Source organism: Enterobacter sp. RHBSTW-00175, assembly GCF_013927005.1.
In the GTDB taxonomy this organism is placed as follows: Bacteria; Pseudomonadota; Gammaproteobacteria; order Enterobacterales; family Enterobacteriaceae; genus Enterobacter.
Map to the genome: position 1 here is coordinate 2,013,417 of NZ_CP055930.1, position 115,343 is coordinate 2,128,759.

99 protein-coding genes, 1 tRNA gene, 3 rRNA genes and 1 pseudogene (2 of these 104 cut by a window edge) are annotated in these 115,343 nt (G+C 53.9%); 50 read left to right on the plus strand and 54 right to left on the minus strand.

The features are described from left to right. Window positions 1–193, minus strand: the 5' portion of a protein-coding gene (locus HV107_RS09505) for a PTS fructose transporter subunit EIIC (RefSeq protein ID WP_182062984.1). Its footprint begins 887 nt before the window's first position; only the first 193 of its 1,080 coding nucleotides appear in the window; its start codon is at window positions 191–193; the stop codon falls past the left edge of the window. 304 nt (window positions 194–497) lie between these two features. Here HV107_RS09505 and ptsP point away from each other — a divergent pair, with 304 nt between their 5' ends. The 3 genes from ptsP to HV107_RS09520 are packed head-to-tail and all read left to right on the plus strand — an operon-like array spanning window position 498 to window position 4,790. Continuing rightward, complete coding sequence (gene ptsP, locus HV107_RS09510) at window positions 498–2,999, plus strand: phosphoenolpyruvate--protein phosphotransferase (protein WP_182062985.1); 2,502 nt, start codon at window positions 498–500, stop codon at window positions 2,997–2,999. A gap of 12 nt (window positions 3,000–3,011) precedes the next feature. Beyond that, window positions 3,012–3,674 (plus strand): fructose-6-phosphate aldolase, encoded by a 663-nt coding sequence (fsa, locus tag HV107_RS09515; RefSeq protein ID WP_182062986.1) that lies wholly within the window; start codon window positions 3,012–3,014, stop codon window positions 3,672–3,674. 12 nt (window positions 3,675–3,686) lie between these two features. Beyond that, complete coding sequence (locus tag HV107_RS09520) at window positions 3,687–4,790, plus strand: glycerol dehydrogenase (RefSeq protein WP_182062987.1); 1,104 nt, start codon at window positions 3,687–3,689, stop codon at window positions 4,788–4,790. A 63-nt stretch (window positions 4,791–4,853) separates the two neighbouring features. Here HV107_RS09520 and katG read toward each other — a convergent pair whose 3' ends face one another. The 4 genes from katG to metB all read right to left on the minus strand — a co-directional run bounded on the left by katG (window position 4,854) and on the right by metB (window position 11,931). Continuing rightward, window positions 4,854–7,034, minus strand: coding sequence for a catalase/peroxidase HPI (gene katG / locus HV107_RS09525; RefSeq protein WP_182062988.1), 2,181 nt, complete (start codon window positions 7,032–7,034; stop codon window positions 4,854–4,856). 208 nt (window positions 7,035–7,242) lie between these two features. Beyond that, window positions 7,243–8,133 carry a methylenetetrahydrofolate reductase gene (gene metF / locus HV107_RS09530; protein WP_182062989.1) on the minus strand — a complete coding sequence of 297 codons (891 nt, stop codon included), beginning with the start codon at window positions 8,131–8,133 and terminating at the stop codon, window positions 7,243–7,245. Between the two features lie 202 nt (window positions 8,134–8,335). Then, on the minus strand, window positions 8,336–10,768 hold the full coding sequence (locus HV107_RS09535) for a bifunctional aspartate kinase/homoserine dehydrogenase II (RefSeq protein ID WP_182062990.1): 2,433 nt from the start codon (window positions 10,766–10,768) through the stop codon (window positions 8,336–8,338). A gap of 2 nt (window positions 10,769–10,770) precedes the next feature. Next, window positions 10,771–11,931, minus strand: a complete 1,161-nt coding sequence (gene metB / locus HV107_RS09540; RefSeq protein ID WP_182062991.1) for a cystathionine gamma-synthase — start codon at window positions 11,929–11,931, stop codon at window positions 10,771–10,773. A 279-nt stretch (window positions 11,932–12,210) separates the two neighbouring features. Between metB and metJ the strand changes: the two genes are divergently transcribed. Further along, window positions 12,211–12,528 (plus strand): met regulon transcriptional regulator MetJ, encoded by a 318-nt coding sequence (gene metJ, locus HV107_RS09545; RefSeq protein WP_007369220.1) that lies wholly within the window; start codon window positions 12,211–12,213, stop codon window positions 12,526–12,528. 48 nt (window positions 12,529–12,576) lie between these two features. On the opposite strand, the gene rpmE is transcribed toward metJ, so the two are convergent. Next, window positions 12,577–12,789, minus strand: a complete 213-nt coding sequence (gene rpmE, locus HV107_RS09550; protein ID WP_014072341.1) for a 50S ribosomal protein L31 — start codon at window positions 12,787–12,789, stop codon at window positions 12,577–12,579. 205 nt (window positions 12,790–12,994) lie between these two features. On the opposite strand from rpmE, the gene priA reads away from it, so the two are divergent. The 7 genes from priA to rraA all read left to right on the plus strand — a co-directional run bounded on the left by priA (window position 12,995) and on the right by rraA (window position 20,998). Next, complete coding sequence (priA, locus tag HV107_RS09555) at window positions 12,995–15,190, plus strand: primosomal protein N' (RefSeq protein ID WP_182062992.1); 2,196 nt, start codon at window positions 12,995–12,997, stop codon at window positions 15,188–15,190. A 130-nt stretch (window positions 15,191–15,320) separates the two neighbouring features. Then, window positions 15,321–16,346: a DNA-binding transcriptional regulator CytR gene (gene cytR, locus HV107_RS09560; RefSeq protein ID WP_182062993.1), complete on the plus strand. Its 1,026-nt coding sequence runs from the start codon at window positions 15,321–15,323 to the stop codon at window positions 16,344–16,346. Between the two features lie 93 nt (window positions 16,347–16,439). Continuing rightward, the gene (ftsN, locus tag HV107_RS09565; RefSeq protein ID WP_182062994.1) at window positions 16,440–17,462 is read left to right on the plus strand and encodes a cell division protein FtsN; all 1,023 of its coding nucleotides are present in this window, start codon (window positions 16,440–16,442) and stop codon (window positions 17,460–17,462) included. Between the two features lie 94 nt (window positions 17,463–17,556). After that, window positions 17,557–18,087, plus strand: coding sequence for an ATP-dependent protease subunit HslV (gene hslV, locus HV107_RS09570; protein WP_014072345.1), 531 nt, complete (start codon window positions 17,557–17,559; stop codon window positions 18,085–18,087). A 9-nt stretch (window positions 18,088–18,096) separates the two neighbouring features. Continuing rightward, window positions 18,097–19,431: an HslU--HslV peptidase ATPase subunit gene (gene hslU, locus HV107_RS09575; RefSeq protein WP_182062995.1), complete on the plus strand. Its 1,335-nt coding sequence runs from the start codon at window positions 18,097–18,099 to the stop codon at window positions 19,429–19,431. Between the two features lie 62 nt (window positions 19,432–19,493). Next, the gene (menA, locus tag HV107_RS09580) at window positions 19,494–20,420 is read left to right on the plus strand and encodes a 1,4-dihydroxy-2-naphthoate polyprenyltransferase (protein ID WP_182063494.1); all 927 of its coding nucleotides are present in this window, start codon (window positions 19,494–19,496) and stop codon (window positions 20,418–20,420) included. A gap of 92 nt (window positions 20,421–20,512) precedes the next feature. After that, entirely contained in the window at window positions 20,513–20,998 is a 486-nt protein-coding gene (gene rraA / locus HV107_RS09585) for a ribonuclease E activity regulator RraA (RefSeq protein WP_182062996.1), read from the plus strand. Window positions 20,999–21,480: 482 nt separating this feature from the next. Here rraA and zapB read toward each other — a convergent pair whose 3' ends face one another. Continuing rightward, window positions 21,481–21,720 (minus strand): septal ring assembly protein ZapB, encoded by a 240-nt coding sequence (zapB, locus tag HV107_RS09590; protein WP_014072349.1) that lies wholly within the window; start codon window positions 21,718–21,720, stop codon window positions 21,481–21,483. A gap of 398 nt (window positions 21,721–22,118) precedes the next feature. On the opposite strand from zapB, the gene HV107_RS09595 reads away from it, so the two are divergent. The 4 genes from HV107_RS09595 to fpr all read left to right on the plus strand — a co-directional run bounded on the left by HV107_RS09595 (window position 22,119) and on the right by fpr (window position 26,497). Further along, entirely contained in the window at window positions 22,119–22,964 is an 846-nt protein-coding gene (locus tag HV107_RS09595; RefSeq protein ID WP_182062997.1) for an MIP/aquaporin family protein, read from the plus strand. 21 nt (window positions 22,965–22,985) lie between these two features. Beyond that, complete coding sequence (gene glpK / locus HV107_RS09600; RefSeq protein ID WP_182062998.1) at window positions 22,986–24,494, plus strand: glycerol kinase GlpK; 1,509 nt, start codon at window positions 22,986–22,988, stop codon at window positions 24,492–24,494. 149 nt (window positions 24,495–24,643) lie between these two features. Then, the gene (gene glpX / locus HV107_RS09605; RefSeq protein ID WP_182062999.1) at window positions 24,644–25,654 is read left to right on the plus strand and encodes a class II fructose-bisphosphatase; all 1,011 of its coding nucleotides are present in this window, start codon (window positions 24,644–24,646) and stop codon (window positions 25,652–25,654) included. 96 nt (window positions 25,655–25,750) lie between these two features. After that, window positions 25,751–26,497 carry a ferredoxin--NADP(+) reductase gene (fpr, locus tag HV107_RS09610; RefSeq protein WP_182063000.1) on the plus strand — a complete coding sequence of 249 codons (747 nt, stop codon included), beginning with the start codon at window positions 25,751–25,753 and terminating at the stop codon, window positions 26,495–26,497. On the opposite strand, the gene HV107_RS09615 is transcribed toward fpr, so the two are convergent. Continuing rightward, complete coding sequence (locus tag HV107_RS09615; RefSeq protein ID WP_182063001.1) at window positions 26,498–26,917, minus strand: DUF805 domain-containing protein; 420 nt, start codon at window positions 26,915–26,917, stop codon at window positions 26,498–26,500. Between the two features lie 152 nt (window positions 26,918–27,069). Here HV107_RS09615 and HV107_RS09620 point away from each other — a divergent pair, with 152 nt between their 5' ends. Together HV107_RS09620 and tpiA are read left to right on the plus strand one after the other, a co-directional pair. After that, window positions 27,070–27,627, plus strand: coding sequence for a DUF1454 family protein (locus HV107_RS09620; protein WP_395676201.1), 558 nt, complete (start codon window positions 27,070–27,072; stop codon window positions 27,625–27,627). Between the two features lie 111 nt (window positions 27,628–27,738). After that, the gene (tpiA, locus tag HV107_RS09625) at window positions 27,739–28,506 is read left to right on the plus strand and encodes a triose-phosphate isomerase (RefSeq protein WP_182063003.1); all 768 of its coding nucleotides are present in this window, start codon (window positions 27,739–27,741) and stop codon (window positions 28,504–28,506) included. Between the two features lie 81 nt (window positions 28,507–28,587). On the opposite strand, the gene HV107_RS09630 is transcribed toward tpiA, so the two are convergent. The 6 genes from HV107_RS09630 to cpxP form a co-directional block, all read right to left on the minus strand. Beyond that, a complete protein-coding gene (locus HV107_RS09630) occupies window positions 28,588–29,892 on the minus strand; it encodes an SLC13 family permease (RefSeq protein WP_182063004.1) in 1,305 nt (434 codons plus the stop codon). Between the two features lie 73 nt (window positions 29,893–29,965). Continuing rightward, window positions 29,966–30,709 (minus strand): CDP-diacylglycerol diphosphatase, encoded by a 744-nt coding sequence (locus tag HV107_RS09635; protein ID WP_182063005.1) that lies wholly within the window; start codon window positions 30,707–30,709, stop codon window positions 29,966–29,968. Between the two features lie 111 nt (window positions 30,710–30,820). Next, the gene (locus tag HV107_RS09640) at window positions 30,821–31,810 is read right to left on the minus strand and encodes a sulfate ABC transporter substrate-binding protein (RefSeq protein ID WP_014072358.1); all 990 of its coding nucleotides are present in this window, start codon (window positions 31,808–31,810) and stop codon (window positions 30,821–30,823) included. Between the two features lie 217 nt (window positions 31,811–32,027). Continuing rightward, window positions 32,028–32,990 carry a 6-phosphofructokinase gene (pfkA, locus tag HV107_RS09645; protein ID WP_181621497.1) on the minus strand — a complete coding sequence of 321 codons (963 nt, stop codon included), beginning with the start codon at window positions 32,988–32,990 and terminating at the stop codon, window positions 32,028–32,030. A gap of 174 nt (window positions 32,991–33,164) precedes the next feature. Beyond that, the gene (gene fieF / locus HV107_RS09650) at window positions 33,165–34,058 is read right to left on the minus strand and encodes a CDF family cation-efflux transporter FieF (protein WP_182063006.1); all 894 of its coding nucleotides are present in this window, start codon (window positions 34,056–34,058) and stop codon (window positions 33,165–33,167) included. 153 nt (window positions 34,059–34,211) lie between these two features. Further along, entirely contained in the window at window positions 34,212–34,712 is a 501-nt protein-coding gene (gene cpxP, locus HV107_RS09655; RefSeq protein ID WP_182063007.1) for a cell-envelope stress modulator CpxP, read from the minus strand. A gap of 150 nt (window positions 34,713–34,862) precedes the next feature. Between cpxP and cpxR the strand changes: the two genes are divergently transcribed. After that, a complete protein-coding gene (gene cpxR, locus HV107_RS09660; RefSeq protein ID WP_006179159.1) occupies window positions 34,863–35,561 on the plus strand; it encodes an envelope stress response regulator transcription factor CpxR in 699 nt (232 codons plus the stop codon). Next, window positions 35,558–36,931 (plus strand): envelope stress sensor histidine kinase CpxA, encoded by a 1,374-nt coding sequence (gene cpxA, locus HV107_RS09665; RefSeq protein ID WP_014072363.1) that lies wholly within the window; start codon window positions 35,558–35,560, stop codon window positions 36,929–36,931. Before cpxR ends, cpxA begins: the two co-directional genes overlap by 4 nt. A 99-nt stretch (window positions 36,932–37,030) precedes the next feature. On the opposite strand, the gene yiiM is transcribed toward cpxA, so the two are convergent. Continuing rightward, window positions 37,031–37,705, minus strand: a complete 675-nt coding sequence (yiiM, locus tag HV107_RS09670) for a 6-hydroxyaminopurine reductase (protein WP_182063008.1) — start codon at window positions 37,703–37,705, stop codon at window positions 37,031–37,033. A 196-nt stretch (window positions 37,706–37,901) separates the two neighbouring features. After that, window positions 37,902–38,522 (minus strand): superoxide dismutase [Mn], encoded by a 621-nt coding sequence (sodA, locus tag HV107_RS09675; RefSeq protein WP_182063009.1) that lies wholly within the window; start codon window positions 38,520–38,522, stop codon window positions 37,902–37,904. Window positions 38,523–38,812: 290 nt separating this feature from the next. Between sodA and rhaT the strand changes: the two genes are divergently transcribed. Then, window positions 38,813–39,847 carry an L-rhamnose/proton symporter RhaT gene (gene rhaT / locus HV107_RS09680; protein WP_182063010.1) on the plus strand — a complete coding sequence of 345 codons (1,035 nt, stop codon included), beginning with the start codon at window positions 38,813–38,815 and terminating at the stop codon, window positions 39,845–39,847. Here the strand turns inward: rhaT and rhaR are convergent, their stop codons facing one another. Next, window positions 39,848–40,696: an HTH-type transcriptional activator RhaR gene (rhaR, locus tag HV107_RS09685; RefSeq protein WP_182063011.1), complete on the minus strand. Its 849-nt coding sequence runs from the start codon at window positions 40,694–40,696 to the stop codon at window positions 39,848–39,850. Window positions 40,697–40,769: 73 nt separating this feature from the next. After that, window positions 40,770–41,606 carry an HTH-type transcriptional activator RhaS gene (gene rhaS / locus HV107_RS09690; RefSeq protein ID WP_182063012.1) on the minus strand — a complete coding sequence of 279 codons (837 nt, stop codon included), beginning with the start codon at window positions 41,604–41,606 and terminating at the stop codon, window positions 40,770–40,772. Window positions 41,607–41,907: 301 nt separating this feature from the next. On the opposite strand from rhaS (HV107_RS09690), the gene rhaB reads away from it, so the two are divergent. The 8 genes from rhaB to rhaM all read left to right on the plus strand — a co-directional run bounded on the left by rhaB (window position 41,908) and on the right by rhaM (window position 50,846). Beyond that, on the plus strand, window positions 41,908–43,377 hold the full coding sequence (gene rhaB / locus HV107_RS09695) for a rhamnulokinase (protein WP_182063013.1): 1,470 nt from the start codon (window positions 41,908–41,910) through the stop codon (window positions 43,375–43,377). After that, complete coding sequence (gene rhaA, locus HV107_RS09700; RefSeq protein WP_182063014.1) at window positions 43,374–44,633, plus strand: L-rhamnose isomerase; 1,260 nt, start codon at window positions 43,374–43,376, stop codon at window positions 44,631–44,633. Before rhaB ends, rhaA begins: the two co-directional genes overlap by 4 nt. A gap of 152 nt (window positions 44,634–44,785) precedes the next feature. Beyond that, complete coding sequence (gene rhaS, locus HV107_RS09705) at window positions 44,786–45,772, plus strand: rhamnose ABC transporter substrate-binding protein (protein WP_166718514.1); 987 nt, start codon at window positions 44,786–44,788, stop codon at window positions 45,770–45,772. 48 nt (window positions 45,773–45,820) lie between these two features. After that, window positions 45,821–47,323 carry a sugar ABC transporter ATP-binding protein gene (locus HV107_RS09710; protein WP_182063015.1) on the plus strand — a complete coding sequence of 501 codons (1,503 nt, stop codon included), beginning with the start codon at window positions 45,821–45,823 and terminating at the stop codon, window positions 47,321–47,323. Further along, on the plus strand, window positions 47,323–48,327 hold the full coding sequence (locus HV107_RS09715) for an ABC transporter permease (protein WP_182063016.1): 1,005 nt from the start codon (window positions 47,323–47,325) through the stop codon (window positions 48,325–48,327). The genes HV107_RS09710 and HV107_RS09715 overlap by 1 nt, the downstream gene beginning before the upstream one ends. After that, window positions 48,324–49,328 (plus strand): ABC transporter permease, encoded by a 1,005-nt coding sequence (locus HV107_RS09720; RefSeq protein ID WP_182063017.1) that lies wholly within the window; start codon window positions 48,324–48,326, stop codon window positions 49,326–49,328. Before HV107_RS09715 ends, HV107_RS09720 begins: the two co-directional genes overlap by 4 nt. Before the next feature lie 58 nt (window positions 49,329–49,386). Further along, on the plus strand, window positions 49,387–50,535 hold the full coding sequence (gene fucO / locus HV107_RS09725) for a lactaldehyde reductase (protein WP_182063018.1): 1,149 nt from the start codon (window positions 49,387–49,389) through the stop codon (window positions 50,533–50,535). After that, window positions 50,532–50,846, plus strand: coding sequence for an L-rhamnose mutarotase (rhaM, locus tag HV107_RS09730; RefSeq protein WP_182063019.1), 315 nt, complete (start codon window positions 50,532–50,534; stop codon window positions 50,844–50,846). Before fucO ends, rhaM begins: the two co-directional genes overlap by 4 nt. On the opposite strand, the gene HV107_RS09735 is transcribed toward rhaM, so the two are convergent. The 4 genes from HV107_RS09735 to HV107_RS09750 form a co-directional block, all read right to left on the minus strand. Beyond that, window positions 50,834–52,111, minus strand: a complete 1,278-nt coding sequence (locus HV107_RS09735) for an MFS transporter (protein WP_182063020.1) — start codon at window positions 52,109–52,111, stop codon at window positions 50,834–50,836. The two genes, rhaM and HV107_RS09735, sit on opposite strands and share 13 nt — an antisense overlap. A gap of 44 nt (window positions 52,112–52,155) precedes the next feature. Beyond that, window positions 52,156–54,279 carry an alpha-galactosidase gene (locus HV107_RS09740; RefSeq protein WP_182063021.1) on the minus strand — a complete coding sequence of 708 codons (2,124 nt, stop codon included), beginning with the start codon at window positions 54,277–54,279 and terminating at the stop codon, window positions 52,156–52,158. A gap of 104 nt (window positions 54,280–54,383) precedes the next feature. After that, complete coding sequence (locus HV107_RS09745) at window positions 54,384–55,379, minus strand: LacI family DNA-binding transcriptional regulator (RefSeq protein WP_182063022.1); 996 nt, start codon at window positions 55,377–55,379, stop codon at window positions 54,384–54,386. 17 nt (window positions 55,380–55,396) lie between these two features. After that, window positions 55,397–55,945, minus strand: a complete 549-nt coding sequence (locus HV107_RS09750) for a helix-turn-helix domain-containing protein (RefSeq protein WP_182063023.1) — start codon at window positions 55,943–55,945, stop codon at window positions 55,397–55,399. Window positions 55,946–56,046: 101 nt separating this feature from the next. Between HV107_RS09750 and HV107_RS09755 the strand changes: the two genes are divergently transcribed. Further along, entirely contained in the window at window positions 56,047–56,706 is a 660-nt protein-coding gene (locus HV107_RS09755) for an AzlC family ABC transporter permease (RefSeq protein ID WP_182063024.1), read from the plus strand. Continuing rightward, the gene (locus HV107_RS09760; RefSeq protein ID WP_182063025.1) at window positions 56,706–57,029 is read left to right on the plus strand and encodes an AzlD domain-containing protein; all 324 of its coding nucleotides are present in this window, start codon (window positions 56,706–56,708) and stop codon (window positions 57,027–57,029) included. Before HV107_RS09755 ends, HV107_RS09760 begins: the two co-directional genes overlap by 1 nt. 37 nt (window positions 57,030–57,066) lie before the next feature. Here HV107_RS09760 and HV107_RS09765 read toward each other — a convergent pair whose 3' ends face one another. From HV107_RS09765 to fdhD, 7 genes are all read right to left on the minus strand, one after another. Further along, a complete protein-coding gene (locus HV107_RS09765) occupies window positions 57,067–57,657 on the minus strand; it encodes a hypothetical protein (protein ID WP_182063026.1) in 591 nt (196 codons plus the stop codon). After that, complete coding sequence (locus tag HV107_RS09770; protein WP_182063027.1) at window positions 57,648–60,074, minus strand: fimbrial biogenesis outer membrane usher protein; 2,427 nt, start codon at window positions 60,072–60,074, stop codon at window positions 57,648–57,650. Before HV107_RS09770 ends, HV107_RS09765 begins: the two co-directional genes overlap by 10 nt. Window positions 60,075–60,094: 20 nt before the next feature. Next, window positions 60,095–60,778 (minus strand): fimbria/pilus chaperone family protein, encoded by a 684-nt coding sequence (locus HV107_RS09775; RefSeq protein WP_182063028.1) that lies wholly within the window; start codon window positions 60,776–60,778, stop codon window positions 60,095–60,097. Window positions 60,779–60,853: 75 nt separating this feature from the next. Further along, window positions 60,854–61,549 carry a DUF1120 domain-containing protein gene (locus HV107_RS09780; protein WP_182063029.1) on the minus strand — a complete coding sequence of 232 codons (696 nt, stop codon included), beginning with the start codon at window positions 61,547–61,549 and terminating at the stop codon, window positions 60,854–60,856. Between the two features lie 402 nt (window positions 61,550–61,951). Next, window positions 61,952–62,647: a DUF1120 domain-containing protein gene (locus HV107_RS09785; protein ID WP_182063030.1), complete on the minus strand. Its 696-nt coding sequence runs from the start codon at window positions 62,645–62,647 to the stop codon at window positions 61,952–61,954. 398 nt (window positions 62,648–63,045) lie between these two features. Then, window positions 63,046–63,258 carry a DUF1471 domain-containing protein gene (locus tag HV107_RS09790; RefSeq protein WP_023309747.1) on the minus strand — a complete coding sequence of 71 codons (213 nt, stop codon included), beginning with the start codon at window positions 63,256–63,258 and terminating at the stop codon, window positions 63,046–63,048. Window positions 63,259–63,372: 114 nt separating this feature from the next. Further along, a complete protein-coding gene (fdhD, locus tag HV107_RS09795) occupies window positions 63,373–64,209 on the minus strand; it encodes a formate dehydrogenase accessory sulfurtransferase FdhD (protein WP_182063031.1) in 837 nt (278 codons plus the stop codon). Window positions 64,210–64,591: 382 nt separating this feature from the next. Between fdhD and fdnG the strand changes: the two genes are divergently transcribed. From fdnG to fdhE, 4 genes are read left to right on the plus strand one after another with little or no spacing between them, the layout of a single operon-like run. Further along, complete coding sequence (fdnG, locus tag HV107_RS09800) at window positions 64,592–67,642, plus strand: formate dehydrogenase-N subunit alpha (protein ID WP_182063032.1); 3,051 nt, start codon at window positions 64,592–64,594, stop codon at window positions 67,640–67,642. 12 nt (window positions 67,643–67,654) lie between these two features. Then, window positions 67,655–68,557 (plus strand): formate dehydrogenase subunit beta, encoded by a 903-nt coding sequence (gene fdxH / locus HV107_RS09805; protein ID WP_008501831.1) that lies wholly within the window; start codon window positions 67,655–67,657, stop codon window positions 68,555–68,557. Then, on the plus strand, window positions 68,554–69,189 hold the full coding sequence (fdoI, locus tag HV107_RS09810; protein ID WP_182063033.1) for a formate dehydrogenase cytochrome b556 subunit: 636 nt from the start codon (window positions 68,554–68,556) through the stop codon (window positions 69,187–69,189). Before fdxH ends, fdoI begins: the two co-directional genes overlap by 4 nt. Continuing rightward, window positions 69,186–70,115, plus strand: a complete 930-nt coding sequence (gene fdhE / locus HV107_RS09815) for a formate dehydrogenase accessory protein FdhE (RefSeq protein ID WP_182063034.1) — start codon at window positions 69,186–69,188, stop codon at window positions 70,113–70,115. Before fdoI ends, fdhE begins: the two co-directional genes overlap by 4 nt. A 39-nt stretch (window positions 70,116–70,154) precedes the next feature. Here the strand turns inward: fdhE and HV107_RS09820 are convergent. Beyond that, window positions 70,155–70,529, minus strand: a pseudogene (locus HV107_RS09820) (PIN domain-containing protein). After that, on the minus strand, window positions 70,529–70,771 hold the full coding sequence (locus HV107_RS09825; protein WP_014072390.1) for a ribbon-helix-helix protein, CopG family: 243 nt from the start codon (window positions 70,769–70,771) through the stop codon (window positions 70,529–70,531). Before HV107_RS09825 ends, HV107_RS09820 begins: the two are co-directional and overlap by 1 nt. 199 nt (window positions 70,772–70,970) lie before the next feature. Between HV107_RS09825 and HV107_RS09830 the strand changes: the two genes are divergently transcribed. Next, window positions 70,971–71,888 (plus strand): alpha/beta hydrolase, encoded by a 918-nt coding sequence (locus HV107_RS09830; protein ID WP_182063035.1) that lies wholly within the window; start codon window positions 70,971–70,973, stop codon window positions 71,886–71,888. A gap of 16 nt (window positions 71,889–71,904) precedes the next feature. Here the strand turns inward: HV107_RS09830 and fabY are convergent, their stop codons facing one another. From fabY to typA, 5 genes are all read right to left on the minus strand, one after another. Then, window positions 71,905–72,846: a fatty acid biosynthesis protein FabY gene (gene fabY, locus HV107_RS09835; protein ID WP_041162159.1), complete on the minus strand. Its 942-nt coding sequence runs from the start codon at window positions 72,844–72,846 to the stop codon at window positions 71,905–71,907. A gap of 44 nt (window positions 72,847–72,890) precedes the next feature. After that, window positions 72,891–73,328 carry a D-aminoacyl-tRNA deacylase gene (dtd, locus tag HV107_RS09840; protein WP_014072393.1) on the minus strand — a complete coding sequence of 146 codons (438 nt, stop codon included), beginning with the start codon at window positions 73,326–73,328 and terminating at the stop codon, window positions 72,891–72,893. Then, window positions 73,325–74,206, minus strand: coding sequence for a virulence factor BrkB family protein (locus HV107_RS09845; RefSeq protein WP_182063036.1), 882 nt, complete (start codon window positions 74,204–74,206; stop codon window positions 73,325–73,327). The genes dtd and HV107_RS09845 overlap by 4 nt, the downstream gene beginning before the upstream one ends. Continuing rightward, a complete protein-coding gene (gene yihX / locus HV107_RS09850; RefSeq protein WP_182063037.1) occupies window positions 74,200–74,799 on the minus strand; it encodes a glucose-1-phosphatase in 600 nt (199 codons plus the stop codon). Before yihX ends, HV107_RS09845 begins: the two co-directional genes overlap by 7 nt. 134 nt (window positions 74,800–74,933) lie before the next feature. Next, window positions 74,934–76,757 carry a ribosome-dependent GTPase TypA gene (typA, locus tag HV107_RS09855; protein ID WP_182063038.1) on the minus strand — a complete coding sequence of 608 codons (1,824 nt, stop codon included), beginning with the start codon at window positions 76,755–76,757 and terminating at the stop codon, window positions 74,934–74,936. Between the two features lie 378 nt (window positions 76,758–77,135). On the opposite strand from typA, the gene glnA reads away from it, so the two are divergent. The 4 genes from glnA to HV107_RS09875 all read left to right on the plus strand — a co-directional run bounded on the left by glnA (window position 77,136) and on the right by HV107_RS09875 (window position 81,424). Beyond that, window positions 77,136–78,545, plus strand: a complete 1,410-nt coding sequence (gene glnA / locus HV107_RS09860) for a glutamate--ammonia ligase (protein ID WP_182063039.1) — start codon at window positions 77,136–77,138, stop codon at window positions 78,543–78,545. Window positions 78,546–78,730: 185 nt separating this feature from the next. Then, a complete protein-coding gene (gene glnL, locus HV107_RS09865) occupies window positions 78,731–79,780 on the plus strand; it encodes a nitrogen regulation protein NR(II) (protein WP_182063040.1) in 1,050 nt (349 codons plus the stop codon). A gap of 11 nt (window positions 79,781–79,791) precedes the next feature. Further along, window positions 79,792–81,204: a nitrogen regulation protein NR(I) gene (glnG, locus tag HV107_RS09870; protein WP_182063041.1), complete on the plus strand. Its 1,413-nt coding sequence runs from the start codon at window positions 79,792–79,794 to the stop codon at window positions 81,202–81,204. 109 nt (window positions 81,205–81,313) lie between these two features. Continuing rightward, complete coding sequence (locus HV107_RS09875; protein ID WP_125358805.1) at window positions 81,314–81,424, plus strand: YshB family small membrane protein; 111 nt, start codon at window positions 81,314–81,316, stop codon at window positions 81,422–81,424. A gap of 78 nt (window positions 81,425–81,502) precedes the next feature. On the opposite strand, the gene hemN is transcribed toward HV107_RS09875, so the two are convergent. Then, a complete protein-coding gene (gene hemN, locus HV107_RS09880; protein ID WP_182063042.1) occupies window positions 81,503–82,876 on the minus strand; it encodes an oxygen-independent coproporphyrinogen III oxidase in 1,374 nt (457 codons plus the stop codon). A 188-nt stretch (window positions 82,877–83,064) separates the two neighbouring features. Beyond that, entirely contained in the window at window positions 83,065–83,580 is a 516-nt protein-coding gene (yihI, locus tag HV107_RS09885; protein ID WP_182063043.1) for a Der GTPase-activating protein YihI, read from the minus strand. Window positions 83,581–84,161: 581 nt separating this feature from the next. On the opposite strand from yihI, the gene yihA reads away from it, so the two are divergent. Then, the gene (gene yihA, locus HV107_RS09890; RefSeq protein ID WP_182063044.1) at window positions 84,162–84,791 is read left to right on the plus strand and encodes a ribosome biogenesis GTP-binding protein YihA/YsxC; all 630 of its coding nucleotides are present in this window, start codon (window positions 84,162–84,164) and stop codon (window positions 84,789–84,791) included. A 312-nt stretch (window positions 84,792–85,103) separates the two neighbouring features. Here the strand turns inward: yihA and polA are convergent, their stop codons facing one another. After that, window positions 85,104–87,893, minus strand: a complete 2,790-nt coding sequence (gene polA / locus HV107_RS09895; RefSeq protein ID WP_182063045.1) for a DNA polymerase I — start codon at window positions 87,891–87,893, stop codon at window positions 85,104–85,106. A 438-nt stretch (window positions 87,894–88,331) separates the two neighbouring features. Here polA and HV107_RS09900 point away from each other — a divergent pair, with 438 nt between their 5' ends. Next, complete coding sequence (locus HV107_RS09900) at window positions 88,332–89,240, plus strand: acyltransferase (RefSeq protein ID WP_182063046.1); 909 nt, start codon at window positions 88,332–88,334, stop codon at window positions 89,238–89,240. Between the two features lie 14 nt (window positions 89,241–89,254). Here the strand turns inward: HV107_RS09900 and dsbA are convergent, their stop codons facing one another. The 3 genes from dsbA to HV107_RS09915 all read right to left on the minus strand — a co-directional run bounded on the left by dsbA (window position 89,255) and on the right by HV107_RS09915 (window position 91,237). Next, window positions 89,255–89,878 (minus strand): thiol:disulfide interchange protein DsbA, encoded by a 624-nt coding sequence (gene dsbA, locus HV107_RS09905; protein ID WP_182063047.1) that lies wholly within the window; start codon window positions 89,876–89,878, stop codon window positions 89,255–89,257. 27 nt (window positions 89,879–89,905) lie between these two features. Continuing rightward, window positions 89,906–90,892: a serine/threonine protein kinase gene (locus tag HV107_RS09910; RefSeq protein WP_182063048.1), complete on the minus strand. Its 987-nt coding sequence runs from the start codon at window positions 90,890–90,892 to the stop codon at window positions 89,906–89,908. Window positions 90,893–90,967: 75 nt separating this feature from the next. Next, the gene (locus tag HV107_RS09915) at window positions 90,968–91,237 is read right to left on the minus strand and encodes a YihD family protein (protein ID WP_014072418.1); all 270 of its coding nucleotides are present in this window, start codon (window positions 91,235–91,237) and stop codon (window positions 90,968–90,970) included. Between the two features lie 68 nt (window positions 91,238–91,305). On the opposite strand from HV107_RS09915, the gene mobA reads away from it, so the two are divergent. Together mobA and mobB are read left to right on the plus strand one after the other, a co-directional pair. Beyond that, a complete protein-coding gene (gene mobA / locus HV107_RS09920; protein ID WP_182063049.1) occupies window positions 91,306–91,890 on the plus strand; it encodes a molybdenum cofactor guanylyltransferase MobA in 585 nt (194 codons plus the stop codon). Then, window positions 91,887–92,390: a molybdopterin-guanine dinucleotide biosynthesis protein MobB gene (gene mobB / locus HV107_RS09925; protein ID WP_182063050.1), complete on the plus strand. Its 504-nt coding sequence runs from the start codon at window positions 91,887–91,889 to the stop codon at window positions 92,388–92,390. The genes mobA and mobB overlap by 4 nt, the downstream gene beginning before the upstream one ends. An 84-nt stretch (window positions 92,391–92,474) precedes the next feature. Here mobB and rrf read toward each other — a convergent pair. From rrf to HV107_RS09945, 4 genes are all read right to left on the minus strand, one after another. Then, a 5S ribosomal RNA gene (gene rrf, locus HV107_RS09930) occupies window positions 92,475–92,590 on the minus strand. A gap of 71 nt (window positions 92,591–92,661) precedes the next feature. Further along, a 23S ribosomal RNA gene (locus tag HV107_RS09935) occupies window positions 92,662–95,567 on the minus strand. Window positions 95,568–95,761: 194 nt separating this feature from the next. Next, window positions 95,762–95,837, minus strand: a tRNA-Glu gene (locus tag HV107_RS09940). A gap of 86 nt (window positions 95,838–95,923) precedes the next feature. After that, window positions 95,924–97,463 (minus strand): 16S ribosomal RNA (locus tag HV107_RS09945). The 16S, 23S and 5S rRNA genes sit together here with 1 tRNA gene alongside, the layout of an rRNA operon. A gap of 480 nt (window positions 97,464–97,943) precedes the next feature. Here HV107_RS09945 and HV107_RS09950 point away from each other — a divergent pair. Both HV107_RS09950 and mdtD read left to right on the plus strand, forming a co-directional pair. Further along, on the plus strand, window positions 97,944–98,651 hold the full coding sequence (locus HV107_RS09950) for a FadR/GntR family transcriptional regulator (RefSeq protein ID WP_182063051.1): 708 nt from the start codon (window positions 97,944–97,946) through the stop codon (window positions 98,649–98,651). Then, on the plus strand, window positions 98,648–100,081 hold the full coding sequence (mdtD, locus tag HV107_RS09955) for a multidrug transporter subunit MdtD (RefSeq protein WP_182063052.1): 1,434 nt from the start codon (window positions 98,648–98,650) through the stop codon (window positions 100,079–100,081). The genes HV107_RS09950 and mdtD overlap by 4 nt, the downstream gene beginning before the upstream one ends. On the opposite strand, the gene rbsR is transcribed toward mdtD, so the two are convergent. The 7 genes from rbsR to kup all read right to left on the minus strand — a co-directional run bounded on the left by rbsR (window position 100,047) and on the right by kup (window position 107,985). Then, window positions 100,047–101,039 carry a ribose operon transcriptional repressor RbsR gene (gene rbsR, locus HV107_RS09960; protein WP_182063053.1) on the minus strand — a complete coding sequence of 331 codons (993 nt, stop codon included), beginning with the start codon at window positions 101,037–101,039 and terminating at the stop codon, window positions 100,047–100,049. The genes mdtD and rbsR overlap by 35 nt on opposite strands. Window positions 101,040–101,042: 3 nt before the next feature. Beyond that, entirely contained in the window at window positions 101,043–101,972 is a 930-nt protein-coding gene (rbsK, locus tag HV107_RS09965; RefSeq protein ID WP_182063495.1) for a ribokinase, read from the minus strand. A 107-nt stretch (window positions 101,973–102,079) separates the two neighbouring features. Beyond that, entirely contained in the window at window positions 102,080–102,970 is an 891-nt protein-coding gene (rbsB, locus tag HV107_RS09970; protein WP_182063054.1) for a ribose ABC transporter substrate-binding protein RbsB, read from the minus strand. A gap of 27 nt (window positions 102,971–102,997) precedes the next feature. Then, window positions 102,998–103,963, minus strand: a complete 966-nt coding sequence (gene rbsC, locus HV107_RS09975; protein WP_119936500.1) for a ribose ABC transporter permease — start codon at window positions 103,961–103,963, stop codon at window positions 102,998–103,000. A 4-nt stretch (window positions 103,964–103,967) separates the two neighbouring features. Then, entirely contained in the window at window positions 103,968–105,473 is a 1,506-nt protein-coding gene (rbsA, locus tag HV107_RS09980) for a ribose ABC transporter ATP-binding protein RbsA (RefSeq protein WP_182063496.1), read from the minus strand. Window positions 105,474–105,480: 7 nt separating this feature from the next. Then, window positions 105,481–105,900: a D-ribose pyranase gene (gene rbsD / locus HV107_RS09985; RefSeq protein WP_182063055.1), complete on the minus strand. Its 420-nt coding sequence runs from the start codon at window positions 105,898–105,900 to the stop codon at window positions 105,481–105,483. A 216-nt stretch (window positions 105,901–106,116) separates the two neighbouring features. Continuing rightward, a complete protein-coding gene (gene kup / locus HV107_RS09990) occupies window positions 106,117–107,985 on the minus strand; it encodes a low affinity potassium transporter Kup (protein ID WP_182063056.1) in 1,869 nt (622 codons plus the stop codon). Between the two features lie 222 nt (window positions 107,986–108,207). On the opposite strand from kup, the gene ravA reads away from it, so the two are divergent. Then, window positions 108,208–109,704, plus strand: coding sequence for an ATPase RavA (ravA, locus tag HV107_RS09995; protein WP_182063057.1), 1,497 nt, complete (start codon window positions 108,208–108,210; stop codon window positions 109,702–109,704). Further along, on the plus strand, window positions 109,698–111,149 hold the full coding sequence (viaA, locus tag HV107_RS10000) for an ATPase RavA stimulator ViaA (protein ID WP_182063058.1): 1,452 nt from the start codon (window positions 109,698–109,700) through the stop codon (window positions 111,147–111,149). The genes ravA and viaA overlap by 7 nt, the downstream gene beginning before the upstream one ends. Here the strand turns inward: viaA and asnA are convergent, their stop codons facing one another. Next, a complete protein-coding gene (asnA, locus tag HV107_RS10005; RefSeq protein WP_182063059.1) occupies window positions 111,150–112,142 on the minus strand; it encodes an aspartate--ammonia ligase in 993 nt (330 codons plus the stop codon). A gap of 151 nt (window positions 112,143–112,293) precedes the next feature. Between asnA and asnC the strand changes: the two genes are divergently transcribed. The 3 genes from asnC to mnmG form a co-directional block, all read left to right on the plus strand. Further along, window positions 112,294–112,752 (plus strand): transcriptional regulator AsnC, encoded by a 459-nt coding sequence (asnC, locus tag HV107_RS10010; protein ID WP_003862383.1) that lies wholly within the window; start codon window positions 112,294–112,296, stop codon window positions 112,750–112,752. Between the two features lie 90 nt (window positions 112,753–112,842). Further along, window positions 112,843–113,292, plus strand: coding sequence for an FMN-binding protein MioC (gene mioC, locus HV107_RS10015; protein WP_182063060.1), 450 nt, complete (start codon window positions 112,843–112,845; stop codon window positions 113,290–113,292). Between the two features lie 374 nt (window positions 113,293–113,666). Further along, window positions 113,667–115,343, plus strand: the 5' portion of a protein-coding gene (mnmG, locus tag HV107_RS10020) for a tRNA uridine-5-carboxymethylaminomethyl(34) synthesis enzyme MnmG (protein WP_182063061.1). It continues 213 nt past the right edge of the window; only the first 1,677 of its 1,890 coding nucleotides appear in the window; its start codon is at window positions 113,667–113,669; its stop codon lies beyond the right edge, outside the window.

Below are 115,343 nucleotides of genomic sequence, written 5' to 3' on the forward strand. Positions count from 1 at the left end.
ACCCCGCAACGCCGATATCGAACAGTTTTTTCAGGTTGGGATCCGTTGCGGCATCCGGTACAGCGCCCTTGCCATACAGCATGACCGAGACCGCCAGCAAAATGCCGCCCGCGACCACGAACGGGATCATATGTGACACCCCGGTCATCAGATGCTGCCGCGTGTTCTTGAGAATATGCACCAACTCTTTCATATGCCGCTCCTGGACTATATCCATAAAGATGTTGTGGCAAACAATAGGCAATCAGGAAGAGGCCGGACAGGAGACAAAAAGGCCATTTACTGGATTTTTGTAATGTCGAAATAAAAATGCGATCCGCCTCGACATTTCATACCCAGGTCCTATTAAGCAAACCATCACAACCTGTGAGTCAAATCTCACTTTCGAATGGATATTACATTTGTCCAGCTTTTGGCAGATTTGTCACATGGCGCTCTTCATCACCACACTCGTATGCTGTCTGCAATAAATGACTATTGGTTTCAGGAGTGTGTGTATGGCTCTGGTTGTGGAATTTACCTGTGAACTGCCTAACGGCGTTCACGCGCGTCCGGCAAGTCATGTTGAAACGCTGTGCAATACGTTTATCGCGCAAATTGAGTGGCACAACCTGCGTAACGACCGTAAAGGCGATGCCAGGAGTGCACTGGCTCTTATTGGCACCGATACCCTGGCAGGCGATGCCTGTCGTCTGATTATCAACGGCGAAGATGAACAAAGCGCCCATCAGCGGCTGGCACAATGGCTGCGGGATGAGTTTCCGCACTGTGATGCCCCGCTTGCTGAAGCCATCAATACCGAACTTGACCCATTGCCGGAATCACTCACCCGCCTTAACCCCACGCTGTTCCGTGCACTGCCCGTATGCAGCGGCAGTGCACAGGGCATCCTGACAATATTAACGTCGCTGGATCTCAACGCCCTGTCCGATTTACCCGATGCAAAAAGCCCGGAAGAAGAACAGTCTGCGCTGGATAACGGCCTGATTCTGCTGGTGAAAAACATTGAGCTACGTGCGCTGGACACCGACAGTACTGCCAGCGCCATTCTGGAAGCACATCGTTCGCTGGCTACGGACACGTCGCTACGCCAACACCTGCTGGCAGGAGTGAACCAGGGGTTGAGTTGTGCGATGGCAACTATCGCAACAGCGAACCATTTCTGCGGCGAGTTCTCCCGTTCCAGCAGCAGTTATTTGCAGGAACGTGTGCTGGATGTCCGCGATGTCTGCTATCAGCTTTTACAGCAAATCTACGGGGAACAGCGTTTCCCAACGCCAGGACAACTCATCCAGCCGACCATTTGCCTCGCGGATGATTTAACGCCCGGCCAGTTTCTGGAACTTGATAAAACCATGCTCAAAGGGCTGCTGTTAAAAAGCGGCGGAACAACCTCGCATACCGTGATCCTTGCGCGTTCTTTTAATATCCCGACGCTGGTCGGCGTTGATAGTGAAAGCTTGCTTCAGTGGCGTAACCAGCCCGTCTTTGTGGATGGCAATGCTGGCGCTGTTGTGGTCAATGCCTGCGATGCAGTGGCACGCTACTACCGCCAGGAAGAGCGCGTGCAACAAAAGATAAGCGAGCAGCAAAGTCTCTGGCTTAACCGTGAGGCCAGAACAGCCGATGGACTGCGAATCGAGATTGCCGCCAACATTGCCCATGCGGCAGAGGCTCAGGCGGCATTCGGCAACGGCGCAGAGGGGGTTGGCCTGTTCCGCACCGAAATGCTGTATATGGATCGCACCAGCGCACCCGGCGAAAATGAGCTATACAACATTTTCTGTCAGGCGCTTGAATGTGCAAACGGGCGCAGCATTATTGTGCGAACCATGGATATCGGCGGCGACAAGCCGGTGGATTACCTGAACATTCCGGCAGAGAACAACCCCTTCCTCGGCTACCGTGCCGTGCGCATTTATGAAGAGTACTCTGTGCTTTTCGCTACCCAGCTGCGGGCAATCCTGCGTGCCTCCGCGCATGGCAAACTAAAAATCATGATCCCGATGATCTCCTCCATGGAAGAGATCCTGTGGGTAAAAGAAAAACTCGCCGAAGCGAAACAGCAACTTCGCGCCGAACATATTCCGTTTGATGAGAAAATCCCTCTTGGCATCATGCTGGAAGTGCCATCGGTGATGTTCATCATTGACCAGTGCTGCGAAGAGATTGATTTCTTTAGCATCGGCAGCAATGACCTGACGCAGTATCTGCTGGCTGTCGACCGCGACAACGCCAAAGTCACACGGCATTACAACAGTCTGAACCCGGCATTTCTTCGGGCGCTGGATTACGCCGTGCAGGCCGTTCATCGCCAGGGAAAATGGATTGGCTTGTGTGGTGAATTGGGTGCGAAAGGCTCGGTGCTGCCACTGCTGGTTGGCCTGGGGCTGGACGAACTCAGCATGGGCTCGCCTGCCATCCCTGCCACCAAAGCCCGTCTGGCACAACTTGATAGCCGCGCCTGTCGGCAGCTGCTGAACCAGGCGATGGCTTGCCGCACCTCACTCGAAGTAGAACACCTGTTGGCGCAGTTCCGCATGAATCAACAGGACACACCGTTGGTGACGCCGCGCTGCATTTCACTGCATAACGACTGGAACAGTAAGGAAGAGGTCATGAAAGGAATGACCGACAACCTGCTGCTCGCAGGGCGTTGCCGCTATCCCCGCAAGCTGGAGGCCGATTTGTGGGCACGCGAGGCCGTATTCTCCACCGGGCTTGGCTTTAGTTTCGCCATTCCGCACAGCAAATCCGAACATATTGAGCAATCCACCATCAGCGTTGCACGCCTGAAATCCCCGGTTATGTGGGGCGATGAAGAAGCGCAATTCATCATTATGCTCACACTGAACAAACACGCCGCAGGCGACCAGCATATGCGTATTTTCTCCCGCCTGGCTCGTCGCATCATGCATGAAGATTTCCGCAGCGCACTGGTTAACGCCAGCTCAGAAGAGGCAATCGCCTCCCTGTTACAGCACGAATTAGAACTTTAACGAGGAAGAGTAATGGAACTGTATCTGGATACCGCCAACGTGGCGGAAGTTGAACGCCTGGCGCGCATCTTCCCGATTGCGGGTGTTACCACCAACCCAAGTATTGTGGCTGCCAGCCGTGAATCTATCTGGGACGTGCTGCCACGTCTGCAAAAAGCTATCGGGCCGGAAGGCACGCTGTTCGCCCAGACCATGAGCCGTGATGCAGAGGGCATGGTGGCAGAGGCCAAACGCCTGAGTAACGCCATACCGGATATCGTAGTGAAAATCCCGGTGACCGCTCAGGGGCTTATCGCGATCAAAGCGTTGAAAAAAGAGGGGATTACCACGCTAGGCACCGCCGTTTACAGCGCCGCGCAGGGTTTACTGGCCGCACTCGCAGGGGCGAAATATGTCGCACCGTATGTCAACCGCGTTGATGCACAGGGCGGTGATGGCATTCGCATGGTTCAGGAGCTGCAGACTCTGCTGGAACTGCACGCGCCAGAAAGCATGGTGCTGGCCGCCAGTTTTAAAACACCACGACAGGCGCTGGACTGCCTGCTTGCCGGATGTGAAGCAATCACACTTCCTTTAGATGTAGCGCAACAAATGCTCGGCACTCCGGCGGTAGAGTCAGCCATAGAGAAGTTCGAGCAAGACTGGAAAAACGCGTTTGGTAACCTCAACCTCTAAGGGAGAAATGTTATGGACCGTATCATTCAATCGCCGGGGAAATACATCCAGGGCGCTGATGTTCTCACCCGTCTGGGCGACTATCTGAAACCGCTGGCAAAACGTTGGCTGGTAGTTGGCGATAAATTTGTACTGGGTTTTGCCGAAGAGACCCTGCGTGAAAGCTTCAAAAAAGCGGAACTGCACGTCGAAATCGCACCATTTGGCGGCGAATGTTCGCAAAATGAAATCGACCGTCTGAAAAAGCTGGCCGACAGCGCCGACTGCATGGCGGTACTGGGTATTGGCGGCGGTAAAACGCTGGATACCGCTAAAGCACTGGCTCACTTTATGGACGTGCCGGTTGCTATCGCCCCAACCATTGCCTCCACCGATGCACCTTGCAGCGCCCTTTCCGTTATATATACCGACAGCGGTGAGTTCGATCGCTACCTGATGCTGCCACACAACCCGAACATGGTGATTGTCGATACCAAAGTGGTGGCGGGCGCACCAGCACGCCTGCTGGCGGCGGGTATTGGTGATGCACTGGCCACCTGGTTTGAAGCTCGCGCCTGTTCCCGCAGCGGCGCAACCACCATGGCGGGCGGCAAATGTACCCAGGCTGCTTTAGCGCTGGCGGAACTGTGCTACAACACGCTGGTTGAAGAGGGTGAAAAAGCGATGCTGGCAGCGGAACAGCACGTGGTCACACCGGCGCTGGAGCGCATCATCGAAGCCAATACCTATCTCAGCGGCGTCGGTTTTGAGAGCGGCGGGCTGGCAGCAGCACATGCCATTCATAACGGGATGACGGCAGTACCAGAAGCCCACCACTTCTATCACGGTGAAAAAGTGGCGTTCGGCACACTCACACAGCTGGTTCTGGAAAACGCACCGGTTGAAGAGATAGAAACCGTTGCCGCGCTTTGCCACAGCGTAGGGCTGCCAATTACCCTGGCGCAGCTGGATATCAAAGAGAATATTCTGGCGAAAATGCGTCTGATCGCTGAAGCGGCCTGTGCCGAAGGTGAAACCATTCACAACATGCCGGGCGGTGTGTCGCCGGATCAGGTTTACGCCGCGCTGCTGGTTGCAGACCAGTACGGACAGCGGTTCTTACAGGAGTGGGAGTAACAAAAATTGCCGGGTGGCGTAGCCGCCGGGCAAAAAAATCCCCGCTGAAGCGGGGATTTTTATTTACTTCAGGTCAAAACGATCCAAATCCATCACCTTCGCCCATGCCGCAACGAAGTCGCGAACGAACTTCTCGCTGGCATCGCTGCTGGCGTACACTTCAGCCAGTGCGCGCAGGACGGCGTTAGAACCGAATACCAGGTCAGCGCGGGTTGCGGTGTATTTCACATCACCGCTGGCGCGATCGCTACCGGCAAACAGCTCGCTGGACGCATCAGTCGCTTTCCACTGGGTATTCATATCCAGCAGATTCACGAAGAAGTCATTGCTCAGCACACCTTCACGGTCAGTGAACACGCCGTTTTTGCTGCCATCAAAGTTAGCACCCAACACACGCAAACCACCCACCAGCACCGTCAGTTCAGGCGCAGTCAGCGTCAGCTGCTGGGCTTTATCAATCAGCAGCGATTCTGTTGTCGCAGCGTCAACCTGCGCACGGTAGTTGCGGAAGCCATCGGCAATCGGTTCAAGCAGGGTAAACATCTCGATATCCGTCTGGTCCTGACGCGCATCAACACGGCCCGGCGTAAACGGTACGTTAACGTAAACCCCTGCGGCTTTCGCCGCCTGCTCAACACCGACCACACCCGCCAGCACGATGATATCGGCCAGTGAAGCTTTGTTGGTCGTGCGCTGAATAGCTTCCAGCGCTGGCAGGGCACGAACCGCTGCAGCGTTAACATCCCAGTCGCGTTGTGGTGCCAGCGCCAGACGCGCACCGTTGGCGCCGCCGCGCTTATCACCACCACGGAAGGTCGACGCAGACGCCCAGGCAACAGAAACCAGTTCACTGATGGACAGCCCGGATGCCGCGATTTCCGCTTTCAGGCTCTCAATGTCTTCCTTAGAAGGATTGAACACCGCCTGCGGCAGCGGATCCTGCCAAATCAGATCTTCTTTCGGTACTTCCGGGCCAATGTAACGTGATTTTGGCCCCATATCGCGGTGGGTCAGCTTGAACCACGCACGCGCAAAGGCTTCATTGAAGGCCTGCGGATCGTTGAGGAAGCGACGAGAAATCTTCTCGAACTCAGGGTCAAAACGCAGGGTCAGGTCGGTGACCAGCATAGTTGGTTTGCGTTTTTTCGACGGGTCGAATGGGTCAGGCATGATGTCTGGCGCGTTAACGGCTTCAAACTGAATCGCCCCTGCCGGGCTGCGGGTCTGAACCCACTCGAATTTGAACAGGTTCTCGAAGAAGTAATTGCTCCACTGGGTCGGGGTTTGCGACCAGATAACTTCCAGACCAGATGTAATCGCATCAGCCCCCGCTCCGCTGCCAAAACTGCTTGCCCAACCCAGGCCCTGAGATTCAATTGGTGCGGCTTCTGGATCGGCACCCACATGCGTTGCTTCACCGGCACCGTGTGTTTTACCCAGCGTATGGCCGCCGGCAATCAGGGCGACAGTCTCTTCGTCGTCCATTCCCATGTTGCCGAAGGTTGCGCGGATCGCCGCAGCCGCAGACAGCGGTTCGCCGCTGGCGTTTGGCCCTTCCGGGTTGACGTAAATCAGACCCATTTCAGTGGCAGCTAAAGGACGCTTCGCCAGCGCTTCAGGATCGCGATGGGTCAACCAGGCTTTTTCATCACCCCAGTTCACATCCTGATCTGGCTCCCAGACGTCCTCACGCCCGGCACCAAAGCCAAAGGTACGGAAGCCCGAGTTTTCCAGCGCCACGTTACCCGCCAGGATAAACAGGTCAGCCCAGGAAATTTTCTGCCCATATTTCTGTTTGATAGGCCACAACAGGCGGCGTGCTTTATCCAGGCTAACGTTATCTGGCCAGGAGTTCAGCGGCGCAAAGCGCTGTTGACCGCGTCCTGCACCACCGCGTCCGTCAACGGAGCGATAAGTACCAGCACCGTGCCAGGCCATACGAATAAACAGGCCCGCATAGCTGCCCCAGTCGGCAGGCCACCACGGTTGGGAGTCGGTTAAGAGTGCTTTGAGATCGCCCTTGAGGGCTGAGTAGTCGAGCTTGCTGAATTCTTTGCGGTAATCGAAGTCTTCACCCAGTGGGTTCGAACGGCTGGAATGTTGATTCAGAAGATCAACACGAAGTTGCTTAGGCCACCACTCTTTACTGCCGGTGCCAGCACCCGCGCTAAGATCAACGCCGCCCTGATGGAACGGACACTTACCGGCTGATGCCGCTTTATTGGTATCGTCTGACGTGCTCATCGTTGTGCTCCCTTTACAGTATTACTGTTACGATATACGCCCTTATTGATAAGGTATAGTTGGGATAACCCACAGATTCGATAGTTAATTCCGTTTAATTTTACATTGAAAATATGTGACTTTTGTACGTCAAAGGCAGCATTGCTGAACTGGCAGGAAAATAAAACCCTTATAAATCAAAAAACCCTCCGAAGAGGGCTTTTATTTGTTACACGCCAGGTCGAACGCCGAGCGTGTGGCAAATGGCGTAACTCATTTCCGCGCGGTTCAGAGTATAGAAGTGGAAGTCCTTCACCCCTTCACGACTTAAGATCTTCACCATGTCCATCGCGATATTTGCGCCCACCAGCTTGCGTGTTTCCGGGTCATCGTCCAGCCCTTCGTACATTTTAGACATCCAAAGCGGAATGCGCACGTTGGTCATGCCAGCGAATTTTTTCGCCTGTTTGAAGTTAGACACCGGCAAAATGCCAGGAATGATTTCAACGTCGATGCCCGCAGAAACGCAGCGGTCACGAAAACGCAAATAACTTTCTACGTCGAAGAAGAACTGGGTGATGGCGCGGTTTGCCCCGGCATCCACTTTACGTTTCAGGTTGAGCAAATCCGCCTGCGCGCTTTTCGCTTCCGGGTGAACTTCCGGGTACGCGGCAACGGAGATATCAAAGTCCGCCACCTCTTTCAGCAGCGTCACCAGGTCAGCCGCATACATTTCCGGTTTGCCGCTGCCCGGCGGCAGGTCGCCGCGCAGGGCGACGATATGACGAATCCCGTTGTTCCAGTAGTCCTGGGCGATGGCGCGCAGTTCATCGCGGGTAGCATCGATGCAGGTCAGGTGCGGAGCCGCTTCCAGACCGGTTCTGTCTTTGATGCCCTTGATAATGCTGTGCGTGCGGTCACGCTCACCGGAGTTTGCACCGTAAGTCACGGAGACAAATTTCGGTTTCAGGCTGCTCAGGCGATCGATAGAGCTCCACAGGGTTTGCTCCATTTCACTGGTGCGCGGCGGGAAAAATTCAAAAGAGACGTTAATCTGGCCGTTTACTTCGGCCAGGCTCTGATTCAGGGCTTCCCGCTGGTTGGCGTGAAAAAAGCTCATACCTTACCTCATCAATCGCGTGTCGTTGTTTGTTGTGATTCGAACTTCTATACGTTTAGACGTCCAGATGTAAAAATGACGGAAAAGCGGAGTGGCGTCAACAGAAATAATCAACAATAACGGTGAGGATTGCTCAGGGAAGATGAGGGAAGTTCATGATGAAGAGAAGTCCCTCTCCCGGTAGGAGAGGGAATAATTGAGATTACAGCAGCTTAGCCAGACGGTTGATGTCGGACTGAATTGCCCCGGCGGTCACATCGCGACCAGCACCCGGGCCACGGATCACCAGCAGGTTATCGCGATACCAGCGGCTTTCAATCGCAAAAACGTTATCGCACGGCAACAGCGCCGCCAGTGGATGCTCAGGGCGCACCGCTTCAACACCGACTCGCGCTTTACCGTTCGCCTCGAAGCGCGCCACATAGCGCAGCACCAGGCCCATTTCTTGTGCCGCTTCCAGACGTTGCACCATCTGGTCATTCAGCTCGTCACCGTTTTCGAAGAAGTGGTCGACAGAACCTTCCTCACAACCCGCAGGTACCAGTGACTCCACGCGCACTGCGCCCGGCTCGATGTCATACCCAGCTTCACGCGCCAGGATAACCAGTTTACGCATGACGTCTTTCCCGGACAGGTCCACGCGCGGGTCTGGCTCGGTCAGCCCTTGCTGCCACGCCTGATCCACCAGGTCGGTAAAAGGAACCGTGCCATCGAATTGCAGGAACAACCAGGAAAGCGTGCCGGAGAAAATTCCGCTCAGCGCCAGAATACTGTCACCGCTTTCAATCAGATCGCGCACGGTATGGTTAACCGGCAGGCCCGCGCCAACAGTCGCGTTGTACAACCAGTGACGGCCCGTTTTTTCGAACGCGTCATGGATTTGACGGTATTTATCGGTGCTGCTCGCGCCCGCCAGTTTGTTGGCACTAATGACATGGAAGCCGTGGCTGGCGAAATCCAGATACTGATCGGCGAGCTGTTCACTGGCCGTGACGTCCAGCACGACCAGGTCATCATACGGGTGCGCACGCATCCACAGGAACAGTGACTCTTCATCCTGTTCAACCGCTTCATCATTAAAGAAGGCAAGTGCGCGGCTGGCATCCAGACCTTCGTAATTCAGCAGGCTACGGCGGCTGTCCACTACGCCCGCGAGAATAAATTCAAACCCGGTACGCGCTGAAAGCGTCTCTTGCTCACGCGCGAACAGCTCCAGCCAGCGAGAACCGATATTCCCTTTGCCGAACAGCACCAGGCCGATACGCTTTTCCGCGCGGAACAGAGAGGTGTGCAGACCCTGAATCAGGCTCTCAGTTGGTCCTTTACGCAGAACGGCCACCAGACTGATGCCCTCTTCCGACTGCCAGGTAAACTCAACTGGCTGGCCCTTCAGCTGCTGCCAGAAGCGGTGGCAGTGCAGCGGATTACGGGTGACACCTGCGCCCACCATCGCGACCAGCGCCAGCCCCTGACGCAGGCGAAGTTCACCCGGCAGGCCAGCTTCATCAAGAATTTTCAGTGCGCTGTCGGCCACTTCTGCGGTGTAGCAGAATTGCAGCAGCTGGCGATCGTTATGCACGCCAACGGCTAACGGACGCACCTGCGCACGTTTCAGAATAAGGTCGATATCTTTGTGTGCCAGTTTGAAATCCTGGCCGGCTGGCACCTGGAACTCAATCAGGCAGATGTCGTCATGGCTGGTGACGATACGTGCGCCTGTGCCGGAGGCCAGCACACGCTCAATGCGAGTTGAACCTTGATCCGGGGTATAGCTACAGCGCAGTTGCAGGTCGATATCACTGCCCGAAACCGGCTGAAGCGTACGGGCGTGCAGCACCGGAGCAGCCAGACGTGCCAGCTCGCTGGCTTCATCCAGACGCAGCAACGGCAGCAGGCAGGCATCTTTCACTTTGCGCGGATCAGCGCTGTAAACACCCGCCACGTCACTCCAGATAGTCACACGGGAAACACCGGCCAGCGCACCGATTTGTGTTGCAGAGTAGTCAGAGCCATTACGCCCCAGCAGCACGGTTTCACCCGCGTTGCTGCGGCTGATAAAGCCGGTCACCACAATACGTTTGCCCGGGTGCTGCACCAGCAGCTGTTGCAGTAACGGATAAGACAAGCCTTCGTCGACCTGCGGCTGTGCAGCACGCTCAGCGCGCAGGAAGTCGCGCGCATCAAGCCACGCGGCTTCAACACCCTGGTGTTGCAAAACGGACGCCATCAGACGCGCAGACCAGACCTCACCGTGACCCACCACTTCGGCATACACCGCATCGGTAATGCCGCTATCAAGCAGGGCAGCCAGGCGCTCAAGGTCATGAGTAAATGCGGAAATCAGCCCATCAGCGACCTCGGCTGGCAGCAAGCCGGCAATGAGTTCGCTCTGGTAACGACGTAAGGATTGTTGAACCTGATGCGCAGAAAGGCGATCGGTCTGGCTTAATTTCAGCCAGCTAATCAACTGGTTGGTGGTGCTGCCAGCCGCAGAGACAACCATCATGTCACCCGGCTGTGAATACTCTGTCATGATCCCTGCGACACGCAGGTAACATTTCACATCAGCAAGACTACTACCACCAAACTTGTGCAGCTGACGACCCTTCGCCCCTGCCTGCGCTATCACACTCATGATTACCCCTTGGCTGCGACCTGGAAGCCATTTTCCAGATCGGCAATTAAATCTTCAGAATCTTCAATACCGGTTGAAATACGCAGCAGCGTTTCAGAAATACCGGCGGCGGCACGTGCTTCGGGTGCCATCCCTGCGTGCGTCATGGTCGCGGCGTGGGAGATCAAGCTTTCGACCCCACCTAATGATTCCGCCAGCGTAAACAATGACAGCCCGCTCAGGAAGCGACGCAGCGTTTGCTCATCGCCATCCAGTTCAAAGCTTAACATCGCGCCAAAACCCTTCTGTTGACGCGCGGCAAACTCATGCCCCTGATTTTCCGGCAGCGATGGATGATACAATTTTTTCACCAGCGGCTGCGTTTTCAGGAAATCGACAATCGCCAGGGCATTACGCTGAGCCGCTTCCATGCGCGGCGACAGCGTGCGAATGCCACGTAACAACAGGTAGCTATCAAAGGCGCTTGCGGTGACGCCAATGTTATTGGCCCACCATGCCAGTTCGGTGACAACGTCGGGATCTTTTGCAATCACCACGCCCGCCACCACATCAGAGTGCCCATTCAGATATTTAGTGCATGAATGCAATACAAGATCTGCACCCAGTGCCAGTGGGTTCTGGAGGGCCGGACTGAGGAACGTATTATCCACTACACTTATCGCTCCCGCATCCCTTGCGAGCTGACAAATTTTGGTAATATCGACAACGCGCAACAATGGATTGCTTGGGCTTTCCACCAGAACCAGCTTTGGTTTCTCTGCCAGCGCCTGTTTCAGGGCTTGTTCGTCGTTTTGATCAACAAACAACACGCGATAACAGCCCCGTTTTGCCAGGCTGTCGAACAGACGATAGCTGCCGCCATAACAGTCGTGCGGCGCAACCAGCAGATCGCCAGGTTTCAGGAAGACCGTTGTCACCAGATGGATGGCAGACATACCGGTGTTGGTTAACACCGCACCTGCGCCACCTTCCAGCTCCGCCAGCGCGCGCTGGGTAACATCGCGCGTAGGGTTGCCACGACGGGAATAGTCGTGCGCACGGGGTTCATTAAATCCGGTGAAATTGTAAGTACTGGAAAGATGAATCGGCGGGACAACACAGCCGTACTGCTCGTCATCATTCAATCCGCTACGCACTGCGATGGTGGCCTGTTTACGCGTCATGGTGAAGGCTTCCTGGCTTATTAGGTGAAAAGTCAGCCACCAGAGTAAACATTGAAAGTATGGACGTCAATACATCTGGACATCTAAACTTCTTTGCGTATAGATTGAGCAATGCGCAAATAGCCGTTAAAATTATATGCTTTAGTGCACGCCGCAGTGCCAATATCCGTGCCACGGTAGTGTCTCTACGGTAAACTACGCAAGATTACGGTCCAAAACACTCCTTATTACAGGGTTTTGCACCTTTAGATTAATGACTGAGAGGATTAAAGGTATCTCATGGCTGAATGGAGCGGCGAATATATCAGCCCATACGCTGAGCACGGTAAGAAGAGTGAACAAGTAAAGAAAATTACGGTTTCCATTCCTCTGAAGGTGTTGAAGATCCTCACCGATGAACGTACGCGTCGTCAGGTGAACAACCTGCGTCACGCGACCAACAGCGAATTGCTGTGTGAAGCATTTTTACATGCGTTTACCGGTCAACCGTTGCCGAATGATGAAGACCTGCGTAAAGAGCGCAGCGATGAAATCCCGGAAGAGGCAAAGGTGATTATGCGTGAACTGGGTATCGACCCGGATACGTGGGAATACTGATTTGCAGAGACAAAAAAGGCACCTTTCGGTGCCTTTTTTTCGGGAAACTTATTTAGCGCCCGGGATGCTGAAACGCTTGTTGAAGCGGTCAACACGGCCACCGGTTGCAACATCACGCTGCTTACCAGTGAAGAACGGGTGGCATTTGCCGCACACGTCCAGGTTCAGATCGTGACCCACGGTGGAGCGGATCTGGATAGAGTTACCGCAAGAGCAGTTTGCAGTAATCATTTCGTATTTCGGGTGAATATCTTTTTTCATGGGAGAACCTCAGTTAAGGCCGCGTCGCTCTTCCAGCCCTAACGCCAGACACCACGCGATGTTAATAGTATAGGTTTTGACACTGCATAAAGCGCATCAAAGGCGGCGAATCATACAGAATTTGACCAGCGTATGCAAACTGATCCGCACGCCGCTTTTACTAATGTGTATACTAACGCGCCACTTTTCAAGTCAGGAAGATTCGATGCCCGTCGCTCACGTTGCCCTGCCCGTTCCGCTTCCCCGCACCTTTGACTATCTGCTGCCCGACAGCATGAATGCCAAAGCGGGCTGTCGCGTGACCGTGCCCTTTGGCAAGCAGCAGCGCGTGGGGATCGTGGTTTCCGTCAGCGATAAAAGTGAGCTTCCTGTTAATGAGCTGAAAGCCGTTGCAGAAGTGCTGGATAACGAGCCGGTCTACTCAACGAGCACCTGGCGGCTGTTGCTGTGGGCGGCGGAATACTATCACCACCCGATTGGCGATGTTCTGTTCCATGCCCTACCCATTTTACTGCGCCAGGGTAAGAGCGCCAGCCACGCGCCGATGTGGTACTGGTTCGCCACCGAACAGGGGCAAGCGGTAGACATTAACAGTCTGAAGCGTTCCCCTAAACAGCAACAGGCGCTGGCAGCCCTGCGCCAAAGGCGCATCTGGCGCCATCAGGTTGAAGAGCTGGACTTTACTGACGCGGCACTTCAGGCACTGCGTAAAAAAGGGTTGTGCGAGCTGGCAAGCGAAGCGCCCGCCCTTTATGACTGGCGCGACAGTTTTTCCGTTTCCGGGGATCGTCTGCGCCTGAATACCGAACAGGCTACCGCCGTGGGGGCGATTCACAGCGCCGCCGACCATTTTTCCGCCTGGTTGCTGGCAGGTGTTACGGGTTCCGGCAAAACCGAAGTCTATCTTAGCGTGCTGGAAAATGTGCTCTCTCAGGGCAAGCAGGCGCTGGTCATGGTGCCGGAAATCGGCCTGACGCCTCAAACCATCGCCCGTTTTCGTGAACGTTTTAATGCGCCGGTGGAAGTCCTGCACTCCGGCCTGAACGACAGCGAACGCCTCAGCGCGTGGCTCAAAGCGAAAAACGGTGAAGCTGCCATTGTCATTGGCACGCGCTCGTCGCTGTTCACCCCGTTTAAAAATCTGGGCGTCATCGTAATAGATGAAGAGCATGACAGCTCCTATAAACAGCAGGAAGGCTGGCGCTATCATGCTCGCGACCTGGCCGTTTATCGCGCTCACAGCGAGCAGATCCCGATTATTCTCGGCTCCGCCACGCCTGCGCTGGAAACGCTGCACAACGTCCGCCAGCGTAAATATCACATGCTGCGCCTGACACGCCGCGCGGGGAACGCCCGCCCGGCCATTCAGCATGTGCTGGATTTGAAAGGTCAGCAGGTGCAGGCCGGGTTAGCGCCTGCATTGATCACCCGAATGCGCCAGCATTTGCAGGCCGGGAATCAGGTGATCCTGTTCCTGAACCGACGCGGATTTGCCCCGGCGCTGCTCTGCCATGACTGCGGATGGATTGCGGAGTGCCCACGCTGCGACCACTACTACACGCTTCACCAGGCACAACGCCATTTACGCTGCCACCACTGCGACAGCCAAAGACCTATCCCGCGCCAATGCCCGTCTTGTGGCTCGACGCACATGGTGCCGGTCGGCCTGGGGACGGAACAGCTGGAGCAAGCACTGGCCCCGTTCTTCCCGGATGTTCCCATTTCACGTATCGACCGGGACACCACCAGCCGCAAAGGCGCGCTTGAGCAACAGCTCGCGGAAGTGCATCGCGGTGGTGCGCGTATATTGATTGGGACTCAGATGCTGGCCAAAGGGCACCACTTCCCGGATGTCACGCTGGTCGCCCTGCTGGATGTGGATGGCGCGTTGTTCTCTGCCGATTTCCGCTCCGCCGAACGTTTTGCCCAGCTCTATACCCAGGTGGCCGGTCGCGCCGGTCGCGCCGGGAAGCAGGGAGAAGTGGTGCTACAAACCCACCACCCGGAACACCCTCTGTTGCAAACCTTGCTGCATAAAGGCTATGACGCGTTTGCCGAACAAGCCCTGGCTGAGCGTCAGACCCTGCAACTGCCGCCGTGGACCAGCCACGTGATCATCCGCGCGGAAGATCATAATAATCAGCAGGCACCGCTGTTCCTCCAGCAGCTCCGCAATCTGCTGCAAGCCAGCCCACTGGTGGATAACCAGCTGTGGATTTTAGGGCCTGTTCCTGCGCTGGCACCCAAGCGGGGTGGGCGTTTCCGCTGGCAAATTTTATTGCAGCACCCCTCGCGTATACGCTTACAACATGTTGTCAGCAGTACGCTGGCATTGATAAATACCCTGCCGGAAGCGCGTAAGGTTAAGTGGGTCCTGGATGTTGATCCCATTGAAGGCTAAGCCTCTGTTGCGAGACGGATCGAAAAAATTTAACCTTCCTCACACTTTTTATGAAAATTCTGTAACCGCTCTCATAAACTATCTGTAAAAATGAGGTGTCAGAAGTTCGGTGTTCATGCGAGGAGAAGACGTGAAGTCCAGGAAAGAGGTTGCCACGGCGACCATGAAAGACGTTGCCCAGAAAGCACAGGTATCTACGGCAACCGTGTCCCGCGCATTAATGAACCCGGATAAAGTCTCCCAGGCGACACGCAATCGGGTAGAGCAGGCGGCGCTGGAAGTCGGCTATTTCCCGCAGGCAATGGGACGTAACGTTAAGCGCAATGAATCGCGCACGATACTGGTGATAGTGCCGGACATCTGCGATCCCTTCTTTAGCGAAATCATCCGCGGTATTGAAGTGACCGCTGCCGAACAAGGCTATCTGGTGCTGATTGGGGACTGCGCTCACCAGAATCAGCAGGAAAAAACCTTTATTGACCTCATTATCACCAAGCAGATCGACGGAATGTTACTGCTCGGCTCACGCCTGCCCTTTGATGCCAGCATTGAAGAACAGCGCAATTTACCGCCGATGGTGATGGCGAACGAATTCGCCCCAGAGCTGGAACTGCCGACGGTGCATATCGACAACCTCACCGCAGCCTTTAACGCGGTGAACTATCTTCAGGATCTGGGGCACAAACGCATTGGCTGTATCGCCGGGCCAGAAGAGATGCCGCTGTGTCACTACCGCTTACAAGGCTACGTTCAGGCTCTGCGCCGTACCGGCGCGACGGTCGACCCGCATTATATTGCGCGCGGGGATTTCACCTTTGAAGCCGGTGGGCTGGCGCTGGAAAAACTGCTGGCGCTGCCGGAACCGCCAACGGCGGTATTCTGCCACAGTGATGTGATGGCGCTGGGTGCGTTATCTTATGCCAAACGCCGTGGTCTGCGCGTGCCAAAAGATCTGTCAATTATCGGGTTCGATAATATTTCTCTATCAGAATTTTGCGATCCACCGCTTTCAACCGTCGCGCAACCGCGCTACCAGATTGGTCGCGAAGCGATGCTCCTTCTGCTGGATCAGCTGCATGGTCAGACAGTTAGTAGCGGGTCACGTCTGCTGGATTGCGAACTGATTGTGCGCGGCACTACCCAGGCATTGACTTAAAGTAAACGCCTTTAGGACACCCTTATCTGGTCAAAGCCCCGCCGCTTAAGTAACATGGCGGGCTGACGAACGAATAAATACAGCGAAACGATAGTGGCACAACGAGATTATGTACGTCGCGGCCAGCCGGCACCTTCGCGACGCAAAAAGAGTAGCTCAAGGAATAAGCAACGTAGCCTGCCTGCTGTCTCCCCGGCGATGGTCGCTATTGCCGCGGCCGTAGTGGTAGCCTTTATCGGTGGCCTGTACTTTATTACTCACCATAAGAAAGAAGATGCCGAGGCGCTTCAGGGCAACAAGGTTGCCGGGAATGGCTTACCGCCAAAACCTGAAGAGCGCTGGCGCTATATCAAAGAGCTGGAAAGTCGCCAGCCAGGCGTTCGCGCACCTACTGAGCCTTCTGCCGGTGGTGAAGTCGTGAACGCGAATCAGCTGACCGACGAACAGCGTCAATTATTGGCCCAGATGCAGGCCGACATGCGCCAGCAGCCGACACAGCTGAACGAAGTGCCGTGGAATGAACAAACGCCAGCACAACGCCAGCAAACGCTGCAACGTCAGCGCCAGGCACAGTTGCTGAGCCAACAGCAGCAACAGCAGCAACCACAACAGCAGTGGACGCAAACTCAGCCAGTACAGCAGCCTCGCACGCAGCCGCGTGTGGCAGAGCAGCCTTACCAGCAGCCACAGCAGCAAACGCGTACCGCACAGGCACAACCTGTTCAGGCGCCTAAGGCACAAACGCAGAAACAGGCGACTCAGGCCCAGGCGTATCAGGATCTGTTGCAGACCCCTACGCACACCACGGCACAGCAACCGAAGACGCAACAGGCCGCCCCGGTGACCAAAGAGACGGAAGCGCCTAAGCAAACGGCTGAGAAAAAAGACGAGCGCCGTTGGATGGTTCAGTGCGGTTCGTTTAAAGGTGCAGAGCAGGCCGAAACGGTACGTGCTCAGCTGGCATTTGAAGGATTTGATTCACGCATCACCACCAACAATGGCTGGAACCGCGTGGTGATTGGCCCGGTCAAAGGCAAAGAAAATGCCGATGGCACTATCTCCCGTTTGAAAGTTGCCGGTCACACAAACTGCATTCGACTCGCTTCCGGGGGTTGAAACCCCCAAAATCCCCCCCATTTATCATTTAATTCAGCCCTGAGCACTGGCTCAGGGCTTCTGTTTCCCGAATCTGTAACCAGGGGGTCTGCTCGTGACAACAATAGTAAGTGTACGCCGTAACGGCCAAGTGGTAATCGCCGGTGATGGCCAGGCCACGCTGGGTAATACCGTCATGAAAGGCAACGTGAAGAAAGTGCGTCGTCTCTACAACGACAAAGTGATCGCCGGTTTTGCAGGCGGTACCGCTGATGCCTTCACGCTGTTTGAACTGTTTGAACGCAAACTGGAAATGCACCAGGGTCATCTGGTGAAAGCCGCCGTTGAGCTGGCGAAAGACTGGCGTACCGATCGTATGCTGCGCAAGCTCGAAGCCCTGCTGGCTGTGGCCGATGAAACCGCTTCGCTGATTATCACCGGTAACGGTGACGTTATTCAGCCCGAAAATGACCTGATTGCTATCGGCTCTGGCGGCCCCTACGCCCAGGCTGCTGCCCGCGCGCTGTTGGAAAATACCGACATGAACGCACGCGATATCGCGGTGAAGGCGTTGGATATTGCAGGTGATATCTGCATCTATACCAACCACAACCACACCATCGAAGAATTGACCTCCAAAGCGTAAGGATCTCCCATGTCTGAAATGACCCCACGCGAAATTGTCAGCGAACTGAACAAACACATTATCGGCCAGGATAACGCGAAGCGTTCCGTGGCTATCGCCCTGCGTAACCGCTGGCGTCGTATGCAGCTCGATGAAGAGCTGCGTCACGAAGTGACCCCAAAAAACATTCTGATGATCGGCCCGACCGGTGTCGGTAAAACCGAAATCGCCCGCCGTCTGGCGAAGCTGGCCAACGCGCCGTTCATCAAAGTGGAAGCGACCAAGTTCACCGAAGTGGGCTATGTTGGTAAAGAAGTGGATTCTATCATCCGCGATCTGACCGACTCCGCTATCAAGATGGTGCGCGTCCAGGCCATCGAGAAAAACCGCTATCGTGCCGAAGAGATGGCTGAAGAGCGCATTCTCGACGTGCTGATCCCACCGGCTAAAAACAACTGGGGCCAGTCTGAACAGCAAGCTGAGCCATCTGCCGCACGCCAGGCATTCCGCAAAAAACTGCGTGAAGGGCAACTGGACGACAAAGAGATTGAGATCGATCTTGCTGCCGCGCCGATGGGTGTTGAAATCATGGCACCTCCAGGTATGGAAGAGATGACCAGCCAGTTGCAGTCCATGTTCCAGAACCTGGGCGGCCAGAAGCAGAAAGCGCGTAAGCTGAAAATCAAGGACGCACTGAAGCTGCTTATCGAAGAAGAAGCGGCAAAACTGGTGAACCCGGAAGAGCTGAAGCAAGATGCAATCGATGCGGTTGAGCAGCACGGTATCGTGTTTATCGACGAAATCGACAAAATCTGTAAGCGTGGCGGCAACAGTTCCGGCCCGGATGTGTCCCGTGAAGGCGTTCAGCGCGACCTGCTGCCTTTGGTTGAAGGCTGCACCGTCTCCACCAAGCACGGTATGGTGAAAACTGACCATATCCTGTTTATCGCGTCAGGCGCATTCCAGGTTGCCAGCCCGTCCGACCTGATCCCGGAATTGCAGGGTCGTCTGCCAATCCGTGTAGAGCTTCAGGCACTGACTACGGAAGATTTCGAACGTATCCTGACCGAACCAAACGCCTCTGCTACCGTACAGTACAAAGCGCTGATGGCGACCGAAGGGGTTAACCTTGAGTTCACCGAAGACGGTATCAAACGTATCGCCCAGGCCGCATGGCAGGTGAATGAAACCACCGAGAACATCGGTGCGCGTCGTCTGCACACCGTACTGGAACGCCTGGTGGAAGATATCTCTTATGATGCGAGCGACCTGAACGGTCAAAGCATTACCATTGACGCAGAATATGTGAGTAAACATCTGGATGCGTTAGTGGCAGATGAAGATCTGAGCCGTTTTATCCTATAATCGCGGTTACTGCATTCTCATCACTGTTAATGGGGCTGAAAAGCCCCATTTTTATTGGCTAAATAACTATGACTGATATCAGCCGTACTCAGGCGTGGCTCGAAAGTCTGCGCCCTAAAACGCTTCCTCTGGCCTTTGCCGCGATTATCGTTGGTTCTGCCCTCGCATGGTGGCAAGGTTATTTCGACCCTCTGGTCGCCGGTCTGGCACTCGTCACCGCCGGGCTGCTGCAAATCCTCTCTAATCTCGCCAACGATTATGGTGATGCCGTAAAAGGCAGCGATAAACCCGATCGGATTGGGCCGCTGCGCGGGATGCAAAAGGGGGTGATCACCCAGGCACAGATGAAACGCGCGCTGATTATCACCGTGGTACTGATTTGTTTGTCCGGCCTGGCACTGGTGTCTGTCGCCTGTAAAACCACGGCTGATTTCATTGGTTTTATGGTGCTGGGTTTGCTTGCCATTATTGCCGCCATTACCTACACCGTCGGCACGCGCCCTTACGGTTATATTGGCCTGGGTGATATTTCCGTGCTGGTCTTCTTCGGCTGGCTGAGCGTAATGGGCAGTTGGTATTTACAGGCGCATACGCTCATCCCTGCCCTGTTCCTGCCTGCTACGGCATGTGGCCTGCTGGCGACGGCGGTACTCAATATTAATAACCTGCGCGATATCGACAGCGACCGCGAAAACGGGAAAAACACTCTGGCGGTACGCCTGGGGACGGTTAATGCGCGTCGTTACCACGCCTGTCTGCTGATGGGCGCGCTGGTGTGTCTGGCGCTGTTTAACCTGATTTCACTGCACAGTTTGTGGGGCTGGCTGTTTATTCTGGCCGCGCCGCTGCTGGTAAAACAGGCGCGGTATGTCCTGCGCGAACATGATCCAGCTGCAATGCCGCCCATGCTCGAACGAACGGTAAAAGGGGCATTACTGACTAACCTGTTGTTCGTAGTGGGTATTATTCTGAGTCAGGCGTTACGTTAACTGACAAATATCAATTAACAATTGATGATTTTGCCAACAATGCGTTTCGCGCGATATACTGAAAGCACTCGCAGCAACTGAACATTAAGCCTATGAAATACGATACTTCCGAGCTTTGCGACATCTACCAGGAAGATGTCAACGTCGTAGAACCCCTGTTTACCAACTTTGGTGGGCGGTCGTCGTTTGGCGGACAAATTATCACGGTGAAATGTTTCGAGGATAACGGGTTGCTGTACGATCTGCTCGAACAGAACGGTCGTGGCCGTATTTTGCTGGTCGATGGTGGTGGGTCTATGCGCCGTGCGTTGATTGATGCCGACCTTGCCCGCCTGGCCATGCAAAACGAGTGGGAAGGGATAGTGGTGTACGGCTCAGTGCGCCAGGTCGACGATCTGGAAGAGCTGGATATCGGTATTCAGGCCATCGCGGCCATCCCGGTGGGTGCTGCGGGTGAAGGTATAGGTGAAAGCGACGTTCGCGTTAATTTCGGCGGCGTAACCTTCTTCTCCGGCGACCATCTCTATGCCGATAACACCGGCATTATCCTTTCCGAAGACCCGCTGGATATCGAGTAATAAACGCGTTTCCCGCAGGAAGCGCGAAGCATAAAAAAACCGCCAACAGCAATGTGGCGGTTTTTTTTGTCCCTCGGGATTCGCGGTCCGTTGGGAGGTCTTACAGACCCACACCAGGGACATTTATCATACCGCCCTATAAACGGTAGGCAACCCCTTCGAACCTTTATAAATTCCCAATTATGTTTGAAGACCTTAACTCCACGGCTGAAGCTATTTATGATGCTGCGTCCCTTTCCGCCATCTCGCAAATGGGCATCGGTCCTGGGAAAGGTGTATTCAACGCCGTAAAGCAGCCCGCACCAGGGCTTGTGTCCACCGACTTATCACCGGTGGTGAACGGTGGAGCGGTTAGTCACAGGGACCGCATAATGAAACGCTATATCTGTATCGCGTTCATTGTCGCCAGTAAGCAACGACCACAAAAAAGCCGGGTAGCGATGACGCCATACCCGGCCTGTTCAGTTCATTCCCGACTGGAATTAAACTTCTTCCATACGTCCCAGCAGCGCCTGTAAGCGATCCTGCCAGCCGTTCTGCTGTTCGCGCAGTTGGTTGTTTTCGCGCTCCAGTTCTTCACGGCCGTGCTGCGCGGTCTGAACTTCTTGTGCCAGGCTGTTGTTCTTTTCTTTCAGCTCTTCAATTTCCATTTGCAGCAGCGTGATGGTGTCAATCGCCTGCTGTACTTTCGATTCCAGTTTCTCAAACACTTCTAAAGACATGATCCTACCTCTCCTGAATTGCAAGGCGACGCTTTAACGTAAACGCGCACAACATATATGCCGATTGTATGAAGCCCCGCCGCCCCTGTCCAGCGACATGCCGCGCAGATCGCGGTTTGCAACACTTTTCGGCCTCGTCCTGGTGCGTTCGCGTCATATACCCCTAAATTGTTAACTCTTTCGTTAATGAAATGATTCAGCTCTCATTTCGCCGTTGAGTTAAAAATGTGCTTTGTAGCGCGAAAACGCTCATTTTATTGACACAGACCACACATTTTGATTTCGATATTTCTCGTTTTTGCTCGTTAACGATAAATTAACACTATGTCTACAGGACATCGTGGCTGTCACGGGCGGCCATGCTAACAATAAACATCAATTTCTTCAGGATTCCGATTATGAGTCAGACATCAACCTTAAAAGGCCAGTGCATCGCCGAGTTCCTTGGTACCGGGTTGTTGATATTCTTCGGAGTGGGTTGTGTCGCTGCACTGAAAGTGGCGGGTGCCAGTTTTGGTCAGTGGGAAATCAGTATCATCTGGGGTCTGGGCGTGGCGATGGCCATTTACCTGACCGCAGGCGTTTCTGGTGCACATCTTAATCCGGCGGTGACCATCGCGTTGTGGTTGTTCGCGTGCTTCGATGGACGCAAAGTTGTCCCTTTCATCATTTCTCAATTTGCTGGCGCGTTTTGCGCAGCAGCATTAGTTTACGGGCTTTATTACAATCTTTTCATCGACTTCGAACAGACGCATCATATGGTGCGCGGCAGTGTCGAAAGTCTGGATCTGGCTGGCATCTTCTCAACTTATCCAAACCCGCATATCAATTTTGTGCAGGCGTTCGTGGTTGAAATGGTGATTACCGCTATCCTGATGGGCGTTATCCTGGCGCTGACCGACGATGGCAACGGCATTCCGCGTGGCCCACTGGCGCCGCTGTTGATTGGCCTGCTGATTGCCGTTATCGGCGCATCCATGGGTCCACTGACTGGCTTCGCCATGAACCCGGCGCGTGACATCGGGCCAAAAGCCTTTGCCTTTATCGCTGGCTGGGGCGACGTCGCTTTCACCGGTGGCAAAGACATTCCTTACTTCCTGGTTCCGCTGTTCGGGCCAATCGTGGGGGCGTCACTGGGTGCATTTGGCTATCGCAAATTAATTGGTCGCCACTTACCGTGCGACACCTGTGTGGAAGAGGAGAAGGAAACGACTTCTGCCGCACAACAAAAAGCTTCGCTGTAATCTGACTACGGGACTCAAACCATGACCGAAAAAAAATATATTGTTGCGCTCGACCAGGGCACTACCAGCTCCCGCGCTGTCGTAATGGATCATGACGCGAATATCGTCAGCGTGTCACAGCGCGAATTTGAGCAAATCTACCCTCGTCCAGGCTGGGTAGAGCACGACCCAATGGAAATCTGGGCGACGCAAAGCTCCACGCTGGTAGAAGTGCTGGCGAAAGCTGATATCAGTTCCGACGAAATTGCCGCTATCGGTATCACCAACCAGCGTGAAACCACCGTGGTGTGGGAGCGCGAAACCGGCAAGCCGATATACAACGCGATCGTCTGGCAGTGTCGCCGTACCGCAGAAATCTGCGAACAGCTCAAGCGCGACGGTATGGAAGAATATGTGCGTAGCGCAACCGGCCTGGTGGTTGACCCGTACTTCTCAGGGACCAAAGTAAAATGGATCCTCGACCACGTGGAAGGCTCACGTGAACGTGCGAAACGTGGCGAGCTTCTGTTTGGTACCGTTGATACCTGGCTTATCTGGAAGATGACCCAGGGACGTGTCCACGTAACCGACTACACCAACGCCTCACGCACCATGCTGTTCAACATCAACACCCTGGAGTGGGATGACAAAATGCTGGACGCGCTGGACATCCCGCGCGCCATGCTGCCAGAAGTGCGTAAGTCTTCTGAAGTGTACGGTCAGACCAACATCGGCGGTAAAGGCGGCACGCGTATTCCTATCGCCGGTATCGCCGGTGACCAGCAGGCGGCGCTGTTCGGCCAGCTGTGCGTTAAGGAAGGGATGGCGAAGAACACCTACGGTACAGGTTGCTTCATGCTGATGAACACCGGCGAGAAAGCGGTGAAATCAGAAAACGGTCTGCTGACCACCATCGCCTGTGGCCCGCGCGGTGAAGTGAACTATGCGCTGGAAGGTGCGGTGTTCATGGCGGGTGCGTCAATCCAGTGGCTGCGTGACGAGATGAAGCTTATCAGCGATGCGTTCGACTCCGAATACTTCGCGACCAAAGTGAAGGACACCAACGGCGTGTACGTGGTACCTGCGTTCACCGGCCTGGGTGCACCATACTGGGATCCGTATGCTCGCGGCGCGATTTTCGGCCTGACGCGTGGTGTGAACTCCAACCACATCATCCGCGCCACGCTGGAATCCATCGCCTACCAGACGCGTGATGTTCTTGAAGCGATGCAGGCTGACTCCGGCATTCGTCTGCACGCCCTGCGCGTAGACGGCGGCGCAGTTGCCAACAACTTCCTGATGCAGTTCCAGGCCGACATTCTGGGTACACGTGTAGAACGCCCGGAAGTCCGTGAAGTTACCGCACTGGGTGCGGCATACCTGGCGGGTCTGGCAGTGGGCTTCTGGCAGAACCTGGACGAACTTCAGGAAAAAGCGGTGATCGAACGCGAATTCCGTCCGGGGATCGAAACCACCGAGCGTAACGTCCGTTACAGCGGCTGGAAAAAAGCGGTGAAACGCGCCCTGGCGTGGGAAGAGCACGAAGAGTAATTGTCCTTAATACCCTCTCCCCTGGGGAGAGGGTGTTTTAAGTCCCCTCGCCCCTTTGGGGAGAGGGTTAGGGTGAGGGGAGTACAGACCGCACCTTACCCACTCTGTGATAAACTTCGTGCAATTCCTTTTGATTGCACGAGTACCTCATGAAACGTGAACTTGCTATCGAGTTTTCCCGCGTAACCGAAGCCGCCGCTCTGGCGGGCTATAAATGGCTGGGTCGTGGCGACAAAAATACCGCAGACGGTGCGGCTGTCCATGCCATGCGCATTGTGCTTAACCAGGTCAATATCGACGGCACCATTGTGATTGGTGAAGGCGAGATCGACGAAGCGCCGATGCTCTATATCGGTGAAAAAGTCGGGACCGGCAAAGGCGATGCTGTAGATATCGCAGTCGACCCTATCGAAGGCACTCGCATGACGGCCATGGGCCAGGCCAACGCGCTGGCGGTAATGGCGGTGGGTGACAAAGGCTGCTTCCTCAACGCGCCGGATATGTACATGGAAAAGCTGATTGTCGGCCCTGGCGCGAAAGGCGCTATCGACCTCAGCCTGCCGCTGGACGAGAACCTGCGTAATATCGCTGCCGCTCTGGGTAAACCGCTCAGCGAGCTCACCGTCACCATTCTGGCGAAACCGCGCCACGACGCCACCATTGCGCAGATGCAAAAGCTTGGCGTGCGCGTGTTCGCCATCCCGGACGGCGACGTTGCCGCCTCTATTCTGACCTGTATGCCGGACAGCGAAGTGGATGTGCTTTACGGCATCGGCGGCGCGCCTGAAGGCGTGGTGTCTGCTGCGGTGATCCGCGCGCTGGATGGCGATATGCAGGCCCGACTGCTGCCGCGTCATGATGTCAAAGGCGACAACGCAGAGAACCGTCGTATTGGCGAAGAAGAGCTGGCTCGTTGTGAAGCCATGGGCATAGAAGCCAATAAAATCCTGGCGCTGGATGAAATGGCCCGCAGCGATAACGTGGTCTTCTCCGCAACCGGGATCACCAAAGGCGACCTGCTGGACGGCATCACCCGTAAGGGGAATATGGCTACCACCGAAACGCTGCTCATCAGGGGCAAATCGCGCACCATTCGCCGTATTCAGTCCATTCACTATCTCGATCGCAAAGACCCGGACGTGCAGACCCACATTCTGTAAAACCGTTTGATCGATAGAGCTTTCCGGCCCGAACGGGCTGGAAATTTTCACGACAAGTACGGAAGATAGAAGAGAGAAACAGCACAGGAGAAGATCATGGCGGACTGGGTAACAGGTAAAGTCACAAAGATACAATTCTGGACCGATGCGCTATTTAGTCTCACCGTCCATGCCCCTATCCACCCGTTTACGGCCGGACAATTTGCAAAGCTGGGGCTGGATGTCGATGGCGAACGCGTGCAGCGCGCTTACTCTTACGTCAACGCGCCAGATAACCCGGATCTTGAGTTCTATCTTGTCACCGTCCCGGACGGCAAACTCAGCCCACGCCTTGCTGCGCTGAAGCCCGGCGATGATGTACAGATTGTGAGCGAAGCGGCGGGCTTCTTCGTGCTGGATGAAATCCCGGAGTGCGACACCCTCTGGATGCTGGCTACCGGCACGGCGATTGGCCCCTATCTTTCTATCCTGCAATACGGCAAAGATCTGGAGCGCTTTAAAAATATCGTGCTGGTTCATGCCGCGCGTTATGCCGCTGATTTAAGTTATCTGCCGCAGATGCAAGAGCTGGAACAGCAGTATGGCGGGAAGCTGAAAATTCAGACCGTGGTCAGCCGCGAAACCGCAGCAGGCTCGCTCACCGGGCGTGTTCCGGCGTTGATTGAAAGTGGCGCACTGGAAAATGCGGTTGGTTTGCCGATGAACGCCGAAACCAGCCATGTGATGTTGTGTGGTAACCCACAGATGGTCCGGGATACACAACAGCTTCTGAAGGACACCCGGCAGATGACGAAACATCTTCGCCGCCGGCCGGGCCATATGACCGCCGAACACTACTGGTGATCAGCGGTACTTCACCTCAAGGGTATCTTTCCCGTATTTGTTCTCGCTCTGGGTGCCGATAAACGCGCCCAGATCGACAAACATCATGACAAAGATAATGGATGGCAACAGCCGCCCCACAACCCAGGGGAGGATCGACGGCAGTATTGCCCAGTTACCGGCCACCAGCATCCACGCCAGAATAATCAGAAATGCCCATGCGCCGGAGCGACCGCGATCGTGCAGGCGTTTTACCACCACGGCCGCCGTTGGCCACAGCAAACAGACCAGGGCAAATGCCGCGGTTTGCGTGCTCAGCCATGCATTGTAGGCAACGAAAAACAGAAGCAGCATGGCAACGACCCACGTCACCATCCAGATCCAGAAATCACGGCGTCCAATACGCCCTTTGAATGAAAACAGCCACTGCTGTATGGTCATGTAAGGTTCCTTCATTATTATATAGTGCGCATTTTACCCTGGAGTTGTGACCTTTTGACAAGCCGACCAGATATCGTTTTAATCATGAGCAATTACGGCCAGGGGCAATATTGATGAAAATTTGGGCTTACTCCCTTTTATTGTGTTTAGCCATGCCAGGCGCCAGCCTCTCTCTGCACGCCGCCGAAACCACTGCTCCTGCCACTGCGCCGTACCTTCTGGCGGGAGCACCGTCGTTCGACCAGTCAATTAGCGCGTTTCGCGAAACCTTCAACCATAACAACCCAACGCTGCCACTGGATGAGTTCCGCGCGATTGATAGCGCTCGCGATACGCCGACGCTGACGCGCGCCGCCAGTAAGATTAACGAAAATCTGTATGCTTCAACCGCACTTGAACGCGGTACGTTAAAAATCAAAAGCATGCAGATAACCTGGCTGCCGATTCAGGGACCAGAACAAAAAGCGGCAAAGGCCAAAGCGCTGGAGTACATGAGCGCCATCCTGCAGGCCTTTACCCCTGCTCTGACCAAAGCGCAAAGCCAGCAAAAGCTGCAAAAACTGCTGACTGCCGGTAAAAACAAGCGCTATTACGCCGATACGGAAGGCGCCATTCGCTATGTTGTCGCAGATAACGGCGAAAAGGGACTGACCTTCGCTGTTGAACCGATTAAGCTGACACTATCTGACTCACTCGGAGGGGCGAATTAATGACAAAAAGCAAAGCCTTTCGAGGGAAAATCTCTATACTGATTCACAGACCATGCTGCCCGTCAGGGTGGCCATATTCCTTAATTCGCTTATTTAGCGTGGAGAATTGAAATGCGACATCCTTTAGTGATGGGTAACTGGAAACTGAACGGCAGCCGCCACATGGTAAACGAACTGGTTGCTAACCTGCGTAAAGAGCTGGCTGGCGTAACTGGTTGCGCGGTTGCTATCGCTCCGCCTGATATGTACCTGGATCTGGCTAAACACGCGGCTGACGGCAGCCACATCGTTCTGGGTGCACAGAACGTTGACGTTAACCTGTCTGGCGCATTCACCGGTGAAACCTCCGCTGAAATGCTGAAAGATATCGGCGCGAAATACATCATCATCGGTCACTCAGAGCGTCGTACTTACCACAAAGAATCCGACGAGTTCATCGCGAAGAAATTCGCTGTGCTGAAAGAGCAGGGTCTGATCCCGGTTCTGTGCATCGGTGAAACCGAAGCAGAAAACGAAGCTGGCAAAACTGAAGAAGTGTGCGCACGTCAGATCGACGCAGTGCTGAAAACTCAGGGTGCGGCAGCATTCGAAGGCGTGGTCATTGCTTACGAGCCAGTCTGGGCTATCGGTACCGGCAAATCAGCAACCCCTGCGCAGGCTCAGGCTGTTCACAAATTCATTCGTGACCACATCTCTAAAGCAGACGCGAAAGTGGCTGAACAAGTCATCATCCAGTACGGCGGTTCCGTAAACGCGGCTAACGCTGCGGAGCTGTTCACTCAGCCAGACATCGATGGCGCGTTGGTTGGCGGCGCATCCCTGAAAGCTGACGCTTTCGCGGTGATCGTTAAAGCAGCAGAAGCGGCTAAACAGGCGTAATTGCCTTTGTGGCGGGTGGCGCTTCGCTAACCCGCCCTACGGTTCTGTAGGCCCGGTAAGCGTCAGCTCCACCGGGCTTTTTTACAGCTGTCCCAGTACGCTAAACCACAGATAATCCAGCGGCAGCAGCACCAGATACGTTGCAATCGCCAGCGCCAGACAGAGCAGCATCCCCGCCCTTGCAGGCACCTTCCCTAGTCCCATAGCCACCACAATCGGCGATGCCTGATACGGCAGCAGCGGCGTGGAATAACCCAGCACCTGAATCATAATCACCGACAGCAGCGGGAAGCCGGTCGCGTCGGCAAAACTCTGCGCCAGCGTGGTATACAGCGCCGGTACGCCGTTGGCGGTCATAATGAAGTTGAGCGCCGTGGTGATCCCGGTCAACGCGAGGAAACTGGTGAACGGCCTGTCTGCATCCAGCGGCATGACCCGCAGCAAGGCTTCGCCAACGGCAGTGCCAATCCCGGTCTGCGTCACGACAATCGCCAGCCCAAGAATGCCCGCCACATAAATACAGGTACGCATGTTCACACCTGTCGAAAACTCTTCCCCGGTGGTAAAACCAACACGCGGCAGCAGCACAATGACCGATGCCGCCAGCCCCGTCCAGGCGGGCCCAATACCGTGCCAGCTCTCGGTAACCCACATGGCCAGTACCACCGCCAGCAGCCAGGCGAGACGCTTTTCATCCCGCCCCATCGGTTCAGACGGTGCCATATCCCGCGCGGGTTTTGGGCTACCCGGAAATAACCAACAGATAAGGCCAATCAGAATTAACCCTTTCAGAATGCCGAGTACCGGCGTATGCAGCAGCAGATACGGCACATAGTTCAGGTGAATACCGTATGAGCCTTCTGCCGCACCGCTCATCACCAGGTTTGGCACGTTAGCAGGCAGGATAGTGGCCGAGAGCTGGAAGGTGCCAAACCCGACGGCCAGCGCCAGGCCAAACCATGCGCGAGAGCCGTCGGCGATGCCGGCGCGTTTTGCCATCGCCGCAACAATCGGCATCAGCAGCGCGATACGCCCCATGTTTGACGGCATGACAAATGCCAGCGCGTAGCTCAGCAGCACTACGCTTGCCACCATCAGCACCCAGGAATCGGTCAGCCTGGTTGAAAGCGCCCGCGCGGCCCTGTCTGCCAGACCGGTTTTGCGGATCGCTACTCCGAGCACAAACCCGCTGAATACCAGCCAGAACGCCGACGAGGCAAAGCCGCCGAAGATCACCTCCGGCGGGGCAATTTTGGCGGTCATCGCCGCCGTGAAAAACAACAGCGCGGTGATAAATTCCGGCAGCAGCGACGTCGCCCACAGCACGATGGTGACGCCAACAATCAATGAGGGAAGAAGCAGAGGGTGAGATAACCAGAGCGACATGCCTGTCTCCTGTAGATTTTTTCAGCAAGTCTACGGCGACAGGCATGGCGAGTAAACGCTATTTATGGTGGGGTCAATTCAGGATAGCGCATTGATGATCCTGTAGTTCTTCGGCCGATGCGCGGTTAAGGGCGAGCAGATTACGCTCGGTCGCCAGCAGAACGAACGAGCCATCGGACTGCTGGGCCATCGCCAGTGCGAAGCGCCCCATATGGTCGCGCGCCTCTGGCAGCTCTTCTGCCAGCATCATAAATGGGCTGCGCTGAACCAGTTCGTTTTCCGTCACTCTGCGGGCAAGATATTCATGCCCTTCCAGCCCGCCGGGGAACGGCAGCCACTGGGTGCCAATTTGCCCCTGATTCGCATTGAGCTTTTCACGCACGTCAGCACGCAGGCAGGAAATATGGATATGAAAATGGTTCTGCGTGCGCCCGGTTGGGGAGTTGATGGTCAGCGAGATCGCGCTATCAGGCACGTCGGCGCCACGTCTGAGCGTCATAAAGCTACGCGACTGCCACGCCAGCCAGAAGAAATTCGGCGTGTGAGGCTCAGTTAACAGCGGGCTTTCCGTGCCGTTAATGCGGTACGTCGGCATCAGCAAATATTGCAGCGGCCCGTTGCGATCTTTAAACACCACGTACCCCGCATCCGGCTTCACCTGTGCACAGGGCGCCGGGTTTCGGTGTTGTATCTGGTTGGGCACACACTGATCGAGAACGATATGGCGTAAGGCGTTCGGGTTACCGGACTTCATCCAGAACCAGCCACCCGCGGCAAGCGCGAGGATAATTAGCACCAACAGAATGATTTTTTTCACAACGCGTTCCCTGTATCCAACTGAAGTGAAAGAGTAACGCAAAATGATGACCAAATAAAAAACCCGGTGGATTTCTCACACCGGGTCACCGTGTCGTTCTTTGCGAAACGCTTAGCGTTTGCTGATCTGGTCGAAAGTACCGCCGTTAGAGAAATGCTCTTTCTGCGCTTTCGTCCAGCCACCGAACTCGTCATCAATGGTGAAGAGCTTCAGTTTCGGGAATTCGTTTTCGTATTTCTTCGCAACAGCCGGGTCACGTGGACGATAGAAGTTTTTCGCCGCAATTTCCTGGCCTTCTGGCGAGTAGAGATACTTCAGGTAGGCTTCAGCCACTGCTTTGGTATCTTTCTTCTCAACCACTTTGTCGACCACAGAAACGGTCGGCTCCGCGAGGATAGATTCGCTTGGGGTCACAATTTCGAATTTGTCTTTACCCAGTTCGTTGGTGGCCAGCAGGGCTTCGTTTTCCCATGCGATCAGCACATCTCCAATACCGCGCTCAACGAAGGTGTTAGTTGCGCCACGTGCGCCGGAATCCAGCACTTCGACGTTTTTAAACAGCGCTTTCACAAACTCCTGAGCTTTTGCCTGGTCGCCGTTGTTGTGGTGCAGGGCATAACCCCAGGCTGCCAGGTAGTTCCAGCGGGCGCCGCCAGAGCTTTTCGGGTTCGGGGTAATGACAGAAACACCCGGTTTAATCAGGTCGTTCCAGTCATGAATTTGTTTCGGGTTGCCTTTACGCACCAGGAAAACGATGGTCGAGGTATATGGCGCGGAGTTGTCCGGCAGGCGTTTGATCCAGTTTTTATCAATACGGCCACGTTCTGCGATCGCGTCAACGTCATAGGCCAGCGCCAGAGTGACCACATCGGCTTCAATACCGTTGATAACTGAGGTCGCCTGTTTGCCGGAGCCGCCGTGAGACTGGCGCACCACGACGTTGTCGCCGGTTTCCTGTTTCCAGTGCGCCGCGAATGCTTTGTTGTACTGCTCGTACAGTTCACGCGTCGGGTCGTATGACACGTTCAGTAACTGGATGTCCTTTGCCAGAACGCTGGTCGATGCCAGCAATAATGTTAAACCCACGCCCCATTTATTCATCGCCCAGCTCTCTTGTGTAGTGTTTTGATGAATGCAGCGTGCCAGAAAGATATCCAATGATTAAAGAATAAAAAAAGATTGGCTATAACGTAGAGGAATAAAAAGGGGAATTGCGCGAACAAAAAAGCCCGGTGGCGCTTCGCTTACCGGGCCTACGAACCGTGCTTTTGTAGGCCGGGTAAGGCGAAGCCACCACCCGGCACGATACACACGCCGATCAGTACAGTTTTTTGGCGCAGTCTAACCAGTCACCTTTGAACGGACGCTTCATGTTCTCAATGGCATCGATGATGTCATGGTGAACCAGTTTTTCGTTCTGAATACCGACGCAACGGCCACCAAAGCCCTGCAACAGCAGATCGATGGCATAAGCACCCATACGGGATGCCAGGATACGGTCGTACGGGCCAGGGGAACCGCCACGCTGAATGTGACCCAGTACGGTGGCACGGGTTTCACGTTTGGTTTCGGTTTCGATGTATTTCGCCAGCTCGTCAACGTCACAGATGTGCTCGGTGATGGCGACGATTGCGTGTTTCTTACCTTTCGCGATCCCGGCTTTGATTTCGTTAACCAGGTCTTCGCGGCTGAATTCAACTTCAGGAACCACCACGAACTCACAACCACCGGCGATAGCCGCAGCGAGAGTCAGGTCACCGCAGTAACGGCCCATCACTTCAACGATGGAGATACGCTGGTGGGAAGAAGAGGTGTCACGCAGACGGTCAATCGCTTCAACAACCGTACCCAGCGCGGTGAAGTAACCGATGGTGTAGTCAGTGCCTTTGATGTCGTTGTCGATAGTGCCTGGCAGACCGATGCACGGGAAGCCCATTTCAGTCAGACGTTTTGCACCCATATATGAGCCGTCACCACCGATAACAACCAGTGCATCCAGGCCGCGTTTTTTCATGTTCTCGATAGCCACTTCACGAACGTGTTCGTCACGGAATTCCGGGAAGCGAGCGGAACCGAGGAAAGTACCGCCACGGTTAATCATGTCTGACACGCTGTAGCGATCGAGCTGAACCATACGGTCTTCATACAGACCCAGATAACCGTCATAGACACCAAAAACTTCCAGACCTTCCGTCAGCGCTGCACGGACAACCCCACGAATTGCCGCGTTCATGCCCGGCGCATCACCGCCGCTTGTCAACACACCGATTTTCTTAATCATGACTACCTCTGAACTTAGGAATGCAAAATTGAAATCTGTTGCCGGAAGAAATTGTTCGACCAACGAATACTGCAAATAGTATATCAATCACTTCCAGCTGAATTGATTCAGGTCAGACCAAATGGCGGTAATTTATACACAAAATGCTGGCCTGGCTCACTTTTTTACAACGAATTACGAAAGCTCAAAATGTCCGGGTACAACCGAGCAGGGATCCTGATGAATGATGACGTCTGAACCAGGAAAACGCTGCAAAATTGCCTGCTCGACCTGCTCAGCTATGACGTGAGCCTGAACCAGCGGCAAGTTGTCTTCCATTTCCAAATGAATCTGAATAAAGCGGGTCGGCCCTGACTGCCGCGTACGAAGATCGTGTGCACCGCTGACGCCAGGCCAGGAGGTCACGATAGTAAAAATTTCATCACGTTCTGCATCGGGAAGTGCGCGATCAAGCAGTGATTGCACCGCTTCGTACCCCATCCGCAAGGCGCTATATAAAATATAGGTCCCAATCCCTAACGCGAATAATGCATCGGCACGATGCCAGCCATACCAGGCAAGACCGAGTGCAATAAGAATAGCGCCATTCATCATAACATCAGACTGATAATGAAGCATATCTGCCCGTACTGCCTGACTTTGCGTTTTGCGAACCACCCAACGCTGGAATGTAACAAGAACCAATGTACATATCAGCGCAATTACCGTGACGACCACACCCACACCCGGATCGTTCATTGGCGTGGGTGAAACCAGATGCTGAATGCCAGTCAAAAACAGAAACAGCGCAGAGCCTGAAATAAACATACTTTGCGCCAGCGCGGCCAGTGATTCGGCCTTACCGTGCCCAAAGGTATGTTCTTCATCTGCCGGTTGCAGCGAATAGCGCACCACCAGCAGGTTTGTAAGCGACGCGGCAATATCCACAAGTGAGTCCACCAGCGACGCCAGAATACTGACCGACTCGGTGTACCACCACGCGAAAATCTTGATTAACAGCAAACACGACGCCATAACTGTCGCCGCAATCGCCGCACGGCTAACCAGCCGTCCATAGGATTGATTCATAAACACTCCTGTCATGCCATGCCGCTAGTATAACGGATGCTTAAGGAGTCAAAGGATGAATAAACGGTTAACAACGATGATTGAAGGGCAAAAAAAACCCCCACATCATGTGGGGGAAGACAGGGATGGTGTCTATGGCAAGGAAAACAGGGTTTACTGGTTACTACGGGTATTGCTACTGAAAAGCGTCATTTCTGAGCTTCGTTGCATCCGTGCAACCTCACGCAACTGGTCCATTCGTTGCTGATGTTTCTCGTTCAAAACCGCTTGCTGCTCGGGCGATAGCAGGTGGAACATCTGGTTGCGAACCCTGGCCATCTCGACCTGGCGGGCAACCTGTATCTGTGCCATTTTTTCTGCCTGAGCGCGTACAGCGCTTTCGTCAAAATTTTCTGCGGTGACAAGGCTATGCATTGTCTCCATTTCGCTAACATTAACAGGGGGCTGGTCTTGTCGTGCCCTCTGCATCAGATCTCGCATCTGTTGACGCTGATGTTCGGTTAAACTTATGCCGTCAAACATATGGCTTTGGCCGCTGTGCTGCGCTTCACTCTCTCCTGAGAGCCCGTTGTCGCCGATGATTGCTACGGCAGCCTGGCTAAACGCACTGAACGCCAGCGTTGAGGCCATGACGGCAGCGGTAACTTTGCGCATCACTTGCTCCCAAAATCTTTCGTGTCGCGATTCAACGAGAGACAGTCTACGATTCAGGCTGCAAACATGCGTCAGGGGGTGTAAAACAACGTAAAGTCATGGATTAGAGAGCCTTGATGTCGTAATTTCTGCCTCGGAGGTATTTAAACAATGAATAAAATCCTGTTAGTTGATGATGACCGAGAGCTCACATCCCTTTTAAAGGAGTTGCTCGACATGGAAGGTTTCAACGTTCTGGTTGCCCATGATGGCGAGCAGGCGCTGAGTCTCCTTGACGACAGCATCGATTTACTTTTGCTCGACGTCATGATGCCGAAGAAAAACGGCATTGATACGTTGAAAGAGCTTCGCCAGACACACCAGACCCCCGTGATTATGCTGACCGCACGCGGCAGCGAACTTGACCGTGTACTCGGCCTTGAGCTGGGCGCGGATGACTATTTACCGAAGCCGTTCAACGACCGTGAACTGGTTGCCCGTATTCGCGCTATCCTGCGTCGTTCCCACTGGAGCGAACAGCAGCAGAATACTGACAACAGCTCGCCAACGCTGGAAGTGGATTCCCTGAGCCTGAATCCAGGCCGCCAGGAAGCCAGCTTCGACGGCCAGACACTGGAACTGACCGGCACCGAGTTCACCCTGCTGTATCTGCTGGCGCAGCATCTTGGCCAGGTGGTATCGCGTGAACATTTAAGCCAGGAAGTGCTCGGCAAGCGCCTGACGCCGTTTGACCGTGCTATCGATATGCATATCTCTAACCTGCGTCGTAAACTGCCGGAACGTAAAGACGGTCACCCATGGTTTAAAACCCTGCGTGGTCGCGGTTATCTGATGGTTTCCGCTTCATGATAGGTAGCTTAACCGCCCGCATCTTCGCCATATTCTGGCTGACGCTGGCACTGGTTTTAATGCTCGTATTGATGTTGCCAAAACTCGACTCACGCCAGATGACGGAGCTTCTCGACAGTGAGCAACGTCAGGGCGTGATGATCGAGCAGCACGTAGAAGCCGAGCTGGCAAACGATCCGCCGAACGATTTAATGTGGTGGCGCAGGCTGTTTCGCGCTATCGACAAATGGGCGCCCCCCGGACAACGTCTGTTGCTGGTCACCAGCGAAGGCCGCGTCATTGGGGCCGATCGCAATGAAATGCAGATTATCCGCAACTTCATCGGCCAGGCGGATAACGCCGATCATCCTCAGAAGAAAAAATATGGTCGGGTAGAAATGGTTGGCCCCTTCTCCGTGAGAGATGGGGAAGATAACTACCAGCTCTATCTGATTCGCCCTGCGAGCAACTCCCAGTCCGACTTTATCAACCTGTTGTTTGACCGACCGCTGCTGCTGCTGATTGTCACGATGCTGGTCAGTTCACCGCTGCTGCTCTGGCTGGCTTGGAGCCTGGCAAAACCGGCGCGTAAGCTGAAAAATGCCGCCGACGAAGTGGCGCAGGGCAACCTGAGACAGCACCCTGAGCTGGAATCCGGGCCGCAGGAGTTCCTTGCCGCAGGCGCCAGTTTTAACCAGATGGTGAGCGCGCTGGAGCGCATGATGACAGCGCAGCAACGGCTGCTTTCGGATATCTCGCATGAGCTGCGCACACCGCTCACGCGACTCCAGCTTGGCACCGCGCTGCTGCGTCGCCGCAGCGGCGAGAGCAAAGAGCTGGAGCGTATCGAAACGGAAGCGCATCGTCTGGACAGCATGATCAACGACCTGCTGGTGATGTCACGCAATCAGCAGAAAAACGCGCTGGTCAGCGAAACAGTGAAAGCCAATCATCTGTGGCACGAAGTGTTAGACAATGCCGCATTCGAAGCAGAGCAGATGGGCAAATCCTTTACCGTCAACTTCCCGCCGGGGCCATGGCCGCTGTACGGTAACCCCAACACGCTGGAAAGCGCGCTGGAGAATATCGTGCGTAACGCCCTGCGCTACTCGCATACGAAGATTGAGGTGGCGTTCTCGGTGGATAAAGACGGGATCACCGTCATTGTCGACGACGACGGTCCAGGCGTAAGCCCGGAAGACCGCGAGCAGATTTTCCGTCCGTTCTACCGTACCGACGAGGCGCGTGACCGTGAATCTGGCGGTACGGGGTTGGGTCTGGCGATTGTTGAAACCGCCATGCAGCAGCACCGTGGTTGGGTGAAAGCCGACGACAGCCCGCTGGGTGGGCTGCGGTTAACACTGTGGTTGCCGCTGTATAAGCGTTCGTAACCCCCTCACCCTAACCCTCTCCCCATAGGGGAGAGGGGACGGCTCGGTGCGGTATTTTCTCCCTCGCCCCTTTGGGGAGAGGGCCGGGGTGAGGGGCTGTTATTTCCCCCACAATCTCCGCGAATTATCCTCGATCTCACCGCTAATGCGGCGCTTCTGCATCGTTCTTGTCCAGCTGGTCGATAACCCCGCCGCCGACAGCAGGCGATGATACTGTTCATCGTCAAACGGCATATGCCAGGCAATCGCACAGGCGTCGTACACCGAGACATCACTCAGGCGTGACGCCAGCTCCAGCGGCGCGTCCGCAGAAACCTGCCCTGCCAGTACCACGCGGTACAGCCAGCCGGTTTTACCCGCCGTTTGCAGACGGGCCGACATATCACTGATACCGAAATGATAATTAAGTTTGAAGCACGGCGAGCGCGGTTGCGTCACCTGAATCAGGGCATCTCCCCAACGGAAAATATCACCGATAAAGACGTTATTCTCGGTCAACCCTTCGGTCGAGAGGTTCTCGCCAAACGCCGGCGCCACAAACAGGTCTGCCTGTTCAGGGAATGCGGTGATCCAGTGCTGATAGTGTTCGCGCGGGTAGTGGCACAGCGCGCGCTCAGGCCCGCCGTGGATTTTCTTTTCGGCCTGCTCGTCGCCCGCCAGCCCGACATCGGTTAACGTCAGTTCTCCGTCAACCTGTACTTTGGCGATGGCGCTCGGGCGGCTGCCATCGTAATCCCTTACCTTGCCTGTAAATACATTCACCGGGTAGTGCATCCTGGCTCCTTTATATGCCCTAAATAATTCGAGTTGCAGGAAGGCGGCAAGGGAGTGAATCCCCAGGAGCTTACTCAAGTAAGTGACTGGGGTGAGCGAGCGCAGCCAACGCACCTGCAACGTGAAGTATGACGGGTATACAGATACAAAAAAAAGCGAGTCATAAGACTCGCTTCTCACAGGCGTCAATGCAACCTTATTTTTTAGCGGCGAAACGCGCTGCTGCTTCGTCCCAGTTAACCACATCCCAGAATGCTTTGATGTAGTCAGGGCGACGGTTCTGGAATTTCAGGTAGTAAGCGTGTTCCCACACGTCCAGGCCCACGATTGGGAAGCCGGATGCGCCAGAAATTGCTTCACCCATCAGCGGGGAGTCCTGGTTTGCGGTAGAGACAACAGCCAGTTTGTCGCCTTTCAGTACCAGCCACGCCCAGCCTGAGCCGAAACGGGTAGCCGCAGCTTTTTCAAACTCAGCTTTGAAGTTGTCTACAGAGCCGAAATCGCGCTCGATAGCCGCTTTCAGGTCGCCCTGCAGGGTAGTGCCGGTTTTCAGGCCTTTCCAGAACAGGCTGTGGTTAGCGTGACCACCTGCGTTGTTACGCAGAACGGTTTTCTTGTCAGCTGGCAGCTGGTCAAGTTTGGTGATCAGCTCTTCAGCAGACAGGTTTGCGAATTCTGGCAGGCTTTCCAGCGCTGCGTTCGCGTTGTTCACATAAGCCTGGTGATGTTTAGTGTGATGGATTTCCATCGTCTGCTTGTCGAAATGCGGTTCCAGTGCGTCGTAGGCATACGGCAGGGATGGCAGTGTGTAACTCATAATCCTCTCCATTAGTGTCGGGCGGCACAGCTGTTAATGCCGCGTAAGCAGTTGGTTCATTATAGTTAATTAAATGATATTGAAAATGATTATCAATGCCGTAGTTTTTATAAGGTTATTCGTCTTTCGCAACAATCACGAAATTGTGAGTCTGCTCACGCGGTTAACGCGTTAATTGCCATTTAAAACCAAATTGCGGCAACCTTCTGAAGGTTCCCAATCCGCCTAATTTTTACACTCATCAAGTCGGCGGGAAGCCTCCGACATATAAAAACGATGAGGATGTAAAAATGAATCATGCGATTACGATGGGTATTTTCTGGCATCTGATAGGCGCAGCCAGTGCGGCCTGTTTCTATGCCCCGTTTAAAAAGGTTAAACACTGGTCGTGGGAAACCATGTGGTCCGTTGGGGGTACCGTCTCGTGGCTTATCCTGCCCTGGACCATCAGCGCTGTGCTGTTGCCCGATTTCTGGGCTTACTACTCTTCTTTTAACGCCTCCACGCTGCTGCCGGTGTTTCTGTTCGGTGCGATGTGGGGTATCGGTAACATCAACTATGGCCTGACCATGCGCTACCTCGGCATGTCGATGGGCATTGGTATTGCCATCGGTATTACGTTGATTGTCGGTACGCTGATGACGCCGATCCTCAACGGCAACTTCGATGTGCTGATCCACACTCAGGGCGGGCAGATGACGCTGCTTGGCGTGCTGGTTGCGGTGATTGGCGTGGCTATCGTGACCCGCGCAGGCCAACTCAAAGAGCGCAAAATGGGCATTAAGGCCGAAGACTTCAACCTGAAGAAAGGTCTGGTGCTGGCGGTGATGTGCGGCATTTTTTCGGCCGGTATGTCCTTTGCGATGAACGCCGCCAAACCGATGCATGAAGCCGCTGCCGCGTTGGGCGTAGACCCGCTGTACGTTGCGCTGCCAAGCTACGTGGTGATTATGGGCGGCGGCGCGCTGGTGAACCTGGGCTTCTGCTTCATTCGTCTGGCAAAAGTGAAGAACTTGTCGGTAAAAGCAGACTTCTCTCTGGCAAAACCGTTGATCATCACCAACGTGCTGCTCTCTGCTCTCGGCGGCCTGATGTGGTATTTGCAGTTCTTCTTCTACGCCTGGGGTCACGCCAGTATTCCGGCGCAGTATGACTACATGAGCTGGATGCTGCACATGAGCTTCTACGTGCTGTGCGGCGGGTTAGTGGGTTTGATCCTGAAGGAGTGGAACAATGCCGGGCGTCGTCCGGTGGGCGTACTGAGCCTGGGCTGCGTGGTGATTATTATCGCCGCCAACATCGTTGGCCTCGGCATGGCGAACTGATTACGCCGCCTTTCGACTGCGATGACGCCACTGAACCGGCGTCATCCCCACCTCGCGGTTAAACACCACCGAAAAGTAGTTACTGTCCTCAAAGCCACAGCGCATCGCCACTTCACTGACCATCAGCTCCGTATGCTGTAGCAGATACTGAGCATGACAGATGCGCAGCTGGCGCAGATAGTGGTTCACCGTCATTCCCGTCTGAGTACGAAACTGCTGGCGCAGCGCGCGCTCGCTGCACTGCTCCTGTTCGCAAAACTTCTCCAGCACGAAGCTCTTGTTCAGGCTGCCCGCAAGGGTGGTAATGAGCTTGTCCAGCAGCGCTTCCTGTTCACTCGCGGAGGGGTTATCGGTGGCGTAGCGATAGCGTTTGAGCGTCATGACCAGCTGTGCGAAAAGCAGTTCCGCCATCGGGTTGGCAAGCGGGTCGGCCTTCTGGCTCTCCTGTTCAAGCAGGGAAATCACCTGGCGCACCTGGGTCATGCCGTTGCTGCTTAAACGCCAGTGCGGCGTGTTGCTGGCATCGTTAAACCCCGGGATATGCGCGGCCCAGTCGACGTTGAGCTTGAGTCTGTCCGGGCAATAAATCACGTTCTGCAACACCAGATCGTTTACCGAGGCGTAGGAGTGTTTGTCTTCGGCGCGGATATAAAACAGGTCACCGCGAGTAATACGGTAAGGCCGGTCGTTGAGAACGTGTAAGCCGTTTCCCCGCCACACCAGCACCAGCTCACAAAACTCATGCGTGTGTTCGGCAAAAACATTTTGCGGATAGCGATCGGCCACCGCAACGGACTGGCCAGCGGAGGCAAAGAAATCATTTTTGCGAAGGATTAACTGAGCAGCCACACCACAACCTCAACGGCGAATAACCTGACATTATTAGCTTTTTTGCGGCAAGAAAACGGTGACTGCCCTCGCGTTACTGGAGTGATGCGTCCTTACCCTGGCGAATATCGCGCGGCGACCAGTTAAATTCCCGGCGAAACAAAGTCGAAAAATGGTTACTGTCGCCGAAACCGCAGCGATAGGCGATATCCGTAACGCTTTCGTCAGTATGGCGCAGCAGGTGGCGCGCTTTGATCAGGCGCAGGCGGTTGAGGTAGCGCTGCGGCGTGAGTCCGGTGTGATGTTTGAGTTGACGATGCAGGGTGCGTAGCGATAACGAGAAATCATCCGCCAGCGTTTCCCAGCGGATATCCTCGGCAAAGTGGTCTTCCAGCCAGGCCATCAGTTGATTCAGCCGCGCGTCGTTATTCTCCAGCCCTTCCACCAGGCTACTGCGGCGCAGCAGTACCAGTAACTGCATAAACAGCAGCTCGCGGGTGGCGATGACATGCGTCTCGTGCCCGTCTTCACTCTTTTCCATCTGATTAACCAGCAGGCGCACCTGTTGCAGCGTGGCCTGATTCACCCGCCAGTGCGACGGATAATGCCCGTCCTTCTCCTGCGGCAGCAGCTGGTTAAGCCCCGAAAGAAACTGAAACGCATCCGGTGACCGGTAAAGCACATTGGTCAGACACAGGTTGTCCGTATGTTCATACAAATGTCTGTCGTGGTCACGCACAAAGCACACCGTACCGCCGCTGATAGTGTACGGCTGGCCATTAAACACGTGGATCCCCGTACCGTGTTCAACAATCACAATTTCATGGAAATCATGATAATGCTCCGGAAATGCAGCCTGTGGGAGCCGTGGTTCAATCGCAACAGGCGAACCTCCCGAAGGAAAAAAATCCACGCTGTGTAGTACGGTCATAGCAGCCCCCACCGATGAGAAATGTTCTCAAAATAGTAATTAAGGCTCTTCAGACTCACCTTAAATTTTCGGCAGCAAACCTCGCAAAAGCTGCCCGTTTTTCAAGAAACAGATGGAAAGATCAGGAAATGCGGCAAGCGTCACATTGCCTGCAAAGCCCGCCATTACTGGAAACTGTGAACTCCCTCACGTTCATCTTTGCTTTCTTGCCAGCCCCGGTTTTCGCCTGTCAGTAACGAGAAGGTGACTTTTTCTTCCCTTTCTTACACTCATCCCCAATGACTTAAAGAGGGACCCGAACATGACATTTCGCCATTGTGTGGCAGTCGATTTAGGCGCATCCAGCGGCCGCGTAATGCTGGCCACGTATGACTGTACCCAGCGCACACTTTCGCTTCGTGAAATGCACCGCTTTGTTAACTGCCTGCAAAAGCAGGATGGTTTTGACACCTGGGATATTGATGGCCTGGAGGCCGAAATCCGCATCGGGCTGACGAAAGTCTGCGATGACGGGATCCGTATCGATAGCATCGGTATTGATACCTGGGGCGTGGATTATGTGCTGCTTGGTCACAACGGCGAGCGCGTTGGCCTGCCTGTTTCGTATCGCGACAGTCGTACCGATGGTGTAATGATGCAGGCCATCGAACAACTCGGCATGGCGAATATCTATGGCCGCTCAGGCATTCAGTTCCTCCCTTTCAATACGCTCTACCAGCTGCGCGCCCTGGTCGACACACAGCCGGAGCTGGTGACGAATGTCGCCCATGCCTTGTTGATCCCGGATTACTTCAGCTACCGCCTGACCGGCAACATGAACTGGGAATACACCAACGCCACCACGACTCAGCTGGTCAACATCAATTCCGATAACTGGGACGAACATCTGCTGAACTGGACGGGCGCATCCGCTTCCTGGTTCGGCACGCCAACCCATCCCGGTAATGTGATCGGTCAGTGGATATGCCCGCAGGGCAATGAAATCCCGGTGGTGGCCGTTGCGAGCCACGATACCGCCAGCGCGGTGATTGCCTCGCCGCTCGCCAGTAAAGACGCAGCCTACCTCTCTTCCGGCACCTGGTCGCTGATGGGCTTTGAGAGCAAAACGCCGTACACCAGCACCGCCGCTCTGGTGGCAAACATCACCAATGAAGGCGGTGCGGAAGGCCGTTATCGGGTGCTGAAAAACATCATGGGTTTGTGGCTGCTTCAGCGCGTGCTGAAAGAGCAAAGCATTACCGACCTGCCGCGCCTCATCGCCGATACCGGAGCACTGGCTGCATGTCGCTTCCTGATTAACCCGAACGATGACCGTTTTATTAACCCGGCGCACATGAGCGCGGAGATCCAGGCCGCCTGCTTTGAGGCCGGACATTCCGTGCCATCCAGCCCCGCTGAGCTGGCGCGCTGCATATTCGACAGCCTGGCGCTGCTGTATGCCGATGTGCTGAGCGAGCTGGAAGCCCTTCGCGGTAAGCCATTCAGCCAGTTACACATCGTGGGCGGTGGCTGCCAGAACCAGCTTCTGAACCAGCTTTGCGCCGATGCCTGCGGTATCACCGTGGTGGCAGGCCCTGTTGAAGCCTCCACGCTCGGCAATATCGGCATTCAGCTGATGACGCTGGATGAGCTTTCAAACGTTGACGATTTCCGCTCGGTGGTGACAGCGAACTACAGCCTGACCACCTTCACACCCAATCCCTGCAATGAAATTGCCCGCTACCGGGCCCAGTTTCAGCAAAAACGACTGACTAAGGAGCTTTGCGCATGACCACTCAACTTGAACAAGCCTGGGACCTGGCTAAACAGCGTTTCGCCGCCGTTGGCGTGGATGTCGAAGAGGCGCTGAGCCAGCTCGACCGTCTGCCGGTGTCCATGCACTGCTGGCAGGGCGATGACGTCGCCGGTTTCGAAAACCCGGGCGGTTCCCTGACGGGGGGCATTCAGGCGACCGGTAACTATCCGGGCAAAGCGCGTAACGCGACCGAACTGCGTGCCGATCTGGAACTGGCACTAAGCCTGATCCCGGGGCCAAAACGCCTGAACCTTCATGCGATTTACCTCGAATCAAGCGAGCCAGTTGCGCGTAACGAGATCAAACCAGAACACTTTAAGAACTGGGTTGAGTGGGCGAAAGCCAACAAACTGGGGCTGGACTTTAACCCGTCCTGCTTCTCTCACCCGCTGAGCGCCGACGGTTTTACCCTCGCCCATGCGGATGATGAAATTCGTCAGTTCTGGATCGACCACGTGAAGGCCTGCCGCCGTGTCTCGGCCTGGTTCGGCGAACAGCTTGGCACGCCATCGGTGATGAACATCTGGATCCCGGACGGCATGAAAGATATCACCGTTGACCGTCTGGCCCCGCGTCAGCGCCTGCTGGCCGCACTGGATGAGGCTATCAGCGAAAAACTGAACCCGGCGCACCACATCGACGCCGTAGAGAGCAAGCTGTTCGGCATTGGCGCTGAAAGTTACACCGTGGGCTCTAACGAGTTCTACATGGGTTACGCCACCAGCCGCCAGACCGCGCTGTGCCTGGACGCCGGTCACTTCCATCCAACAGAGGTGATCTCCGACAAAATTTCCGCCGCCATGCTCTACGTGCCGCGCCTGCTGCTGCATGTGAGCCGCCCGGTACGCTGGGACAGCGACCACGTCGTGCTGCTGGATGACGAAACGCAGGCCATCGCCAGCGAAATCATTCGCCACGACCTGTTCGACCGCGTGCACATTGGCCTCGACTTCTTCGATGCCTCCATCAACCGCATCGCGGCATGGGTTATCGGCACCCGCAACATGAAGAAAGCGCTGCTGCGGGCGCTGCTGGAACCGACCGATGCACTCAAACAGTTGGAAGCTAACGGCGACTACACCGCCCGTCTGGCCCTGCTGGAAGAGCAGAAATCCCTGCCATGGCAGGCGGTCTGGGAAATGTATTGCCAGCGTAACGATGCCCCGGCGGGCAGCCAGTGGCTGGACAACGTGCGGGCGTATGAGAAAGAGATTCTGAGCAAACGTGGATAAGTAATCCCGGCAAGAACCGACTGCATCAGGTACACGCCCGGTGCAGTCGGCGTTAGATCTGTACCAATAAAAACATCGCGTCCCGCTGATTCAGACGGGACGAAAACCACCTGCAATCCCTACAACTAACTCAAGTCAGTGGAGTAAAAGCAATGAAAATAAAGACAAGCTTGATCCTCACCGTTGCCGCTCTGGCGTTGTCCGGTTCCGCTTTAGCAGAAGTCAAAATCGCCCTGGTGGCGAAATCATTAGGAAATGGATTCTTCGAGGCAGCGAACGTTGGCGCACAGGAGGCAGCCAAAGAGTTAGGTGATGTAAAAGTCATTTATACCGGCCCAACCACAACCACCGCTGAAGCGCAGATCGAAGTGCTGAACGGGCTGATCGCCCAGGGCGTTGATGCGATCGCGATTTCAGCGAACGATCCTGACGCTCTGGTTCCGGTGCTGAAGAAAGCGATGCAGCGTGGGATCAAAGTCGTTTCCTGGGATTCCGGCGTGGCAAAAGCCGGGCGTCAAATCCACCTGAACCCGTCCAACAACGCCCTGATTGGCGAAACCAACGTCAAGCTCGCTGCCGATGCGCTAAAAGCGCTGAACGTGGATAAAGGCGAAGTGGCCGTGCTGAGCGCCACGCCAACCTCCACCAACCAGAACACCTGGATTGCGGAGATGAAAAAGGTGCTGCCGCAGTACCCGTCCGTCAATCTGGTGACCGTGGCGTACGGTGACGATCTCTCTGACAAGAGCTACCGCGAAGCGGTCGGTCTGTTGAAAACCTACCCGGACCTGAAAGTGATCGTTTCGCCATCGTCTGTCGGCATTGTGGCCGCAGCCCAGGCGGTCAAAGACCAGGGCAAGATTGGCAAAGTGTACGTCACGGGATTAGGGCTGCCGTCTGAAATGGCGGGCGCGGTGAAATCTGGTGCCAGCAAGAGCTTTGCTATCTGGAACCCCATCGATCTGGGCTACGCCGCAACCTATTTAGCAGATGACCTGGTGAAAGGTACGGCAACGAAAGACGAAGCCAGCATGGGTAAACTGGGCAAAGTGAAGCTGGATGCCGACGGTAACGGGGCGATGGCTGAGCCGTTCGTCTACGATGCCAGCAATATTGATAAGTTCTCGAAGATCTTTTGATCCTTTCCCCCTCTCCCGGTGGGAGAGGGAATACTATGGAGAACTATCATGACCCCATTGCTACAGCTTTCCGGCATCACCAAGGTTTTCCCGGGGGTGCGTGCCCTTGAGAACGTCCAGCTTGAGCTCTGGCCCGGCAAAGTCACCGCCCTTATTGGTGAAAACGGTGCGGGCAAGTCGACGCTGGTCAAAGTGATGACCGGCATTTACCAGCCTGAAGAGGGCGAGATCCTCTATAAGGCGATCCCTATTCAGCTCCCGACGCCGGAATCGGCGCACAAGGTTGGGATCACCGCCATTCATCAGGAAACCGTCCTGTTCGATGAACTGTCGGTCACCGAAAATATTTTCGTCGGGCAATACCTCTACAAAGGCTTTTTCAAAAAGCTCGACTGGCCAGAGATGCACCGCCGGGCGCAGGCCATCCTCACCCGCCTGGAAGTACAAATCGACCCACGCGCCACGCTGAAAACCCTGAGCATCGCCCAGCGTCATATGGTGGCGATTGCCCGTGCGCTGTCGTTTGAGGCGCAGGTCGTTATTCTCGACGAACCCACGGCAGCCCTGTCGCAACACGAAATCCTCGAGTTTTACCAAATCGTTGAACGCTTAAAGCAGGAAGGCAAAGCCATCCTGTTTATTTCGCACAAGTTCGACGAGATCTTTGAGCTTGCCGACCACTACACCATTTTGCGCGACGGCATCTTTGTGGGTGCCGGGGCGATGAGCGAGATAACCGAAGAGCGGATGGTGTCGATGATGGTCGGGCGCGCCATTACCCAGACCTTCCCGAAAGTCGACTGCGAAAAAGGCGCAACGGTGCTGGAGGTGAAAGACCTGTGCCACCCGACCGAATTCGCCAATATCACTTTTTCCCTGCGTAAAGGGGAAATTCTTGGCTTCTATGGGCTGGTGGGCGCCGGGCGTACCGAACTGATGCAGGCACTTTCTGGCGTCACGCGGCCGTCGTCCGGGGAAATTGTTCTGAACGGCCACGCACAGCACTTTCGCCAGCCTGCCGATGCCATCAAAGCCGGTATCGTCTGCGTGCCGGAAGAGCGTCAGAAACAGGGCGCCATTATCGAACTGCCTATTGCGCAGAACATCAGCCTGCCGCAGCTCAGCAAGCTCAACCCGAATGGTGTGCTGGACGATGACCGTGAATGGCGGCTGGCAGACGAGTATGCAAAGCGTTTGCAGGTCAAAGCCTTTAGCTGGAAGCAGGCGGTTGAAACCCTCTCAGGCGGTAACCAACAAAAAGTAGTGATCGGCAAATGGCTGGCCACGCATCCTGACGTGATCATCCTCGATGAGCCAACAAAAGGCATTGATATCGGCTCAAAAGCAGCGGTTCATCAATTTATGTCCGAACTGGTTGGGCAGGGCCTGGCGGTGATTATGGTGTCGTCAGAGCTGCCGGAAGTGATGGGCATGGCGGACAGGATAATCGTCATGCACGAAGGGCTGATGGTGGCGGAATATCAGGCGGGCGCTGCCACGGCGGAAACCATCGTTAGCGCCGCCAGCGGTGCAAAACAGGAGGCGGCATAATGTTGAACCAACTCCTTAAACACCGTGAAGCCCTGCTGGGGGCGGTCATTATTCTGATGGTGATTGCCATTGGCAGCCGCGTGCCGTCGTTTATCGCGCCGGGTAACCTGGTGGAGATATTTAACGATACCTCCATTCTGGTAATCCTCGCACTTGGGCAGATGATGGTGCTGCTGACCAAAGGCATTGATTTGTCGATGGCGGCGAACCTTGCGTTGACCGGGATGATTGTCGCGCTGATTAACTTCCATTACCCGGATGTTCCCGTCTGGACACTGCTGATCCTCGCCACCGCGCTTGGCCTGCTGATGGGCGTCATTAACGGCCTGCTGGTGTGGAAGCTGGGCATTCCGGCGATTGTCGTGACGCTGGGCACCATGAGCATTTACCGCGGGATAATCTTTTTGCTCTCCGGCGGCGGTTGGGTCAACTCTAACCAGATGGGGGCGGATTTTCTCGGTCTGCCGCGCGCCTCGGTGCTGGGGCTGCCGGTGCTGAGCTGGTGCGCCATCGCCGCGGTGCTGCTGGTGGGCTATTTCCTGCGTTACAGCCGTACGGGCCGTGCGCTCTACACCGCAGGCGGTAACGCCACGGCGGCCTACTACACCGGGATCAACGCCGGAAAGATGCAGTTTGTCAGCTTCTGCCTGTCGGGGCTGTTAGCCGGATTCTGCGGCTATCTGTGGATTTCACGCTTTGCGGTGGCTTATGTCGATGTTGCCAACGGCTTTGAGTTACAGGTAGTGGCGGCGTGCGTCATCGGCGGGATCAGTACCATGGGCGGTACCGGGCGGGTGCTCGGCTGTCTGTTTGGCGCGCTTTTCCTCGGGGTCATCAACAACGCCCTGCCGGTGATTGGCGTCTCTCCGTTCTGGCAAATGGCGATTTCCGGCACGGTTATCGTGATTGCGGTTCTGCTTAACGAGCGCGGCAATAAACGTAAAGGCCGCCTGATCCTGCGTGACGCCGCGCTGGCACGTCAGAAAATGGCGGTGAAATCATGAGCAAAATGATGACCTCTGAAGAGTTCAAAAACGAGCCTGCTCCGGCGGGCATTTTCCAGCGCCTGCTGTGCTGGGAAGGTTTTCTGCTGGCAGTCACGCTGGCGGTGTTTGTGGTGAATGCCCTCGCCTCACCCTATTTCCTCAACATCTGGAACCTCTCGGATGCGACATTCAACTTCACCGAAAAAGCGATCATCGTGCTGCCAATGGCGATGCTGATTATCGCCCGGGAAATTGATCTGTCGGTGGCCTCCACCATTGCACTCAGCTCCACGGTAATGGGCTTTTGCGCGGCAGCTGGCCTGGATACGCCACTGCTGGTGTGCGTGGGATTAGGCGTGGGGCTGCTGTGCGGGTTGTTCAACGGCATCCTGGTGACGCGCTTTAACCTGTCATCCATCGTCATCACCATCGGCACCATGAGCCTGTATCGCGGTATCACTTACATCCTGCTCGGCGATCAGGCGCTGAACAGCTACCCGGACAGCTTCGCCTGGTTAGGGCAAGGCTACGTCTTTGGCGCGCTGTCATTTGAGTTTGCCCTGTTCATCGTGCTCGCGGCGGTGTTTGCCTTTGTGCTGCACCGTACCAACTTTGGCCGTCGCACCTACGCCATCGGGAATAACCCAACCGGCGCGTGGTATTCGGGCATTAACGTCAAACGCCATAACCTGATCCTGTTTGCACTGGTGGGGCTGATGTCCGGCCTGGCTTCGGTGCTGCTGACCTCGCGTCTGGGCAGTACCCGCCCGACGATCGCGATGGGCTGGGAGCTGGCAGTGGTGACGATGGCGGTGCTCGGTGGGGTCAATATTCTGGGCGGATCCGGCAGCATGGTCGGCGTGATTATCGCCGCCTTCCTGATGGGGCTGGTGACCTTTGGCCTGAGCTTGCTTAACGTGCCCGGCATTGTGATGTCGGTGATTATCGGCGCGATGCTGATCGTGGTGATTTCACTGCCCATTATTACGCGCCGGATTATGCAGCGAAGACGGATCTAATTGCCGGGTGGCACTGCGCCACCGGGCATAAAAATCACAGTAATTAAGGAGAATTATCATGAGCTTTATGTTGGCACTTCCAAAAATCAGCCTGCACGGCGCGGGTGCAATCGGCGATATGGTGAATCTGGTGGCAAACAAACAGTGGGGTAAAGCACTGGTCGTCACCGATGGTCAGCTGGTGAAACTCGGCCTGCTGGACAGCCTGTTCGCCGCGCTGGACGCCCATCAGATGTCATACCATCTGTTTGATGAGGTATTCCCGAACCCGACGGAAGCCCTGGTGCAGAAAGGTTTTGCAGCTTACCAGAGCGCGGAGTGTGATTACGTCATCGCCTTCGGCGGTGGCAGCCCGATTGATACCGCCAAAGCCATCAAGATCCTCACCGCCAACCCTGGCCCGTCAACCGCTTATTCTGGCGTGGGCAAGGTGAAAAACGCGGGCGTGCCGCTGGTGGCGATTAACACCACCGCAGGCACGGCGGCAGAGATGACCAGCAACGCGGTCATCATCGATTCCGCGCGCCAGGTGAAAGAGGTGATCATCGACCCGAACATCATCCCGGATATCGCCGTGGACGATGCCAGCGTAATGCTCGATATTCCTGCGTCCGTCACCGCCGCTACCGGTATGGATGCATTAACCCACGCCATTGAAGCCTATGTCTCCGTTGGCGCTCACCCACTGACCGATGCCAATGCGCTGGAAGCCATTCGCCTGATCAACCTGTGGCTGCCAAAAGCGGTCGACGATGGCCATAACCTGGAAGCGCGCGAGCAAATGGCGTTTGGTCAGTATCTGGCGGGTATGGCGTTCAACAGTGCGGGTCTGGGGCTGGTACATGCCCTTGCACACCAGCCGGGCGCAACCCACAACCTGCCGCACGGCGTGTGCAATGCCATCCTGCTGCCGATCATCGAAAACTTTAACCGCCCTCACGCTGTCGCGCGCTTCGCCCGTGTGGCGCAGGCGATGGGCGTCGACACGCGCGGCATGAGCGATGAAGCGGCAAGCCAGTCAGCCATCCAGGCAATCCGCGACCTGAGCATCCGGGTTGGCATCCCGTCTGGTTTCAGCCAGCTTGGCGTGACCAAAGCGGATATCGAAGGCTGGCTGGATAAAGCCCTCGCCGACCCTTGTGCGCCATGCAACCCACGCACCGCCAGCCGCGATGAAGTCCGCGAGCTGTATCTGGAGGCATTATGATCCGCAAAGCCTTTGTGATGCAGGTAAACCCGGACGCGCACGAAGAGTACCAGCGTCGCCATAACCCCATCTGGCCTGAGCTGGAAGCCACGCTGAAAAGCCACGGCGCGCACCACTACGCCATTTATCTCGACAGGGAACGCAATCTGCTGTTTGCAACCGTAGAGATTGAATCGGAAGAGCGCTGGAACGCGGTAGCGAATACCGACGTTTGCCAGCGCTGGTGGAAATTCATGGGTGACGTCATGCCGTCGAACCCGGATAACAGCCCGGTCAGCGCCGGGCTGAAAGAGGTATTTTACCTGGCCTGATCGGGTAACGCTGCCGCGCCCGCGGCAGCGGCAATCTCCTGCCGGCTGCTCAGCGTAAATGCCGACACCACCGTAATCGCCAGCACAAAACAGCCCAGCATCAGGTAAGTATCCTGGAAACCGATCCGGTCATACATATTCCCGGCAAAGGCGGAGAGGAAAATGGCCGCCGACTGTTTCGCAAACTGAAAGCCAATCAGGTAGATAGTGGCCGACAGGCGAGTATCAAACACCCCGGTGATGTACTTGAATGCCCCCACCAACAGGAACGGCACTTCCAGCGCGTGCAGCATCTTCAGGGCAATCACCTCCACGGCGGTGGTGGCAAATGACGAACCGATAATGCGCGTCGCCATAATCAGCCCGGCAATCAGCAGCGTGTTTTTCGCCCCGATGCGGTTAATGATCCACGGCGAACAGAACATGATGATGGCATTACATATTTCCCCTGCCGTGGTGGCAAAACCAAAGGCGCGCGTCCCTTCCTGCGGTGTGGCAAAGAAGGTTTTGAAGAAGGTAGCGAACTGCTGGTCGAACACGTCATACACGCAGGCCACGCCAATCACATACAGGATGAACATCCACATTCTGCGCTGACGGAACAGGTTGAATACGGTTTTGGCGGTGATCTGCGGCTGGTTTGCGCCCAGGGCGTTCATCACCTGCGCCGTCTGGTTGGGCTTCGGCTTCGCGACCACCAGCAGCAGCATCAACAGCAGCGCCGCCCCCGACCCCATCCAGAAGACATACGACGGATCGATGCCGAACAGGATCCCCCCCGTTGAGGCACACAGCCCCCAGCCGAGACAGCCGAACATGCGCGCCTTGCCGTACTCGAAGAAGCTGTTGCGACTCACACGTTCAATGTAAGCCTCAATCGCCCCTGAACCCGCCGAGAAGACAAATCCGATGTACAACCCGCCGCTCAACGCACCCAGCCAGATATTGGCTTTAAGCAGTGGCGCAAAGATGAACAGGAAGAACGGCGCGAATAAAAACAGCAGCACCGCGATAATCCACAGCAGATGTTTTTTCAGCCCCAGCTTATCTGAGATAACCCCCAGCACCGGCTGGAAGGCGATAGCCGAAAGCGAAATGCAGGAGAACACAATCCCGGTATGGGTTTTGTTCAGCCCGATGATATCCGACAGCCAGATCGGCAGGAACGGAAAGCAGGTGGCCATAATGAAGAAATAGAGAAAGAAAAACAGCCCGAAGATCCAGAAATTAGGGTTGTCTTTGTGGGTACAGGTTGTTGTGTTCATTATTTTTATCCTCAACGGAGGGCCGGTTACCCGGTCCATCACCCTTACACGCGTTCCACGCCAATCAGAATGGCGGTTTCCGGGTCCAGGATCGGCAGCGCAATCCCCGCCTGCATCAACCACTCACCGCTCACCGTTTGCGGTGTTTCCATCCACGCCGGTAACTTGCGCATGGTGTGGCCGCCCTCACCCGTTAAACGAATATTCGGGTGATCGAGCAGGGTGATGCGATACTGCGCGCTGGCCTCCAGCCCCGGCATGCGCAGCGGCATCATCAGGGTGTAATCCGGCATCGCGAGCTGGCTGACAATAAACAGCCCCTGCGTTTTGTCTTCGCTCACTATACCCTGCGCCAGGGTGCTGCTATCCGGCATATCTACCCGCCACTGGATACCGTGATGGATAACCTCGCGCCACTGCTTATGCAGCGCGGCGTAATGGCGATACCCTTCGCGTTCCTGCGCGTCCACGCTGAGTGGATCCAGCTCCAGCCCCATATGGCCAAACAACGCCGTCAGGCCACGGAAGGCTATGCTGTGCTGGCGGAAGGTGGCGTGACATTTATGATGACCGATATGCGCGCCCATCACCTCTGGCGGGAAGAAATAGCTCATGCCCCGCTGAATGGTGTTGCGCTCCAGCGCATCGTTATTATCTGAAGCCCAGAAACGGTGACTGCGGGTCAACACCTCATAGTCAATGCGTCCGCCGCCGGAAGAACAGGATTCAAATTCAATATGCGGGAAACGCTCGCCCAGCACATCTAACAGACGATAGAACTGGTGCGTTTGTGCATCGGCGGCGGCTTTACCGTTATGCCCGGGCTGCACCAGCTCGCGGTTCATATCCCATTTCACGTAGTCGACCGCATGTTCGCCCAGAAGCCAGCTCATACGTTCGACCAGATAGTCGAAAGCTTCCGGGATATTCAGGTTGAGTACCAGCTGATGACGTCCGGTCGCCTGCTCGTAGCCCGGCAACGCCAGCACCCAGTCGGGATGTGCACGGTAGAGGTCAGAATCAGGGCTAATCATTTCCGGCTCAACCCAGATGCCAAACTCCATGCCGAGTTGTTTCACATGATTGATGACCGGCGTCAGGCCGTTCGGGTATTTTTTCTCATCCAGATACCAGTCGCCCAGCGCGCGGCGATCATCGTTGCGGCCTTTGAACCAGCCATCGTCGATAATAAAACGCTCGACACCCAACGCCGCCGCTTCGTCGGCCATCCGCATAATGTATTCAGGATCATGGTGGAAATAGATCCCTTCCCAGGTGTTGAGGTGCACCGGGCGCGGTTTGTTTTCCGGGAAGCGGATAATGTTGCTACGCAGGTAGCGGTGGAACTGCTGGCTCATGCCGTTCAGCCCCTGCGCTGAGTAGCTCGCAAACAGGCGCGGCGTCCAGAGCGTTTCCCCTTCGTTAATCGCCATTTCCCCTGGCAGATAGAGCGCTTCGGCCTGGAGATAACGGCGTCCATCCGTTTTGGCTTCAGCGCGCAGGCGGTGGTTACCGCTCCAGCCCAGATGTACGCCCCAGACGTCACCCTGCATTTCGCTGAAAGACGAGGTGCCTGAGATCAGCGCCGGGAAGTGCTCATGGGATGTTTTTCCGCGGCGGTTTTCTATCACAAAGCTGTTGTGCTCAAGCTTCACGCGGTGCGGCTGAAATTCGTGGATCCAGCGCCCATGAAAGGCCATCACTTCCTGAGCGCGTTCCGCAACCGGCAGCGTCACGGCAAAGCGGTCAACCTGCCAGGGAAGTGCGCGCAGGTTAGTTAAACCATGACGTACCACCAGCACGCCACTGGCATCGAGCGCCAGCTCACTGGTCAGGCGCAGGCCAGCGTGCGCATCTTCTGCCGTCACCGTCAGGGTGTGCCCCTGCAGCCGTACATCAGATGTCCTGAATACCGGCGAGCCGTCCAGCCCCTGCCGGTGCCCCTCAATCCCGGGCGACCCAAACAAACCGTGGCCCAGCTCCGCCATCAGCGTGACCGGGGAGTCAACATCCAGTCTGCCGTTGGCCACCGGGCGCGACAGACTAGCTGCATCCAGTGGTGAAAAGTGGCTAAGATGTGGCCCCCAGTAGAGAATTTCGGCGAACGGGTGCGTTTTTATCACCACGTCTACCGTCTTACTTTCGAGTCGTAAAATGAAATCTTGCATCAGACATCTCCTGTCATCGGGATGCCCTGAGTGTTGATCCGAAACGTTTCGGATGAGAACCAAAACGTTTCGGATTTGTGATCGGGTTTGGAAATTTGCTGTATTTAGGCCGTCTGACCTGGGGAGAATTCCGGCTGCCAGAGCACCTGAAGCTGAGCGATATCGTCGCCGTTAATCAGCTGGCGCACCATATCGGCAATCTGTATTCCCACGCCCTGTCGCGTTGACTGGATAACGGATGCCACGTCGATTTCCACGATGCTGTCCTGCGGCAAACCGTCGTATACCACCAGCGACACCGCGTTTTCGCCTGTTAAGCGGCCACGCTGTGCCAGTGCCATGGCCGCGCCGTCGCCGTGGGTGTTGCAGTCGGTAATGATGGCTGTAGGCGGTTGTGGCAAAGAGAGGAGTTCATTCGTGGTGGCATACCCCACGCGACGCGATGGCGGCATGGCGCGCAGCCATTCGCTGGAAAGGCCAGCTTCCCGCAATGCGTCCAGATAACCCTGCCGACGCTGCGTAATGAAAGCCTGACTGTTGCTCTCACCCAGAAACGCAATCCGCTGATGGCCCTTGTCGATAAGCCAGCGGGTCGCCTGATACGTACCAGCATAATTGTCGAAATCGAACCATGCGTACGGTTGCGGCAACTGGCTACGCCCGAGCGCCAGGAAAGGAAATCCGGCGGCCTGGAGCTGCTCCAGACGCGGGTCATGATCCAGCGTATGCGCCACAATCAGCGCATCCACGCGGCGGCTTTGCACCATGCGCATGTAGCTGTGCTTGTCGGCCAGATCGTCATCGGCAATCAGCAGGAGATCGATTTCATGTCGCGCAAGTTCGTGGCTAATTTCGCCGACCATGTCCATAAATACGCTGTTATTGAGCGGAACAGGATGAACCGGAAACACCAGACCGACGGCATCGATTTTACCCATCTTCAGACGCCGGGCGAAGGTATTAGGCCGGTAACCCCGTCGCTGGGCCTCCGCTTCAACGCGGGTGCGCGTCTCACTGGAGACGTCGTCATATCCGTTCAGGGCGCGGCTGACGGTGGTAACAGACAACCCCAGTTCTTTGGCAATGGCTTTAAGCGACATGATTTTCCGTAACTTCGTTAGTTTTGTTCCGCAACCAGCAACGCATGGGTATCCGGCTCCAGCGCCTTAAAAATATGCGGCAGATCGGCGGGATAGCAAATGTAATCCCCTGGCCCCAACTCCTCTGGCGCATCCGTCAGGCCAACCAGCGCCCGGCCTTGCGTCACAATAATATGCTCAACCGAGCCCGGCGGATGCGGCTGGGAAATACGATCCGCACCCGGCTGCGTCAGCAGCAAATAGACATCCCGACGGGCACCCGGCGGGCACCCGGCCAGCAAAATCGCCTGATAGTTTGCCTGTTCAGCAATCACTTTGGTGCCTTCACCACGGCGAATAACCTGCGTGGTGGGCTGCTGCGGCTCCAGCAAGCGGGCAAACGGAATACCCAGCGCAACACAAAGCGACCAGAGCGTCTCCAGGCTTGGGTTACCGTTGCCGGATTCCAGCTGCGAAAGCGTGGACTTGGCGATCCCGGCACGGCGGGCAATTTCCGCCAGTGAAAGCCCGGTTCGCAGGCGTTCTCGCACCAGACTTTTGGCGATCACGCTAATTGGCTGCGTCATATAACGGCCTCTGTTCTATAAATCGAACGAATCGTTCATCTTGAAAAACGATATTGATGCGTTCATTATAATGGAAATACGTTCGATATGGCTAAAATTGTATGAAGCATCACCTCTCCTGCCTTAAGGGCGACACGATAAAAGCAATCATCCTGGTGTGCCTGGCGGTGGGCGTAGTCGGGATGTCCTATGGCTCGCTGGCGATGGCGTATGGTTTCCCGGTCTGGGTGCCGTTTGTGCTGTCTATCACCGTGCTGGCGGGCGCGTCTGAATTTATGTTTATCGGCATTGTGGCGAGCGGCGGTAATCCGCTGGCGGCTGCCGCTGCGGGCTTACTGGTCAACGCGCGTCATGTCCCGTTCGGCGTAACAGTGCGTGAACTGGTGGGTAAGCGCGGCCTCAGCCTGCTCGGCTGCCACATCATGAACGATGAAAGTGTGGTCTTTGGCCTGTCGCAAAAAACGCCTGAACAGCGAAAAGCCGCCTACTGGTTATGCGGTCTTGGCGTGGCGCTCATCTGGCCGCTCGGCGCGTTACTGGGGGCAGTGGTTGGCAAGCTCTTACCCGCCCCGGAAACCATCGGACTGGATGCCGTGTTCCCTGCCATTTTACTGGCGCTGGTGGTTCCGGCATTTAAAAACCGCACCACGCTTATCCGCGCCTGTAGCGGCGCCATGTTGTCGCTGGCCGCCGTGCCATTTGCCCCGGTCGGTTTACCGGTTCTTCTTTCTTTACTGGGCCTGGCGGCGAGGAAAAAATAATGGGAAACATGACATTCTTTATTCTGGGTATCGCCATCTTATCGGCAGGGACGTATCTGATGCGTCTTGGCGGGGCGAAACTTGGGAACCGACTGGCGCTTTCTGAGCGTTCACAGGCGCTGCTTTCTGACGCGGCAACGGTATTGCTGTTCTCCGTGGCGCTGGCGACCACGTTTTATGAAGGGGAACACTTCGCCGGAATGGCGCGGGTGCTGGGCGTGGCGTTTGCGGTGTTTTTAGCCTGGCGAAAAATGCCGTTAATTGTGGTAATCGTGGCGGCGGCGGTCGTGACGGCGCTGCTGCGTCTGGCAGGAATACAGTAAAAGCCCGACAGCACGCGACCGTCGGGCAAGGCGGCGCTTACTGCGCCGCGAGGGTATCGTAATTTACCGTTAGCATTTCTTCGAGCTCCGCCGCATCGCCCGTCTTAAATGCGTTATCGTTGAGATAGGTGACCACGGAGAGCGTAACAACCAGCTGTTTGCCCGCCACCTCGCTGCCGTTCACCGCGACAAGAGACATATCCGGTGGTAGCGTAACCTCTGCCGCGCCAGCGGTAACCAGCCCTGAACCGCGCGGCATGGCTGCCAGCTGTACGGCGCTATTGTCCATACGGGCCTCTTTCGCCGTAATTTTCAGCGCACCGTTTTCGCTAAAGCGATAGGCGTGATTTCCACGGGTTGGCCCATCCACCTCAAGGCGGATCTTACGCGCATCAGGGCAGATCACCGACACCTGGATCTCACGCTCTGACGAGGCGTAACCCCGGTAATGTTTGCCGGCAATATCCGTACTGACCTTGCGCATCGTCTCCCGACGCAGGAGGCCATTGTTAACATTCTTCACCGAAGAAACGACCTGACACGCCTCTTCTGCCAGGACGGTGGGGGCATGAGCCATTGCGGCACAGGCCAACAGCAGTAAACAGGTGCGATAAATCATCAGAGACATTTTCCGTTTATCTCCTCGTAGAATTGAGTGGGGTCCGCTTCCGGTAACGTGAAACTCAGCCTGCAGCGGCCATTATCCTGCTTCGCATAGAGCGTCTGGCTGGCGGAAATATCATTCAGGAAGATGATGCCGTCTTCCGGTGCTGAGGTGATGTACTCTCCTTTGCCATCCACGACAGAAACACCTTTCGGTAACGGGGTGCCGTCCGCACGGGTGATGTTCAGCAGCACGCGCCGCTGGCTCAGCGTAGAAAACTTCCAGTGTGCAAACGCCCCGTGAGAGGCCTTCAGCGACGCGTGGCCATTGCTGACGTCCAGGTTGCCCGGCAGACTTTGCGTATCGATTTCCACCTTGCTTTCACTGAACGGCGTCAGAGCGGGGACGACTGCTCTGCCCCATTTGTCCGTCCAGACATCACCGCGAGGGGTGCCGATCGCCACGCCGGCAACAGGTTTATCCAGCGCCACGACCGCATAGGTATCCGTCACCGGATAAGGTGAGAAGGTGACGCCATCACCATGCGCGACAATGCCACCGCTCAGCGCTACGGAGGCGTTACGGTTGCTTTCATTGTCACCGCCCAACCCCACCGCGAGCGAGGTGTAGTGCAGGTTACTGCTCAGCGAACTGTCCCAATTTGTCACGTTATCATCGTGATCCTGAGAGACGCCCACCGTGTAGGTGTTTTCGTTGTTAAGTGAACCCATTGCACGGGTCCCATAAGAGGCTTTGCCCTCATTTTCCCGGTACCAGCTGTTGGTAGACACGCCGGAACGGCCCAGCGGCACGGACACATTCACATAAAACATGTCGCTATCGCTGGTGCTCTTATCGCCGTGGCTGATGTCTGATTCCCAGTTGACGCTGACGCTGAAAGAGCGAAACGACTGGGACCATGACGAAATAATACGACGGCTATCGTATTCGCTGTTCCAGGTCTGGTTGTTGTAGTAGCTCAGTGTGAAACGGCCCAGCATCGTATTCGACCAGCTCACGCCAACGCTGGTGTCGTATTTCGTGGTTGAGTAATCGTCGTCGCTGTACAGTTCCTGCATTTCACGGTACTTCGGCGTACCGTAGCTCCCGCCAAGCGACAGGCCGAGTCCATACGGCAATGAGTAGCCGATATCCAGCGTGGTTTTATTGCCATCGGTCTGCGAAAAGTTATCAATCGAGCCGAGAAAACCCAGCGAGGCATACATATGCTGCATCGGCACGGTGTCAACGTTGGCTGAGAAACCGTAATAGTGGTTATCCGCCATCACCATGCCAGCGAGAAAATTCATGCGGTTATTGATAGACCAACCGTTTGACGCGGCGACAATCCATGGCTGCGTAAAGTTCGTCTCCATATTATCTGCACGTCCGACAGCAAGCGAAAATCCCGGCGCGCGGCCAACGTGGTTGCTGCGAAAGGTGCTGGCTGCAACCGTAAAATGACTTTCGCTGCCGTCGGTTTCCGTCACCGTGACGTTTAAATCTGTGTTCAGGTTGGCAATCGGCACATCACTTAAGGTGAACGGCCCGGCGGGTACCAGCGTGGAGAAAACCAGCTGTCCGCCCTGGCGAATATCCACGCGTGCCTGGGCGTTACGGGCAATACCACTGACCTCAATGCCGCTGCGATAATCCGACTGGAGGGCGTTATCTGGCATCATCTGTACGCCATAAATGCCCGGCATACTGAAGCGGCTGTTAGCGATGTTAATTTGCCCTCCCTGGACCATCACACCGTAGTCGGTAAAGGTGCGCTGAGCATAGGTGTACAGCGATTCGCTCTCGAACGGCATGCCGCTGCCGTCGCTGATAAACTGCGAACTGCGCACAATCCAGTCGCCCGCGTTAAAACCGAACTCAAACGAAGACTGAAAGCGATCGGATTTATCATCATCAAAGTCGTAATGGGTGCCAAACATGGAGTAGTTCAGCATCGCCGCGCGTCCGCCGCGTACGTCAGCCACCTGGCGATCACTTTCCGGGTTAACGGCCTCTGGCGGCACAACCAGTGAAATTTCCTCAACGTCCGGGGAGGTGACCACGGTCGCATTTTTCCAGTACTGATGAATTAAGGGGCAAGTTTCACGTTTGAGTTTTTTATATAACCCGGCACTTTCCAGGAATTCGCCATCAATACAAGGAAAACCCTCATCATTAAATTTCACGGGCATAATGCCGCGCTTTTTACCGTTAATGATGACGGTGACATTATGATAGCCCGGCATAAATCGCGGTGCGACGGCATAATAGTCAGCAATTGCCGGATCGAGGCCACTCTCTTTTAGCGCATCGGTATCGAATAACGCCCTTGCCAACTCCATCGAGGGCAATGCAGTGGGAAGTATTTCTGCGCGAATGCTGAACGCTACCGCGCTCAGGAAAAATACCAGCGCACCTGATTTACAGGAGGAAAGTATCATGGCCACTCCGTCTGGTATTATTATTTTAATTCTGCAATGTAAGAACTGGCTTTATAGCCAAAACGGGTGGCGGGGTAAATTTCCACCTTGTTATCCTGTCCTGATATTGTGCTCCCCGACGTCGCTTTCATCGTCTGACCGGGAAGAATATAACTTTTATCAAATTTTACCTGTGTTCCGGACGGTAATAGCTTTGCGTTTTGTTCCATACGTACCACATACGGTGTATCGTTTACCACCGTCAGGCTACCGCCTTTAATTTGCCAGTGCAGATCTTTCCACGGTTCCATATTCACTTCGAGACCTGCCGGGTGAATAATGACAGGCAGGTTCTGGCTGAAAACCATTTTAACTTTATTCTGCTCTCGCTGCGGAATGGTGGAAAAAATGACACGTTTTAAGTGTTCAGTTTTTAATTTTTCCGCACTATCTTTTAAGACAAAACGCACACGCTGAGTTTTACCGGCATTTACACGCACTACCGGCTGAGTAACAATCACACCCGGTTTTGGATCGTCCGGTAAATCGACAATACGGGTATAAAGAAGCTGAGCAGAATCGTCGGTATTTTTCACATCCATGCTCGCGCCGCGTTCGTCTTCTTTAATGAGCAGCAGTGAAGTGTCTGGCACCATACCGGCAGCAAACGTCTTCAGCGAAGATAAAAGAAAAACACAGAGCAACGTTTTTTTAGAAATAATCATAATATTAGTCCGTTAATATTGAGGGATACTGCTCCCCTTAACCTGGGGAGCAAAGAATTATCATCCTGATAATAATTAAAGGTAAACCAGCTCAACGTTGGTTAAACCGTCCAGGGTCACTTCATCCGTGACATTTAAATCGTTGGTTGGATTGATAGAGGCCTCAACAGTGACTTTAAAGTTGATTTTGCTTTCAGCGGAAAGCACGCGATTCGAGAGATCCTTCGTAAAACCATAAATTTCACGGTTATCACTGGCAATTTGCATAAAGTCAGTGCCTCTCGTGTCCCAGTTTTCACCACTATCTGCACTTAACATGGGATAAAGTGATTCACCGTTGCCGTTAGTGCTGGCACCTTGTGCGCGCGATATACCTAATGCATAAGAACCAATATTTTTGCTGTTATAGGTTCCCAGACCAAAGGCAAACTGCGGGGCGCCACTAAAGCTATAAAATGGAACGGCTGCCGTTGGGGAGGAGGCGTCACGCGCATCGGTAAACTTCACCGCAACGCGGGTGGCTTCTTCACAGGTAATGGAAACAGGAATGTCTTTCCTTTCCGTCAGCGGCGTCACGCTGGTCGCGTTGAGAGAGGCCACTTTCATTGTACCGAAGTCAGCGATACCGCCACCGCTCGGAAACGCAGGTGTGCAGGAAGACGGGATAATTTTCCCCGTGACTTTAATATCAATGCTTTGTGCAGCCATAGCGGTATTAACCGACAATGCCAGCACCGTCACCAGCGTTCCTTTTTTAATTAATGCGTTCATTCAATTTCCTTATTTAGATGAAATACACAACCAAGCCAGATATCGATATTTGGCTGAGGAAGAGAAAAATAGCAGCATAGATAACCCCTATCAATAGCCTTAATCGCATTTAGGATTTACGCCTGAGAATTTCCTTAATAATTAGGATCAATCATTTGCTTTATGAATATATAGTAGAGACCATTCTCTTCAGGAGCTTAAAAACATTGATGAAAATAATGTTACCGAAAAATCGGTCAGCCGAACCATTGAGGAGAGTTATTTAACGATGAGTGTGGATCGGAGGTGATGAAAAAAAGAGCAATAGAGGAGCATTTTTTAGAATGGCTTAATTTGTTTGTTAATCTTGATTAATACTGCTCCCCTTAACTGAGGAGCAGTGAACAGTGATAAGGATGTTAATTAGAGGTAAACCAGCTCAACGTTGGTTAAACCGTCCAGCGTCACCTCATCCGTGACATTTAAATCGTTGGTTGGGTTAATAGTGGCTTCGACAAATACCTTAAAGTTGATTTTGCTTTCAGCGGAAAGATCGCCACTAGAGAGATCCTTTGTAAAACCATAAATTTCATCATTATCACTCGAAATTCCCATAAAATCGGTGCCACTGCGAAACCAGGTTTCACCACCATCTGAACTCAATATGGGATTAAGTGATTCACCATTACCATTGGTGTTTGCACCCTCAGCACGTGATATACCTAAGCCATAAGCACCAATGTTTTTACTGTTATAAGTTCCCAGTCCGAAGGCATACTGCGGGGAGCCAGCAAAGCTATAAAAAGACACAGACTCAGTTGGAGAGGAGGCATCACGCGCATCGGTAAACTTCACCGCAACGCGGGTGGCTTCTTCACAGGTAATGGAAACAGGGATTTCCTTCCTGTCCGGAAGTGGGGTCGAGCTGGTTGAGTTAAGAGAGGCCACTTTCATCGTGCCGAAGTCAGCGATACCGCCACCGCTTGGAAACGCAGGTGTGCAGGAAGACGGAATAATTTTACCTGTTACTTTAATATCAATGCTTTGTGCAGCCATAGCTGTATTAACCGACATCGCTAACGCTGTAACCAGCATTCCTTTTTTAATAAATGCGTTCATTCAATTTCCTTATTTAGGTGAAATACAAAACGAAGCCAAATACCGACACTTGACTGAAGGAGACAAAAATACCAGTATCAATAACCTCTATCAATTACCTGGAACGTATTTAGGATTTGCGCCTGAGAAATTCATAAATAATCAGGACCAATTATTTAACGAGTGAATATAAAAAGGATACAGTTCGCTTTATCAGCTTTAAAACATTGATAAAAATAATGCTATCGTAAAACTGGTTAGCCGTATTATTTAAGCGAGTTATTCAACGACGTGTGTAAAACAGAGGGTGACAACAAAGAAGGGAGGCGTAGCGGGAAAGCCTTTGCAAGCGAGTATAGGGATTATTTGTATTCACACCTGTCCCCGCTCCGAAGAGCAAGGGACAGTGGCAACATATCTTATTTGGTCAGTTCTGCCGTCATGTGTACGCGGTTACCAGAGAATGCCTGAGTAATTTTGTAAGATGACGCGCCTGCTTCCTGAGCCTGAGCTGCGATTTTCGCTTCTGCGCCGTCAATGGTTGAGGCGGTTGCGGTGACAGTCTGTGCAGCGAAAGAACCGAAAGAAGTAGCCAGAGCAATTACAGCGACAAAAGTTTTGATGCTTTTCATGATTTAAACCCTTTCATTAAGTTGTTTAGGTAAGGCACCGTGCCTTGATGAGATAAATACTAGACCTCATCATGAACAACTAAAAGCGGAAGGATTTGCTAATATCATTCAAAATTACTGATTAATAATTAAACGCTGAGGATGAGTATAAATCGTCGCCCTTCCCGGCTTACAGAATCCGACCAGCGTCAGGTTGCAGCGCTCTGCCACTTCCACAGCCAGCGTGGTCGCCGCTGACACCGCGAACAGAATTTCAATGCCACACATCGCCGACTTCTGCACCATCTCATAGCTGGCCCGGCTGGACACCAGCGCAGCACCCTGTTGCCAGATAGCGTTCTCACGCGCTCTGCGGCCCAGCAGTTTATCCAGCGCCACATGGCGACCCACATCCTCATGCCCACCAGCAATTTCACCTGATGGCAGCACCCAGGCTGCGGCGTGTGTACAACCGCTCAGCTGGCCAATGGGCTGAACATCGTTCAAATGCTCAAGCGCGCTGTCGAGGTGCGCCAGGTTAAATGTCTGGGTAAACGGCAGCGGGGCTATTGGTTTGCCAATATCGTTAAGTTGCTCAACGCCACAGACTCCGCAGCCCGTGCGCCCGGCCAGCGCGCGACGGCGCTCTTTCAGCCCCATAAAGCGGCGACTGGAGAGCTCAATTTGCACTTCAAGGCCATTACAGGCCTGAACCACGTCCATGCCGTAGATATCTTGCGGGTGCTCAATGATGCCTTCCGAAAGGGAAAAGCCGATGGCAAACAGGTCGAGATCTTTGGGCGTGGCCATCATCACAACGTGCGAGATACCGTTGTAGACCAGGGCAACAGGGACTTCCTCCGCCAGAAAATCGGGAGTGGCGCGGGTAATATGGGGCGGTCTGTGTACCGACAGTTCCACAATGCCCGCAGGCAGTGGCGACGCGTGGGTAGCACGGTTTTGTTTAGACACAACGGTATTCCTGAACAACCACAGAGGCAGGTCTGCTATTGCAACATAAACGGCAGACCTTACGCATAGTATGGATCAACTTTTCAGCACCCATCCTCATCAAGTTTACCTACTCATTCCGGAGGGGTGCAACTGCAGCCATGATACACCCCTTTAACATGAGAGGTTGATAACGTGATTGATATCACACTTTATAATCAATGCAGTGATAATACGTTCACTTTGTATTAACGCAGTTCAAACAGGCTTACCGACAATGTGGTATTCTGATGATATCCCTCGTGGAATTGAGGGATTAACACAAATTTTCTTCTTTGCGGGCAAAAAACGACCGCGAAGTTAAGACTCTATATGTAAGCAATGTCGAAACAAGGAGTGACCCATGCAGGTCAGCAGAAGGCAGTTCTTTAAGATCTGCGCTGGCGGTATGGCAGGCACCACGGCAGCGGCACTGGGCTTTGCACCCGGCGTAGCGCTGGCGGAAACGCGGCAGTACAAACTGCTGCGCACCCGTGAAACCCGTAATACCTGTACGTACTGCTCTGTCGGTTGCGGGCTGTTGATGTATAGCCTCGGCGACGGTGCGAAAAACGCCAAAGCGTCTATCTTCCACATCGAAGGCGATCCGGATCATCCGGTCAACCGTGGTGCGCTGTGTCCGAAAGGCGCAGGTCTGGTGGACTTTATCCACTCAGAAAGCCGCCTGAAATTCCCCGAGTACCGCGCTCCAGGCTCCGACAAATGGCAACAAATCAGCTGGGATGATGCGTTTGACCGCATCGCGAAACTGATTAAAGAAGACCGCGATGCCAACTTCATCGACAAGAACGCCGATGGCGTAACGGTGAACCGCTGGCTCTCCACCGGGATGCTGTGTGCCTCTGCTTCCAGTAACGAAACCGGTTATTTAACCCAGAAATTTACGCGTGCACTCGGAATGCTCGCGGTCGACAACCAGGCGCGTGTCTGACACGGACCAACGGTAGCAAGTCTTGCTCCAACATTTGGTCGCGGTGCGATGACCAACCACTGGGTCGACATCAAGAACGCCAACCTCATCGTGGTGATGGGCGGTAACGCCGCTGAAGCGCACCCTGTCGGGTTCCGCTGGGCGATGGAAGCCAAAATTCACAACGGCGCAAAATTGATTGTTATCGATCCCCGCTTTACGCGTACTGCGTCAGTGGCGGATTTCTACACCCCTATTCGTTCAGGTACTGACATCACATTCCTGTCAGGCGTATTGCTGTACCTGATGACTAACGAAAAATACAACCGCGAATACACCGAAGCCTATACCAACGCCAGCCTGATCGTGCGTGAGGATTATCACTTCGAAGATGGCCTGTTCAGCGGTTATAACGCCGAAAAACGCAAGTACGACAAAACCAGCTGGAACTACGAGCTGGATGAGAAAGGCTTTGCGAAGCGCGACACCACCCTGCAACACCCGCGCTGCGTGTGGAACCTGCTGAAAGAGCACGTTTCCCGCTACACGCCGGATGTAGTTGAAAATATCTGTGGTACGCCGAAGGCGGACTTCCTGAAAGTCTGTGAGCTTATCGCCGAAACCAGCGCGAAAGATAAAACCGCGTCGTTCCTGTATGCACTCGGCTGGACGCAACACTCCATCGGTGCGCAGAACATCCGTACCATGGCGATGGTTCAGCTGCTGCTTGGCAACATGGGGATGGCAGGCGGTGGCGTAAACGCCCTGCGCGGTCACTCCAACATTCAGGGTCTGACCGACCTCGGCCTTCTGTCTCAAAGCCTGCCGGGATATATGAACCTGCCAAGCGAGAAACAGACTGACCTGCAAACCTACCTGACGGCCAGCACGCCTAAACCGCTGCTTGAAGGCCAGGTAAACTACTGGGGCAACTATCCGAAGTTCTTCGTCTCGATGATGAAAGCGTTCTTCGGCGACAAAGCAACGGCTGAAAACGGCTGGGGCTTTGACTGGCTGCCGAAGTGGGACAAAGGTTACGACGTTCTCCAGTACTTCGAGATGATGAACCAGGGCAAGGTCAACGGCTATCTGTGCCAGGGCTTTAACCCGGTTGCCTCGTTCCCGAACAAGAACAAGGTTGTGGCATCCCTGTCAAAACTGAAGTTCCTGGTAACAATTGACCCGCTCAATACCGAAACCTCGACCTTCTGGCAGAACCACGGTGAATCGAACGATGTCGATCCATCGAAAATTCAGACCGAGGTGTTCCGACTGCCATCGACCTGTTTCGCGGAAGAGAACGGCTCTATTGTTAACTCCGGGCGCTGGTTGCAGTGGCACTGGAAAGGCGCAGACGCCCCAGGGCTTGCCATGAACGACGGTGAGATCCTGGCCGGCATCTTCTTGCGCCTGCGTAAGATGTACGCAGCAGAAGGCGGCGCGAACCCGGAACCGGTTCTGAATATGTCCTGGAACTACTCGACGCCAGAAAATCCAGCGCCGGAAGAAGTGGCGATGGAGAGCAACGGTAAGGCGCTGGCGGATGTTATCGACCCGGCTACCGGTGCCGTTCTGGCGAAGAAAGGTGAACAGCTCAGCACCTTTGCGCACCTGCGCGATGACGGCACGACGTCCAGCGGTTGCTGGATCTTCGCCGGAAGCTGGACGCCGAAAGGCAACCAGATGGCCAACCGCGATAACGCCGACCCTTCGGGTCTGGGCAATACGCTGGGTTGGGCATGGGCATGGCCGCTTAACCGCCGCATTCTGTACAACCGCGCCTCCGCAGACCCGCAGGGGAATCCGTGGGATCCGAAGCGTCAGTTGCTGAAATGGGACGGCGCGAAATGGGGCGGCGTGGATATTCCGGACTACAGCACTGCCGCACCAGGCAGCGATGTCGGGCCGTTTATCATGCAGCCTGAAGGGATGGGACGCTTGTTTGCTATCGATAAGATGGCGGAAGGGCCGTTCCCGGAACACTACGAACCGTTTGAAACGCCGCTGGGTACCAACCCGCTGCACCCGAACGTGGTCTCTAACCCGGCAGCCCGTATCTTCAAGGGCGATCTCGAAGCGCTGGGTAAAAAAGACAAGTTCCCGTATGTGGGTACAACCTATCGTCTGACCGAGCACTTCCACTACTGGACCAAGCACGCGCTGCTTAACGCCATCGCGCAGCCGGAACAGTTTGTAGAGATCGGCGAGAAGCTGGCGAACAAGCTCGGCATTGCCCACGGCGATACCGTGAAAGTCTCCTCTAACCGCGGCTATATCAAGGCCAAGGCAGTGGTGACCAAGCGTATTCGCACGCTGAACGTTCACGGTCAGCAGGTGGACACCATTGGTATTCCTATCCACTGGGGTTACGAGGGCGTGGCGAAGAAAGGGTTTATTGCTAACACCCTGACGCCGTTCGTCGGTGATGCGAACACGCAGACGCCGGAGTTTAAGGCCTTCCTCGTGAACGTGGAAAAGGTGTAACGGAGACGACTTATGGCTTATCAATCGCAAGACATTATTCGTCGTTCCGCGACTAACGGTTTCACTCCCGCGCCTCAGGCGCGGGACCACCAGCAGGAAGTGGCGAAGCTTATCGACGTGACTACCTGTATCGGCTGTAAAGCCTGTCAGGTGGCGTGTTCGGAGTGGAACGACCTCCGTGATGAAGTCGGTCACAACGTCGGGGTGTACGACAACCCGGCGGACCTGACCGCAAAATCCTGGACGGTAATGCGTTTCTCGGAAGTGGAGCAGAACGACAAACTGGAATGGCTTATCCGCAAAGACGGCTGTATGCACTGTGCGGATCCGGGCTGCCTGAAGGCGTGCCCGTCAGAAGGGGCTATCATTCAGTATGCCAACGGCATCGTCGACTTCCAGTCCGAACAGTGCATTGGCTGCGGCTACTGCATCGCCGGCTGCCCGTTCGACGTACCGCGACTGAACCCGGAAGACAACCGCGTCTACAAATGTACGCTGTGCGTTGACCGCGTAACCGTCGGCCAGGAGCCAGCCTGCGTGAAGACCTGCCCAACCGGTGCTATCCACTTTGGCTCTAAAGAGGATATGAAAACGCTGGCGGCAGAACGCGTGGGCGAACTGAAAACCCGTGGTTACGACAACGCAGGCCTGTACGATCCGGCCGGTGTTGGCGGTACGCACGTGATGTACGTGCTGCACCACGCCGACAAGCCGAATCTGTACCACGGCCTGCCGGAGAACCCGGAAATCAGCGCTACTGTTAAGTTCTGGAAAGGCATCTGGAAACCGCTGGCAGCGGTCGGGTTTGCTGCCACCTTCGCAGCAAGCATCTTCCACTACGTCGGTGTCGGCCCGAACCGCGCGGAAGAAGAAGACGATAACCTGCATGAAGAGAAAGACGAGGTGCGCAAATGAGAAAACGTGACACCATCGTGCGCTATACCGCGCCGGAGCGAATCAACCACTGGGTCACCGCCTTCTGCTTCATGCTGGCGGCGATAAGCGGACTGGGGTTCTTCTTCCCGTCCTTCAACTGGCTGATGCAGATCATGGGGACACCACAGCTGGCGCGTATATTGCACCCGTTTGTTGGCGTCATCATGTTCGCGTCGTTCATCATCATGTTTTTCCGATACTGGCACCATAACCTAATCAATCGGGATGATATCTTTTGGGCGAAGAATATTCGTAAGATCGTCGTCAACGAGGAAGTGGGTGATACCGGGCGTTATAACTTCGGCCAGAAATGCGTTTTCTGGGCGGCGATTATCTTCCTGGTACTGTTGCTGGTGAGTGGTGTGATCATCTGGCGTCCGTATTTTGCGCCTGCTTTCTCAATCCCGGTGATCCGATTTGCGCTGATGCTGCATTCATTTGCCGCAGTGGCGTTAATTGTGGTTATCATGGTGCATATTTACGCCGCCCTTTGGGTGAAAGGCACCATTACCGCGATGGTGGAAGGATGGGTAACCAATACGTGGGCGAAGAAACATCACCCGCGCTGGTACCGTGAGGTCCGAAAGACAACGGAAAAGAAAACTGAATGAGTATTCGCATAATCCCGCAAGATGAGCTGGGTTCGAGCGAGAAACGCACGGCGGAATATATTCCGCCGTTGTTATTCCCCAGACTCAAGAACCTCTATAACCGCCGCGCAGAGCGTCTGCGCGAGCTGGCAGAGAACAATCCTCTGGGCGACTTTTTGCGCTTTGCCGCGCTGATTGCCCACGCACAGGAAGTGGTGCTTTACGACCATCCTCTGCAAATGGATCTCACCGCGCGCATCAAAGAAGCCAACGAGCAGGGTAAACCGCCGCTGGATATTCACGTGTTGCCGCGCGACAAGCACTGGCGCAAGCTGCTGCATTCGCTGATTGCCGAGCTTAAGCCGGAGATGAGCGGCACTGCGCTGGCGGTGATCGAGAACCTGGAAAAAGCCTCTGATATGGAGCTGGAAGAGATGGCGAGCGCGCTGTTTGCTTCTGACTTTACGCTTGTCAGCAGCGATAAAGCCCCGTTTATCTGGGCTGCGCTGTCGCTCTACTGGGCGCAAATGGCCAGCCTGATCCCAGGTAAAGCCCGCGCAGAATATGGCGAAGCACGTCAGTTCTGCCCGGTGTGCGGTTCAATGCCGGTGTCCAGCATGGTGCAGATCGGTACGTCCCAGGGGCTGCGCTACCTGCACTGCAACCTGTGTGAAACCGAATGGCACGTGGTGCGCGTGAAGTGCAGCAACTGCGAACAGACCCGCGATCTGAACTACTGGTCGCTGGAAAATGAAGAAGCGGCGGTGAAAGCGGAAAGCTGCGGCGACTGCGGGACCTACCTGAAGATTCTTTATCAGGAAAAAGACCCGAAAGTCGAAGCGGTGGCCGACGATCTCGCCTCGCTGATTCTGGACGCGAAGATGGAGCAGGAGGGCTTTGCCCGCAGCTCGATTAACCCGTTCCTGTTCCCGGGTGAAGGGGAGTAGTCTCCTTTGACAGTGCCGGGCGGCGCAAGCTTGCCCGGCCTACAGATGATAGGGTGAGACAACCCCAACAATTCCCGCAAAATCTTTCGTATTACGTGAAATCAACGGGCAATTTCTACTCTGGGCTGTGGCCAGAATGATGGCATCAGGCAGTTTCATCCCGTGCTCCTCACGGAGTAAAACGCTTCTTTCAGCGATTTCACGCGACACATCGATAATCTCAAAGGCACCCAATACAGCCGCCGTTTTTGCTTCATGACCGTGCCTGCGCGCGCCGACCATCACTTCCATCTATGTAATCAGGCTGATCGCCCGGTGCGATGCTGTGTTTTCAATCGCATTCGCTGCCTCAGTGCGATTATTAAAGAGATCGATAAGAATGTTGGTATCAAACACTGCCATGTGTTCCACAATTACCACTCCTCACGCAGCTTGCGTTCGTACTCCAGCCCATCTTCTTGCTGGTTGCCCCACAGACCCAGCGCATCACGAATAACCGAAGTGCTTTGCTGGTCGAGATACTGCTCTATCGCTTCTCGCAGCAATTCGGCACGAGGTTGATTCCGCAACTGTTTGAGGTTATCCAGCCGTTGAATGACGTCATCCGACAAATCGATCAGTATTCTGCCCATATCAAGGTTCACCAAAAGACTCATATATCATCCTAGTATATCACAAATGGTTAATTTTCAGGCAAAATACTCCTTGTCATTTTAAGGTCAAAGTTCATTTTAAAATTCGCGACCACTTTTGCGAGCCGCTTTCCAGAACCGAGTTCCCATGCAAATCCTCTATTTTCTTCCGCGATAATCCAGGTTATAACACTGTATATCCATACAGAAAAAAGGCATTCACATGGCGCTGGAAAAGGGTATAGATAAACTGGTTCAGGATTTTATTGCAGCAGGAAGGCCCTCTTCGAGTAGCCAGAGTATTGATGACCGGAGAGCGGGATATCTCGCCAGCACAGTGCTCGCAGGGGAGACAGAAACGCGCATAACGGTTGAAAAACTTGAACGTGAAGGTATGACTTTCCAGGTCTACTCACCAGGTAACGCGGCCAAATTACTGCCCACCGTTATTTATTATCACGGTGGCTGTTTTATCAGCGGTGGGTTTGAGACGCATGACAATCAGCTCCGCCAACTGGCGTATTACGGCAACTGTCGCGTGATTGCCATAAGATACCGACTGGCGCCAGAACATACCTTTCCGGCAGCACATGATGATGCAGAAAAAGGTGCAAACCTGGTACGGAAGTATGCGGATACGTTTGGGGTGGATACAAACCGGATCACCCTCTGCGGAGACAGTGCAGGAGGCCATCTGGCTCTGGTGACATCACTGCGGCTCAAGAAGGCAGGAGTCTGGTTACCCGCACAGCTGATTTTTATCTATCCCATGCTTGATGCTACCGCCAGGTCCGGGAGCTACACCCGCAATGGCCTGGATTATGTCATCACCCGCGATACGCTGTTGAGCGGCTTTGAAACGTATCTGGTTGATACCGAAAAGCTTCATCCTGAAGCCAGCCCGCTATGGCGAGATGATTTGAGCGGTCTGCCGCCTGTACACATTATTACTGCTGAATTTGATCCGCTATGCGATGAGGGAGAGACACTCTATCAATATCTGACAGAACAAGGCGTGGTGTGTACGGCTCAGCGCTGGTTGGGCGTGATCCACGGCTTCTTTCAGCTTGGCGGTATCAGCCAGTCAGCACGGGATGTCATACGAGATATCGCACGGCGAATTAATCCAGCCCAGCAATAAACCGGGCTGGACAAGATTACTCTTCCTCGTTCCCACCCTCTTCGTACGCGCCAAACGGCTTCGCAGGGAGAACGATGTAGGTACCTTCAAATACCGCGCCCGATGTTTCGTCACCAAAAAGCTCAACCTGCATCTGCACGCGGGCTTTGCGTCCACGAGCCAGGCGGTCAAGGTCGCCACCGAGCGACCCCAGATCGGCAACGGCACTTGGCTTGCCGCTTATCGGTGCGCTGTAGCGAATGTGGGCATCTGCAAGAATGATGGTGCCACCAAGATGGCGCTCGCGCAGCATCAGCCAGATAAGCCCCCAGCCAGTGAGCGTGGCCAGCGAGAAAAGGCTGCCTGCAAACAGCGTGTGGTGCGGGTTTTGATTGCCGATTTCCGGCATCGTGGTGATGAATTTTTGCCCCGTATACTGCTGGATACGGACACCCATTTTTTCACTCAGCGGGATGTGCTGATACCAGGCCTGTTGTAGCTGCCCGCACCAGTCTGCGCGATGCAAAATATCATCCAGCGTGGCAACGGGTTTAATCATCAGGAAATGGCGAACCGGGGTGGTTTGCGGTGTCGTGATTTCACCCTGGTTAACAAAACCCAGCTTGGCAAAAAACTCCACGGCATCCTCACGGGCGCTACAGGTCACGCGCTTTACGCCCTCCTGACGCGCGACAGACTCCAGGGTCATCGCCATCAGTGTGCCCAGGCCTTTGTCCTGAACCGAAGGATGGACTGCCATAAAACGAATGGAGGCTTCGTTATCGGCATTAATATACAACCGCCCAACGGCGACGAGGTTACCCTCTTCATCCACCACCATCTGGTGATGTGCCATTGCATCCCAGGCGTCACGTTCTGAACCCTGAGGCTGATGTAATGGCTTGCGCAGCATTTCCCAGCGGAAATGGTAGTAAACGTCTAACTCTTCTTCTGTTTGCGGTACTCGAAGGTGATACATAGCTGTACTCTCTCTTGTTACCCGCGGCCACGCCGCCAGCTGGCTCATACCTGGAGCCAGAAAGTGACGGGGCCATCGTTCACCAGCGAAACCTGCATATCCGCAGCGAATCGTCCGGTTTGCGTATTCATTTCCTGTTGGCGACAACGCTCAACAAAGTACTCATAAAGCGCTTCTGCACGATCTGGCGCTGCCCCTCTGGAGAAGCCCGGTCGCATTCCGCGCTCAGTGTCCGCAGCAAGCGTAAATTGAGACACCACCAGCACGCTGCCACCCGCCTGCTGGACATTGAGATTCATCTTTCCTTCTGCATCGCTAAAGATGCGGTAGCCCAACACGCGCTCACATAAGCGGTTGGCTTTTTGTTCGTCATCTTCCTTTTCGACACCTAACAACACTAAAAGTCCTGGGCCAATTTCACCCGTCACCTCTCCCTCCACGGTGACGCTGGCACGGGTTACGCGCTGTATCAATGCAATCATGGTTGGTCTGCTTCTTGTTGTTTTTCAGCTTCTGCTGCTTTTCTGAGTTCGCGATATATTCCGAGAGTGACAGTTATTTCGGCACCAAGCAAGACGATACACCAGGTCCAGTACACCCAGACAAACAAAATGGGGATCACCGCCAGCACACCGTAGATCAGCTGATAAGACGGGAACATGGTGATATAGAGGGCAAATCCTTTTTTCCCCAGCTCAAAAAGCACTGCCGCCACCAGCGCGCCTAACACGGCATCGCGATTGGGTACGCGAGTGGTCGGGACTACGCTGTACAACAGCCAGAACGAGAGCCAGGACAACACCAGCGGGAAAAGGCGCAGCACATTGTCGATAACGCCATTTAGCTCACTGGCCCAACGCAACGAGAGCAGATAAGAGCTTATCGCCAGGCTCGCCCCCGCGAGCAGCGGCCCAAGCGTCAAAATCATCCAGTAAACGGCAAAAGAGTACACTCTGGGTCGAATCCGCTTACTGCGCCAGATAGTGTTCAGCGCACTATCAATGGCATACATCAACAGCAATGCCGTTACTATCAACCCACATGCCCCAACGGCGGTCATCTTGTTTGAATTGGCAACAAACTGTTCGATGTAATTCTGAATCACATCGCCGGTGGCCGGAATAAAGTTAGCAAAGATGAAATGACGCAGCTGTAGGCTTACATCCGCAAACATCGGGAATGCAGAAAAAAGGGCAAAAACAACCGCCACCAGCGGCACTAACGAGAGCAACGACACATAAGCAAGATTGCCTGCCAGTGTCGTCATGTTGTCCTCATCAATGCGATGCCAGAGAAGTTTCAGCCACGCCCTGAGCGGGCGGGTATGGTGAGCGGCTTTTTGATGAACGTTTTTTAGCATAACTGCTTCGCGAAATAGTGGGGTATCGTCTCTTTTCCGGTCACCAGAATTGACGTGATACCTAGCTGGTTAGCTCCCTCTATATTATCGGCGTTGTCGTCGAAAAAGACCGCATCCGCTGCGGAGTATCCTTCTTTCTGCAATACGGCCTGATAAATTCGCGCCTCAGGTTTGCGCATTCCCATCTCCTGGGAGAGATAGACGTGATCCGCTGCGGCATTTACCTCAGGATATTCATCTGGCCAGAATGTCGTGTGCAGACGGTTGGTATTTGACAGGACCACCACCCGGTGCCCTTGTTTGCGAAGTTTTTTCATGATGTCGGTGACTTCCGGGCGGATCGCCACAAATACAGCCTGCCAGCCGTGAGCAAATTGCTCGTAGCTTAATGACAGGTCCATTTCGTGACAAAAGCGCTCGGCAAACTCTTCATCACTGATTTCACCACGCTCATGCTGATGGAAGGTCTCACTCATCGCGAAGCTCTGTTTTAATGTCGCCAGCGGAACGCGGCTAAAGTCGCTCCATGCGCCCAGCACCCGATTAAAATCGATATCGACGATTACATTTCCTAAGTCAAAGATATAAAGCATGTTTATCTCCTTTTCGCCGTGGAAAAGTAACTGTAGCGGGAAAGATAAGCTTTGGCTATGCGCTGCGACATAACGCATAAAAAGAAAAACCCCGCCACAAAGGACGGGGTTTTGCAGACTAAAAGAAGCGTGAATTAGTCTTCTTTCGGACCGCGCATCGCACGTTTACGATCGTTCTCGGTCAGGTGACGTTTACGGATACGAATTGACTGTGGAGTCACTTCTACCAGTTCGTCATCATCGATGAATTCCAGAGCTTGCTCCAGGGTCATCTTGACTGGTGGAACCAGGACCGTTGCTTCGTCAGTACCTGACGCACGCATGTTGGTCAGTTTCTTACCGGTCAGGCAGTTTACAGTCAGGTCGTTAGAACGACTGTGAATACCGATGATCTGGCCTTCGTAAACTTCAGCACCGTGACCCAGGAACAGCTTACCGCGGTCCTGCAGGCTGAACAGTGCGAACGCAACCGCTTTACCCTGACCGTTGGAGATCAGAACGCCGTTGTTACGCTGGCCAACTTCGCCTGGACGAACGTCGTCGTAGTGGCTGAAGGTGGAGTACAGCAGACCAGTACCAGAAGTCATGGTCATGAACTCAGAACGGAAGCCGATCAGGCCACGGCTTGGGATCACGTAGTCGAGACGTACGCGGCCTTTGCCATCTGGATTCATGTTTTTCAGGTCGCCTTTACGCTCACCCAGAGCCTGCATTACAGAACCCTGATGCTGCTCTTCAACGTCCAGCGTTACGTTTTCGAACGGCTCTTGTTTACGGCCGTCGATTTCGCGGAAGATTACTTTCGGACGGGAAACCGCCATTTCGAAACCTTCACGACGCATGTTTTCGATAAGAACAGACAGGTGCAGCTCACCACGACCAGAAACACGGAATGCGTCTGCATCCGGAGTTTCTTCAACACGCAGCGCAACGTTGTGCACCAGCTCTTTATTCAGGCGGTCAAGGATCTGACGAGAGGTAACGAACTTACCTTCTTTACCACAGAACGGAGAGGTGTTGACGTTGAAGAACATGGACACGGTTGGTTCATCAACGGACAGAGCTGGCAGCGCTTCGACGCTCTGCGGATCGCAGATGGTGTCAGAGATGTTCAGCTCACCCAGACCGGTGATTGCGATGATGTCGCCAGCTTCAGCAACGTCGCTCTCGATACGCTCAAGACCCAGGTGAGTCAGCACTTTACCGACTTTACCGTTACGGGTTTTGCCTTCGCTATCGATGATAGTAACCTGCTGGTTAGGCTTAACTTTACCGCGCTTGATACGACCAATGCCGATTACGCCAACATAGTTGTTGTAGTCGAGCTGAGAGATCTGCATCTGCAGGGTGCCGTCGAGATCAACGCTTGGTGCAGGAACACGGTCAACAATCGCCTGGTACAGCGGGGTCATGTCTTCAGCCATGTCTTCGTGGTCCAGACCTGCGATACCGTTCAGCGCAGAAGCGTAAACGATAGGGAAGTCCAGCTGCTCGTCGGTCGCATCAAGGTTAACGAACAGGTCAAATACCTGGTCAACAACCCAGTCAGGACGCGCGCCAGGACGGTCAACCTTGTTGATAACAACGATTGGCTTCAGACCATGGGCAAATGCCTTTTTGGTCACGAAGCGCGTCTGCGGCATTGGGCCATCCATTGCGTCAACGACCAGCAGCACGGAGTCTACCATGGACATTACACGTTCAACTTCACCACCGAAGTCGGCGTGCCCTGGGGTATCAACGATGTTGATACGGTAGTCATTCCATTTAATCGCGGTGTTTTTCGCGAGGATGGTAATCCCACGCTCTTTCTCCAAATCGTTGGAGTCCATCACGCGTTCTTGAGTTTCGGCACGAGCATCAAACGTACCGGATTGCTGCAGCAGCTTATCAACCAGGGTAGTTTTACCATGGTCAACGTGCGCGATGATGGCGATGTTACGCAAATTTTCGATCACAACTTTGCCTCAGGCATTTAGAAATAGCGCGTTATTGTACACGGATTAATCGCACTACAAAACAGGATCACAAACATCCCCCGCAAACAAGTATTGCAGAGATGCTTTGTGATCGCTTTCACGGAGCGGTAAAGGGCGCTTTAACGTAAATTGCACCAATATGGTGCTCAATGTTCACCATGGAGCACTATACTGGTGCAACATAACCATCATGGTGCAGCCCTTTTGCACTATGGTGCGCATGATAACGCCTTTTTGGGGTGTTTTAAAAGTTGGCACAGATTTCGCTTTATAAAAAATATGGCAACACAGCCAGTACAAGACAAAAATTGAAGACCTCGTTACCACGACGACAATGACCAATCTGGAGAGTTAAGTATGTCCGCTGAACACGTTTTGACGATGCTGAACGAACATGAAGTGAAGTTTGTTGATCTGCGCTTCACCGATACCAAAGGTAAAGAACAGCACGTCACAATCCCTGCACATCAGGTGAACGCCGAATTCTTTGAAGAAGGCAAAATGTTTGACGGCTCCTCCATTGGTGGCTGGAAAGGCATTAACGAATCAGACATGGTTCTGATGCCGGACGCAACTACTGCGCTCATTGACCCGTTCTTCGAAGAACCTACTCTGATCATCCGTTGCGATATTCTCGAACCAGGCACACTGCAAGGTTACGACCGTGACCCACGCTCCATCGCTAAGCGCGCAGAAGAGTACCTGCGTTCTACCGGTATCGCAGACACCGTTCTGTTCGGGCCAGAGCCAGAATTCTTCCTGTTTGACGACATCCGTTTTGGTGCTTCAATTTCTGGTTCCCACGTTGCTATCGATGACATCGAAGGCGCATGGAACTCCTCCACCAAATATGAAGGTGGTAACAAAGGTCACCGTCCAGGCGTGAAAGGCGGTTACTTCCCGGTTCCTCCGGTCGATTCCTCACAGGACATCCGTTCTACCATGTGTCTGATCATGGAAGAGATGGGCCTGGTTGTTGAAGCTCACCACCACGAAGTGGCAACTGCTGGCCAGAACGAAATCGCAACCCGCTTCAACACCATGACCAAAAAAGCGGATGAGATTCAGATCTACAAATACGTTGTGCACAACGTTGCGCACCGTTTCGGTAAAACCGCGACCTTCATGCCAAAACCAATGTTTGGCGACAACGGTTCCGGTATGCACTGCCACATGTCTCTGTCCAAGAACGGCACCAACCTGTTCTCTGGCGACAAATATGCGGGTCTGTCCGAGCAAGCGCTGTTCTACATCGGTGGTGTTATCAAACACGCTAAAGCGATCAACGCCCTGGCGAACCCAACCACCAACTCCTACAAGCGTCTGGTCCCAGGCTATGAAGCACCAGTAATGCTGGCTTACTCTGCCCGTAACCGTTCTGCTTCTATCCGTATCCCGGTTGTTGCTTCTCCGAAAGCGCGTCGTATCGAAGTTCGCTTCCCGGACCCAGCAGCTAACCCATACCTGTGCTTCGCTGCTCTGCTGATGGCTGGTCTTGACGGTATCAAGAACAAGATCCACCCAGGTGAAGCAATGGACAAAAACCTGTATGACCTGCCGCCAGAAGAAGCGAAAGAGATCCCACAGGTTGCCGGTTCTCTGGAAGAAGCGCTGCAGGCGCTGGACGCTGACCGCGAGTTCCTGACTGCAGGTGGTGTGTTCACTGACGAAGCTATCGACGCATACATCGCTCTGCGTATCGAAGAGAACGACCGTGTGCGTATGACTCCGCACCCAGTTGAATTCGAACTGTACTACAGCGTTTAATTTTTAACGGGTTTCGCGCGACTTTTTACGCGCGACCCCGAAAGCTGTTTTTTTGTTGCCGTGGAAACTTTCAGCCCATCTTCGGATGGGCTTTTTTCTCCACCAACAACCTGATCTCACGCGCTTTTACGCCGAAAAAGCTATACTGCACTAAATTAGTGCACACAACTCCAGGAGACTGCTGAATGGCAACTGGCACGCTGCCCGATGCTGGGCAGATCCTCAATTCCTTAATTAACAGTATCTTGTTGGTCGACGACGAGCTGGCAGTGCATTACGCCAACCCGGCGGCGCAGCAACTGCTTGCCCAGAGCGCACGCAAACTGTTTGGTACACCGCTCCCGGAATTACTGAGCTATTTTTCACTGAATATTGGCCTGATGCAGGAAAGTTTACAGGCCGGTCAGGGGTTCACCGATAACGAAGTGACGCTGGTGATAGACGGACGTTCCCATATTCTTTCGCTGACGGCGCAACGCCTTCCTGAGGGGCTTATTCTGCTCGAGATGGCACCGATGGATAATCAGCGTCGCCTTAGTCAGGAACAGCTCCAGCATGCCCAGCAGATCGCTGCCCGGGATTTGGTGCGTGGCCTGGCCCATGAAATCAAAAACCCACTGGGTGGTTTGCGCGGTGCGGCGCAGCTGCTGACCAAAGCACTCCCCGACCCTGCGCTTGCCGAATACACCAACGTCATCATTGAGCAGGCAGACCGTCTGCGTAATCTGGTCGACAGACTGCTTGGGCCGCAGCAACCGGGAATGCACGTATCAGAAAGCATTCATAAAGTGGCTGAGCGGGTGGTGAAACTCGTGTCGATGGAGTTACCGGAAAACGTCACGCTGGTGCGCGATTACGATCCAAGCCTGCCAGAACTGGCGCACGATCCTGACCAGATTGAACAGGTTCTTCTGAATATCGTGCGTAATGCTCTTCAGGCGCTTGGGCCTGAAGGTGGTGAAATTATTCTGCGCACCCGTACCGCTTTCCAGTTAACGCTGCACGGTGTGCGTTACCGACTTGCGGCAAGAATAGACGTTGAGGATAACGGGCCAGGCATCCCATCGCATCTTCAGGACACATTGTTCTACCCGATGGTTAGTGGCCGCGAAGGCGGTACAGGACTGGGGTTATCCATTGCCCGTAATTTGATTGATCAACACTCTGGCAAAATTGAATTTACCAGTTGGCCGGGTCATACCGAGTTTTCGGTTTACCTGCCAATTAAAAAATAAAGGTGACGTGTATGCAACGAGGGATAGTCTGGGTAGTCGATGACGATAGCTCCATCCGTTGGGTGCTTGAACGCGCACTCACGGGAGCGGGATTAAGCTGCACGACGTTTGAGAGCGGCAGCGACGTGCTTGATGCACTCACCACCAAAACCCCGGATGTTTTGCTGTCAGATATTCGGATGCCTGGCATGGACGGGCTGGCGCTCTTAAAGCAGATCAAACAACGCCACCCAATGCTTCCGGTCATCATAATGACTGCCCACTCCGATCTGGATGCCGCCGTCAGTGCGTACCAGCAAGGGGCATTCGATTATCTGCCAAAACCCTTTGATATCGACGAAGCGGTAGCCCTGGTTGAGCGCGCCATCAGCCACTACCAGGAGCAGCAACAACCCCGCAATGCGCCAGTTTTTGGCCCGACGACGGACATCATCGGCGAAGCGCCTGCCATGCAGGACGTTTTTCGCATTATCGGTCGTTTGTCCCGTTCTTCCATTAGCGTATTGATTAACGGCGAATCGGGAACCGGTAAAGAGCTGGTTGCCCATGCGCTACACCGGCATAGCCCGCGTGCGAAAGCACCGTTTATCGCTCTGAACATGGCGGCGATCCCGAAGGATTTGATTGAGTCAGAACTGTTCGGCCATGAAAAAGGGGCATTTACCGGCGCAAACACTATTCGCCAGGGTCGCTTTGAACAGGCTGACGGCGGGACCCTTTTCCTGGATGAAATCGGCGATATGCCGCTGGATGTTCAGACCCGCCTGCTTCGCGTGCTGGCTGATGGGCAGTTCTACCGTGTGGGGGGTTATGCTCCCGTAAAAGTAGACGTGCGTATTATTGCCGCAACGCACCAGAACCTTGAGCAGCGCGTTCAGGAGGGCAAATTCCGTGAAGACTTATTCCATCGTCTTAACGTGATCCGCGTTCACCTGCCACCGCTGCGCGAGCGTCGCGAGGATATCCCTCGTCTGGCGCGCCACTTCCTCCAGGTTGCCGCGCGTGAGCTGGGTGTGGAGGCCAAATTGCTCCACCCGGAAACCGATGCCGCCCTCACCCGCCTGGCCTGGCCTGGCAACGTGCGTCAGCTTGAAAATACCTGTCGCTGGTTGACGGTCATGGCCGCCGGTCAGGAAGTGCTAATTCAGGATTTACCAGGAGAGCTGTTCGAAGCCACCGCTCCAGAAAGCAGCACCGGACATGCGCTGCCGGACAGCTGGGCGACACTTCTGGCGCAATGGGCGGATCGCGCGCTACGATCCGGTCATCAAAACCTGCTTTCAGAGGCTCAGCCAGAAATGGAACGCACGTTGTTAACCACTGCGCTTCGTCATACTCAGGGCCATAAACAGGAAGCGGCTCGTTTACTGGGATGGGGACGCAATACCCTGACACGTAAGCTGAAAGAGCTGGGAATGGAGTGATTTTTACCGCTGTGTAAAGATTACTAATTGAGCGCAAATTGCCGTTATTTTGCGCTTTACTGTTCCGATGAGTTTTGTATGATCGTGCCCGGAAATTGGGGGGACCATCATGCTGGAATCATTAGTGAATTTGCTCTCGAGCGGAGCAGCCGAAAGCCACACGCCACAAACCGCCGTTGCTGCTGTATTGTGTGCGGCGCTGGTTGGGCTGTTTAGCTAGCGGGCTTGAATGTAAATGCCGGGTGGCGGTGGCGGCTTCGCCTTACCCGGCCTACATTTTGACGCAATTCTGCGCGTATTAAATCACCCGCGAGAACTGTTGCAGACGCGCTTTCTGACGCAAATACGCGTCGAAGCACATGCAGATATTACGAATCAACAAACGCCCTTTCGGCGTAACCTCAATCGCACTCTCCGAAATATCCACCAGCCCATCTTTCGCCAGCGGAGCAAGCAGCTTCAGGTCTTCCGCAAAGTACTCGTTAAATACCAGATCCCACTGCACTTCTGTCGCACTGAAATCGAGGCGGAAATTACAGATAAGCGCCTTAATCACATCACGGCGAATACAGTCATCCCGCGTTAACGCGATACCGCGCCACAGCGCATTACCTGTGTCATCGACCTGCTGGTAGTACTGCTTTAACTCTTTCTGGTTCTGCGCGTAGCAGTCGCCAATCATGCTGATGGCCGAAACGCCCATCCCCAGTAAATCGGTGTCGCCCTGGGTGGTGTAGCCCTGGAAGTTGCGGTGCAGCACACCTTCACGCTGGGCAATCGCCAGCTCATCGTCCGGGCGGGCAAAGTGATCCATACCAATAAACTGATAACCGGTATCGGTCAGCGAAGTGATGGTTTCCTGCAAAATATCCAGCTTCTGCTGGGCAGAAGGCAGATCCGCATCCTTGATTTTGCGCTGCGCGGCGAACAACGTTGGCAGGTGCGCATAGTTAAAGACACTCAGGCGATCGGGATTGAGCTCAGCCACACGCTTCAGCGTAAAGGCGAAGCTCTCTGGCGTCTGTTTTGGCAGACCGTAAATCAGGTCAATGTTGGTCGACGTAAAGCCGATATCACGCGCATGGTTCAGCAAGGCAAAGATAAAGTCTTCATCCTGCTCACGGTTCACCAGACGCTGCACTTCTTTGTTGAAATCCTGCACGCCCATACTCAGGCGGTTAAAACCTTCAGCGCGTAAGTGATCCAGTACATCCAGCTCAATTTCACGTGGATCGACCTCGATCGAAATTTCAGCGTCATCGTTAAAATTGAAGTTACCGCGCAGCAACGCCATCAGTCGGCTGATTTGTGCTTTGTTCAGATAAGTTGGCGTACCGCCACCCCAGTGCAACTGGCTGACGTGGCGTCCGGCAAAGAGCGGCGCACGATGCAGGATTTCCTGTTCAAGTGCATCCAGATATTGATCGGCCTTGTGCTGCTGGCGGGTAACAATTTTATTGCAGCCACAGAAGTAGCAGAGCTTATGGCAGAACGGAATATGGACGTAGAGCGAAAGCGGGCGCTCAGGATAGCGGGCAACAGCCTGAAGAAATTCAGGCTCACCGAATGTATCGGTGAACTCCAGCGCGGTTGGGTATGACGTATAGCGTGGCCCGGAATAGTTATATTTCTGGATTAGGGCCAAATCCCAGTCGATAGATGGTACAGACATACTCACTCCTTCCGTTGGTGTCGCGTTCGTATACGGCGGCCCGTTCTGGCCCCATTGCGGGCCATCATTCGGGTGCGCAGCCACTTATGTCGCCGCGACAACCGCCGTAGTTTAACGAATAACCACACCAGATAACATATAACCGGAAGGGTTATAAGCAGGACTGTCGTACCTGCCGGGTGCAAATGTTAGTTTCCACCCTTCAGAAGACGCATCATATCTTCCTGCTTCTCTTCTTCTTCTTCGTCATCTTCATCGTCGTAAGACAGACCAAGTTTCTGCATTAGCTCATCGATACGATCCAGTTTGGCATCAACCCACGACTGTTCTTCAGCGGTCAGGGCCTCTCCCTCTTCAAGACGTTCCAGCAGCGCGTCCAGGCGCTCATCATTCTCCAGCATATCCAGCTCAGCCTGCGGTGAAAGCATAGGTTTCTCGCTCTTTGGTTTGTGCTGCTTAGTGACCGGGGTGTCTGTCACGCCCAGTTGAATGGGAGTTTTACTGCCGATACGCGGATCTTTCTGCTGCTTGTTTTTCGCAGAAGAGGACGATTCACCGCTACCGTTCGCACGGCTGCCCGCAGCATGACCACGATGCTTTTTATCGCGTTTACGATCGCGCGCTTCCTGGTTCAGTTCTTCGCGCGTTTTGCGGCGTGCTTTTGCAGGGCGTTTTGCGCCCGCTACGGAGGTCGGTTTTTTCATGATGTTTTATCTTTAAGTCGTTTTCTTCAGTATAGAATTGCGGCGAAATCTAGCAGAAAGCAAGCAAAGAAAAAAGGCGACAGAGCAATCTGTCGCCTTTTTTCCTGACTCACAACCCTTAACGGGTCAGACATTCCTTGTTTGCCTACAACGAACCCTGTTTTATCCTTTGGCAGATACCGTCCGTGATACGGTTCCCTTTCCTGTTTTAAACGCCTCCAGGCGCTTGTCATCCTGACAATCCTGAGTCTTCGCCTCCTGGCGCTCCTGACCCTTATCCTTAAGTCGTTATCCTGTTGGCATCCTCGCCTTGCCGCACACTTTACCTTGTTCCATTAAACTAACAAGCAACAGAAAGGTACAAAAGTGGATTTTAAGAAAATTACCCATAATTAACTTTATGATTTTAAATGGTTTGTGTTTTTTAACACCTGCGATTTCTCTGAGATCTCCCATAGCATCTATGGCAGATCTCCTACACCGTCTGCGGTTATGGCCTACAGGGTTATTACGATGAGAAAAGCCTTTTGCCCGCATTCAGGTATAATCCCCCACAGATTACGATTTCTGGAGACGACCACGTGACTACCTGGAACTACCAACAGACGCATTTTGTTACCAGTGCGCCTGATATTCGCCACTTACCTTCTGATACAGGGATTGAAGTTGCATTTGCTGGCCGCTCCAATGCGGGGAAATCCAGCGCCCTGAATGCGCTGACCAATCAGAAAAGCCTGGCGCGTACGTCAAAAACGCCTGGCCGTACTCAGTTGATCAACCTGTTTGAAGTGGCTGACGGTAAACGTCTGGTCGACTTGCCAGGCTATGGTTACGCGCAAGTACCGGAAGAGATGAAGATCAAATGGCAACGTGCGCTGGGTGAATACCTGGAAAAACGCCTGTGTCTTAAAGGTCTTGTGGTTCTGATGGATATTCGCCATCCATTGAAAGACCTCGATCAGCAAATGATCGACTGGGCCGTGGCGAGTGATATTGCGGTGCTCGTGCTGCTGACGAAAGCCGATAAACTGGCGAGCGGCGCACGTAAAGCACAAGTGAATATGGTTCGCGAAGCGGTACTGGCGTTTAATGGCGATGTGCAGGTTGAGCCATTCTCCTCGCTGAAAAAGCAAGGTGTCGACAAACTGCGTCAGAAGCTTGATAGCTGGTTCAACGAGCTGGAGCCCGCGACAGAAGCGGAAGAAGAGTAATAACGCGCGCGGCAATGACCGCGCTTTTTTTTGCCCGCAATTTTCTTTGGCACAATAAAAAACGCCCCAGTCATTACTGACTGGGGCGGCTAAAATATTCAGCCAAATCCGATTACGTGAAGTAAAAGGTCTGAAAGATAGAACATCTTACCTCTGTACCCTACGTCGTTAACTCTACTCTTTTTTTATCGATCGAAAAAGCACTTTTCGTAGTTTTTTTTCATTCTTTACATAGGGAATTCTAATGATCATCACAAAACGCACCTGGTTATGTTGCTAAGTTACATAAAAAGCACGTTATTCGCCTGACCCTTAGTGAGCTTGATCCCAGTTTTCCCCACTGCCCACTTCCACCAGCAATGGCACATCCAGTTTCATGCTGCTTTCCATCAGTTCGTGGATCTTTTTCGACACAGCAGCCAGGTCATCTTTATGCACTTCGAACACCAGTTCATCGTGCACCTGCATGATCATGCGCACACGCGGTTTCTCGTGTTCCAGCCAGGCATCAACGGCAATCATTGCACGTTTAATGATGTCAGCTGCGGTACCTTGCATCGGGGCATTGATCGCTGCACGCTCTGCGCCGGCACGGCGAGCTGCATTGCTGGATTTAATGTCCGGCAGATAAAGACGACGGCCCTCCAGAGTTTCAACGTAGCCTTTCTCTTTTGCCTGGGCGCGAGTACGCTCCATATAGTCCAGCACACCCGGGTAACGCTCGAAGTAGAGATCCATATACTTCTGCGACTCTTTACGCGGAATGTTGAGCTGACGCGAAAGCCCGAATGCGCTCATGCCATAAATCAGACCGAAGTTGATCGCTTTTGCACTACGGCGCTGCTCGTTGGTCACGCTTTCTAGCGGCAGGCCAAACACCTCTGCTGCGGTAGCGCGGTGAATATCCTTCCCTTCGGCAAATGCAGTCAGCAAACCTTTATCACGCGACAGATGCGCCATAATACGCAGTTCAATTTGCGAGTAGTCCGCAGAGACAATCAGGTAATCATCCGGGGCAATAAACGCCTGGCGAATACGACGCCCCTCTTCATTACGAACCGGGATGTTTTGCAGGTTTGGATCGGTCGATGAAAGTCGCCCGGTCGCAGCAACCGCCTGATGATAGGAGGTATGCACACGCCCTGTTTTCGGGTTAATCATCAATGGTAGCTTATCGGTATAGGTCGATTTAAGCTTCGCAAGCCCACGATATTCGAGGATCACTTTTGGCAGCGGATAATCCAGCGCCAACTCCTCAAGCACTTCTTCAGAGGTCGATGGTGCGCCACCTGGGGTTTTCTTCAATGGCTTGATGCCCTGTTTTTCAAACAGGATAGTTTGCAGCTGTTTCGGCGATGACAGGTTAAACGCCTCGCCGGCAAGCTCATGCGCTTTTTGCTCAAGCTCGGTAAGACGTTGCGCCAGCTCACCCGAGTGGTTATGCAGCACCGTTGGGTCGATTTTCACGCCGTTGCGTTCAATACGGGACAGCACCGGCACCAGCGGCATTTCGATATGCTGGAATACGCTCAGCGGGCCTTCGTTCTTCTGAAGCTTTGGCCACATCTTCAGATGCAGTTGCAGCGTTACGTCGGCATCTTCTGCCGCATAGCGGCCTGCTTCTTCCAGCGCAATCTGGTTAAAGGTCAGCTGGTTTTTACCCTTACCGGCAATCTCTTCAAAGGTAATGGTTTTGTGCTTCAGCCAGCGATCGGACAAGGAGTCCATATCGTGACGGCCTGCAACGCTGTCCAGAATGTAGGATTCCAGCATGGTGTCGAAGGCAATACCGCGCAGCTCAATACCGTAGTTTTGCAGGATGCCACGGTCATATTTAAGGTTTTGCCCCACCTTAAGGACTTTGTCGTCTTCAAGAAGAGGTTTGAGCAATTCCAGCACGCGCTCGCGAGGAATTTGATCCGGTGCGTCCAGGTAGTCATGCGCCACAGGGACATATGCAGCCAGGCCCGGCTCCGTTGCAAACGAGAGGCCAACCATATTGGCGGAGATGTTGTCGAGGCTGTCCGTCTCAGTATCGAACGCGAAGACCGGTGCCTTCTTCAGCTTTTCAATCCACGCAATTAACTGCGCTTCTTCAAGCAGGGTTTCATAGTGTTCAGAAGACAGGGCGCTCACCGGCTCTTCTTCTACTTCAACCTCAACTTCGAGGGTTTCTTTTGGTTTTGCCGCAGGTTTAGCACCCTTCGCCTGCATCCATTTGCCTGCTTCGACGTCTGTCGTCCAGCGTTTGAATTCGTATTTTTTAAACAGACTCAGCAGATCGTCCGCTGACGGTTGCTGCACTTCAAGTTGCTCGCAACCCAGCTCCAGCTCAACGTCAGTTTTGATGGTTGCCAGTTTATAAGAGAGGTAAGCCAGATCTTTATTTTGCTCAAGCTTAGCCGCCATCGTCTTCGCGCCGCGGAATGTCAGGCTCGCGATTTTATCTGATTCGCCGTAAAGCGTATCCAGCCCGCCAAGCCCCTGCAACAACGCCTGAGCCGTCTTTTCACCCACACCCGGTACGCCCGGAATGTTATCGGAGGAGTCGCCCATTAAGGCAAGGAAATCGATGATCAGTTCGGGCGGCACACCGTATTTGGTGACAACTTCTTCTGGCCCCAGAATGGTGTTCGTCATGGTGTTAATCAGGGTGATCCCTGGCGTCACCAGCTGCGCCATATCTTTATCGCCGGTGCTGATAAGCACGGGACGGCCCAGTTTTTCGGCTTCACGGGCCAGCGTGCCGATTACGTCATCAGCCTCTACCCCGGACACCGCCAGCAGCGGCAGACCCATCGCTTTCACCATCGTGTGCAGCGGTTCTATTTGTGCGCGCAGATCGTCAGGCATTGGCGGACGATGAGACTTGTAGTCTTCGAATAATTCATCACGGAAGGTTTTGCCCTTCGCATCAAAAACAACGGCCGCATGGGTCGGTTGATACTGAAGGATCAGGCTGCGCAGCATGTTTAACACGCCATACATCGCGCCGGTAGGCTCTCCTGCGCTATTGGTCAGAGGAGGAAACGCATGATACGCCCGATACAGGTAAGAAGAGCCGTCGACGAGAATAAGAGGGTTTTCTGGGATCTGAACCATAATGTCCGTGCCTTTAATCAATTTATGGGTAAAGGATGCCACAGAAGGATGAAAACATCAGTTTTTAGCGCCGATAACAGGAAAAGATTTTGCGATCGTGAGGATCGCTCGCAAATTTCAATCTGTGGATAAGTTTGTGCATATTTTTGCTTCATATGAATAACAGCCATGAAAATTATATACCACATTCTATTTTTATATTTAATATCAGTTAGTTGATTATTGATCCGGGATCTCTTTCGTCAACTGATGACAATTTACTCCATGTGGATATAAGACTTGCCATTCCCACCATCATAGTGGAATCGTCTGCTGCTGAGTAAAAGCCTCAGGCTCGCGGTATGAAAGCGCCATTATTGTGTCTGTTTTCTGGTAAAATCAGCGCCCAGCGCCGGAAACCGGCCGCACCTTATAGATAACTATCTGAAAATGCTCATTATGTTGAGATTACTTGCTGCGATAACATTACTGTTAAGCATCATTTTAACTATTCTGGTTACCATCGCCTGTTCGGTGCCGATTATTGTCACCGGAATAATTAAACTGCTGTTGCCTGTTCCCGCAGTCTGGCGCGCGGTTTCTACATTTTGTAATTTTATGATGTACTGCTGGTGCGAAGGTTTGGCCATACTGCTTTACCTGAATCCCCGCCTGAAGTGGGATGTTGAAGGTCTGGACAGACTGAACAAAAAGAACTGGTATTTGCTTATCTGCAATCACCATAGCTGGGCAGATATCGTGATTTTATGCGTGTTGTTCCGCAAACATATCCCAATGAACAAATACTTCCTGAAACAGCAGCTAGCCTGGGTTCCTTTTATTGGTCTGGCCTGTTGGGCGCTGGATATGCCGTTTATGAAGCGCTATTCGCGCAGCTATCTGATCCGCCATCCAGAACGCCGCGGTAAAGATGTAGAAACCACGCGCAGCTCATGCGAAAAGTTTCGGGCGCATCCGACGACCATCGTTAACTTTGTTGAAGGCTCGCGTTTTACTGAAGAAAAACGCCAGCAAACGCGCTCACCTTATCAGAACTTATTACCACCGAAGGCCGCAGGAATTGCGATGGCGCTTAACGTATTAGGGGAACAGTTCGATAAGCTGCTTAACGTCACCTTATGCTATCCGGAAAACGATAAGACGCCATTCTACGATATGCTCAGCGGCAAATTAACGCGGATTGTGGTGCGGGTCGATCTGGTGCCTGTGGATGCAGAGCTGCACGGTGATTACGTTAACGATAAGAATTTCAAACGTCGTTTCCAGCTTTGGCTCAATACACTCTGGAAAGATAAAGACGAGCAGATAAACAGCATAAAATCTTCATATAAAAACGCCGGTCACTGACCGGCGTTTTTTTCTTACTTCTTCTCAACCAGATATTTCACGGTATCGGCATACTGTTGTACGAAGATATCCATGCTGCTGGTATCCATGCCCTGCATGTTCAGCTGGTATTTGCCGTTAACATACATCGCCGGAACCCCCTGCAATTGCAGGTCGGCTGCCGCTTTCTCTTGCTGAGCAACCAGAGATTTCACCACGAAGCTGTTCCAGGCCGCGTCATAATCTTCGCCCTTCACACCCGCATCAACGAATACTTTACGGATATCAGCTGTCGTTTGCACAGTCTGGGTTTTCTGCACAGCTTCAAACATTGGGGAGGTGATCTTGTCTTCCACACCCAGGGCAATGGCAACCGCCCACGCCTGAGTCAGGTCTTTGCCCAATGGGCCCAGGAACTCAACGTGGTACTTGGTCATTTTGGTGCCTTCCGGCAGCTTTTTCTTCACGTTGTCAGAAACATGCAGCACCTGCTCAAACTCATAGCAGTGCGGGCAATAGAACGAAAAGAACTCCAGAACCTGTGGCTCACCCGCTACTGGCTTCTCGAGCGTGATGAACTGCTTGCCGTCAGTAAACTGAGCAGCAGAAGCGCTAAATGCCAGAATCATACCTGCCAGCGCCAGCCAAATTTTTTTCATGATCAACTTTCTCCTGGGTGTGTCCAATTAATACATCGGCGTTAATTGCAGAGGGGGTTCCTGAAGAACCTTAACCTGCTCGGTAAATGTGGATATCTGGTTGCGCCAGTAATCCTCCCCGGTAAGCCACGGGAAATTTCGGGGAAATGCGGGGTCATCCCAACGCCTGATTAACCATGCGAGATAATAAACAAAACGCATCGCACGTAAAGGTTCAATCAGGGCAATTTCGTCTGAATTAAAGGGACTAAACTCTTCATAAGCTTCAATGATGGTTTCAAGCTGCATACGCTGCTCGGCTTTGTCCCCATTGAGCAGCATCCACAGATCCTGAACGGCTGGCCCCATTCGGGCATCGTCCAGGTCAACAAACAGTGGGCCATCACGCCAGAGAATATTACCGGCATGGCAATCCCCATGCAGACGAAGCACTGGAATATCGTCGCGCCAGCATGACTTCACCGCATCGATTAGTTTATCCGTCGCAGCGAGGAAATTATCTTTCAGCATTGCCGGGATAAGTGCTGACGATTCGAATACCTGACGTGGCTCCTGAAGATATTCCTGAATGCCCATGGTCGGGCGAGCAATAAACGGTTTTTTACGGCCAGTCTGATGGATTCGCCCAAGATAACGCGCAACCCATTCCATTTGATCGATATTGTCGGCTTCGAACTGGCGGCCACCCAGGTTGGGAAATACAGCAAAGTAGAATCCCTGGTGAGTGAGCAACGTCTGGTTATTGAATTTCAGCGGCGCGGCAACAGGGACATCGTCCTCCAGCAGATCGTGGGCAAACTGATGTTCTTCCTGGATTTGCTCCGCGGACCAGCGCTCGGGGCGATAAAATTTAACGACAAAACGCTGCCGATCCTCGTCCTGAAATTGATAGACGCGGTTTTCGTAGCTATTTAAGGGAGTTAACCCGGAATCCACCCGAATACCCTGCTCAAAAAGGGCATCCATAATGGTATCCGGGTGCAATGTCTGGAAAGTAAAAGCCTGGTCGTTCATCCGATCATCCGGAAAATATACGAATGATTCAGGATATCATCTTGTGGCGATTTCGGAGTCGCCGCTTACAAGCTTTTACTCTTTAATTACGCCACGTGCGCGCAGTAATGCGGTTTTAAAATCTTCCTCATAATCTTTCTGAATACCCGGAATAACAGCATCTTTTGCAGAGTCGCGCATTTTAAGGTGATAGATCAGGATGTCATCAGAAAGGTCTGTCAATTCACCGTCATAACCTGACTCTTTCGCCAGTTTCTGCAAAAATTGCATCAGGTTCAGCTCTGGCTCTTTTTGCCAGGCCGGCTGGAGGAGTTCAATAACTTCATTCAGACGTTTACATTTCATGGTGGTGCTCCTTTCATTTAGAAAGACACGTTAGCAGGGTCAATCCCACAATAAAAGAGGCGATATTCGTGAATCGATATCAGGAAATTACCGGTGTCGTTCTGGCAGGCGGAAGAGCAACGCGTATGGGAGGGAAAGATAAGGGGCTTGAGGAGCTAAACGGTAAGCCCTTATGGAAACATGTCGCCGACACTCTGTCAGGCCAGGTCGCATCAATCGCCATTAGCGCTAACCGCAATATCGATATTTATGAGCGTAGCGGATTTGCAATCTATCAGGATAAGCTTGCTGATTACCCGGGTCCTTTGGCTGGAATGCTCTCGGTGATGCAGCAATCTCAGGGGGAGTGGTTTCTTTTTTGCTCGTGTGATACGCCTTTTATTCCGTCTTGCCTTGTTGAGCGCATGGCGATGCAACGAGGCGTATCACCCGTTGTCTGGGTACATGATGGTGAACGGGATCATCCAACAATTGCATTAATTAACAAAGCGTTAGTCCATGACCTGCAAACTTATCTTGCGGCGGGTGAAAGGCGAGTGATGGTATTTATGCGCCAGTCTGGCGGGCATTCTGTTGATTTTAGCGATTTGAAGTCGGCGTTTATCAATGTGAACACAACGGAAGATCTTCAGCTGATGCAGGTGAAACGATGACACCGATTTTGGCCATTTCAGCCTGGAGTGGAACAGGTAAAACCACACTCCTGAAAAAACTGATACCTGCCCTTTGCGATAAAGGGATCCGCCCGGGGTTAATCAAACATACTCATCACAATATGGACGTAGATAAACCCGGTAAAGACAGTTACGAACTTCGCAAAGCAGGCGCAGCGCAGACGATGGTGGCAAGTACCCAGCGCTGGGCATTAATGACTGAAACGCCTGATGAGGCACCGCTGGATCTCGCTTATCTGGTCAGCCGGATGGATCATTCGTTGCTGGATTTGGTCCTGGTGGAAGGATTTAAACATGAAGCAGTACCGAAAATACTGCTTTTCAGACGCGATGCGGGGCACGATATCGCTGAATTAACGCTGGATGAACATGTTATTGCGGTGGCCAGCGATATAGGGTTAGACCTGCCAGTACCGGTTCTTGATTTGAATGATGTGGACGGGATTGCAGAGTTTATTATGACGTGGAGCGCGGCCTGACTTCGCCTTACCCTGCCTATAAAAACCTGTGGTTCAGAAACGCAAAAAGGCCATCCTTGCGGATGGCCTCTTCACTTAATTGATGCCTGGCAGTTCCCTACTCTCACATGGGGAGACCCCACACTACCATCGGCGCTACGGCGTTTCACTTCTGAGTTCGGCATGGGGTCAGGTGGGACCACCGCGCTAAAGCCGCCAGGCAAATTCTGTTAAATCTGTATCAGGCTGAAAATATTCTGTCTCTCAACCGCCGAAACAGCTTCGGCGTTGTAAGGTTAAGCCTCACGGTTCATTAGTATCGGTTAGCTCAACGTATCGCTACGCTTACACACCCGACCTATCAACGTCGTAGTCTTCAACGTTCCTTCAGGACTCTCAAGGAGTCAGGGAGAACTCATCTCGGGGCAAGTTTCGTGCTTAGATGCTTTCAGCACTTATCTTTTCCGCATTTAGCTACCGGGCAATGCCATTGGCATGACAACCCGAACACCAGTGATGCGTCCACTCCGGTCCTCTCGTACTAGGAGCAGCCCCCCTCAATTCTCCAGCGCCCACGGCAGATAGGGACCGAACTGTCTCACGACGTTCTAAACCCAGCTCGCGTACCACTTTAAACGGCGAACAGCCGTACCCTTGGGACCTACTTCAGCCCCAGGATGTGATGAGCCGACATCGAGGTGCCAAACACCGCCGTCGATATGAACTCTTGGGCGGTATCAGCCTGTTATCCCCGGAGTACCTTTTATCCGTTGAGCGATGGCCCTTCCATTCAGAACCACCGGATCACTATGACCTGCTTTCGCACCTGCTCGAGCCGTCACTCTCGCAGTCAAGCTAGCTTATGCCATTGCACTAACCTCCTGATGTCCGACCAGGATTAGCTAACCTTCGTGCTCCTCCGTTACTCTTTGGGAGGAGACCGCCCCAGTCAAACTACCCACCAGACACTGTCCGCAACCCGGATTACGGGTCTACGTTAGAACACCAGCCATTAAAGGGTGGTATTTCAAGGTTGGCTCCACGCAGACTGGCGTCCACGCTTCAAAGCCTCCCACCTATCCTACACATCAAGGACCAGTGTTCAGTGTCAAGCTATAGTAAAGGTTCACGGGGTCTTTCCGTCTTGCCGCGGGTACACTGCATCTTCACAGCGAGTTCAATTTCACTGAGTCTCGGGTGGAGACAGCCTGGCCATCATTACGCCATTCGTGCAGGTCGGAACTTACCCGACAAGGAATTTCGCTACCTTAGGACCGTTATAGTTACGGCCGCCGTTTACCGGGGCTTCGATCAAGAGCTTCGCGTTGCCGCTAACCCCATCAATTAACCTTCCGGCACCGGGCAGGCGTCACACCGTATACGTCCACTTTCGTGTTTGCACAGTGCTGTGTTTTTAATAAACAGTTGCAGCCAGCTGGTATCTTCGACTGATTTCAGCTCCACCCGCAGGGGCTTCACCTACACATCAGCGTGCCTTCTCCCGAAGTTACGGCACCATTTTGCCTAGTTCCTTCACCCGAGTTCTCTCAAGCGCCTTGGTATTCTCTACCTGACCACCTGTGTCGGTTTGGGGTACGATTTGATGTTACCTGATGCTTAGAGGCTTTTCCTGGAAGCAGGGCATTTGTTACTTCAGTACCGTAGTACCTCGTCATCACACCTCAGCGTTAAAAAGAGTCCGGATTTACCTAAACTCTCCGCCTACATGCTTAAACCGGGACAACCGTCGCCCGGCTAACATAGCCTTCTCCGTCCCCCCTTCGCAGTAACACCAAGTACAGGAATATTAACCTGTTTCCCATCGACTACGCCTTTCGGCCTCGCCTTAGGGGTCGACTCACCCTGCCCCGATTAACGTTGGACAGGAACCCTTGGTCTTCCGGCGTGCGGGCTTTTCACCCGCATTATCGTTACTTATGTCAGCATTCGCACTTCTGATACCTCCAGCATCCCTCACAGGACACCTTCAACGGCTTACAGAACGCTCCCCTACCCAACAACGCATAAGCGTCGCTGCCGCAGCTTCGGTGCATGGTTTAGCCCCGTTACATCTTCCGCGCAGGCCGACTCGACCAGTGAGCTATTACGCTTTCTTTAAATGATGGCTGCTTCTAAGCCAACATCCTGGCTGTCTGTGCCTTCCCACATCGTTTCCCACTTAACCATGACTTTGGGACCTTAGCTGGCGGTCTGGGTTGTTTCCCTCTTCACGACGGACGTTAGCACCCGCCGTGTGTCTCCCGTGATAACATTCTTCGGTATTCGTAGTTTGCATCGGGTTGGTAAGCCGGGATGGCCCCCTAGCCGAAACAGTGCTCTACCCCCGAAGATGAGTTCACGAGGCGCTACCTAAATAGCTTTCGGGGAGAACCAGCTATCTCCCGGTTTGATTGGCCTTTCACCCCCAGCCACAAGTCATCCGCTAATTTTTCAACATTAGTCGGTTCGGTCCTCCAGTTAGTGTTACCCAACCTTCAACCTGCCCATGGCTAGATCACCGGGTTTCGGGTCTATACCCTGCAACTTAACGCCCAGTTAAGACTCGGTTTCCCTTCGGCTCCCCTATACGGTTAACCTTGCTACAGAATATAAGTCGCTGACCCATTATACAAAAGGTACGCAGTCACACCACGAAGGTGCTCCCACTGCTTGTACGTACACGGTTTCAGGTTCTTTTTCACTCCCCTCGCCGGGGTTCTTTTCGCCTTTCCCTCACGGTACTGGTTCACTATCGGTCAGTCAGGAGTATTTAGCCTTGGAGGATGGTCCCCCCATATTCAGACAGGATACCACGTGTCCCGCCCTACTCTTCGAGTTCACAACCTGTGTGCTTTCGTGTACGGGGCTATCACCCTGTATCGCCGGACTTTCCAGACCGTTCCACTAACACACAAGCTGATTCAGACTCTGGGCTGCTCCCCGTTCGCTCGCCGCTACTGGGGGAATCTCGGTTGATTTCTTTTCCTCGGGGTACTTAGATGTTTCAGTTCCCCCGGTTCGCTTCGTTAAGCTATGTATTCACTTAACGATAGTGTGTCGGAACACACTGGGTTTCCCCATTCGGAAATCGCCGGGTCAAAGGTTCATATCACCTCGCCGGCGCTTATCGCAGATTAGCACGTCCTTCATCGCCTCTGACTGCCAGGGCATCCACCGTGTACGCTTAGTCGCTTAACCTCACAACCCGAAGATGTTTCTTTCGATTCATCATCAAATTGCGAAAATTTGAGAGACTCGAACACACCACTTAAGGTGTGTCGTTTCAATTTTCAGCTTGATCCAGATTTTTAAAGAGCAAATATCTCAAACATGACTCGCTGAGTCAGTTTTGAGATACGGGGGTCGGCGACTTTCACTCACAAACCAGCAAGTGGCGTCCCCTAGGGGATTCGAACCCCTGTTACCGCCGTGAAAGGGCGGTGTCCTGGGCCTCTAGACGAAGGGGACACTGAAGTCTGCTTCGGCAAGACGCCTTGCTATTTACTTTTCATCAGACAATCTGTGTGAGCACTACAAAGGCAGGTTCTTTAAGGTAAGGAGGTGATCCAACCGCAGGTTCCCCTACGGTTACCTTGTTACGACTTCACCCCAGTCATGAATCACAAAGTGGTAAGCGCCCTCCCGAAGGTTAAGCTACCTACTTCTTTTGCAACCCACTCCCATGGTGTGACGGGCGGTGTGTACAAGGCCCGGGAACGTATTCACCGTAGCATTCTGATCTACGATTACTAGCGATTCCGACTTCATGGAGTCGAGTTGCAGACTCCAATCCGGACTACGACATACTTTATGAGGTCCGCTTGCTCTCGCGAGGTCGCTTCTCTTTGTATATGCCATTGTAGCACGTGTGTAGCCCTACTCGTAAGGGCCATGATGACTTGACGTCATCCCCACCTTCCTCCAGTTTATCACTGGCAGTCTCCTTTGAGTTCCCGGCCGAACCGCTGGCAACAAAGGATAAGGGTTGCGCTCGTTGCGGGACTTAACCCAACATTTCACAACACGAGCTGACGACAGCCATGCAGCACCTGTCTCAGAGTTCCCGAAGGCACCAATCCATCTCTGGAAAGTTCTCTGGATGTCAAGAGTAGGTAAGGTTCTTCGCGTTGCATCGAATTAAACCACATGCTCCACCGCTTGTGCGGGCCCCCGTCAATTCATTTGAGTTTTAACCTTGCGGCCGTACTCCCCAGGCGGTCGACTTAACGCGTTAGCTCCGGAAGCCACTCCTCAAGGGAACAACCTCCAAGTCGACATCGTTTACGGCGTGGACTACCAGGGTATCTAATCCTGTTTGCTCCCCACGCTTTCGCACCTGAGCGTCAGTCTTTGTCCAGGGGGCCGCCTTCGCCACCGGTATTCCTCCAGATCTCTACGCATTTCACCGCTACACCTGGAATTCTACCCCCCTCTACAAGACTCTAGCCTGCCAGTTTCGAATGCAGTTCCCAGGTTGAGCCCGGGGATTTCACATCCGACTTGACAGACCGCCTGCGTGCGCTTTACGCCCAGTAATTCCGATTAACGCTTGCACCCTCCGTATTACCGCGGCTGCTGGCACGGAGTTAGCCGGTGCTTCTTCTGCGAGTAACGTCAATCACCAAGGTTATTAACCTTAATGCCTTCCTCCTCGCTGAAAGTACTTTACAACCCGAAGGCCTTCTTCATACACGCGGCATGGCTGCATCAGGCTTGCGCCCATTGTGCAATATTCCCCACTGCTGCCTCCCGTAGGAGTCTGGACCGTGTCTCAGTTCCAGTGTGGCTGGTCATCCTCTCAGACCAGCTAGGGATCGTCGCCTAGGTGAGCCGTTACCCCACCTACTAGCTAATCCCATCTGGGCACATCTGATGGCAAGAGGCCCGAAGGTCCCCCTCTTTGGTCTTGCGACGTTATGCGGTATTAGCTACCGTTTCCAGTAGTTATCCCCCTCCATCAGGCAGTTTCCCAGACATTACTCACCCGTCCGCCGCTCGTCACCCAGGAGCAAGCTCCCTGTGTTACCGCTCGACTTGCATGTGTTAGGCCTGCCGCCAGCGTTCAATCTGAGCCATGATCAAACTCTTCAATTTAAGTTTGATGCTCGTGAATTAAACTTCGTAATGAATTACGTATGTTCACTCAGAGACTTGGTATTCATTTTTCGTCTTGCGACGTTAAGAATCCATGTCACTTTGAGTGCCCACACAGATTGTCTGATAAATTGTTAAAGAGCAGTGCAACGTGGCTTTCAGCTCACCGTTGCGAGGTGGCGTATATTACGCTTTCCTCATTCAGAGTCAAGCATTTATTTTCGCTTTTCTCTGTTGGCGTTCATCTCTGAACCCCGCTAACCCGGCGGCTTGTAAGCCGTTGTTCCGTGTCAGTGGAGGCGCATTATAGGGAGTTATTCTGAAGTGACAAGAGGAAATTTAAAAAAAGTTTCTGACCGTGTTTTTTTTCACCAAAACATACTAAATCAAGCTACAAATTGTTCTATTTGATGTATTTGCAACCACAATCACACTCCAGGTGGCATACTTACCAGCATGAACAATTAAGGAATAAGAGCGATGCCCTTAAGCGCACAACAGCTGGCAGCACAAAAAAACTTATCGTATGTGCTGGCAGAAAAGCTGGCTCAGCTGATCTTAGCGGGTAAATATGCCCCTGGTTGTATCCTGCCTGGCGAAATGGAACTGGGTGAGCAGTTTGGGGTAAGCCGTACTGCCGTTCGCGAAGCAGTGAAAACATTGACGGCAAAAGGGATGGTATTGCCACGCCCGCGCATAGGGACTCGCGTTATGCCGCAGGGTAACTGGAATTTCCTCGACCAGGAGCTGCTCTCCTGGTGGATGACGGAAGATAACTTCCATCAGGTTGTTGATCATTTCCTGGTAATGCGTAGCAGTCTTGAACCTCAGGCGTGCCTGCTTGCCGCCACGCTCGGTAGTGCAGAACAAAAAGCGGAGCTGAATACCTTAATGGAAGAGATGGTCTTCCTGAAGAAGCACTTCAATCGCGAACGCTGGGTTGAAGTGGACATGGCCTGGCATGAGCACATCTATTATATGAGCGGTAATCCGTTCCTGACCTCGTTTGCTTCTCTATTCCATTCGGTTTATCACACCTACTTCACCTCAATTACACAAGACGAAGTGGTGAAGCTGGATCTGCATCAGGCCATTGTTGATGCGATTCAGGACAGTGACGGGCAACGCGCCCAGAGTGCATGTCAGGCATTGCTGGCAGCGCCAAACCACCAGCAGGAAAATAAATGACCGAGAAAAAAGCACGCAGCATGGCCGGATTGCCGTGGATTGCAGCCATGGCGTTCTTTATGCAGGCACTGGATGCCACCATCCTTAACACCGCTCTCCCTGCAATTGCCCACAGTCTTAACCGTTCTCCGCTGGCAATGCAGTCGGCCATTATCAGTTATACCCTGACGGTGGCGATGCTTATCCCGGTCAGCGGGTGGCTGGCAGATCGCTTCGGCACCCGCAAAATCTTTATGCTGGCCGTGACCCTGTTTACCCTTGGCTCCCTGGCCTGTGCGCTTTCTACATCCTTAACGCAGCTGGTAATCTTTCGCGTACTTCAGGGGGTTGGCGGAGCGATGATGATGCCTGTGGCACGCCTGGCGCTGTTACGGGCCTATCCGCGCAGCGAACTGCTTCCCGTGCTTAACTTCGTTACCATGCCTGGGCTGGTAGGCCCAATCCTGGGCCCGGTCCTGGGCGGCGTGCTTGTGACCTGGGCAAGCTGGCACTGGATATTCCTTATTAACATTCCGATTGGTATCACAGGGCTTCTCTATGCCCGCAAATATATGCCGGACTTCACCACCCCCAAACGCAGCTTTGATATGGGGGGCTTTTTCCTGTTTGGCCTGAGCCTGGTACTGTTCTCCAGCGGGATGGAGTTGTTTGGCGAGAAGATCGTGGCAACGTGGATAGCGGTATCCATTATTCTCAGCGGCATTCTGCTTTTGCTTCTTTATATACGTCATGCACGCCGCCACCCGACGCCACTTATCTCGTTGTCTCTCTTTAATACGCGAACGTTTTCAGTGGGTGTTGCCGGAAACATTGCCTCGCGGCTGGGTACAGGTTGCGTTCCCTTTCTGATGCCGTTGATGTTGCAGGTCGGTTTTGGTTACCCGGCATTGATTGCTGGCTGCATGATGGCGCCCACGGCAATGGGGTCGATTCTGGCCAAATCAACCGTGACACAGGTGCTGCGCTGGTGCGGTTATCGTAAGACGCTGGTTGGTGTGACCGTATTTATCGGCCTGATGATTGCACAGTTCTCGCTGCAATCCGCAGCATTACCGGTCTGGATGCTCATCCTGCCGCTGTTTGTTCTGGGGATGGCGATGTCTACGCAGTTTACTTCGATGAATACCATCACGCTGGCAGACCTGACGGATGAGAACGCCAGCAGCGGGAATAGCGTGCTGGCGGTTACTCAACAGTTGTCGATAAGCCTGGGGGTTGCCGTGAGTGCGGCAGTACTGCGGTTCTATGAAGGATTCGACAGCGCAAACACCGTCGAGCAATTCCATTACACCTTTATCACGATGGGCGCGCTTACCGTTGTCTCTGCGCTGGTCTTTATGTTGCTAAAACCCAAAGATGGCCGAAACCTGATCAAAGAACGCCACAAACCAAAGGTTAAACCGAACCCCGTTCCATCAGAACAGGAGTAAGCTGCAAACGTTGCTGTTGCAGTGCGGGCTGCGCCATACGATGGATCAGCACATCAATAGCCAGCTCGCCCAGTTCATCTTTTGGCTGATGAATAGTGGTCAGCGGTGGGGTCATGTAGCTGGCCAGTTCGATATCATCGTAGCCGATCACCGCCATATCACCTGGAATACTCAACCCGGCCTGATACAACGCCTGATAAGCACCAAATGCCATCGCATCGTTGCCAATAAATACCGCCTGCGGACGTTGTGCCTGTGCCAGCAGCTTTTGCATGGCCTCTAACCCGCCGTTAAATTCAAAGTCGCCGGTAATGCAATATCCCTCAGGAATGGAAAGCCCTGCCCGCGCCATTGCGGAGAGATATCCTTCAAGACGTAAACGGGCCGGCGTTTTATCCAGTGGCCCCGTGATACAGGCAATGCTGGTATAGCCTTTATCGATCAGGTATTGCGTTGCCATATCACCACCCAGCAACGAGTTATCCTGAATCAGATCGCTGGTGCCGTCGAACGGTGCCCAATCCATCATCACCGTAGGAATAGAAGGGTAGCGCTGAATAATCTCTTTTGAGGGCTGATGCGTTTCGGTACACAGCAGCAGTAACCCGTCGACGCGTTTTTGCATCAGCGTTTCAAGGTTACGGTTCATGCGCTGCTCGTCGCCTTCGGTATTACACAACACCAGGCTGTAGCCGCGCTCAAAGCAACTACGCTCTACGCCACGCACAAGTTCGGAATAAAACGGGTTGGTACTGGCGGTAATGAGCATCCCGATGGTACGGGTCTGGTTGAGCTTCAGACTACGAGCCAGCGCCGACGGCGCATAGTTGAGATCTTTTACTGCGGCTTCGACTTTTTCCCGAATCGCCTCGCTGACAAAGCGATCGTTATTGATAACGTGGGAGACAGTAGAAGTAGAAACGCCCGCCATGCGGGCGACATCTTTCATTGTGGCCAAGCGTTACCCCTGCTGACTTAAGAATTCATCGATCTCTTTACGCCACGGAACGGAAGGCTGCGCACCTTTGCGGGTGACCGCGATAGCGGCAGCGGCATGAGCAAAACGAATGGCCTCATCCAGCGCTTTACCTTCCAGCAACGCCGTCACCAGCGCACCGTTAAAGGTGTCTCCGGCCGCAATGGTATCAATGGCTTTAACCTTAAAGCCCGGTACGCGGCGGCCTTCACCGTTGACGCTGGCCCACACACCGCGGCTGCCGAGGGTAATGATAACGTTGCTGATACCTTTTTCGTGCAGCGCTTTCGCCGCACGCGCCGCATCGTCGTCATTTTCCACACGAATACCGGTCAGCTTTTCGGCTTCGGTTTCGTTAGGGGTAATGATATCCACCAGCGCCAGGAGCTCATCTGATAATACACGGGCAGGCGCCGGATTAAGTACGACAGTGGTATGATTTTCATGCGCAATCTGCGCCGCAGCCAGTACGCTTTCCACTGGGGACTCCAGCTGCATCAACAATGCTTCTGCACTGGCAATAATTTCGCGCTGCGCCTCAACGCGTTCGGTTGTCAGCGCCGCGTTAGCTCCTGCATGAATACCGATGACATTCTCACCTTCCGCATTAACGAAAATCAGCGCTACGCCGGTTGATTCCCCGGCCACCACGCTCACTGGCGCAATGTCGATGTTATCGCTTGCCAGCTGTTTACGTACGCGCTCACCCGTATCGTCATCACCCGTGCAGGCAATAAACGCAATATGTGCGCCGCTGCGCCCGGCAGCAACGGCCTGGTTTGCGCCTTTGCCGCCAAATGCCACCTGGTACTGATTACCCGTGACGGTTTCACCGGGTGTCGGGAAAGATTCAAGGTTAAGAATGTGATCGGCATTGATACTGCCAAGAACAACGAGGTTGCCAGCGGTTTTCATGTATGAGGTGTCCATCTGAGAGCGCCACCGGGATTAACCGGTGGCGTATGCCACACTTTTCTTTGTATTTTGTCCATCAGGCCGCCAGTGACGGCCTGAATCGCATATTACTGCTTGATGACCAGTTTCAGGTCAACTGGATATTTTGCCTGAACCTTTTCGCCCTTCAGCACTTTATCAGCAGTCTGAACACCTGTTGCGCCAATCTGCTCAGGCAGCTGAGCGATGGTCGCAGCCAGTTTGCCATCATTTACTGCTTTTTCACCATCCGGAGTACCGTCAAACCCGACAACCATCACATCAGATTTACCGGCAGTTTGCAGAGCACGCAGCGCACCCAGCGCCATTTCGTCATTCTGTGCGAATACGGCCTGGACATCAGGGTGTGCGGTCAGCAAGTTCTGCATCACGTTCAGACCTTTAGTACGGTCGAAGTCGGCAGGCTGGCTGGCCAGAACGTTAAATTTGTGTGCTGCAACAGCCTGCTGGAAGCCTTCGCCACGTTCACGGGCAGCGGAAGTACCGGCGATACCCTGCAATTCGATAACTTTCGCGCCTTCACCAGCTTTCTTCGCGATGTAATCACCGGCGATTTTGCCGCCCAGAACGTTGTCAGACGCAATGTGGCTGACGACATCACCTTTAGATGCCTGACGGTCCAGGGTGATCACCGGGATTTTCGCCTGGTTTGCCATTTTCACGGCGTTACCCACAGCGTCGGAATCGGTTGGGTTAATCAGCAGGATTTTGGTGCCACGAACGGTTAAGTCCTGAACGTTAGCCAGCTCTTTCGCCGGGTTGTTCTGGGAGTCCAGTACAATCAGGTTATAACCCAGTTTGTCCGCTTCTTTTTGCGCGCCATCCTTCAGAGAGACAAAGAACGGGTTGTTCAGCGTTGAGACCACCAGCGCGATGGTGTCTTTCGCCATTGCGTTAGCACTTACGGTTGCGCTCAGCGCCACAGCAGAAACCAGGGTAGCCAGTTTTTTCATGTTCATATCTAAGATGTCCTGTAGTGTCGTCAGTTACTGTTTTTTGTTGTCTACCAGTACCGCCAGCAAAATCACTACCGCTTTAACGATCATCTGGTAATAGGAGGAAACACCTAACAAATTCAAACCATTATTCAGGAAACCGAGGATCAGTGCGCCGATCAATGTCCCAACAATACGTCCTTTACCGCCGGCAAGACTCGTACCGCCCAGCACCACCGCCGCAATGGCGTCCAGCTCATAACCTGTACCCGCCGTAGGTTGCGCAGAAGAGAGACGCGCCACTTCGATGATGCCCGCCAGTGACGCCAGCAAGCCGCACAGGGAATACACGATAATTTTGACTTTATTGACGCTGATACCAGAAAGGCGAGTCGCCGCTTCGTTACCGCCCAGCGCATAGATATAGCGCCCCAGACGGGTGTGATGCAGCATGTACCACGCCGCCAGGAAGACGATAGCCATGATCCAGACCGGCGTCGGGATACCCAGCGGGCGACCGATACCGAACCAGCCAAACAGATCGGCGTTATCCGTAAAGCCGGTGTTCACCGGGCTGCCGTTGGTGTAAACCATGGTCACACCGCGCAGCAGCAGCATCATTACCAGCGTGGCGATGAACGCCTGGACGCGGCCTTTCGCCACAATCACGCCGGTCACGGCGCCAATCGCCGCACCTGCTGCCAGTGCCGCAGCCACGGCCACCAGCGCGTTGACCTCAATCCCTACAATTGAAGCCGCAATCGCACCGGTGAGCGCCAGCAAGGAACCAACGGACAGGTCGATCCCCGACGTCAAAATCACCAGCGTCATCCCGACCGCCATAATGGCGTTTACAGAAGTCTGCTGAAGAATGTTGAACAGGTTATTAACGGTGAAAAAGTTCGGGCTCATGGTGGATACAATCGCGATCAGCACCAGCAGGGCAATCAGCGATTTTTGTTCCAGCAGCCATGCCTTGGTGAAATAACGGCGACCAGAAACAGCCTGGGTAGTCATCTTCTTACTCCTGATTCACGCGATTAAGCTTGCCCACAGCGGCAGCCATCAGAACTTCCTGGGTGGCCTGCTCGCGAGTGAATTCACCGCCGAGATGCCCTTCATGCATGACGATAATGCGATCGCTCATGCCTAATACTTCTGGCATCTCGGAAGAGACCAGAATGATGCTCAGACCGTCGGCCTTGAACTGGTTAATCAGCTGATAAATCTCTTTTTTCGCGCCCACATCCACGCCACGGGTTGGCTCATCAAGGATCAGCACTTTCGGGCGCGTCATCAGACCGCGCGCAATGGCCACCTTCTGCTGATTACCGCCGGACAACAGGCCAATTGCTTGCTCCATCGACGGCGTTTTGACGTTAAAGAGACGGATAAAATCGCTGACCGCCTGCTGTTCGTCTTTGTGCTTCAGGCTGCCGCCGCTATGGCTGAAATAGCGCAGTGCGGTAAGAGACATATTCTCTTTCACCGACATGCCCAGCACTAAGCCGTCGCGCTTACGGTCTTCAGAAATATAGACGATGCCATTCGCCAGACCATCTTGCGGAGAGCGAGTGACAACTTCATGGCCATCAAGGGTGACGTAACCGCTGGTGCGCGGCAGTGCGCCGTAGAGCACTTTCATCAGCTCGGTACGTCCCGCGCCCATCAGGCCCGCTACGCCGAGGATTTCCCCCTGACGCAGGGTAAAGGTTACATCGTTCACACCCGGTCCGCAGAGATTGTCCACCTTCAGGCGGATTTCTCCCGGCGCTTTATCCAGATGCGGGTACTGATCTTCGAGCTTACGTCCCACCATCATTTCGATCAGGGTATCTTCGGTCAGCGTGGCCACTTCGCGCTCGGCAATAAACTGTCCGTCGCGGAAGACGGTTACGTCGTCGCAAATCTCGAAGATCTCTTTCATACGGTGAGAGATATAGACAATCCCGCGCCCCTGCGACTTCAGCTCGCGGATAACACGGAACAGGGATTCGGTTTCGGTATCGGTCAGGGCGTCGGTCGGTTCATCCATAATGATGACCTTTGACTCAAAGCTCAGCACCTTAGCGATTTCCACCATCTGCTGATCGCCGATGGAGAGATCGCCCACCAGGCGGTCGCTTTTAAAGCGCAGGTTCAGCTTCGCCAGCAGTTTGTCCGCTTCGGCGTACATCGTTTTCCAGTCGATTTTGCCAAACCGGTTTACGAATTCGCGCCCCAGGAAGATGTTTTCCGCAATGGTGAGTTGCGGGATCAGGTTCAGCTCCTGGTGGATAATGCCGATACCGGCTTCCTGGGATGATTTCGGGCCGTTGAAGGTGGTTTCTTTACCCAGCCACGTGAGTGAGCCTGCATCGCGTTGATAGATACCGGTCAGCACTTTCATCATGGTGGATTTGCCAGCGCCGTTTTCGCCCACCAGCGCCATCACGCGCCCGGCGTATACGTTCAGCGCGGCTCCGGAGAGGGCTTTTACGCCAGGGAACGATTTATCGATCCCTTTGAGTTGCAATAATGCGTCCATGATGGCCTCAGAAAGTGACGCCAGCACAGAGAATAATATTCGCATACGGGGAACACTCCCCGCTGCGAATCACCGCCTGACTGTCTGCGGTTTGTTGTTTGAACTGTTCGTGCGTTGTGTAACGAATTTCTATGGTGTTTCCCTGGTGTTTTTGCAGTTGCTCAATGTGGCCGAGCAACGTTTCGTGGAGTTGCGGATTATGTTGTTTGATCTCCGTCGCGAGAATGGCTGCCTCAACCTGCATCTCCGCTGTCACCACGTCCAGTACCTGCATAAACGAGGGCACGCCCTGCGTTAACGCCATATCGATACGGGTTGTGCTGCGCGGAACCGGTAAGCCTGCATCGCAAACCACCAGCGTATCGGTATGCCCAAGACGGGAGATAACCGATGAGATTTCTGAGTTGAGTACAGTGCCTTTCTTCATTTTCTTGCTCCACTAGCGAAACGTTTCGCTGAATACAGTGTAGACCCACTAGTGTTCAGAAAACCATCATGACGTAACAGATTTGTGATCAACGTCGAAACGTTTCGCTAAGTGAAATGTGGAGAGGGGGAATTGCCCGGCGGCGCTTCGCTTGCGCGGGCCTACGGGTAGAGTAGGCCGGGTAAGCGCAGCGCCACCCGGCATTTCAAAGAGGACTTAAATCTCGACCTGTGTCCCAAGCTCAATCACGCGGTTAGGCGGGATCTCAAACTGGTCAGGTGCGCGCAGGGCGTTACGTTGCAGGATAAGGTACAGCTTGCCACGCAGACGCAGATACCACGGCCGCTTACCGATGATCAGCGACTCATGCGACATGAAGAACGAGGTCTCCATCATGCGGCAGTTCAGCCCTTCCAGACCGCAGCGGTGGAACACCTCTTCCACGTTAGGCGTTTCGCGCCAGCCGTAGCTCGCCACCACGCGCCAGAAGGTTGGCGACAGCTGCTCAATCTGGACACGACGCACGTTATGAACATATGGCGCATCTTCAGTACGCAGCGTCAGCAGGATCACGCGTTCATGCAGCACTTTGTTGTGCTTGAGATTATGCATCAGCGCGAACGGGATAACGTTCAACGCGCGAGACATATACACCGCAGTGCCCGGAACGCGAACCGGCGGGGATTTCTCCAGAGAAACAATCATCGCTTCCAGAGAGTTACCGTGCTCATGCATACGACGCAGCAGACGGAAGCGTTCGCTCTTCCACGTTGTCATCACAATAAACATCACCAGACCGAGGGTAAGCGGCAGCCAGCCACCGGAGACAATCTTGTCGAGGTTCGCGGAGAACAGCGGCACGTCGATACAAAGGAAGCCCACCAGAATCATCCCCACCAGGAATTTATTCCAGTGCCAGTTCCGGTACGCCACGGTCGTGGACAGGATCGACGTCAGTACCATGGTACCGGTCACAGCAATACCGTATGCCGCAGCCAGGTTGCTGGAGTGCTCGAAACTCACAATAACAATTACAACCGCAAAGTAGAGCAGCCAGTTAATGAAAGGAATGTAGATCTGGCCCGACTCCATTTCCGAAGTATGGATAATGCGCATTGGCGAGAGATAACCCAGACGCACGGCCTGACGCGTAAGGGAGAACACGCCGGAAATCACCGCCTGAGACGCGATAACGGTCGCCAGGGTGGCGAGGATCAGCATCGGCACCAGCGCCCAGTCGGGTGCCAGCAGGAAGAACGGGTTCTTAATGGCTTCCGGGGTTTTGAGCAACAGCGCGCCCTGGCCGAAGTAGTTCAGCACCAGTGACGGCAGCACCACGGCAAACCATGCCACGCGGATAGGCAACTTGCCGAAATGCCCCATGTCCGCATACAGCGCTTCAACACCAGTAATAGAAAGAACAACCGCACCTAATGCAATAAACGAAACGGTTTTATATTCGAGGAAGAAGTTAACTGCCCAGAGCGGGTTCAGGGCGTGCAGCACTTCTGGGTTCGCAATAATGCTGCGCAACCCCAGCGCCGCCAGGATCAGGAACCAGGCCAGCATAATCGGTGCGAACAGCTTCCCGACAAGCCCAGTGCCATGCTTCTGAATAGCAAACAGCAGCGTCAGAACAATAATGGCCAGCGGGACAACCCACGTATCAAGCTGCGGCGCGATGATTTCCAGCCCCTCTATTGCCGAGAGAACCGAAATCGCCGGGGTGATCACCACCTCGCCATAGAAGAAGCTGCCGCCAATCAACCCAATGATAACTAGCACCGAGGTCATTTTGGCCGAAGTATTACGCCCGGCAAGAGACATCAGCGTCAGGATACCGCCTTCACCTGCGTTATCAGCACGCATAACAAAGGAGAGATATTTAACGGAAACAACCAGGATCAGCAGCCAGAAGATGAGTGACAAAAAACCAAACACAGCGTCACGTTCAACACCAAAACCAAACTGACCGGACAGACATTCACGAAGCGTATAAAGTGGGCTGGTGCCGATATCACCGTAGACAACCCCGATCGCCGCAAGCGTTATTGCGGGTAATGATTGCTTATTATCAGTGCTCATAGACTAGTCTTTTCGTTTGTATAACAAATGTGTGCTTAGTCCCTTGGCCCACAAAAAGCGCACAGTATGCACGATTAATTGCAAAATCGTACCCCTAAATGCAACCGCGTTAATGTATCGCAAAGAAAATAGCGCCGCACTTCAGTCTATTACCAGCCCTGACTGAAACGTCTATACTCGCTTCAATTGGCCGCCACGACGGCGAAAGGATGCAAAACTATTATGGCTCACTCACATTTATTAGCAGAAAGAATTTCCCGCCTCAGCAGCGCGCTGGAAAAAGGCCTTTTCGAGCGTAGCCACGCTATCCGCCTGTGTTTACTGGCGGCGTTGAGCGGTGAAAGTGTATTTTTGCTTGGCCCGCCGGGGATTGCGAAAAGCCTGATTGCCCGCCGGCTGAAATACGCTTTCCAGAATGCCCGTGCCTTTGAATATTTGATGACCCGATTCTCTACCCCTGAAGAGGTTTTTGGTCCGCTTTCCATTCAGGCCTTAAAAGATGAAGGGCGCTATCAGCGTCTGACGGATGGCTATCTCCCGGAAGCGGAGATTGTGTTTCTCGATGAGATCTGGAAAGCCGGCCCGGCCATTCTGAACACCCTGCTTACGGCAATTAACGAACGTCGCTTCCGTAACGGCGCCAGTGAAGAGAAAATCCCGATGCGCCTGCTGGTGGCCGCCTCCAACGAACTTCCGGAAGCCGACAACAGCCTGGAAGCGCTTTACGACCGTATGCTTATCCGTCTGTGGCTGGACAAAGTCCAGGACAAATCGAACTTCCGCTCGATGCTGGTCAGCCAGCAGGATGAGAACGAAAACCCGGTACCCGCTTCCCTTCAGGTCACCGATGAGGAATATCATCAGTGGCAGCAGGAGATCGGCAAAATCAAACTGCCGGATGCCGTTTTTGAGCTTATCTTCATGCTGCGCCAGCAGCTCGATTTACTGCCTTCAGCTCCCTATGTTTCCGATCGCCGCTGGAAAAAAGCGATCCGTCTGTTACAGGCCAGCGCCCTGTTTAGCGGGCGCGATGCCGTTGCGCCTATTGACCTGATCCTGCTGAAAGATTGTCTGTGGCATGACGCAGAAGGCATGAACCTGATGCAGCAACAGCTTGAAATATTGATGACCGGGCAGGCCTGGGGGCAGCAGTCAATGCTCAATCAGCTCGGCGCCATTGCCCAGCGTAGGATGCAGCTCCAGCAGCAACAAAGCGATAAAACAGCGCTTAAAGTTAACCGTCTTGGCGGTATGTTTGCCCGTAAACCGCATTACGAGTTGCCGGCCGAACTCACGACGACGTCCCTCACGCTTCTGCTCCAGCAACCGCTAAAACTCCACGATATGCAGGTGGTGCACATTACCCTTGAGCGCGAGGCGTTATCGCAGTGGCTCGATAAGGGCGGCGACATCCGCGGCAAACTCAACGGTATTGGTTTTGCGCAGTTGCTGAATATGGAAGTGGATACCAGCCAGCATCTGGTGCTCCGCGATGTTAGCCTGCAAGGTTCCCGCCTTGCGTTACCCGGCACGGCGGCAGACAGCGTGCCAGAAGAGATCAAACAGCAGCTGGAAGCACTGGATACCGAATGGCATCAGCAACATACTCGCTTCAGCGAGCAGCAGAAGTGTCTCTTTATCCATAGCGACTGGTTAGGGCGCATTGAAGCCAGCCTTCAGGACGTGGGCGCGCAGATCAAACAGGCACGTCAATGCTAACGCTGGATACGCTCAACGTCATGCTGGCGGTCAGCGAGGAAGGATTGATCGAAGAGGTCGTCATTACTCTGCTGGCCACCCCACAGCTGGCGGCCTTCTTTGAAAAATTCCCAAAGCTCAAAAAGGCCATGACCGACGATCTCCCGCGCTGGCGAGATAATCTGCGTAAGCGCTTAAAAGAGACAGAAGTCCCGCCTGAACTCACTGAAGAAGTAGCGTGCTATCAGCAGTGCCAGCGGTTATCCACGCCGCAATTCATTGTTCAGCTACCGCAAACCCTGACTCTGCTGGATAAAGTCCACTCTCCGTTTGCCAGCCAGGCCAGAACGCTGGTCACCGATAACGCCACCTTTACTCCGGCACTGCATACCCTGTTTTTACAGCGCTGGCGGCTCAGCCTGGTGGTGCAGGCGACAACCCTTAACCAGCAGCTGCTTGATGAAGAGCGTGAACAGCTTCTGAGCGAAGTGCAGGAGCGTATGACGCTCAGCGGCCAGCTAGAGCAGGTGCTGGTGGAAAACGAAAACGCGGCCGGACGCCTGTGGGATATGAGCGCCGGGCAGCTACGGCGCGGTGATTACCAGCTGATTGTGAAATATGGCGACTTTCTGACGCAACAACCTGAGCTCATGAAGCTCGCAGAGCAGCTGGGCCGTTCGCGGGAGGCGAAATCCGTCCCGAAAAAAGATGCGCCAATGGAAACTTTCCGCACGCTGGTGCGTGAACCGGCAACGGTGCCAGAACAGGTTGATGGGTTACAACAGAGCGATGATATTTTGCGCCTGTTGCCTACTGAGCTGAGCACGCTGGGTATCACCGAGCTGGAGTACGAGTTTTATCGTCGGCTGGTGGAAAAGCAGTTGCTCACTTACCGGCTACATGGCGAATCCTGGCACGAAAAAATCAGCCAGCGTCCGGTGGTGCATCAGGATTTTGATGAGCAGCCGCGCGGGCCTTTTATAGTGTGCGTGGATACCTCCGGTTCAATGGGCGGTTTTAATGAGCAATGCGCGAAGGCCTTTTGCCTGGCGCTAATGCGCGTGGCCCTGGCCGACCGACGTCGCTGCTTTATTATGCTGTTTTCCAGTGAGGTGGTGGGTTACGAACTGACGGGGCAGCAAGGCATTGAGCAGGCCATCCGTTTCCTAAGCCAGCGCTTTCGTGGCGGTACCGATATGGCAAGCTGCTTTCGCGCCATTATCGAACGTATGCAGGGTGGCGACTGGTATGATGCCGATGCGGTGGTGATCTCTGACTTTATTGCCCAGCGGCTGCCGGATGATGTGGTAAATAAAGTGAAGGTGTTACAGCGCGAACATCAGCATCGTTTTCACGCTGTGGCGATGTCCGTTAATGGCAAACCCGGCATCATGCGCATCTTCGATCATATCTGGCGCTTTGATACCGGGTTACGTAGCCGCCTGCTCAGACGCTGGCGACGCTAATTAAAGAAGGGAACCGACGCTTTCACGAACCTGCTGCGGCCAAACTCCACATTGCACCTGGCCAATATGCGACAGTTGCAGCAGGAGCATAGTCAAGCGGGATTGCCCAATGCCACCCCCAATGGTCTGCGGCATCTCACCACGTAACAACGCCTGGTGCCACTCCAGCTGGAGACGATCTTCATCACCCGTAACAGTAAGCTGGCGTTTCAGCGCAGCAGCATCAACACGGATCCCCATTGAAGAAAGCTCAAATGCATCTTCAAGAACCGGGTTCCAGACCAGAATGTCACCGTTCAGACCGGCAAATTCGCTCTCGCCAGCCGTGCTCCAGTCATCGTAATCAGGCGCACGAACGTCATGACGCTTACCATCAGACAGCTTGCCGCCGATACCCATCAGGAATACAGCACCCAGTTCTTTTGCAATTGCGCGTTCACGGCCTTTAGCATCCAGATCCGGGAAGCGGCTCAGCAACTCCTGGCTGTGAACAAAGTGGATCGTTTCCGGCAGGAACGGCGCCAGACCAAACTCTTTGCTCACTGCGACTTCAGTCGCTTTGATCCCGGCGTAGATCGCCTCAACGGTGGATTTCAGCGTGCCGATATGACGCTCGCCATCACCCATTACGCGCTCCCAGTCCCACTGGTCAACATAGACAGAGTGAATAGCGGAAAGGCGGTCTTCATCAGGGCGAAGGGCTTTCATGTGCGTGTAGAGCCCTTCGCCGGCGCTGAAGTCGTGTTGTCCCAGCGTTTGACGCTTCCATTTCGCCAGTGAATGAACCACTTCGAACTGGGCATCTGGCAGTGTTTTCACTTTCACCTGAACCGCTTTTTCGCAACCAGACAAGTTATCCTGTGTCCCGTCTCCTACGCGGCTTAAGATTGGAGCCTGAACTTCAACCAGGCCGAGCTTATCTTCCAGCTGACGGGAAAAGTGGGATTTAACGAAGCTGATCTGGCGTTGTTTTGCGATGTAAGCAGTTTTCATTATTTATACTCCTGCGTCCTGTTGGTATTGATTAAGCAACAAAAATGGCACTCAATTCAATAATCCAACAACAAAAAGCCACCTTCACTTTTGATTCGTTAAAATATGACGCTAGAATAGAGTGATTCACTAATCTTCATAAGAAAAACCTATGGAAAATTATCAGATCGACAATCTGGACCGCGGCATCCTGGAAGCGTTAATGGCCAATGCACGTACCGCCTATGCAGAACTGGCAAAACAGTTTGGCGTCAGCCCCGGAACCATTCACGTGCGTGTAGAGAAGATGAAGCAGGCCGGGATAATTACCGGTGCACGTATCGATGTCAGTCCAAAACAGCTGGGTTACGACGTCTGCTGTTTTATTGGCATCATCCTTAAGAGCGCCAAAGATTATCCCTCTGCGCTGGAAAAGCTGAATGCACTCGATGAAGTCACCGAGGCGTACTACACCACCGGGCACTACAGCATCTTTATCAAAGTGATGTGCCGATCCATCGATGCGCTCCAGCAGGTACTTATCAACAAGATCCAAACAATCGATGAAATTCAGTCCACCGAGACACTGATCTCCCTGCAAAACCCGATCATGCGGACTATCCGCCCATGATCGGGCAAATTCATTCCCACATTTTCCACAGGTAGATCCCAGCTCGTTCACAGCGTACAATGGCCGCCTCTTAATATGAGCGAGCGATCAATGGCGGACATTACTCTTATCAGTGGCAGCACCCTGGGCGGCGCGGAATACGTTGCAGAACATCTGGCCGAAAAGCTGGAAGATGCCGGTTTTTCCACCGAAACCCTGCACGGGCCGTTACTGGAAGATCTTCCGACTGCCGGGATCTGGCTACTGATCACTTCTACGCACGGTGCGGGCGATATCCCGGACAACCTGCAACCTTTATATGACGAACTGCTGGAGCAACAACCCGACCTGTCAGCCGTACGTTTCGGTGCAGTCGGTATCGGTAGCCGTGAATATGACACCTTCTGTGGTGCAGTAGAGAAAATAGAAGCCGCAGTGAAGTCATCTGGAGCCAAACAGCTCGGTGAAACACTCAAGATCAACATCCTCGAACACGATATTCCAGAGGATCCAGCAGAGATTTGGCTGGAAGAATGGAAAAATTTACTCAAAAACGATTAAAGATCGCGCGAACAGATGTGGATAACTCTGGTTAAAAGCTCGTATTAAGCGGTAGTTATCCAAAGAATAACTCGCGTCCCGTTTTTGGCCTGTGTATAAAGTCGCGATCTGATCCCAGCTTATACGGTCCAGGATCACCGATCATTCACAGCAAACGATCCTTTCTAACTGCATGATCTTCTTTGCGAGATCGGACTTACCCACAGGGAGAGGCGATCCTAATAAGAGATCACAATAGAACAGATCTCTAAATAAAAAGATCTTCTTTTTAATAGCCCAGGATCCCAATGCTTTCTCGAAAGACTAAAGTTGAGTAGAATCCACGGCCCGGGCTTCAATCCATTTTCATACCGCTTTACGCGAGGCAGACCACCATGTTTTATCAGGATCCTTTTGACGTCATCATCATTGGCGGGGGTCATGCAGGCACTGAGGCCGCAATGGCCGCAGCGCGTATGGGTCAGCAGACCCTGCTTTTGACACACAATATCGACACGCTTGGACAGATGTCCTGTAATCCGGCGATTGGCGGCATTGGGAAAGGACACCTGGTAAAAGAAGTGGATGCACTTGGCGGCCTGATGGCGAAAGCGATCGATCAGGCAGGCATCCAGTTTAGGATACTAAACGCGAGTAAAGGCCCGGCTGTCCGTGCGACCCGAGCCCAGGCAGACCGCGTGCTTTACCGCCAGGCAGTGCGTACCGCACTGGAGAACCAACCGAATTTGATGATCTTCCAGCAAGCGGTGGAAGATCTTATCGTTGAGAACGATCGCGTTGTCGGCGCGGTGACCCAGATGGGCCTCAAATTCCGTGCTAAAGCGGTAGTGCTGACCGTCGGGACATTCCTGGATGGCAAAATCCATATCGGTCTGGATAACTACAGCGGTGGCCGTGCTGGCGATCCGCCGTCCATTCCGCTTTCTCGTCGTTTGCGTGAGCTGCCGCTGCGCGTCAGCCGCCTGAAAACCGGTACGCCGCCACGTATCGATGCCCGAACCATTGATTTCAGCGTGCTGGCGCAACAGCATGGTGACAACCCAATGCCGGTGTTCTCGTTCATGGGCAATGCGGCTCAGCATCCGCAGCAGGTTCCTTGCTACATCACGCACACCAACGAAAAAACCCATGACGTGATCCGTAATAATCTCGATCGTAGCCCAATGTATGCTGGCGTGATCGAAGGGATCGGCCCACGCTACTGCCCGTCGATCGAAGACAAAGTGATGCGCTTTGCCGATCGTAACCAGCACCAGATCTTCCTCGAGCCGGAAGGACTGACGTCTAACGAAATTTATCCGAACGGTATTTCCACCAGCCTGCCGTTTGATGTGCAGATGCAAATTGTTCGCTCAATGCAGGGCATGGAGAACGCTAAAATTGTTCGTCCAGGCTACGCTATTGAATATGATTTCTTCGATCCGCGTGACCTGAAACCAACCCTGGAGAGCAAGTTCATCCATGGGCTGTTCTTCGCCGGTCAGATCAACGGCACAACAGGTTACGAAGAAGCTGCCGCACAGGGCCTGCTTGCGGGTCTTAACGCCGCGCGCTTCTCTGCCGAGAAAGAGGGCTGGGCTCCGGGTCGTTCCCAGGCTTACCTGGGCGTGCTGGTCGACGATCTTTGCACCCTGGGCACCAAAGAACCGTACCGTATGTTTACGTCCCGCGCGGAATATCGCCTGATGCTGCGCGAAGACAACGCCGATCTGCGTCTGACCGAAATGGGTCGTGAGCTGGGTCTGGTGGATGACGAACGCTGGGCGCGTTTCAACGAGAAGCTGGAACGCATCGAACAGGAACGTCAGCGCCTGAAAACAACGTGGGTGAATCCACAGGCAGAAACTGCTGCCGAAGTGAACGCTCACTTGACTGCGCCGCTCTCGCGCGAAGCCAGCGGTGAAGATTTGCTGCGTCGCCCGGAAGTGACCTATGAGAACCTGGTCAAACTGACCGCGTTCGCGCCGGGTCTTGAAGACGTTGAAGCGGCAGAGCAGGTCGAAATCCAGGTGAAGTACGAAGGCTACATCGCGCGTCAGCAGGATGAGATC

Excerpts from the sequence above, each read along its gene's own strand:
- ptsP (WP_182062985.1), top strand. The coding sequence starts at position 498 with ATGGCTCTGGTTGTGGAATTTACCTGTGAACTGCCTAACGGCGTTCAC.
- fsa (WP_182062986.1), top strand. The coding sequence starts at position 3,012 with ATGGAACTGTATCTGGATACCGCCAACGTGGCGGAAGTTGAACGCCTG.
- HV107_RS09520 (WP_182062987.1), top strand. The coding sequence starts at position 3,687 with ATGGACCGTATCATTCAATCGCCGGGGAAATACATCCAGGGCGCTGAT.
- katG (WP_182062988.1), bottom strand. The coding sequence starts at position 7,034 with ATGAGCACGTCAGACGATACCAATAAAGCGGCATCAGCCGGTAAGTGT.
- metF (WP_182062989.1), bottom strand. The coding sequence starts at position 8,133 with ATGAGCTTTTTTCACGCCAACCAGCGGGAAGCCCTGAATCAGAGCCTG.
- HV107_RS09535 (WP_182062990.1), bottom strand. The coding sequence starts at position 10,768 with ATGAGTGTGATAGCGCAGGCAGGGGCGAAGGGTCGTCAGCTGCACAAG.
- metB (WP_182062991.1), bottom strand. The coding sequence starts at position 11,931 with ATGACGCGTAAACAGGCCACCATCGCAGTGCGTAGCGGATTGAATGAT.
- metJ (WP_007369220.1), top strand. The coding sequence starts at position 12,211 with ATGGCTGAATGGAGCGGCGAATATATCAGCCCATACGCTGAGCACGGT.
- rpmE (WP_014072341.1), bottom strand. The coding sequence starts at position 12,789 with ATGAAAAAAGATATTCACCCGAAATACGAAATGATTACTGCAAACTGC.
- priA (WP_182062992.1), top strand. The coding sequence starts at position 12,995 with ATGCCCGTCGCTCACGTTGCCCTGCCCGTTCCGCTTCCCCGCACCTTT.
- hslU (WP_182062995.1), top strand. The coding sequence starts at position 18,097 with ATGTCTGAAATGACCCCACGCGAAATTGTCAGCGAACTGAACAAACAC.
- rraA (WP_182062996.1), top strand. The coding sequence starts at position 20,513 with ATGAAATACGATACTTCCGAGCTTTGCGACATCTACCAGGAAGATGTC.
- zapB (WP_014072349.1), bottom strand. The coding sequence starts at position 21,720 with ATGTCTTTAGAAGTGTTTGAGAAACTGGAATCGAAAGTACAGCAGGCG.
- HV107_RS09595 (WP_182062997.1), top strand. The coding sequence starts at position 22,119 with ATGAGTCAGACATCAACCTTAAAAGGCCAGTGCATCGCCGAGTTCCTT.
- glpK (WP_182062998.1), top strand. The coding sequence starts at position 22,986 with ATGACCGAAAAAAAATATATTGTTGCGCTCGACCAGGGCACTACCAGC.
- glpX (WP_182062999.1), top strand. The coding sequence starts at position 24,644 with ATGAAACGTGAACTTGCTATCGAGTTTTCCCGCGTAACCGAAGCCGCC.
- fpr (WP_182063000.1), top strand. The coding sequence starts at position 25,751 with ATGGCGGACTGGGTAACAGGTAAAGTCACAAAGATACAATTCTGGACC.
- HV107_RS09615 (WP_182063001.1), bottom strand. The coding sequence starts at position 26,917 with ATGACCATACAGCAGTGGCTGTTTTCATTCAAAGGGCGTATTGGACGC.
- HV107_RS09620 (WP_395676201.1), top strand. The coding sequence starts at position 27,070 with ATGCCAGGCGCCAGCCTCTCTCTGCACGCCGCCGAAACCACTGCTCCT.
- tpiA (WP_182063003.1), top strand. The coding sequence starts at position 27,739 with ATGCGACATCCTTTAGTGATGGGTAACTGGAAACTGAACGGCAGCCGC.
- HV107_RS09630 (WP_182063004.1), bottom strand. The coding sequence starts at position 29,892 with ATGTCGCTCTGGTTATCTCACCCTCTGCTTCTTCCCTCATTGATTGTT.
- HV107_RS09640 (WP_014072358.1), bottom strand. The coding sequence starts at position 31,810 with ATGAATAAATGGGGCGTGGGTTTAACATTATTGCTGGCATCGACCAGC.
- pfkA (WP_181621497.1), bottom strand. The coding sequence starts at position 32,990 with ATGATTAAGAAAATCGGTGTGTTGACAAGCGGCGGTGATGCGCCGGGC.
- fieF (WP_182063006.1), bottom strand. The coding sequence starts at position 34,058 with ATGAATCAATCCTATGGACGGCTGGTTAGCCGTGCGGCGATTGCGGCG.
- cpxP (WP_182063007.1), bottom strand. The coding sequence starts at position 34,712 with ATGCGCAAAGTTACCGCTGCCGTCATGGCCTCAACGCTGGCGTTCAGT.
- cpxR (WP_006179159.1), top strand. The coding sequence starts at position 34,863 with ATGAATAAAATCCTGTTAGTTGATGATGACCGAGAGCTCACATCCCTT.
- cpxA (WP_014072363.1), top strand. The coding sequence starts at position 35,558 with ATGATAGGTAGCTTAACCGCCCGCATCTTCGCCATATTCTGGCTGACG.
- yiiM (WP_182063008.1), bottom strand. The coding sequence starts at position 37,705 with ATGCACTACCCGGTGAATGTATTTACAGGCAAGGTAAGGGATTACGAT.
- sodA (WP_182063009.1), bottom strand. The coding sequence starts at position 38,522 with ATGAGTTACACACTGCCATCCCTGCCGTATGCCTACGACGCACTGGAA.
- rhaT (WP_182063010.1), top strand. The coding sequence starts at position 38,813 with ATGAATCATGCGATTACGATGGGTATTTTCTGGCATCTGATAGGCGCA.
- rhaS (WP_182063012.1), bottom strand. The coding sequence starts at position 41,606 with ATGACCGTACTACACAGCGTGGATTTTTTTCCTTCGGGAGGTTCGCCT.
- rhaB (WP_182063013.1), top strand. The coding sequence starts at position 41,908 with ATGACATTTCGCCATTGTGTGGCAGTCGATTTAGGCGCATCCAGCGGC.
- rhaA (WP_182063014.1), top strand. The coding sequence starts at position 43,374 with ATGACCACTCAACTTGAACAAGCCTGGGACCTGGCTAAACAGCGTTTC.
- rhaS (WP_166718514.1), top strand. The coding sequence starts at position 44,786 with ATGAAAATAAAGACAAGCTTGATCCTCACCGTTGCCGCTCTGGCGTTG.
- HV107_RS09710 (WP_182063015.1), top strand. The coding sequence starts at position 45,821 with ATGACCCCATTGCTACAGCTTTCCGGCATCACCAAGGTTTTCCCGGGG.
- HV107_RS09715 (WP_182063016.1), top strand. The coding sequence starts at position 47,323 with ATGTTGAACCAACTCCTTAAACACCGTGAAGCCCTGCTGGGGGCGGTC.
- HV107_RS09720 (WP_182063017.1), top strand. The coding sequence starts at position 48,324 with ATGAGCAAAATGATGACCTCTGAAGAGTTCAAAAACGAGCCTGCTCCG.
- fucO (WP_182063018.1), top strand. The coding sequence starts at position 49,387 with ATGAGCTTTATGTTGGCACTTCCAAAAATCAGCCTGCACGGCGCGGGT.
- rhaM (WP_182063019.1), top strand. The coding sequence starts at position 50,532 with ATGATCCGCAAAGCCTTTGTGATGCAGGTAAACCCGGACGCGCACGAA.
- HV107_RS09735 (WP_182063020.1), bottom strand. The coding sequence starts at position 52,111 with ATGAACACAACAACCTGTACCCACAAAGACAACCCTAATTTCTGGATC.
- HV107_RS09740 (WP_182063021.1), bottom strand. The coding sequence starts at position 54,279 with ATGCAAGATTTCATTTTACGACTCGAAAGTAAGACGGTAGACGTGGTG.
- HV107_RS09745 (WP_182063022.1), bottom strand. The coding sequence starts at position 55,379 with ATGTCGCTTAAAGCCATTGCCAAAGAACTGGGGTTGTCTGTTACCACC.
- HV107_RS09750 (WP_182063023.1), bottom strand. The coding sequence starts at position 55,945 with ATGACGCAGCCAATTAGCGTGATCGCCAAAAGTCTGGTGCGAGAACGC.
- HV107_RS09755 (WP_182063024.1), top strand. The coding sequence starts at position 56,047 with ATGAAGCATCACCTCTCCTGCCTTAAGGGCGACACGATAAAAGCAATC.
- HV107_RS09760 (WP_182063025.1), top strand. The coding sequence starts at position 56,706 with ATGGGAAACATGACATTCTTTATTCTGGGTATCGCCATCTTATCGGCA.
- HV107_RS09765 (WP_182063026.1), bottom strand. The coding sequence starts at position 57,657 with ATGTCTCTGATGATTTATCGCACCTGTTTACTGCTGTTGGCCTGTGCC.
- HV107_RS09770 (WP_182063027.1), bottom strand. The coding sequence starts at position 60,074 with ATGATACTTTCCTCCTGTAAATCAGGTGCGCTGGTATTTTTCCTGAGC.
- HV107_RS09775 (WP_182063028.1), bottom strand. The coding sequence starts at position 60,778 with ATGATTATTTCTAAAAAAACGTTGCTCTGTGTTTTTCTTTTATCTTCG.
- HV107_RS09780 (WP_182063029.1), bottom strand. The coding sequence starts at position 61,549 with ATGAACGCATTAATTAAAAAAGGAACGCTGGTGACGGTGCTGGCATTG.
- HV107_RS09785 (WP_182063030.1), bottom strand. The coding sequence starts at position 62,647 with ATGAACGCATTTATTAAAAAAGGAATGCTGGTTACAGCGTTAGCGATG.
- HV107_RS09790 (WP_023309747.1), bottom strand. The coding sequence starts at position 63,258 with ATGAAAAGCATCAAAACTTTTGTCGCTGTAATTGCTCTGGCTACTTCT.
- fdxH (WP_008501831.1), top strand. The coding sequence starts at position 67,655 with ATGGCTTATCAATCGCAAGACATTATTCGTCGTTCCGCGACTAACGGT.
- fdoI (WP_182063033.1), top strand. The coding sequence starts at position 68,554 with ATGAGAAAACGTGACACCATCGTGCGCTATACCGCGCCGGAGCGAATC.
- fdhE (WP_182063034.1), top strand. The coding sequence starts at position 69,186 with ATGAGTATTCGCATAATCCCGCAAGATGAGCTGGGTTCGAGCGAGAAA.
- HV107_RS09825 (WP_014072390.1), bottom strand. The coding sequence starts at position 70,771 with ATGAGTCTTTTGGTGAACCTTGATATGGGCAGAATACTGATCGATTTG.
- HV107_RS09830 (WP_182063035.1), top strand. The coding sequence starts at position 70,971 with ATGGCGCTGGAAAAGGGTATAGATAAACTGGTTCAGGATTTTATTGCA.
- fabY (WP_041162159.1), bottom strand. The coding sequence starts at position 72,846 with ATGTATCACCTTCGAGTACCGCAAACAGAAGAAGAGTTAGACGTTTAC.
- dtd (WP_014072393.1), bottom strand. The coding sequence starts at position 73,328 with ATGATTGCATTGATACAGCGCGTAACCCGTGCCAGCGTCACCGTGGAG.
- HV107_RS09845 (WP_182063036.1), bottom strand. The coding sequence starts at position 74,206 with ATGCTAAAAAACGTTCATCAAAAAGCCGCTCACCATACCCGCCCGCTC.
- yihX (WP_182063037.1), bottom strand. The coding sequence starts at position 74,799 with ATGCTTTATATCTTTGACTTAGGAAATGTAATCGTCGATATCGATTTT.
- glnA (WP_182063039.1), top strand. The coding sequence starts at position 77,136 with ATGTCCGCTGAACACGTTTTGACGATGCTGAACGAACATGAAGTGAAG.
- glnL (WP_182063040.1), top strand. The coding sequence starts at position 78,731 with ATGGCAACTGGCACGCTGCCCGATGCTGGGCAGATCCTCAATTCCTTA.
- glnG (WP_182063041.1), top strand. The coding sequence starts at position 79,792 with ATGCAACGAGGGATAGTCTGGGTAGTCGATGACGATAGCTCCATCCGT.
- HV107_RS09875 (WP_125358805.1), top strand. The coding sequence starts at position 81,314 with ATGCTGGAATCATTAGTGAATTTGCTCTCGAGCGGAGCAGCCGAAAGC.
- hemN (WP_182063042.1), bottom strand. The coding sequence starts at position 82,876 with ATGTCTGTACCATCTATCGACTGGGATTTGGCCCTAATCCAGAAATAT.
- yihI (WP_182063043.1), bottom strand. The coding sequence starts at position 83,580 with ATGAAAAAACCGACCTCCGTAGCGGGCGCAAAACGCCCTGCAAAAGCA.
- polA (WP_182063045.1), bottom strand. The coding sequence starts at position 87,893 with ATGGTTCAGATCCCAGAAAACCCTCTTATTCTCGTCGACGGCTCTTCT.
- HV107_RS09900 (WP_182063046.1), top strand. The coding sequence starts at position 88,332 with ATGTTGAGATTACTTGCTGCGATAACATTACTGTTAAGCATCATTTTA.
- dsbA (WP_182063047.1), bottom strand. The coding sequence starts at position 89,878 with ATGAAAAAAATTTGGCTGGCGCTGGCAGGTATGATTCTGGCATTTAGC.
- HV107_RS09910 (WP_182063048.1), bottom strand. The coding sequence starts at position 90,892 with ATGAACGACCAGGCTTTTACTTTCCAGACATTGCACCCGGATACCATT.
- HV107_RS09915 (WP_014072418.1), bottom strand. The coding sequence starts at position 91,237 with ATGAAATGTAAACGTCTGAATGAAGTTATTGAACTCCTCCAGCCGGCC.
- mobB (WP_182063050.1), top strand. The coding sequence starts at position 91,887 with ATGACACCGATTTTGGCCATTTCAGCCTGGAGTGGAACAGGTAAAACC.
- HV107_RS09950 (WP_182063051.1), top strand. The coding sequence starts at position 97,944 with ATGCCCTTAAGCGCACAACAGCTGGCAGCACAAAAAAACTTATCGTAT.
- mdtD (WP_182063052.1), top strand. The coding sequence starts at position 98,648 with ATGACCGAGAAAAAAGCACGCAGCATGGCCGGATTGCCGTGGATTGCA.
- rbsK (WP_182063495.1), bottom strand. The coding sequence starts at position 101,972 with ATGAAAACCGCTGGCAACCTCGTTGTTCTTGGCAGTATCAATGCCGAT.
- rbsB (WP_182063054.1), bottom strand. The coding sequence starts at position 102,970 with ATGAACATGAAAAAACTGGCTACCCTGGTTTCTGCTGTGGCGCTGAGC.
- rbsC (WP_119936500.1), bottom strand. The coding sequence starts at position 103,963 with ATGACTACCCAGGCTGTTTCTGGTCGCCGTTATTTCACCAAGGCATGG.
- rbsA (WP_182063496.1), bottom strand. The coding sequence starts at position 105,473 with ATGGACGCATTATTGCAACTCAAAGGGATCGATAAATCGTTCCCTGGC.
- rbsD (WP_182063055.1), bottom strand. The coding sequence starts at position 105,900 with ATGAAGAAAGGCACTGTACTCAACTCAGAAATCTCATCGGTTATCTCC.
- kup (WP_182063056.1), bottom strand. The coding sequence starts at position 107,985 with ATGAGCACTGATAATAAGCAATCATTACCCGCAATAACGCTTGCGGCG.
- ravA (WP_182063057.1), top strand. The coding sequence starts at position 108,208 with ATGGCTCACTCACATTTATTAGCAGAAAGAATTTCCCGCCTCAGCAGC.
- viaA (WP_182063058.1), top strand. The coding sequence starts at position 109,698 with ATGCTAACGCTGGATACGCTCAACGTCATGCTGGCGGTCAGCGAGGAA.
- asnA (WP_182063059.1), bottom strand. The coding sequence starts at position 112,142 with ATGAAAACTGCTTACATCGCAAAACAACGCCAGATCAGCTTCGTTAAA.
- asnC (WP_003862383.1), top strand. The coding sequence starts at position 112,294 with ATGGAAAATTATCAGATCGACAATCTGGACCGCGGCATCCTGGAAGCG.
- mioC (WP_182063060.1), top strand. The coding sequence starts at position 112,843 with ATGGCGGACATTACTCTTATCAGTGGCAGCACCCTGGGCGGCGCGGAA.